Raw genomic sequence first — 82,492 nt, 5'->3', positions numbered from 1 at the left:
GTGGCAGCCTTGCCGTGGAATCAGTGGCAGCTTTCCCCTGGAATGGGTGGCAGGCTTGCCGTGGAATCAGTGGCAACCTTGCTCCGGAATACGCACTTATACCAAACCAGATGAGATACGCGCCTGCTAAATATCTCAGGATTAAGAAAAAACTGCCCACTACTTCTGCCAGTGCAGCCATTCCTAAAACAGCTAGAAACACAAAAGCAAGATCACCGACGACAATACCCGCCGTAACAGCACAACCGTTTGAGAACCCCGCCGAGGAGGAACGAGCAACGACTAAAGCGACACTAGTGCTTGGAACTAGTGCTAAAACTGCCATTGCTCCAAAAAGAGCTAGTATTTCAAGCAGGCTCATAGCGATTCCTGTGCTTAACGCCGAAGGCAGCGGCGCGCGTTATTAACCCGGCGACCATTCATATCCATCGCGCGCCCGGTAACTTACTGATTTTGCTGAATTTAGGCTCGAAATAAAGTGATTTGTTTGATTGCCGCGTTAATAGCGTGTCCGCTGGCCTGACTTGTTAGCAGAAATGTCCTTCAGGCCACCAGAGACATACTTATGCAGGACACTGGACACGAGAGACTGATAAGGAAGCCCTTCCTCCAGAGCCCGACGCTGAAGTGCCTCCAGATCCCGGCTAGAGATACGTATATTGATCCTTTTGTCTTTCTTGAATGTTTCTTCGGCCATCTTGGCTAGGTACTCGCGACGACCAGCATCCAAGTCCGACTCAAACTTTCCGGATTCGTATGCCTCAAGCAATTCTTGCTCTTCAGGATCCAATTTGGTTTTCGCCATGTTATCCTCCTAAAAATTTCTTGGTGGCCTTGCGACTGGGAACAATCGTCTTGAGAAAGAACTCCCTATCATTTTCAACGTACGGCACCAGCCAGGCATAATCATCTATCCGAACCACGAATATACGCTGGCTTGGATACTTCTCCCTGTTGGAATGAGGTCCATCATCAAGCAAACCACCAGACTGGAGAGCAAACAGAACGTCTTCGAAGGAGACTCCGCGTTCGCTCATCAGCTGCTGGTTCTTTTCGGCATTCCAGTTTATTTGCTTCATACGGCTAGTCTAGCAGGCTGTGTGCCTAATGGCATCTTGCTAACGCCCGGATCACGCGCCGGTTTGGAGCCGCGAAGCGGTGGAAAATCGGTCGCTGTGCAGCCGATTGTTAAATCCTTTGGCGTACGGTATCCTGAACATGACCAATATCCTGTACAGGAGCAACCCTATGGATGCCATTAGCTACACAGCCGCTAGAACCAATCTAGCAAAAACCATGGAGCAGGTCTGTGAAGACCATTCCCCTGTGATCATCACCCGGAGCAAGTCGCAGTCAGTGGTAATGATCTCCCTCGAGGACTACGAGGCGCTGCAAGAAACTGCATACCTTCTGCGCGCACCAAAAAACGCACGGCGTTTGCTGGAATCCGTTGCCGAGCTGGAGCAAGGCGGTGGTCAAGAAAAGGAACTTCTTGAATGAAACTCATCTTCTCCGAGAACGCCTGGGAAGACTATCTGTACTGGCAGAAAACCGACAAAAAGATTCTTAACCGAATCAACAAGCTGATCAAAGAGACCAAGCGAGAACCGTTCGAAGGTGTTGGCAAACCAGAGCCCCTAAAACACAGCCTCGCCGGGTACTGGTCCCGCCGGATCAACGAAGAACACCGAATAGTTTACAAAGTCACGGATGACGCTTTGCTTATCGCCCAGCTCCGGTATCACTACTGATTTAACGCCTGCATAAACGGCGCCCGACTAGGGCGTCCGGTGGAGGCCCATCGGGCCGGAACGAATTTAATGCACTAGTTATGTGGTGGCGGTTCACGTTGGTAGACCCTCGAACTTTGACACCTCCTCCAACCGCTCATCCCAAACAGCTTTGCTGGATGAGAAGATATGCGCCGTAGGCAACATCGTTATTTGAGAGTCCAAACACCCTGCCGGAACAACAAGCAAACCCGCGACCTGTGTATTTGGCAATGCTGAACCACACAACTTGCAAAAGCTTTTGTTATGACGAGTGCCAGGAAGCGTAAAGGAAGCTACAGCATCTGAACCCGATTGCCAGACCAATTTAGCGGAATGCGAGAATAGATTTGCCGCATGAGCCGAACCTGTGTCTTTTTGGCAATGCAGACAATGGCACAGGTAGAAGCTATCGAAATCACCTTTTACCTGAAAACTCACTGTGCCACACAGACACAAGAACCGAAATAATCAGTCATTAGAACCTCTTCCGTGGCCTAAAGGTGAAGTCCACATAACGACCAGCGTAACCGGCTGGTTTTGGAGCGTCAGCGGAAAAGCCAGTCCGCGTTGACGCTATGGTTAGGCTATTATTCATGAAGCCATGGCGCATAACTGAGACCAACCAACACTCCCTCGGGGCTCATAAACCTTGCGACTGTCTGCCCCCAAGGTTCAGTCCGGGCTTCATGAACGAACTCTTGCCCCTTTTCCTTCATTTCTTCTACTGCCGCTTCCACAGCAGCCGCATCCCCCAACTCAAATTCAATCGTAGCGGTCGGCTCAGGAATATGGTTAGGCCATTCCTCCTGACCAAAACAAGACTGAGCTGCCATAGCTAGAGGCCATACTCCGAAATGATTCGCTCCGGGAAATTTATCCATGAAACGATAATCATCCATTTTCTCCAGCGGCAAACCTAGGGCGCCCTGATACAGTGATGCACTTGCCGCAGGATCTTTAGTAATCGACGCAAAACCCGCAATACACTTGATTTCCATTTACTCCCTCCGTAACTGGTGGAGCCTAACGCCGCGCATCAGCCGCCTGACTGCAGTAGCGCAGCGGAGGCAGGCCGGTCGGCTGCATGCGATTGTTGGACGCCATCAGGCCTGCCCTCCACAGATGTACTGCATTTTTGTGATGAAGTTATTGCGGAGGTCCGCACCACCTTCCTCTCCCGATTCCAGCGTTCGGATGTATGTCGCTATTTCCTGCTTTAATGCATCATGGAAACGGACGCGATCAACGATTATCCCATTGACCAATCCCCCAGGAGCCGGGCTTATCATCCTATCTTGGTCGGCCCTAATCAATGTGCCTTTCTTTGTTTGGGCTTGGTGCAGTAATCCGCAGCGCACATGACTATAAAAAATGTCCGAGACCTTCCTTGTGAAGTTAGACTTGAAATGCTCGCTACCACTAAAAAACTTCCAAAACTGTCTTTGGTGATCCTTAGGTGTCTCATCGAGACCGTGATAGAACTGATTTAAAGTCTCAACAAGCAGGCAATCAAGTGCCATTATGGAGAAACCTGCGAACCCCCCTATCCTCCTATCTGCCTCTATGTGTTCGATTGGCTCCAAGAATCTGCCATGCAGCCGATCTCTAAAAATGGCGACCATCGTAGCCCAATCGTCGGACCGCATGGCGTCATGCCAGTCGATTACGCGATAATTTGGCGAGACGGATTTGTTGTCTGCCTGCAACGGAACTGAGAGCCCCACGGGTTACCTCACTTCAGCGTCCAACGCTGAGCGAAGCGGCGGCTGAAAGCCGTCCGCCTTACGCTCCTTGTTAATGGCATGGTTGCCATGAAATTCGTTATTCCAAGCTAGGCGCACATATATCATCTCTTGCTGTTTATGACCGCTGCTAACTTGTCTAAGCGATTATGATCCTTAATCAATCCAGTATAGAATATAGAAAGCCAATTATTTGGCGTATCATGATCTTTATCCATATGATTTCTATATCTTTCAAGAGCAACTTTCAAATCAGCTCCGCTCACATCTTGCGCGGGCAATGGGAGAACCAACTCCAGCTTATCATGGGGACGCTGACTTAAATCGCTCCAATATTTCTCAAACCAACCTTGAGTTGCTTCATTTTTAATTACTTCGTCGAGATGAAATTTTAAAATATCAAATTCAGGATGGCTTTTATCAATAATTTCAATAGAAATACTAGGTGCAGAAAACTCACCTTGAAACACAGCTTGATACAATCGGTCTTGCAGAAAATCATCGTAATATGGATGAATTACTCTTGCAGGAGATGCTACCCCTTTAACAGTAGTCCCTCTTAACGAGTTACAATTACAAGCTGGGATAAGATTTTTAGAAAAAAATGAGTACTCTGGGTAGTCCTCTTTGGGAAGATAGTGATCCAAAGTACCATTACCGAACCCCCCACACATTGGGCAAATTGTTGGCGATAAACCTCGACGATACTTTTTGAGAAATTGCAGCCGACCTTGCGGAGGAGAGCCATAATGAGTTCTTAATGCCTTCTTTAAATCGTCACTAATGGGCAATGGAGCTATATTCCAAGGGTTTCCACCGCTTTTACTATAGACATTGTATTGACTACGAAATCGGATATATTCATTCATCAGGCCCGGATAACTCCCGAGACCGTGGTTATTAGCTAGAAGCTGTAACTCTTTAATGTCATCAATAGCAGGAGGATCAATTCTCTTCATTATTTTCCTCCATGTTCAGCTTCCTGCGCAGGTACATAACAACGTCAGCGGACAACTCTGCTTCTAGTTCTTTTAATAACGAATCTCTAGCTTCAGGATTTTGTGGGAATCGATCTAGTATATCTTCAACTAACCCATTAGTAATTTCATCTTCAAAAACGAAATAAGAGATCGTCCCAACATCTGCACCAAATGTCTTCAGTCTAGGATTTTGAATGCTTACCCGACCATCGCCGTCGCCTTTAAATACCAGAACTTGGTTTCTAGGGACTTCTCGAACGAAATAGGCAGAGTGTGTGGCAATGACGGCAACAGATCCAGTAGATTTTAATAACCGATCAAGGATCCTGACAAACTCCGATATAAAGTTTGGGTGGAGGTGTGTTTCTGGTTCATCTAGTAGAACGAGGGTTCCATTTTCAACAAACAAACAAGCTTGGACAATAAACTTAATAAATGAAAGTTGTCCACTGCTGAGAGGAAAAATATCATCCTCTATGTACATCATTGGGTTAGCGTTGCTTACGACAGCACCTTGTACTTCTAATTTAGCCTGCTCTCCCCCATGGTTTAGCTTCAAAAGCGGCACATAACGTTTACCGTTGACTCTCAAAACATGATCAGCCGCAACTGAAATATCTTTGCTCAAAGGTATGACGACATTCTTAATATTAGAAAAAAGCTGAATGCTATCTTCAAATAGTCTCCAACGGTCGTTATTGCCAATCAGTTCCTCGGACCGAGCAAGCTGAACGCAGAGATCACCGAACCCCCTTGAGGCCTTGGCTCTCGCACTCCTATTGAGTATCAATCGTCGATACTTAATTCTTTTATTTTGGCGCTCAGGAGGAAAAGTATTGGCTGTTTCTCCCGGCGTAGCAATGGCAAGCAAGCGGCTCACCATTGGTCTACCGTGGTCACGATCAGAGAAACGCAGATCTCCTTTAACCAAAGACCTTACTATTGTGTGGAGAGCCTGGCTTTTCCCTAGGCCATTTCGCCCAATTAGCACGCTGATTCTTTTCGGGAGAATGCTGTTCGTATCAAAATTCAAATATAAATTGTGATTTTCTGGGAACCCTGCAAGATCATATGAAAGTGAAAACTCAGTCGAAATTCTAGAAAAGCTTTCTTCCTCCAAACCATCAAGAATCGTGTCCGCATTGTGAAACGCAAAAAAACGATCAGAGTCCCTCATTAAAGCTAAACTAAATACTTCCGTTTTTACTGCAACATCGACGAGTTTCGCTCGTTTTGGAAAACGCCGACAGGCAACCAAATCGTTGAAAGCCAGGAGAAGGCGGTTTGCATCTTCAGTTCCATGCTCATTCACAAAGTAACGATAATCCTTCATGCCTCCCTGTAGTGTAAAAAAATCAGGTAGTTCACTCGCCTCGACTACCTCGACTTGATTAGATAGCTGACCACTATCTTCGATATTTTCGTTACCTGACGTAAATCCGAGAAATACGCGGCCTTCTATTTCCCTTCGTCCGTCTCCAAAATAAATTAGATATCGGTAGCTACACTTATATCTAAAATCATTCCAGCTATCATTCACTGGCGAAAAAATTATCGCCGGGCGCTTCACATCTGGAAATTCAATAGCGCTTCCGCAAAAATAGATATTAAAATGTGATTCATCATTTCTTTCCATTCGCCTATCTATCACCCAAACTATTCCGATATAACTTTAATATTTTGACCGAGAATTACCAATCTCAAGCTATAAACGAGGTCGAAAAATTATTTTTCTTCGAAGATACGTTTGCCAGTTTTTCATAAATAGATTCAAATTCGATCAAACTCTAACCCAACGATACCACTGACAGGGCCAAGGCCATTAACGCCGCATTCAGCGGCTCGTCCGCTGCAATGCCTTGTTATATTTGTTTGGGCTGATCTTCTTCAGTTGACTATAAAATTCAGAAAGATCGTACTCTCCAGATTGTTTAAGTCTTTGGATGGCACTCTTGTTTGTGACAATATCAACCATCTTGTTATAGCGCTCTCTCATCCAAGAATACTTAACTCTTATGTCAGCCTTACTATGGTGGCTTGACCCCATAAGCCCTTTACGAATTATTTCAGCCAAATTTTCTATATATTCGGGGAAATCATATTCAGGGTCATCCAGTTCTGATTGGGCTTTGAAAAAGTAGTCTATGTAGTACATGCCATCGGAGTCCAGCTCAAGTAGTGACTGCACATACTCATGCTCTTGACTAAAGCTATGATCAAGGCCTCTGTTTTTAGCTCCAGCTTCAATCACAGTGTGATCTAAAATGACTCGCGGATACATGGCAGCCTTTGATTCTAGCGTATATGCCTCTACTAACGCTGGCCCAAACAGGTAATTGTCAGTGTGGATAAATTTTCCAAGAGATACCGCTCCTCTACACAATATCTTGCGTGCGATAAGTCTCATTATCAGCCATTTTATTTCTAACAAAGTGAAAAACACTTCACTAGGCTGGTTTATCTCGAAAGATACAACTAGGCAGTCAGAAAAAATGGAAACTTTCTTTGTGTCTGATGATTTTGTGTCGAGATAATCGGATTTTTTATCTAAATCCCAAATATCTCTAATTGCCTCATAGGCTGAGACCACTGCATCAATTGCCTTCTCATCATCATTCCCTTTTTTGTCAGTGGTCTCATTCAGAAGTGCTTTAAAACCCAATATATCAATAAAGGCCACTATCCGTTGTTCGTACTTCATCGATTACTTCCTAAAATATAACAGTATATTCGACAGAATCGGCCTTCCCCAGGAAAGACGGATTCTGTATAGCATGCCTGCAATTCTTCAGAGCTTGCCACCCATCCCCAAAGTATTGCATCATCCCGGAACAGTTTTTTCAGACCCTGATTGGAGCCAAGGACATGGCCAACCCTCCTCTTACGGACAAAGAGCGCATTTTCTGGTCCCGCTTTAGCAAACATCTGATTCAAAAAGGAATCAAGCCGGAATCGGTGCGCTGGTACCGGATTCGGGCGGAGCAGTTCATCCGTGCTTTCCCCCGCCGACGACTGGCCTCCCTCACCCCTGACGACGTCTCGGGCTATCTGCTCAAGGTGGGCGAATCCCCTAACCTGAAGCCTTGGCAGTACCTCCAGGTCATCGACGCTATACAGATTCTGTATAAGTTGGTAAACACGGAATGGAGTGAAACGTTTGACTGGGACTACTGGCGCGCTTCGGCCAAGGCGCTCGAACCACAGCACGCGACCTTGGCCCGGGAGTATGTGCCTCTCACACCGGCGGAGTTTGCACGGCATGTGGGTGACAAACGCTTTGCGCCCTTGATACTTGCCCATCAGCCTGTTTTCGAAAAGCTGATTGCGGTGATGCGAACTCGCAATATGTCCATCAGGACGGAAAAATCCTATATGGGCTGGATCTGCAGATTCATCCACCATTGCGATGGACAGGCGCCTTCCAGTCTGGGAGCTGCGCAGGTGGCTGATTTCCTCCAATATCTTGCGGTCACACGCAATGTCTCCATTAGTACTCAGAAGCAAGCCTTGAACGCGCTGGCCTTCCTGTTCAGTAAGGTACTTGAACAACCCCTTGGCGATATTGGCCCCTTTTCCAGGGCCAAACGCCCCAGGCGATTGCCCACGGTGCTCTCCAGGGAAGAAGTGCGGCGCATGCTCGACGAACTGACTGGGGTTCCCTCCCTGGTCGCCTCTCTGCTCTACGGGACCGGCATGAGACTGATGGAATGCCTGCGGCTTCGCATACAGGACGTGGAATTTGACCGGGGATTGATCGTGGTGAGATCTGGCAAGGGGAACAAGGACCGAATCGTGCCCTTGCCGGAATCGCTGGTTGGCCCGCTGACGGAGCACCTGGAATCCGTGCGTGCACTGCACGTCAGGGATGTTGAGCAGGGACTGGGGGAAACGCTCCTGCCTGATGCGCTGGCGCGGAAGTATCCCAACGCGCCTCGCGAATGGCGCTGGCAGTTTGTGTTTCCCAGCGGTCGTCTTTCGGTAGACCCGCGTTCGGGTAAAGCCCGGCGCCACCACCTGCACGAAACCGCTGTGCAGAAGTCCGTCAAGGGAGCCGCTAGAAAGACGGGCATTCACAAGAAAGCCAGTTGCCACACCTTGCGGCACAGTTTTGCGACCCATTTGCTGGAGCAGGGTTATGACATCAGAACCGTTCAGGAACTGCTGGGGCACAGCGATGTGTCCACCACCCAGATTTACACCCACGTGTTGAACCGTGGAGGCCTTGCCGTGAGAAGCCCCCTGGATACCTGAGACCACCCCCCATGCCCGATGCAGCAGGGCCAGCGGGGTATTCCCCAGAAATCTAAACTCTCCTGCTATGCACCGTTCAGGCTGCTCGGGCTCCCTGTATTCCATGTCCTACGCACGCTTGGTGTTCGTGGGTCACAGATTAGCGGATTCTGTGACGCGTTTCAGGTTTCAGGAATGCGCGTATCGGCGCGTGCCCCACGATGTGCGCCCCTGGTAGGACGAAGGAAGAGCCTGAGAGCGTAATCCCTTTAGGTACGCCAACCCCCTACTCCCCCACCCTCTCAAACATCCCCAAATACCCCCCCCGCGCCATCACCCCCAACCCCGCCACCGCCAACACATCCTCCAGATGCCCCGGCGTGCTGACCCCCACCAGGCTTGTCCCCACCCCAGGCGTCGATCGATTGAACTGCAGTGCCCTTTGGGCGGGGTTGGGCAGGTCGGCCAGGGCGCGGGCAACCGTATCCACGGACTGGTTGCCCAGGTGGCCTTTGAGGAGGGTGTGGGAGGCCATGAGGTAAAGCTGGAGCTGATGCGCGGCCTGGATGGGTGAGGCCACGTTGCCCTGGCCGGTGGCGGTGTTGAAGCGGGTGAAGCCCTCCAGCATCACCTGGTTGAAGGGCATCATTACCAGCTTGAAGTGGTGCCGGGCCTGGGGGTTGCCGGTGACGGTGCGGGCGGCGCGTTCGGCCAGGCCCACGAGCGATGTGAGGGACAGGAACAGGGGGGCGTCGGTCTCCACCCGAAAGCTCTCGAAGCTGGAGATGCCGTAGCGGCGGAGGCGGCCTTCCTGCACGGTGCGCTCGAGCATTTCGAACACGGGCTCCAGTTGCTGCAGGGTGGCCTCCTTGCCGCGCTCGGGGATGTGGACCTCGGGTTGGTCCACCAGGAAGGCGTCCAGGGTCTCCACCCCCATGAGGTGGCGGGACAGCTCCAGCTGGTAGTTCAGGTACTCGGGGGTGAGCAGGTGGGCGCCCTTGGCCAGTTGCTCGCGGGTGCCCAGGCCCTGGGCGGTGATCTCCTGCTCGAACCACTGGGCCATGTCCTTGGGCGGGCCGCCGCGCAGGGTGAGAAAGCCGCCCTTGGAGATGAGGAACATGGCCTCCCGGGGCACGCCGGCCTCCAGGGCGGTGCGCACGCCGGCGCCCACGGCGGCCAGGGAGCGGCCGTAGCGATAGTGGGCGCCGGTGTCGATCACGTTGATGCCGGCACCCAGGGCGCGGGCCACGATGGCGCTGATGCGGGCGTCCACGGCGGGGCTGGGTTCGCCGCCAAAGCTGCCCACGCCCAGGCTGGAGAGCTGCAGGTGTTCGCGGGGGAAGTCGCTGTAGTGGCCCTCGGCCACGCGGCCGGCGCTTTGATGCGCCTCGGCGTAGGCCTGGGTGGCGGCGCGGGTGGCCGCGCCAGGGATGAGATGATTTTTTTCGCTCACGAGGTTCCCGGGCTATCGATGCGGCATGGATATGTGGTTATATAAACATAACCTTAAACAAGACGACACTGGGGTAGCCGATGGCACTGGTCAAGCTGGTCAAACTGAACAACCTGCAATACAACGCCAATCGCGACCCGGAGTTCTATCGCCGCCCGGTGGGCAAGGAGTTCCGTCTGCAGGCCGTGTTGAACGGCACCGGTAGCGCCAAGGCCCGCTTTGTGGCCGAGGGCAAGACCCTGTGCGAGACGCAGGTCCGGATGCCCGGCACCTTTGACTGCCGCTTTCATTACGACACCGCCGGCACCCGGGTGGGCACCCTCAGCATCGAGGGCAACGGCGAAACCTTCAGCCAGGACATCCGCATCGACACCACGGAACACGCCTGGGTGGGCTGAGGCCTTCAGCGCCCCCAGCCGTAGAGTTCGAAGAACCGGGGCAGCATCTCCAGCAACTCGGCCTCGGTGAAGAACCGGTCGGCCCGGGACAGACGCATCTCCCCTTGCAGGTCCGCACCCCCGCCCAGGCAGAAGACCGGCAGGTTGATCTGGTACTCCATGCGCAGGGTCTGGATGACATCCAGGGGATCAAACGCCCCCGGATCATCCAGGTCCAGGAGCATGAAGCGGTGCAGCAGGATGTCGTTCCAGGGGCCGATATCGTCCAGATCCGTCACCGTCACCCGGGTCCAACCCGCCGGCGTCACCGGCTCCAGGGCGTTTAAAAACCCCTCCCGGGTGGTCATGACGATGAAGCGCCGCTCCATGCGGGCCTCGATGGTGGGGACCTGGGGCGTGTCGGAGGGGGCTTGGGCTGACATGGCGCCTCAGGAGAAGTAGCGGAAGTAGAAATCGGACCGGGACAGGTCATCGTAGAGCTTGGCGCGCTCCTCCACCCCCAGCTTGAGGATCTGGATCAGGGCCTGCGCCTGCTGACCATCCACGATGTGCATCTGGCCCACCAGGTCTTCATCGGGGCTCAGACAATGGGCCACCAGCTCGTCTGGGTGCTCCACATAAACCAGGAAGGCCGTGCAGGTCTCGTCCTCCGGGTCCAGGGGCTGCATCAGTACCTTGCCCAGCCAGGCCAGACGGGCCACCTGGTTGAACTGGTGGATGTCGAACTTCTTGCCCCGCCGGTAGCGGTTGAGCTGGTTGCGCAGGTCACTGACATTGGTGATGTCGATCTTCTTCATCGGGCCTCCCGGGGCCGGCGCTTCAGTCCGCATCGTGATCGAAGGTGCCCACGGACTCCCCGGCCATCTGCCGACGCACCACCGCCACGTCCCGCTCATTGAGGGCGAACGGGAATGACATGATGTCGGTGGGGCTGGAGTCGCCATAGGGGCGGGTGCAGGCCGAGACGGTGTCCTGATCCGAGCGCCCCGGGCAGCCGGAGGTCCTGAAGGGGGTGCCTTCATTGATCAGGGCCTCCAGCTCCGCCGGTTCCAGCCCGTATTCCACCACCTCGCCGGCGTCGTTGAAGCGCATGTCCTCCACCCGGCCATCCCGATAGTCGATGATGTAACGGGCCAGTTGCACCCGACGCCACTGGGCCCGGGGCACCGGGGACCAGTCCTCCATCAGCGAGCCCTGTTCGGGGAAGAAGGCGAACAGATGATTGTGCCCACCCAGGTCGCGCACCCGCTGACACACCTCCAGCATTTCCTGCTCCGTCTCGCCCATGCCGCAGATCAGGTGCACCCCGAAGCGCTTGGGACCATAGATCTCGGCGGCCCACTCCAGGGTCTGCCAGTACTTGTCCCAGCGGTGTGGGCTGTCCACCGTGGCGCCGCGGGTGCGCTCGAAGATCTGTGGTGTGGCCGCGTCCAGGGCCACGGTGAAGATCTGGGCCCCGGCCTCCTTGAGCTGGACCAGATCATCCCGGGACATGGAGGTGGGGTTGGAGAGGATGGAGGCGGGGATGTCGGGCACGGCCTCCACCCAGCGCTTGAGCAGGGCCAGGGTGTCGGCGTCGGAATCCGGGTGGGTGATCATGGAGATGCACATGCGCTCGAAGCGACCACGATCCGCCCCGTCCCGCACCCGCTGGATCACGTCCTCGTAACGGGCGGTGGGCCAGTCCACGCGGATGAAGTTGCGGTCCGCATAGTCCTGGGATTCCTCCCGGTGACGGGCCAGGCCGCAGTAGCTGCAGTTGGCGCGACAGCCCTCGGGATAGGTGACCAGCAGGTTCAGGCAGTGGGTGCAGTCGGTGCGGTGCATCCAGCCTCGCACCAGCCCCAGGGTGATGGCCGCGGCCGTGGACATCTGCACATAGTCAGGCGAGCGCATGTCCGGGGTCTTGATGTAGGGATCGGGCCGATAGAAGTTCACCGTCTCGGCGGCGACGCTCTCCGGTGTGCTCATGGTTGTCTCCTCCTCTGGTGCGGTGCCAGGCCCGCACGCGTGTCTCACGGATCCGTGTCGCTCAGGGGCTGACCGGGTCGTTGAAGTATTCGCCAAAGGCAATCCAGCCGCGTCGATGCACGGCGTCCTCATGGGCCTGGGGTTGATCCCAGATCCGGGCCAGCTCGCGGCGCCGGGCCACGGCCCGGTCCAGGCTGGGGCCATAACGGTCGAGCAGGTCTTCGTGATAGTCCTTCAGGGCATCCTCGTCTCCGCGCAACCAGGCCACGGCCGCCTCCCCCGCCAGCTCACCGGAGACCACCGCCGGGGCGATGCCGCCCCCGGTGATGGGGTGGGTGAGGCCTGCCGCATCGCCGGCGAAGATCACCGGGCCGTGGCACACCTGCGGGCGTAGCCCCCCCACGGGGATGGCCCCACCGGTGCGGCGCAGGATGCCCTCGCCCACCCAGCCGGCCTCCACCAGGTCCCGGTGCAGGGTATCCAGCGGGGTCTTCAGGTCCGGTGCCAGGGTCTTGTCCATCCCCAGGCCCAGGTTGGCCTGCTCCCCGCGGGGGAACAGCCAGGCATAGCCGCCGGGATAATCGGGAGAGAGCCAGATGACGGTGTCGTTCCGGGCGTGTTTCAGGGGCACGGTGTACTGGCGTGTCTGCACGGTGTGCAGGGCGGGCCAGCCCAGTCGGGCGGCCACCGTGGAGTGGGGGCCATCGGCCGCCACCAGCGAACGGAAGGCCACGCTGTGCTCGCGGCCCTCATGCCGGATCCGGGCCGTGCGGGCCTTGGGGTCCACATCCAGCAGCGTGGTGTCGGTCCAGAGGGTGGCCCCCTGCTCCCTTGCACGGTCGGCAATGGCCTGATCGAAGGCGGCCCGGTTGATCATGATCCCCGGAAAATCCGACTCCCGGCAGGTGCCGGAGGGCAGCAGGGTGGTCATGTGATCGATGGGCTGGGAGAAAACGCTGGGGTCCCGGGCATAGCTGCCCATGGGCAGGGGGATGAACTCGGCGCATTGCACGGGCTCACCGATCACCGCCCGCCGATCGATCCCCAGCACCGACAGGCGCTGACTGGCGGCCACCCGGGCGGCACTCCCCCCGGCCGGACCCAGGCCCACCACCAGGACGTCAACCGACCGCATGGCTGGGGTGGTCACCCTTGGCGGGCGCGGTGTCGTCGGAATCCAGGGCCAGACGCAGTACGCGGATGAAGTCATCCCGGGTGAGCATGAGCATCTCCACCGGGTAGTCGTCGAAGAAGTCGTGGAGGGTGCGTTCCAGGTCCGCCACGGCGATACCGCGCAGGGCGGCCTCCAGGTCCACCAGCATGCGCCGGGGGTTGGTGAAGAAGTCGCCGGTGATCCAGACCTGGCCAATGCGCCCCCGTTCCCGATCCAGGGTCAGCCCGGCCCGCATGAGACCGCCGGGTGCCCGGTGCACCGCCTCCAGCAGGGGCGAGTCCACCGCCGGCCGGTTGCGCTGGTAGATCCATTCATCGCTGTCGATCTCCTTGAGCGCCTGCTCGAAACGGGCCTGTTCCACGGCATCCATGCCTTCGGCCGGGGCCAGGGTCACGTTGAAGGTCTCGGCAAAGGCCTCGGCCAGGGAGCGCTGGATCACCTCAAGCGATGGCGTCTCGCCCAGCAGTTCGCTCAGGTTGGCCACCCGGTCGCGGGCCGAGGCGATGGCCTTGTTGGAGAGTTTCTCGGCGGGGATGCGCAGCACCCGCAGCATGCGTTCCACGTCGAAGTCGATGAGCAGGGTGCCCTGGTACATGATGGAATCCCCGTCGAAGGCCCCACCGGTGCCCGACACCTTGCGCCCGTCCACCTCGATGTCGTTGCGGGGACGGAACTGGGCATCCACCCCCAGGCGGCTGATGCCCCGAGCCGCCGCGCGACAGATGCGTCCGGCGATCTTTTCCATATCCGCCGAGCCCACGAAGCGCTTGTCCACGTAGAGTTCCCAGCCAATCTGGGTGGGATCGAAATAGATGGCCCCGCCGCCGGTGATGCGGCGCTGGATGTCGATGCCCTCGGCGCGGCAGACCTCGGTGAGCAGTTCCTGGTCCACGTTCTGGTGAAAACCCACCAGGGCCGAGGGCTCAAACCGCAAGAAGCGCAGGGTATGGGGGGAATGCCCCTCCTGGTGGCACTCCAGCAGGGAGCGGTTCAGGGCCAGGTTCTCGGCGGCCCGGCGCAGGCCCGTATCCAGGACCCGCAGGGTGTGTTCATCACGCATCATGCCTCTCCAACCAACATTCAGATCCAACCAGCATTCAGGCCCCGGGGGCCACATGTTCCATGATCACGGGGATGCCGCCGGGCCCCATGCCCGGTATCCCCCGTTGCCGCCGTCGTGCCCGCTCATCGGCCACGATGGCCTCCAGATCGATCTCCAGGGCCTCACGCCCGCCATCCAGGGCCATGAGTTCCTCCCCCACGGCCATGGAACAGCAGGAGGGGATCACCCGCACCTGCCGCCCCAGGCGGGCCGCCAGCTCCACCACCCCATCAGCGGGATGGGCCAGGCCATCGATGCCGGCCATGACGGCGTAGGCATCCATCTCGCCCTTCACCTGCCCCGCCGGACGGGCACAGCCCAGCAGCAAGGGCAGGTCCGGCAGGGCCTGGCGGGCATCGCGGAAGAAGTGCCCCACATCCGCGGCCCGGGGCGTAGCGAAGGGCTTGATGTCGGGGGCGTAGAAGGGCATGACCACCACCAGCACCACCGCATCGGGGCGATGCCGCTGGATCATGTTCAGGGCCTCCCATTCCCCCAGGAACCGGCCATAGTGCAGGCCCATGACGATGTGGGGCACCACCTTCATGCGGGTGTTCACCAGGGCCTCCAGGGTGGCCTCGAAATCCGCCACCGTTCGCTTGAGGTGATACACCTGGGTGATGGTCTCCTGGGCGCCGATCACATCCATCATGGCCGCATCGATACCGGCCTGTTCCATGCAACGGGCGGCATCGTCATCCACCAGGGCGGTGTGCAGGGCGATGCGAAAGCCGGGGAAGTCGTCCTTGATGCGGCGGATGGTGTCGTAGAAGGGGCCGTACTCCACCTCGTTGCGGTGGTTGGAGCCGCCGGTGAGCAACATGCCCTCCCCGCCCTGTTCAACGATGTCGTTCACCACGCGCCACAGGGCCTCGGGGGTGCGGGCCGGGGTCATGGGTTCCAGCAGCTTGGCCTTGCAGTGATCACAGCGCAGCTTGCAGTCGGGCCCGGTGATGGACACCGCCGGCCAAGCGTTCTTGCCGCAGCTGCTGATCTCGGAGGTCTGGTAGCTCTTGAAGGTGGGGGTGTAGAGGTCCACCGGGTGACCACGGCCACGGAACCGGGGTTCATTCTCTGCCTCGAGGGTCCTCACCAGATCCGTATCCAGCGGGATATCCTCCAGGGGTTCCACGTGGCGCACGAGATCTTCCCAGTGACTCGGAGAGGTGTCGCTGAAGAGGCTCATGGGGTTCCTTTTGAGGTCCTTGTTAGGGGAGATGCCGGGTCACGGAAAGCCTCGGGGCGTCCTGGCGAGGGGAGCCATCGGGGCTGGATATCGGGGCGGACCGGTCAGCCCACCCCGGGGGCCAGGGGGCTTCAGCAGCCCTTGAAGCCATCTGCTTCCATCTTGGCCTTGAAGGCATCAATGGCATCGCTGCCGGTCTTCAGGGCGGCCGAATCGCCATCCCAGTCATCTGGCTTGATCTTCACCAGCCAGCCCTCACCATAGGGATCATCATTGATCAGGCCGGGGTTGGCGGAAACGGCATCGTTCACTGCAGCCACCTCGCCACCGATGGGGGATTTGGCAGGGCCCACCCACTTGCCGGATTCCACCGTGGCGCAGGACTTGTCCTTCTTCACGGCCTTGCCCACCTTCTTGGGGGTGTAGGACACCACCTGCCCGGCCAGGGAACCGGCATACGAGGTTAGGCCGATGGTGGCCGTGCCATCGGACTCCTGGCGGACCCAGACATTGTTCTCGATGCTGTAGAGCAGATCCTCCGGCAGGTCACAACCTTTGACGTCGCTCATGCTTCCTCCTGATGTTTATAAGGTTATTGATGTTTGCTTGACCAGTATCCGGGTCCCCCGGACACCACATGGTGATCTGGATCAAGGCGCGTGGCACACCCGCGCTAACGTGAAAGAATCAAGTCAGCTACAACACCCCCTTCTCCCCCGCGGGGGAGAAGGGCTGGGGATGAGGGGGCGGGATAGGCACTGTGCCGGTCCTTCCCCCTCACCCCTCTCCCCGAGGGGAGAGGGGCTTCAAACTCCCTTCTCCCCCTCGGGGGAGAAGGGCTGGGGATGAGGGGGCGAGGTAGGCACTGTGCTGGCCCTCGCCCCTCACCCCTCTCCCCCGGGGGGAGAGGGGTTTGTAGCCTATCTTTCATCATCTGGGGTGACTCACCACCGTGATACATGATCGTTAGAAGGACAGGACCTTGTCCCCTCTCAGCATGAGGTCCCCCAAGTCGCTGGCCCGGGCCACATGATCCACCTCGTCGATGAGATCGGTGGCCGGATCCAGGCCGTAGCCCGGCAGCGCCGGGTCACACACGTGCAGTGTCACCCCGGCGCGCTTGGCATCCCGGATGAAATCGATCAGGTACTTGCCCCCCTCCATGGCTTGCAAGCCCTCGGCCACACCCTTTTGCATGAGCTTGACCCCTTCCATGGTGAAGAACAGATGCACATCCGCATCCATGGCGGCCAGCACCGACCCCAGATAGAACGGGGTGGCACAGCGGGCCGGCGTACTGGGGCCGCTGGTCATCACCAGCACCACCGTCTGTTCTTCCCCGTCCAGATAATCCGGCTGTGTGTTCATCGTGTGCCCCGTCAGTCCCGATGACAGTGGATGTCATCGCGCCGGGCCCGTTCGCAGTAGCCCTCGTAGGCGGCATCTCCGGTGAGGTAATCCTGCAGCACGCTGGCGCCGCCGCCCTCCACTTCCACCCGCGCCACCCAGGCCCCGTAGGGGTCCTGGTTGAGCAGATCGGGCTGTTCCATGACCGCCTCGTTGGCCTCGATGATGGTGCAATCCATGAAATTGGGGATGGGACCGGCCCATTTCCCGCTCTCGATGGTGGCCACCGGTTTACCCGGTGGCCGCCGTGTGCCGGGACGACGCACACGCACATGGAGGATGTGACCGGCAATCGCCTGGGAGAGGTCGGTCATGCCCACGGTGAGGGTGTCGTCCTCTTCCAGACGCAGCCAGATCTGGTACTCCGCGTCGTAATACAGCTCCGGTTTGAATTCGCAGCCATTGCATTCCATGCGGGTCAGAATACCCCCCGATCCTTGAGGAAACCAATGGAGTCGCTCACGTTTTCGTGAATCCCCAGCTTGCGTGGCGAGAGCCCCATGGCCAGCCCCAGCAGCTGGGTGAAGTAGAGGATTTTCACGTTGGTCTTGATGCCGAATTCGGTCTCGGCCCGCACCTGGTGCATCTCCAGCCCCGAATGACAGGTGGGGCATTCGGTGGCGATCACCTCGGCGCCACAGTCTTCCGCCGCCTGCAGCAGGTTGAGCACCAGCTGGGTGGAGGTGTCGGAATCCGACAGGGTATGGGCACCGCCGCAGCAGGCGGTCTTCAGAGGGTAGTCCACGTTCACGCCGCCGGCGGCCGCCAGCAGGTCGTCCATGAAATGGGGCTTGTAGCTGGACTCGGAGCCCGGGCCCTGGTCCTTCTCCGGGAAGATCTGCCGGGGCCGGGTGTACATGCAGCCGTAGTAGTTGGCGATCTTGATGCCGTTGAGGCTCTTGGTGAATTTCTGCTTGATGCCCTCGGGGCCCAGTTCCTCCATCAGCCACTCCAGCAGGTGCAGGGTGCGCACGTCGCCGGTGTAGACGGGGTCATCGGACTTGCGGGCCAGGTCCTGGATGGTCTGCATCACCTCTTCGGAGGTGGCCGTTTCGAACTCGGCCTTCTTGAGGTTGTGATAACAGCCATTGCAGGGGGCCATGACCGTATCCAGGCCCATCTGCTCGGTGGCGATGGCCAGGTTACGGGCCGAGAGGTAGGTCTGCAGCATGGGGTGGACGTTCTTCACCTCCATGGCGCCGCAACAGTTGTAGTCCCGCAGGTTTTCCATCTCCAGGCCCAGGGAGTTCACCAACACCCGGGTGGACTTGTCATAGGGGCCGCCGGAGCCTTCCAGCGCGCAACCGGGGTAGTATGCAACCTTAGCCATGGGCGGCCTCCTTCTGTTCACGGACGTATTGCTGGAGCACTTCACCGGTGCGGCCCCAGGACTTGGTGCGGGGCTTCATGAGCAGGTTACGACCGAATTTGAGCCCCAGGTGCACCGGCAGGTGTCGGGCCAGGCGCAGGCCGAACACCCGCAACCAGTTCTGGAACATGGACTGGCCGGTCTTCTGGTAGAAGCCCATGAGCACGTGGCTGTCCTCGATGCGACCCCGGTGATAGATCTGCTCGGTGAATTCCTCGTCGAAGATGGTGGAGGGTGTCTTGTCGGTGATGCCCTCCTCTTCCATCCAGTGGGCCAGGGCCTTCATCACCCCTTCGGGCTTCACGTCCTTGGGACAGATGTTCGTGCACTTGTTGCAGGACACGCACTGCCAGACGATGTCCTTGTCCTTGATGATCTCTTCCTTGAGCCCCAGGCGCACCGCATAGATCCAGTAGCGGGGATTGAACTGCACGTTCTGGGCGTACATGGTGCAGGAGTTGGTGCACGAGCCGCATTGCCAGCAGCGATGCACATTCTCGCCACCGGGGATGGCCTGGATCTTCGCCTCGAAATCATCATCGTAATCGGTGAGGGTTCGCGGCGTGATCATCGTGTTCCAGTGCCCGGACACGTCCACTCCATCCACCACCAGTTCATCGTGGTGGAGCAGGCGCTCGGGCTCGATGAGGGATTTCTCGTGTATCGCCATGCTGTTCTCCGAAACTCGCTTTGACCGGGTTCGATACGGGCCGGCTAATGCCATGTACGCGACGCGGCGGCGTGACGCTCGCCGCGTCGGGCATCGATACCCAACAGTTTGACCACCAGCTCCATCGGGTCCTGCTTGGCCCCAAATTCGCCCTGCAGGATGCCCAGACCGCCGGAGATGGATCGCACGTAATCCGAATAGGCCCGCGCCAGGATGAGATCGGTGACAAAGGGCAGATCCCGATAGAAGCCGCTGGCGGTGAGGTGCTCCACAAACCAGCTGCGCACCGCTTCCTGATGCTCGGGCGTCACGTCCAGAGGCAGGACATTCATGCCTTCATTGCCGGCCACGAACTCGCGTACCGCACCACTCATGGTCTGCGTATCCCACACCCAGCGGGTCATCAACGGGATGGTCTCCGGGTGACGGAAATGCAGCAGTTCCGCCGCCAGATCCCAGGCCGCCCCCGATTCCTTGCGGGTCTGGGTGGGGATGCGCTCACAAAAGGCGCGCATCCGGCTCAGCAGATCACCCCGCCCATACACCAGCCCCAGGATGGCCTCGGAAAAGGCCTCCGGGGAGAGGGTCTGCATGGGACCGATGAGCTTGCGCCGTGCCGGGAAGACGCATTCCAGCAAGACCCCGGAGATCTCGGTTCGCAGGGCATCCGGACGCTGCTCCGGCAAGGCGGCAGTGAAGACCTGATGCTTGCTGCGCAGGGCCTCCAGATAGGTCTCCACACCACCGCGCTCCTTCATGTCCTCCAGCAGTTGCTCCAGCTTGCTGGCGGCAATACGCGGCTCCAGACGGACCTTCAGCGAGGCGGGCCGGATGGGCTTGTCCATGGCCGCCTCAACCCGCCTTGCGGACCAGAGCCGCCAGATCCATCACGGCACGGCCGCCAGCCGCCGCCCCCTGGGCGATGGAATCGTCGATGGTCTCGGGTCCATAGGCCGCGCCGCAGGAATAGACGCCAGGCCGGGAGGTGCCGCAGGTGTTGGTGTATTGCTCACCCTTTTGCAGGAAACCATGTTTCTCCAGCTCTACCCCGAAGACCTTGGAGATCTCCGGATTGTCCTGGTTGGGATCCATGCCGATGGCGTGCACCACCATATCGAAGGGAATGACGATGGGTCGCTTGACCAGAGTGTCCTCCCCCTTCACCAGCAGGCGGCCATCCCCCGAGGCGGTCACCTCGGCGATACGGGCCTTGACGAACTTGGTCTTGAACTCCTCCTGGGATTTCCAGTAGAAGCGGTCCTCGTAGAGTCCGAAAGTACGGATGTCCATGTAGTAAATGAACACGTCGGTCTCGGGGGACATTTCCTTGATCTCGATGGCCAGGTTGGCCGAGACCGTGCAGCAGATCTTGGAACACCACTCGCGCCCGATCTGCCGATCCCGGGAACCCACGCACAGCAGGATGGCCACCCGCTCGGGCACGCGTCCATCCGAGGGACAGGCAATCTTGCCGGACGCCACCATCTGCTCCATCTGGGTGCTGGTGAGCACATCCGGGTAGGTGCCAAAGCCCCACTCCGGTTTGTTGACGGAATCAAAGTGGGTGAAGCCTGTGGCCAAGACCACGGCACCGGCCTTGATCTGCTTGTTGTTGCTCAGCTTGGCGGTGAAGTTGCCCGGCTCACCCTCCAGTTGGGTGACGCGCGTCCCCTTGTGGATGGTGACGGCCTTGTCGTCCTCCACCCGTTTCACCATGCGACCGATGGCATCCTTGGCCCACTCGCCGGAGGGCACCAGCTTGGCATAACCGGAGAGGATGGGGGCACCGCCCAGCGTCTCCTCCTTTTCCACCATCACCACCTTGTAGCCGGCGCCGGCCACCTGCGCGGCAGCCGACAGGCCAGATGGCCCCGACCCGACGATCAGTACTGTATCCTGCATGATGCCTTACCCCCCATAAGCCAGTTCGGGTTTGTAGAGATATTCGATGTTCCCCTGCTCCACCTCCTTGAGGTAGGCATGGAAGTTCTTCTTGGCTTCGGACCAGGAGATGCCCATCTTTTCCACCAACTCCTCGCAGGGCGAGGCATGCCACTGCAGCTGCACGATCTTCAGCGGATCGGCGCCGCAGGCCAGGGCGGCGAACTGCACCTCGGCCATGATGGGGATCTGGAAGTCCTGCTCGTGGGCCTTGCCGATCCACTGGTTCTTGTCCATGGTGGTGACGCAGCCGGTGTCGTTGGCCAGCATGACATCGGCATTGGCCTCTTCACGGGCCACGCGGATCTTGCGGTTCATGGTGAACGAGCGGGTGAACTCGCGCTCCGAGATGATGTGCCGGAACCCGAAGCCGCAGCAGTCGTACCAGGTGGAGTAGTCGATCACCTGGGCACCCAGGGCCTGGGCCATGGAGGTGATGATGGCGGTGCGGTTACCGCCCAGGACCTCGGGATCGTAGACCGCATCCTCGTGGATCATCTTGTAGTAGTGGCAGGCCACATGGGCGGTGGTGCGGATGTGGGAGACATCGATCTTCTGCAGTTCCGAGGCGATGCGGTTGCGCATCACGTGCACCCACTCGGAGTAGTGGATGATCTCCTCGGGGATGACCAGCTTGCCGTCCACCAGGCGCCCCAGCTTGTCCAGGATCTTGGTGACCTTCTCGCGCAACTCCGGTGATTCCACCAGGTACTTGCGGATCTCCTTGTAATTGCCAAAGGAGGTGCCGCAGTGCACCAGCGGGTAGAAATGCCCGGCCTCGTGGCCATGGGCCTGGCCCGATACGTAGGCCTGATGGAAATTGCGCAGGAACACCGCCGCCAGGGACTCCACATTGCCGATGCCCGAACCGTGGTAGTTCCAGGCGGTGCAGGAGGTCTGGTCGGTCTCGTCCAGGTAGTCCTTGCCCGGCACGAAGCCGAACTCGTTCATGAACCACAACAATGAGGTGGGATAGCCGGGGATGTTGCCGCACTGGCCACAAGACTTGTGATGCCACAACTGTTTGGTGGGGATCTTCTTGTCCCAGCCAAACAGGGTCTTGACCATCTTGGGCTCGTGCTGGTCTTCGATGCGGTGGATCAGGATCTTGCCTTCCTTCTCCAGCTCGTACATGTGTTCGCGCACATCATCCATGCGGTCGCCCAGGTCGATGGTGCGCCGGTCCACGTGCTTGCGCACCCAGTCGGTGGCCGTGACGGCCTCCTCGCGGGAGAGCTGGGATTGCTGGAAAAAGGATCCGTGGCCGGCGACGCCCTGGCCATCGGTATTATGGAAACCGGGTTTCATGGCACCGGCGCCGGTGCCTTCTGCGGTGGCGTTGTGCCCACCGGGGGTCTGGTCTTTAGCTGTCATGGGTGTGCCACTCCTCTACGCTCGGCATGTGGTGGTGCAAGGCGAAGGTGGACTCAATCTTCTTCCTGTTCTTCGAGCCACTCGTCGTATTCCTCCCTTTTCTCGTCGATGAAATCCTCGATCACGTCGAACAGGTTTTCATCCATCAGCTCAAGCGACTTGAGCACCCCGGTCATCTCCCAGATGGTGTACATCTCTACGGATGTTTTCAGGGAGACTTCCCAGGCAGTATCGGTGGTCTGCAGGGTCTGCATGGGGATGGCCTTGCGCAGGATGCGCAGGTCCCCGTCCACCTTTTGAATATTCGGACCCCAATCGGGGAAATGGTCGGGCTGGATCATATCCGGGGAGAGCTGATTGCCGGTGGTGATCAGCTTGAGCATCACCCGCCCGAAGGGCCTCAGCACATCCTTGGCGGACTGCATCTCGTGCTGAATGGCCACCTCCCGCATGATGGCCACCAGGCCACCGGGAGAATTCTTGAACGGACAGCGGGCCGCGCAGGTCATGCACTGGGCACAGGCCCAGATCTTTTCCTGCATGGCGTCGTAGATCTGCTCCACGTTTTCGGTCCAGAGCAGCTGCACGATCTCCCGGGGGCTGTAATCGTAGAACTGGGCCGAAGGGCAGGTGGCGGTACAGATACCGCAGTTGAGACAGCCATTGAGTTCGTGGTCGTAACGGAAGTCCCCACGAATGTCATCGTAGATCTGCTGCATTTCCGCATAGGTTGCCATGGGATACCTCGTTGCATATCGCGGGGCGTTATCGATCTATGCCCTAGTAAAACTGTCAACTTTTAAGTCGTTCAGGAAGTCTAGACCATTTCCCGGACTTCGCTAGCCGTTACACATACAGGCAGATGTCCGAGTCACCCGCGAACTCGAAGAAGGTGGCGGCACCGCCGTAATCGATGCCATCGATGAAGTCGTCCCGGGACATGTCGAACAGATCCACGGTCATCTGGCAGGCCACCATCTTCACCTCCGCCTCCAGGCACATCTCCCGCAGCTCTTCCACACTGGCCACGCCCTTGGACTTCATCTTCTTCTTCATCATCGAGGTCATCATGCCCTGCATCCCGGGCAGGGCCTGCAGCAGCACGGGCATCGGCATGGGCATGGGCATGCCCGGGTTGCCCAGCGAGGTGACTTGTAGATCGGGCTTTTTCTTCAGCAACTGGAGGCCGTAGAAGGTGAAGAACACCTGTACCTGGTAGCCCAGGGCCGCGGCTGTCGAGGCCAGGATGAACGGGGGGTAGGCCCAGTCCAGGGTCCCCTTGGTGGCGATGATGGCGAGTTTCTTTTCCGACATGTGCAACATCCTCCTTAAAATTGCCTGCTTGAACAGCCAGGTCATTGGCCCTTTGAAGAAGGGCTCTCAAGCGAGATGGCCGTCGCGGGGCGACGGCCATGCAAACCCTGTCAGGACTTGCGCATCAGGAAGTAGAACTTGCCACCTTCTTCCTTATGCTCCATCAACTCGTTGCCGGTCTGCTTGGCGAAGGCCTCGAAGTCCTTCACCGCGCCTGGGTCGGTGGCGATGATGTGCAGCACCTGACCGCTGGACAGGGAGGCCAGGGCCTTCTTGGCGCGCAGAATGGGCAGCGGGCAGTTCAGTCCGGAGGCATCCAGTTCCTGGTCGAAATCAGCCATGGTTCAATCACTCCTCTTGCGCGGGACGAGCGGCTTCGGCGCAACCGCGGATAACGTCCCTGATGTGATGTATAAAAGCCTTCGCCGCCAGATCATCGCATGAATGCTCAAGGCTCCGGGGCTTTGGCGTCTTAAGGATTTTTTATCCCCTGAAGCATCATACTTATAGCTGGCCGGCCTGAGTTGATTTGCGACAACTCAATTGCGACACACGTTACCGTATTAGCATATACTAAGACAACATATAATTATGATGTTCCGAAAATTCCGCCGGGGATTGCGCTCCTGAACCAAGGAGCCACGTCGATGTCTGAGGCGTGGTAGTGTTCAACGGGCCGGGACCATCCCCGCCACATCAGCCGAGGACCCCCAGACCATGGACAAGAAAGCCTTTGCCGTTGACACCCAGTATGCCGTCACCCTGCGTGACACCCATGGCCGACTCCGACCCGCCAACCTGTATGTCCACCAGTTGTTCGACCAGGACATGATCGCCCGCCGCACCGACGGTGGGGCTCAGTCCGGCCTGCTGTTCAAGATCCCTTATAAGGATGTGACCCGGGTGGTGCGCACGGTGCCGGTCTCCGACAAGAAACGCTTCATGCTGCCCGAAGCCATGTTAAAGCCGAAACTATGGGAAAACCGAAGTTCCATGGCCGCCTATTCGTCGTCCCCGGGACTGGGCAAGTAGGCAACACCACGCGCGGGGCCACCCCGTCGCGCCGGGAGCGGGTCGCACCCGCTTCCCGCCTGTGGGCGCGACTGATCACCGCCCTGCTCTGTCTGACCCTGCTGTGGCCCGTGCATGCACCGGCCCAGGTCTCCCTGCCGGAGATCGGAGACCCCTCTTCGGCCATGCTGTCCCCCTCCCAGGAGCAGCAACTGGGTCGCTCGCTGCTGCGGGAGGTGCGCCGCAATCTGCCCTTGAGCGAGGACCCGCAACTGCTGGGATATGTGGAGGCCGTGGGTCAGCGTCTGGTCTCCAGCGCCCCGGATGGGCACCCCAACTTCACCTTTCTGGTGGTGGAAGACGATGGCATCAACGCCTTTGCCATGCCTGGGGGGATCGTCGGGGTCAACACCGGCCTGATCGAGGCCACCCGCAACGAGGCCGAACTGGCGGCCGTGCTGGCCCACGAAATTGCCCATGTCACCCAGCGACATATCGCACGCGCCTACGCTGGCAGCACCCGCATCGACCTGGCCGCGGGCCTGGCCATCCTGGCGGGCATCATCGCCAGTGCCTATGTACCGGAGTTGGGCCAGGCGGCCATCGTGGGCGGCATGGCGGGTAGCGCGCAGGCGCGCATCAATTTCACCCGCGCCAACGAGCAGGAGGCCGACCGCATTGGCATCTCCATTCTGGCAGCCACTGATTTCGACCCACAGGCCATGCCCACCTTTTTCGAGCGACTGATGCAACTCAGTGGCGGACTGGCCGAGGCGGTCCCTGAATATCTGCGCACCCACCCGGTCACCAGCAGCCGCATCAGCGACAGTCGCGTCCGAGCCAACCAGTATGAGGGGGAGTACCGCAGCGACTCCCAGGAATTCCGGCTGATCCGCACCCGCATCCAGGCGCTAAAGGACCCCGCACGGATGATGGATCTGCATGAGCGACGAACGGACAGCGAAGCCCCCTCGCCTGAACAACTCTATGGCTATGCCCTGGCCCGAAACGAACGGGGGCAGAGGAACCAGGCCCTGGCCACCCTGGACCGGATCGACACCGCCGACAATGAGAGCCTGGCCTTGTACGTGGAACTTGGGCGTGCGGAAATCCACATGGAGGGCCGGAATCCGGACCATGCCGAAGCGCTTCACATCCTGGAGCGCCTGCACGACATCTATCCCGGTTACCTGCCGGTGGCCCAGACCTACGCCAAGGCCTTGCTGGACGCCGGCCACCACGACCAGGCCATCCAGGTGCTCGACCGGTTGCTCGAGGCGGATCATCCCCCTCCGGAACTGCTGCGTCTGCGAGCCGACGCCGCCACCCGCGCCAACCGGCAAGCGATCAGCCACGAGAGCATGGCGGAATACTACTTCCATCATGGACAGTACCGGGAGGCAGTCAGGCAACTGGATCGGGCCCTGACGGCGCCGGACCTCACTCCGCACCTGGAGGCCCGGATCCGGAGTAAACGGGACATCGCCATCCGCTTCACAGAAGACTGATCACCCGCTTCGGCATGACCTTATATTCGACTTGACATATATAACCAAAAAACACTTGTAAAAAAGATTTAGTTAGGTAGGCTGTGGATTGTGATCTATCAACGGGCCTGAGACGGCCCCGCATTGAAGTAACCGGAGGAGACCACATGAACAGCAAGCGTCGAGTGTTTCTCAAGGGCACCCTGGCAGCGGGCACCGTCGGGGTCGCCGTAGGCGCCGGCCTGCTCACCCCCAGCACCGTATTGGCTAGCGCCCGCGAGGGTTTCGAGGCCGGGTCGGTCAGTGACGCCCTCAAATCGGTCATGGGCTCGGACAGCCACGACTCGGGGGATATCACTATCAGCGCCCCGGAACTGGCGGAAAACGGAGCCGTGGTGCCCATTACCGTGGAATCCAGCCTCACCGGCGTGACGGACATTGCCATCCTGGCAGCCGCTAACAACAACCCGCTGACCTCCAGCTACAAGCTGGGTGAAGGGACCAAGGCCTATGTGGCAACACGCATCAAGATGGGCGACAGCTCCGATATTGTTGCCGTGCTCAAGGCCAACGGCCAGCTCTACAGCAGCTCGCGGGAAGTCAAGGTCACCATCGGTGGTTGCGGCGGCTGATTTGCCAGCCCGCACATCCCCAGGCCCCAACCAGGAGAACTCACCATGTCCAGCATTCGTGTACGCGCCCAACTCAGTGACGGTGTGACCAATGTCCGCGCCCTGATCAGCCACCCCATGGAAACAGGTCAAAGAACCGACAGCGGCGGCAATACCATACCAGCCCATTACATTACCGAGGTCAAAGCAAAAGTGCGGGATCGTGAGATCCTCACCGCCAACTGGGGTCCATCCATCTCCCGCAATCCCTATTTGTCCTTCCAGTTCGAGGGGGCCTCCTCCGGTGACACCCTGGAACTCTCCTGGGTGGATAACAACGGGGATTCAGACAGCACCCAAGTGCAGATCAGATGAGATGGGCTGGGTATCGCAGCCCCAGTAGAACAGGCTGATCACTCACGGAACGACCACCAAGAGGAGCGATTCGCCCATCCACAGGGATGGCGGATCACGGCAGGAACAAAAACCAATCATACCTGCCATTTGAGCAAGCCCGGTTCTGCCGGGCTTTTCTTTGTACGGGAAAGACGCCGGACCCACGGCGCATGATGTCTGGAGGAAGCTAGATGAATCTGTCCCGCCGAGAATTCCTGCAGGTCCTGGCCGCCGCCGGTGCGGCTGGTTTTTCATTGCCCGCCAGCGCCCGGCTCGGAGCCGCCGGCAAGAATCCCAGCGACCCTTATGAGCTACCCGCCAGGGGAAATGTTTCGATCCTGCACTTCACCGATTGCCACGGCCAATTGCTGCCCGTCTATTTCCGCGAGCCCCACATCAACCTGGGGGTGGCCGAGATGAAGGGCCGGCCACCGCACCTGGTCGGCAAGGCCCTGCTGGAACGCTATGGGATTGACCACCCTGGCCTGCTCTCCCACGCCTACACCTACCTGGACTACGTGAAACTGGCGGAGCACTACGGTCGCGTGGGGGGCTTTGCCCATCTGGCCACGCTGGTCAAGAAGGTCCGCGACCAGCGCCCCGGTGCGCTGTTGCTGGACGGCGGGGACACCTGGGGAGGCGGCTCAGGCACCGGCCTGTGGACCCATGCCCAGGACATGGTGGATGCCCAGCTCAAACTGGGAGTGGACATCATGACCGGCCACTGGGAATTCACCTTCGGTGCCGACCGCGTACGTGAGATCGTGGAAAACGACTTTGCTGGCCACATTGAATTCCTGGCCCAAAATGTGGTGGACGTGGACTGGGGCGACCGCATCTTCAAGCCCTACACAATCCGCGAGATGAATGGCGTGAACGTGGCCGTCATCGGCCAGTCCTTCCCCTACACCCCCATCGCCAACCCACGGCATATGGTGGCCGAGTGGTCCTTTGGCATTCGCCATGGAGAGATGCAGGACACGGTGAATAACGCTCGCGCCGACGGGGCCGAGGTGGTCATCCTGCTGTCCCATAATGGCATGGATGTGGACATCAAGCTGGCCCAGGTAGTAGATGGCATCGACGCCATCATGGGTGGCCACACCCACGATGCGGTCCCCGCTCCCCTGGAGATCAAGGGACCGGAAGGGGGTACCTGCCTGGTCACCAATGGCGGTTCCAACGGCAAGTTCCTGGGAGTGCTGGACCTGGACTTCCGCGATGGGCGCATCCGCGATTACCAGTACCGTCTGCTGCCGGTGTTCGCCAATCTGATCGAGCCGGATCCGGACATGGCCCGTTATATCGAACAGGTACGCGACCAGGAGGTCACCTACGATGGCCAGACCTTCAACATGAAGGACGCGCTCTCCGAGGAATTGGCGGTCAGCGAGGACCTGCTCTACCGACGCGGGAATTTCAATGGCACCTTCGATCAACTCATCTGCGATGCCCTGATGGAGCAGGTGGATGCCCAGATCGCCTTCTCACCGGGCTTCCGCTGGGGCACCACGGTGCTGCCTGGCATGCCCATCACCTTCGAACACGTCATGGACCAGACCGGCCTCACCTATCCGGCCGTCACCCGCAATGAGATGAGCGGCGCCATGATCAAGGAGATCCTGGAGGATGTGGCCGACAATCTCTACAACAAGGACCCGTTCTACCAGCAGGGCGGCGATATGGTGCGCGTGGGCGGACTGCAATACAGCATCGATCCCACCCGTTCCATTGGCGAGCGCATCGGTGATATGGAACTGAACGGCAAGCCCATTGCCCCCAACGAGAGTTACGTGGTGGCTGGCTGGGCCAGCGTGCAGGAACAGCCCGCGGGCAACACCGGTCGCAAGATCTGGGATGTGGTGGCTGACTATCTACGGGACCACGAAACGGTGTCCATCAGCGAACTGAATGAGCCGAAGCTGCGAGGGGTTGAAGGGAATCCCGGGGTGTCTTCAGTTTGAATATCAAGCCCCTCTCCCCACTGGGGAGAGGAAGGCTCCCGCCCCTACCCATCCGCCACCACCCGGTTACGTCCCCCCGCCTTCGCCTTGTACATGGCCGCATCTGCCCGCTGCATCAGCGCATCCATATCCTCCCCCTCTCGCCACTCGGCGGCACCGATGCTGGTACTCGGCAGGTAATTTTCCTCCAGGGGCCGCAACTCCCGGGTGCGCGCCCGCACGCGCTCGCCCACTGTCATGGCCACATCCAGCGACGTATCGAGCATATACAGGCCAAATTCCTCCCCACCCAGACGCCCCGGCAAATCCGACACCCGAACCAGAGCGCGCAGCAGATCAGCAAAGGCCACAAGGACACGATCCCCCGCCGCGTGACCAAAGGTATCGTTCACATTTTTGAAATGATCCAGGTCGATCATCAGGATCGACAAACGATGCTGCCGACTCCGAGCCTGGGCCACTCCCGCTTCCAGCCGCTCCAGGAAATGACGCCGGTTGGCCAGGCGTGTGAGGCCGTCGGTGCGGGCCAGTTCTTCGTTCAGTTGATTGGCCCGGGCCAGATCCCGGTTTGCCCGCCTCAGGTCACGCACCAAACGGGACATATCCAGGGTGAGGTTACCCATGCGGGCCACCACTTCATGATCGCTGGCGTCGGCTACCTCGCCGATCAACAGGGTGTGCCCATCCAGGGGATAGGCATGAAACAGACAAGGCTCCCCCTCCGCCGTGGCCCGCAGGACCCGCGCCACCGTCTTCTCATGGGCCTGGCCGGGCTCAATGTCCAGAGGGCTGTCATCCTCGTCAGCGAAAAAACGCGACAGTGGCTCGCCACGCACATCCGCGAACCCCGCATAGCGAGAGCGAAAGGCGCCATTGGCCGAGATGATCCGGGCATCCTGACTCACCTCCAGGACCATGAAACGCCCCGAGTCCACAACATAGTCATACAGGGCCCGGGCCAGGTCAGGCCCTGGAGGGGTATCGCGGAGATCCGGTCTCAAGGGGGATCACCCAATCCTCGAGCCCAGTCCACCGCGGCCATGGCGCTCTCGAGGTAGAGATCGGCATTGACCGATTGTGCCAGCTGAGGCGCCTCCCGAAAGGCCTGCCCCCCTACAACGATGGGAGTGGTGTCATCCGCTCCCAGGGCCTCACGCAGGCTGGCCACGGTCGCCCGCGCCTCGGCCACATTACCCACCAGCGTGACCGATAAGGCCACGAACCGGGGGCGCTCCTCCAGAACCGTAGCCACCAGGGTCTCGGGAGGCGTATCAGCGGTGAGCAAGGTGATATCCCACCCATCCAGTTCCAGGCTCACGGCCAGCATCCAGGAGCCCATCTCATGGAATTCATTGGACACGGGAGAGACCAGACCACGACCCCGGTCGGTCTCCGGGAACGGCTGGTCGTAATACAGGGCGGCCAGCACACGGTAGACCATGGCCGTGGTCTGATGCTCCAGGGTCACCGACAGTTGACCGGCTTCCCAGCGGGCCCCCACATCCACCATGGCCGGATAGAACAGGTTTTGGAGAAGGGACTCGTAGGACATGCCATCCAGTAACAGGCCATGGCAACGATCGATCACGCCAACCGTATTTCCCTGAATGAGCTGGTCGACGATGTATTGGTAGTCTTCCTCCCAGCAGGGCCGCACCGACACCCGCCGAGCCTTGTAATGGCGCGCGGCCTCGATGAGATCATCATGATGTTCCACCATCCACTGGTAGACAGGCTGAATGGCTCCCGCCTCCCCTGCAGGCAGAATCTCGGCAATCACCTGCTGCCAGGTTTGCCACTCGGACAGGAAAAAATCGAAGGACACGCCCTGGTTGTGATAGGTCGCGTATACCCAGGCCAGCGTACGCTCAACCAATGCGACATCGTCCCCCTCCATGGCTTCAGCCATGAAGGCCGCATGATGACGCCGGGTGGTATCCATCAGCCGCAATCGGTTCCCCCCCAGCAATGCCTGGATTCGGGGATGGTGATCCATGCGCTGGGCCACCGCATTGACCAGTTCGCCACGATGCGCACGAAAGCATGCGGCCGCGGCTCCGGGCACCGGCAGAGGAGGATGCGTTGCATTTGACTTGGATGACACGATGGACCAGCACTGAGGTAGCAGGACACTCAGATTACATCATTGTGAAGGGATAACGCATTGTTGCGAATCACGCCCGGGTGAGTCTCCGGATCGGCCCTCTGATGACCCGGCTACGTCTTGCGAAAGGCAGCGGTCAAATCATTGTCCAGATAATCCTCGAGGATCTCCACGCGGGCGCCCAGGGTCTCTCCCAGGGCCCGAATCTCGTCCGGCAGATAGTAGTTGAAACGTGACGGCCCCGGGCTCCCCTTGAGTATGTTGAATACGAAGGCCTGCCCCGCGGCACCGTGGCAGCGCTGGATGAAGCATCGGGTCTCTTCTCGGGTGAGATTATTCATGGCCCCGCTGCACACATAGAAGTCCGCCTCGGGCAGCGGATCACGAAGCACGTCCTGTAGCCGGATCTTGCATCCCGTACGTTCCCGTGCCGTCTGAATCATCGGCTCACAGACCTCCAGGCCCACATATCCGGCCGGTGGTCCGCGATGCTCGCACAAGAATGCGTACAGATCCCCGAAACCACAGCCAGCATCCACCAGGGTCACGCCACCGAGATCCTCGGGCAGGCAGCGGGCCAGGGCCACGAAACGTGCCGTCTGGGTGTAGGCCGAGCGCCAGTGCAAGCCCTGCGGCGTTGCACCGTGGTCTGCCATCGCACGACGATAGAAGGCCTGATTATCGACTCGGGGCATGGTGGTCCAGAGCCTGGGTTAGTGATTTGACAAACATAGCCCCCACAGTTTCCAAGGTCAACGCAGTTCTTTGATGCGGAAGCCTTCTGGACCTACCCATCCTCAGGCAACTACACCAATAGCCATGCCAGGTAGCCCGCGTACCCCCCCACGAGCAGCACTCCGGCGACCCGCCCCATATCACGGCGCCAGGCAAACGCCATCCAGACCGCCAACGAGAACAGCAGCATCACCGACAGGTCCGTGTAGGAGATGCCACCTGCCCCCAACGGGATGATGGTGGCGGTGATTCCCAGCACCGCCAACACGTTGAAGACGTTGGAGCCGATGATATTGCCCAGCACCATGCCGGTCTCCCGCTTGAAGGCCGCCGCCACCGTAGCCGCCAGTTCCGGCAGGCTGGTACCCACGGAAACCAGTGTCAGACCAATCACTGCCTCACTCACCCCCAGGGCCCGGCCAATGGTGATGGCGCCACTCAGAAAGGCCTCGGAACCCACATACAGACAGCCCGTGCCAAAGACCACGAAGAGCGTGGCCCGACTTACGGTGATGCCCGCATACCCCCCCACCTCCTCCGCCACCTGATGGCCCGCCATCTGACGCCGCGCCAGGTGCACCTGATAGGCCACGAAGGCCGCCAGCAATACGAGCAGGACAACCCCTTCGAGGCGGCTGATCATGCCGTTGTAGAGCAGCAGGAACAGGAGCCCCGCCGCGCCCACCATCAGGGGCAACTCCCTCCTCAAGGTATCCTGTTCACAGCGAACCGGGTAGAGCAGCGCAGCCGCCGCCAGCACCAGCCCGAGGTTGGCGATATTGGACCCCACCACATTGCCCACAGCAATGGCCGACTGTCCCTGCAGGGCCGCCATCACGCTCACCACCAGTTCCGGACTGCTCGTGGCGAAGGCCACCACCGTCAGGCCAATCAACAGGGGTGAAATCCCCGTCCGTAAGGCAATGGCACTGCTGCCGGCCACTAGACGGTCAGCACCCAGGGTGAGCAAGGCCACGCCCAACAACAGCATGAGAAGCGCAAGCAGCATGATGGAAATCGTCCGGATCAGAATGGAGAGTGGCGAAGTATCGCACAGCGCATCGGCTGTTGGAGGTCAGGGCTCCTGTTCAACCCGGTTACGACCGGCCTCCTTGGCGCGAAACAGGGCAATGTCGGCGCGCTTGAGGATATCGTTGGGATCCTCACCCACGTGCAAACAGGTATATCCAAAGCTGGCGGAAAGGGTCAGCGGCTCACCCTCCCCCACGGTGACCTGACCCACCTCCTGGCGCACCCGGTCAATCACCGCACCCGCCTCGCTGAGGCCGGTCTGCGGCAGGACCAGCAGGAACTCCTCCCCCCCCCAGCGACCATACAGATCATAGCGGCGCAACCCCTGGCGCACCGCGCCGGCAATCTCGCACAGGGCCGTGTCACCCACCTCATGGCCGAACCGGTCATTGATGCGCTTGAAGTGATCCACATCCATCAGACACAGGGCGAGGCGCGTGTCCTTGCGCTCGGCTCGCTGAATCTCATCCTTGAGCCGTTCCATGAGAAACCGGCGATTGGCCAGCCCGGTGAGCGGATCCTGATTGGCAGCCTCCCGCAGACTCTCGGTGACCTCCCAGAGGGTCTTCTGGTACTGGTCCGAGATGCGTGCCATCTTTTCCATGCGCCGTAACTGCCTGTCACATCGCACAGCCAGGCTCTGGGTGTGATTGCGTTCCAGCAGATGATAGCCATCGCTGATGCGCATCAGCCTCTCCAGGCGCTGATCCTGAGCCAGGGCGTATTCCCGAAGCCCCTCCAGGGCCTCATAGAGGGGGTTATCCTGATGATCGGGGTCCTCCAGCAAGGCTTGAACCCGCTCCAGGATCTCCCGGCCCGCCTGCGATGCGCGTGTTTTAGTCATCCTCGTCCGGGGTAGGCACGATATGGAATGGAAAGGTGTAATCCTCGCGAAACTCCTCGGCCATTTCCATCACACGCTCGTTGCGCGGGTCATACAGCCAGTTGACCTCCACGGCCCGACCCTGCTCATGGGCTTCCTCCAACAGATCCAGGATATCCATCATGGCCTTCACACTACTGGTATTCATGTAGATCAGCGTCAGCCGCAGGGTCAGGGGACCGTTATCCCCGGCCAGATAGGCCTCGATCCAGGTGAACACCTGGCCGAAGAATTCGAAGGAATTCTCCGGGTAGGAATTGCCCTTCATGTGCAACTCGCCCGTCTCCCAATGGCTGGAGATGAACGGTGTGGACTGGGTTCCCGGTACATCCAGATCGCTGATGGCTGTGTGCATGGCTGCCTGGTCTTGTGGTTGCTCTAGGGTCATATCACCGCCCGCAGACTGAAGAACACCCGTTGATCCCCTTCCATGGAAGACAGTCGAGCACTCAAGGGCTCCACCGATTTGCGAGCCACGTCAGTCAAACCCAGTCCGGCACCCGACAATGCCCCCTCTTCGCGCGGTTTGCGCAACTGGGCCTTGTAGGCGGCCTTGAGCTCAGCCTTGTCCATGGCCGCCAGCGACTCCACCCGCTCCAGCAGGGTCTGGCCATCCTCCGGCTCCACCAGGTTGCCGGCCATGATCACGTAATGCCCCCGATCATCACGGGCCACCACAACCGTGGCCGTCCCGTCCCGGTCGCTGTACCCCATGCGGCTCACATAATGGCGGATGTTCTGGGTGAGTTCGATATAGATGGCAAACACATCCATGGCGGCCCCGGGGCCAGCACGGTCTGCTTCCAGGTAGTTCCTCAGCGCGTTGCCGATCTCCTCGATCAGGCTGCGGGAGATGGGGCCATTAAAGCACAACAGGATCTGGTCCCGGTTGAAATGGCTACGCAGACCATACAGGTCAATGCTGGACATGGGCAGTGTGGATCCTCAAGGGTTCATGGCGACGATGATATGACGGTTTCGTGGGCGGGCGCATCCCCCGCCCCCAGTCTGAAGGCCAGCACGGTCACATCATCACGCTGTTCGTACTCACCCCGGTAGTCCTCCAGGGCCTGCTCCAGAGCGGTGGCCTGGGCCGCCATGGGTCGCCGGGCGTTGGCCAGGATCAGGGTCTTGAACTGGGTCTGCCCCAGGCCATAACCGGACTCGCCGCCAGCCTGATCCAGATATCCGTCGGTGACCAGATAGTAGGTGGTGGCGGGATCCAGGGCCAGCGTGGTGTCCTGGTATTGCCCCATGCGGCGATCCCCCAGGGCCCGTTTCCCCCCCTTGACCGTTTCCACTCGGGTGCCGTCGCTGTAATACAGGCTGATCCGGGCACCCGCGTAGCGCAGCACCCTTTGCCCAAGATCCACGAAGGCCAGTCCCACATCCATATGGGTGGTCACTTCCCGTTGGGAATCGGCATCCAGCATCATTTCACGCAATGTGTTGTCAGCATAGGACAGCACAGCAGCGGGTGAATCCATACCCAGTTGATTCACTGCCTGATCCAGGGCGGCCCGGGCCAGCATGGTCATCAGGGCGCCGGGCACCCCGTGACCCGCACAGTCCACCACCCCCACCAGGTAACGATCCCCCTGGTCATGATGAAACACGTAGAAATCCCCGCCCACCACATCCCGTGGACGCCAAAGCACGAAGTGATGCGCCCCGAACCGATCCCGTAGACGGGCATCGGGAAGGATGGCGCGCTGAATCAGGCTGGCCGAATCAATGGACTCACGAATCTGGCGCTGGGCCGCGGTCATCTCCAGGTTGGCCTGCCGCAGACGTGCCGTGCGTTCCTCCACCCGGGCTTCCAGTTGCTGGGTATGGTCCCGCACCCGCTGTGCCATGATGGCAAAGGCACGACTCAAATCCCCCAGTTCATCCCGACCGGCTGCTGGCAGGGACACCTGGTAATCCCCCTGGGCAATGGCGCTGGCGGATTGCTGCAACTCCCGGATAGGTCGGAGCAGCAGACGATCCACCGCCAGGCCAAACCCCACCAGCAAAATCACCAGGATGAGGGCAACCGCCAGCAGGCCCCCGCGTACCCAAGCGCCTTCCACCACCGGTGCCAACCCCAGGTCCACGGCGGTCACCACATGCCACTCCAGCTCGGGGATATAGGCCAGGGCCAGGAGTTGTTCGCGGCCCTCCAGGTTCACGGACACCAGGGGAACCTGATCCGGCGAGTCTTCCGCCCGCCCCATGGCCCGTTTCAGCCGGGCACGGCCTTCAGCGTCGGACAATTGCCCCATCAGGGTCGTGATCGCCTGGCCCTCCTCGGGCGAACCGGTGGTGGAACCAAAGCTGATCAGATCTGGATTCGGGTGGGCCTGAATGGCGCCATTGCGGTCCAGGATCATGGGCGTCACGCCCTGGGGGCGATCGTGGATGAACTCCGCGAGGAAACCACTCAGGTCCAGGCCCGTGCCGGCCAGACCGATGCGTCGTCCCCCCTCTTCCACCAGCACGTTGATCCATACCCGGGTGGTGCCCAGTTGCACATCCGGATTCACGTTGATGTTGTAATCCGCTTGCTGGGCCAGGGTATTGAAGAACCAGGCATCGTCCGGGTTGTCCGGCTCAAGGGTGTAGCGGGGCTTGTCACTGGACGTTTCGCTGGCGTCGTTGAAATAGTAGTGACCCGTCTCCGCGCTGACCACGAAATAGGACTGATCCCGAAAGTCCCGCCGGTAACCCTCCGCCTCGGCAAAAAAGAGATCCCGCTTGTCCGGATCCTCGGGATCCAGCAGCCACCGCCGGGTCACCTGCGAGTTGGCCAGACGGACGGAAAGCGCGAGGTCACGGGTAATGGGCGCAACAATCCGCTCGCGTTTGAGTCGCGTGAAGTTCTCGGCAAATGCCTCGCCGAAGTGCTGACGTGCCCCCTCCAGGACACTCCAGCCAATGAGGGCCGCTGGCACCAGGGCAACGACACAAGCGAGCGCCAGAGCCAACATGGATTTGGCCCTCAGTCCCAGACTGTTGATGCGCATTGACGTGGTGCCCCGCTGTATCCCCTATCAGCGGCCATCATACCGCCCGGCAGCCGGGCCGAACCAGTCAACTCAACCCGCAACCATGCACGGATCAACGGCCATCGCTTGAGCACATACCCGGCGCACGCACGAATTGTGGAGACATGCATGCATAATGGGGGAATGAGCGATGCTTTCACCAACCGTTTGACCAAGAACCTGCGTCACTGGGGCAAATGGGCCCGCCGACGCGGTATCGAGTGTTTCCGTGTCTATGACCGGGACATCCCCGAGTTTCCTGTGGCCATCGACGTCTATGCCGGGGTGCCCCACGTTCACGTCTACGAAACCCGCTGGGAGGCGGACGATGCCGAGTACGGCGCCTGGCTCAGGCAAGTGCGCGATCAGGTGGCCAGGGTGTTCGAGGTGGATCCGGTGCACCTGGCCATGAAGGTGCGACGACGTCAGAAGGGGCTGGCCCAGTACGAGAAGACCGGGCTGGAGGGCAAGGAGATGATCGTCCACGAGGACGGCCTGGCCTTCTCGGTGAACCTGCATGCCTACCTGGACACCGGTCTGTTTCTGGATCATCGTCAGACCCGGACCATGGTGCGTGAACGCGGCCAGGGCAAGCGCTTCTTGAACCTGTTCGCCTACACCGGCAGCTTTACGGTTCATGCCGCCGCGGGTGGCGCCAGCGACAGCCTGACCCTGGATATGTCCCGCACCTATCAGGACTGGTCACTGCGCAACTTCCAGCTCAACGCGATGGACCCAAGCCGCCATCGCCTGGAGCAGGTGGACGTGATGCAGTGGATGGAGGCCGCACCCGCCCTGGGCGAGCGCTACGATCTGATCGTGCTGGACCCGCCGTCGTTCTCCAACTCCAAGCGCATGGACGCCACCCTGGATGTGCAGCGGGATCACCCCTGGATGATCAACCGCTGCCTGGGCCTGCTCAGCCCGGGCGGCGAACTGTTCTTCTCCAACAACCGCAAGGGTTTCCGGCTTTACGAAGACGAACTGGCCCCCTGCCAGGCGCGGGAGATCACCTTGCAGACCGTGCCGGAGGACTTTCGGCGCAGCCGCCCCCATCGGTGCTGGCTGATCACACGCCAGGCAACCTGAAGGCTGGACCTATCGGCGGCGACCGGTGAGGGAGCCCAGCAGGCCCCGGACGATCTGACGCCCGATCTGGGTGCCGATGGCTCGGGCGGTGCTCTTGGCGGTGGCGACCATCAGGCTGTCACCGCGCCGGGCTGGAGCTCGGCCCTGGCGTCGCGTGCGGGCGGCCTGCTGGGTACTGGCCTCCACGGCCTGCTCACTCAACGCCGCCTCGGCCTGACGCTCCAGGATCTGATAGGCCGATTCCCGATCCACGGGTGTGTCATAGGCCCCGGCCAGCGGTGACTGCTGGATCAGGCTGCGGCGCTCCGCATCCGTCAGCGGCCCCATGCGGCTGGCGGGTGGGCGGATCAGGGTGCGTTCCACCGGTGTGGGCTGACCCCGCTCATCCAGCACCGACACCAGGGCCGAGCCGGTGCTCAACTCCGTGATCACCTGCTCGGTATCCAGCGCGGGATTGGGCCGGAAGGTCTGCGCGGCACTGCGCACCGCCCGCTGATCCCGGGGCGTGAAGGCCCGCAGGGCATGCTGGATGCGATTGCCCAACTGGCCCAGCACCGGCTCGGGCAGATCCAGTGGGTTCTGGGTCACGAAGTACACCCCCACGCCCTTGGAGCGGATCAGACGCACCACCTGCTCGATGCGATCGGTGAGTGAGCGCGGTGCATCCTTGAACAGCAGGTGCGCCTCGTCGAAGAAGATCACAAAACGGGGCTTGTCCACATCCCCCACCTCGGGCAATTGCTCGAACAGCTCCGACAGCAGCCAGAGCAACAGGGTGGAATACACCAGGGGGCTGCTGCGGTACAAACGCTCGGCGTGCAGGATGTTCACCACCCCGCGCCCCTGGTCATCCGTTTGCAGAAAATCTTCCAGGGTCACCGCCGGCTCACCGAAGAAAGCCTCCGCCCCCTGGGAGTCCAGGTTCAGCAAGGATCGCTGGATGGCGCCGATGCTGGCCGGGGCAATATTGCCATAGTCCCGGGAGAGGGTCTGGCGCTGATCGCCCACCCAGCTCACCATGGCCCGCAGGTCCTTCAGATCCAGCAGCAGCCAGCCCTTGTCGTCGGCCACCCGGAACACCAGTTGCATCAGGCCGCTCTGGGTCTCGTTCAGGTTCATCAGCCGGGACAGCAGGGTCGGCCCCAGGTCGGCCACGGTCAGGCGCAGGGGGTGGCCGTGCTCGCCGAACACATCCCAGAAGACCGTCGGCGCGCCATGCATCTCCAGCCCCTCCAGACCCACCTGGACGGCCCGCTCCCGCACGCGCTCGCTGAGTTCCCCCGGGACCGCGATGCCCGAGAAGTCCCCCTTGATGTCCGGCACGAACACCGGCACGCCCAGGTCCGAGAAGGATTGGGCCAGGGTCTGCAGGGTGATGGTCTTGCCGGTGCCGGTGGCCCCGGCGATCAGTCCATGACGGTTGGCCATGCGGGGGGTGATGGCCACGGGGCGGCCATCGGCCGCGCCAATCAACAGGGGCTCAACAGTCACACATCGTCTCCTTGATCATGTTGCACGTAGATGAGTTCATCCACATCAAAACCCAGTTCACGGGCCTGCTCCACCAGCGAGGCCAGCACTGCCTCGTCCAGGTCCGGCGAGCGGGCCAGGATCCACAGGTAGGAACGGGTCGGACCGCTCACCATGGCGTAATGGTAGTTCTCGTCGTCCAGGGCGATGAGGTTGTATCCCCCGTAGAACGGCCCGAAGAACGACACCTTCAAGCGGCCCACATTGGGCGATTCAATGAACCTGGCCACGCCACGGGCCTCGCGCCATTCTTCCTTGCCGGGATGATAACCCCGGTTGATCACGCGGATGGAGCCATCGTCCCGTAACTCGTAATGGGCAGTCACATTGGTGAGATCCCGTTCAAACGAGTGATCCAGGCGAGCAATGGAGTACCAGGTGCCCAGATAGCGCTCCGGCTCCAGATTCTGGACGGGTTTCACGCCATCGGGGATGCCGGTGCAGCCAGCCAGTGCCAAGAATAGGGCCAAGGCGGGTACCAGCCAATAGGGCGAACGCATGGAAAGTCTGCTCATTAATCCGTCTCCTGACCAAAGCCCCTCTCCCGCTGGCGGGAGAGGGGTTGGGGTGAGGGTGGAAGGTCAACCCGAAGCATCAAACAGCAACCGATAGGGATGGGCATCGAACAAGGCCTCGATCCGATCGATGCAGCCCGCGCCCACATCCACATGGACCCACTGAACCAGATCCACGGCCATCTTCTCCGACAGCTGCACATGAAAGACCAGAAACTGACACACATCCGGCCCATCCACGAAGGTCCGGCGCACTTCAATGCGCTGAAGGATGCTGCCACTGAGCGACATATGACCGACGAAGGCATCGGCATCGGAAAACTGCGAGATCGGACTCTTGTAGAAAAAACCGCGATCCGACAGCAGGCTGCGAGCGGCATCATAGTCGTGAACTTCAATGGCCCGAAGATACTGCCAGGCCAGGGTCTGGGGATCACTCATGCGCGTGTCCTTTCAGCCTCACGGCCGGGCAAGCACCCGCCGCTCAGGCCACCTGCCGGAACATGGGTTCAGGGGCTGGCTGGTCCACGGCGGCGAACAACTCCGCCAGTCGATCCCGAGCCCGCTCCCGGTCGGGAGCCTGCGATGCCTCATCATCATCCTGACTGGATGCCTCACGGGTCTGGGCCATCTCCTCCTGACGTTCGGAGGCCAACTCCTGGCGGGCCTCCGCCTCCATCACCCGCGCCTGAGAAGCCACGCGGTAATCCTGAGGTGAGGGGTCTGCCGGGGCCATGGCAGCACTGAATACCACCCGCGCCTTGGCAATGGCCTCCCTGGGATCGGAGGGGCGCGAGGTGTCGATGGAGACCTCCCCACCCACCGCATAACGACGCCCGTCGGGCCCGGATTCGTAGTCGTAGCTGGGGGCCGCCGTCACATACTTTCCCCCGGCCGCCACGTGGGCCTGCTCATGGGCGCGAACGGTCTGGTCCCGCTGCTGCAATTCACGCACCACCCGCTCCTCCTCGGGCGTGAGTTCCAGCAGACTGCGGTCAGCCTCGGGATCGGCCGGCGCATCCTCCTCCACTTCATCCACTGGAGCAAAGGCGCCCGTCTCCTCCAGTTCGCTATCTGGAGGAGACGACTGACGCTGCGCATCAGGCCGGATCATGGGCCCAAGGGCCGCCATGGGAGCGGCACTGCCATCGATCAACATGACCTGTCCGGGAAGGCCTCCTGGTGTCACTCCAACACACGTTTGAAGCGGGTTCGCTTTAAACTTTTTCTGGTTTCACCTGACGCTAGCCCCACCCACTCAGGGTGTCAAGGCGAGATGACAAAGGGCAGATCTGGGGGATTGTCCGGCCCATCACCGCGGGTTCGTGGTGGAGACGCCCCCCTTCGATGCGTTATAAATACGGTTTGATCGCGCCTGTTAACACGCCTACGCAGCCAAGGAGCCCAGGTTGAATCTCACCCGCCAGATGCTTGCCCGTATCCTGCTGTTCCTGGTAACAGCCGCGCTCCTCCTGCCCACTTCGGTCCTCGCCGAGGCCGCCCCGGGAGACAGTCGTCTCGCTGATCTTCTCGAGGATGAGCAGGCGCGTACAGCACTGATTGAAGAATTGCGGCGCGGGGCAGCAGAGACAGAAGCGGCGCAAGCGGAGGAGGCGAAACCCGCGGCATCGTTCCCCGGACGGGTGGCGCAGCTCACACAGTCGCTGGCGGAGGGCGCCGTCACGGAAGTGGAAGCCGCCGTGCAATCCGGTCGCGTGGCCTGGCATCAACTCAAGGCGGCGGATCTCATGGATCTGACCCTGCAAATGGGCCTGCTCGCCGGGCTCATTGCGGCCACACTGGTGACCCTGTGGCTGCTCTCCTGGGTGGCCCGGTTCGCCTACCGGCGCTTGAATGGTTACGCTTTTTCCCGCACCGGCACGGTGGGGGTCATTCGTCGTGGCGTGGCCATTGTCTCCTCCCTGATCATCGATGTGATCACCGTGCTGCTGGCCTGGCTGGCCGGCTATGCCATCGCCCTGTTCGTGCTGGGGGCTTCGGGCCAGATGACCACCCAGACGACGTTGTTCCTCAATGCCTTCCTCATTGTGGAACTGCTCCGTGCCGCCATCCGCCTGATCTTCTCCAAGCGCTGGTCCGGCCTGCGGCCCGTGCCCCTCACCGATGAGGAAGCCGCCTACTGGACTGCCTGGACCACGCGCATGGCTGTCTTCCTGGGGTACGGCCTGCTGTTCGTGGTGCCGGTCGTCAACCAGAGCGTGGCCCCGGAACTGGGCCGCACCACGGCCCTGATCATCGTCTTCATGGCCTTCCTGAAAGGGGTGGCATTGATCATGCAGAACCGCAAACGGGTCAAACAGCGGCTGACCACGTTAGCGGAACGCATGGAAACGGGCTTTGCCCAGATCAGCCTGAACCTGATCGCCAAGACCTGGCATCTCGTCGCCCTGATTTATCTGGCCGCCATCCTGGGCACCACGGTGCTGTTCCCGGCACAGGCCCTGCCTTTCATGCTGACGGCCACCGTCCAGACCCTGATCGCGGGAATGATCGGGATCGCCCTGTCCGCCTTTCTCACACGGGTGATCCTGCGCCGCATCCATCTGCCCGAAGACACTCGGGACAGGTTTCCGCAGCTGGAAGAGCGGTTGAATGCCTATATCCCGACCACCCTGAAGATCACTCGATTCACCATCCTGGCCATCGTCGCCGGGGTGATTCTGGACGCCTGGACCCCCTTCAGCCTGACCGCCTGGGTGGTCTCGGACAGCGGCAGCCTGATCATCAGCAAGATCGTCGCCGTGACTCTGATCATCGGCTTTACCCTGGTGCTGTGGCTGGTCATCGCCAGCTGGATCGAATTCAAACTGAACCCGGCCACCGGCAACGGAGAACCCAACCCCCGCGCACGCACCCTGCTGACCATCTTCCGCAATGCCATTGCCATCGCGCTGATCGTGATGACGGTGATGGTGGTCCTGGCGGAAATCGGCATCAACATCGGCCCCCTGATCGCCGGTGCTGGCGTCCTGGGTCTGGCCATCGGCTTTGGGGCTCAGAAACTGGTCCAGGATGTGATCACCGGCGTGTTCATCCAGTTGGAGAACGCGGTGAACGTGGGGGATGTGGTCACGGCTGGCGGCATGACCGGCACCGTGGAACGCCTCACCATTCGCTCCATGGGGCTGCGAGACCTGTCCGGCACTTATCACCTCATGCCCTTCTCCTCAGTGGATGTGGTATCCAACTACATGCGTGAATTTGCCTATCACGTGGGTGAATACGGCGTGGCCTACCGGGAAGACACGGACCAGGTCATCGCGCGCCTGCGTGACGCCTTCGCGGAACTGCGCAGCATGCCGGAGATTGCCCCCAATATCCTGGGCGATCTGGAGGTGCACGGTGTCACGGCCCTGGCCGATAGCTCGGTCAACGTGCGTGTACGCATCAAGACCGCACCGGGCATGCAGTGGGCCGTGGGTCGCGAGTACAACCGTCTGGTCAAGCGTCATTTCGATGCCGCCGGCATCGAGATCCCGTTCCCGCACATGACCCTGTACTTTGGCGAGGACAAGGCCGGCCAGGCCCCGCCGGCGCATGTGCTGCTGGAGGCGCATGACCCCGACCACGAGGACTCCGACTCCACGGCTCAACCGAGAATCTCCCGGTTCAGGGCACGCTCCAACCCCAAGTTCAAGGGGGATTTCGACGAAGGAGAGGAATAGCTTCAGGGCGGCGCACCCATTCATGCCCCGTTCAGGGAACAAGGCGAATAATGGCCCCGAAGCCTGGAGACAGGATCCGGGCCAAACGATGAAGCCATTCGCCTTGATGCGAAAAGGAGCACACCATGAAGACCCTGAACAACAACGTGAGCCGTCGCCGTTTCCTGCAGTTCGGTGCCTATGGCCTGATGGCCGTGCCCCTGGCCGGTCTGGGCTGGACCACCGCCGCGCAGGCCAGCATGGAACAACTGGACCCGGAGTCCGATACCGCTCAGGCCCTGGCCTATACCCACGATGCTGAAAGCACCGAGCATGACCAGCATCAGGAAGGCAGTCATTGCCTGAACTGCATGCTCTACTCTGATCCCAGTGCTCAGGAATGGGGTCCCTGTGCGGTGTTCCCGGGCAAGCAGGTGTCCGCCAACGGCTGGTGCACCGCCTGGGTGGCCCGCTGATCCAGAGGTCCTGCCCTCCGCCCACCCCTCATCCCCGACCCTTCTCCCCAGGGGGAGAAGGGAGCCATACCTGAATGGAAGCCCCTCTCCCCTCGGGGGAGAGGGGCAGGAATTCCTCCCCCATTCAGGAATCATGTAGACTTGCGGGCTGTCGCCCGCGTTGCCGCGCCGTCGGTCGCCGGGCTCCGTCGTCCCACAGACAGATTGAGCAGCAGAACATGGCATCGACCGAACGTCTTCTTCTGAGCGGCAACGAAGCGGTGGCCCTGGCCGCCCTGCATGCCGGTGTCACCCTGGGAACCGGCTATCCCGGCACCCCTTCCACTGAAATCCTCGAGGCCTTCGATCACATCGGTGGCCCCGCACAGTGGGCCCCCAACGAGAAGGTTGCCCTGGAAGTCGCACTGGGCGTGTCCTTTGCCGGTGCACGCAGTCTCACCACCATGAAGCACGTGGGCGTCAACGTGGCCGCCGACCCCCTGTTCACCGCCGCCTACATCGACATGACCGGTGGCCTGGTGCTGGTCTCTGCCGACGACCCGGGCATGGCCTCCAGCCAGAATGAGCAGGACAACCGGCACTACGCCCGGGCCGCCATCGTTCCCATGCTGGAGCCGGCCGATGCCCAGCAGGCCTATGATTTCACCCTGGCCGCCTTTGAACTGTCCGAGCGCTGGAAGGTGCCGGTGATCCTGCGCATGACCACCCGCATCTGCCACGCCAAGACCGAGGTCCGTCCCGGGCCCGAGCGTCCCTCCAGCATCGAACCCGGCTACCAACGCGACATCCCCGGGCGCGTGATGATCCCCGCCTATGCCCGGCCCGCCCACCACAAGGTGCGCGCCAAGATGGACGAGATCGCCCAGTGGAACGAGCAAAGCGACCTCAACCGGATCCACCCAGGGGATCGCTCCCTGGGCATCATTGCCTCGGGCGTAGCCGTCATGCATGCCCGCGAGGCAGCACCCGAGGCCACCGTGCTGGCCCTGGGGCTCACCTGGCCGCTGCCCATGAAGCGCATCAAGGAATTCGTCGAGAGCGTGGATCGCTGCGTGGTGATCGAGGAAGGCGATCACCTGCTGTACGAGGCCCTGAAGGTGGCGGGCCTGGATGTGGAAGGCAAGCCGGAGATGTACCGCTTCAGTGAACTGAACGTCCCCCGGGTGCGCCGCATCCTGGCCGGCGACACCACGCCCGAGGCCAAGCCACCGCGGGGCAAGCCGCCGGAACTGTGCAAGGGCTGCTCCCACCGTGAGGTCTTCGAGGCCCTGAGCCGCATGGATTGCATCGTTGCCGGGGACATCGGCTGCTACACCCTGGGCGTGCTGCCCCCCTTCGAGGCCATGGACACCTGTGTATGCATGGGGGCGGCCATCGGCGTGGGCCTGGGCCTGCGTCACGTACTGCCCGAGGAACAGGCCCGACGCGTGGTCAGTGTGATCGGCGATTCCACCTTCGTCCATTCCGGCCTGACGGGCATTGCCGAGATGGTGTACAACCCGCCGCCGACGGGGCACGTGGTGCTCATCGTGGACAACAGCACCACGGCCATGACCGGCCGCCAGGAACACCCCGGCACCGGGCGCAGCCTCAATCACGAACCCGCCAACAAGATGGATTTTGGTGCCGTCTGCCGCGCCATGGGCGTGAAGAACGTGGAGGTGGTGGATCCGCAAAAGCCCGGCGAGGACTTCGAGGGCCGACTGCGGGCCCTGCTGGAAAAGGACGAGCTCTCCGTGATGATCGCCGAGCGTCCTTGCATCCTGGCAGCCCCGCTGATCCGCAAATTTGAGAAGGCCCAGGAAGACAAGCAGGCCCAGTGCGCTGCGGCGATGACGGACTGATCCGCCCCGGCCTTCCCTACTTATCGAAACGAATTCAGAGGATCAGCAATGGCTGTCACCAATATCGTACTTGCCGGCCTGGGCGGACAGGGCGTGGTCAAGGCATCGGATCTGCTTTCCACCACGGCCTTCAACGCCGGGTGCGAGGTCAAGAAGAGTGAAGTGCATGGCATGAGTCAGCGGGGCGGCTCCGTGACCAGCGACGTGCGCTTTGGCGACCAGGTCATGAGCCCCATGGTGCCCATGGGTGAGGCGGATTTCCTGCTGGTGTTCGAGGCCAGCCAGGTGGACATCAATCGCGGCTGGCTCAAGCCCGGCGGTGTGCTCATCACCCCGGATGCCATCCCCGAAGGGGCCCTGCGCAATCGCAAGAGCCTGAATGTGGCCATCCTGGGTGCCCTGTCGGTGATGCTGGACTTCGACGAAGCCCAGTGGATCCGCTCCATCCATACCTGTCTTGCCGAAAAACTGCACACGGTCAACGAGCAGGCCTTTGCCCTGGGGCGTGAGGTGGGGCAACAGCTGGGCCACGTTAAAGAAACCGAGGGGGTTTGAATGCTCAAAGAACGCTGGAATGACGTGGAGGGGGGCTTCCACCCGGCCAGTGCGCCGGACTACCTGCCCGAGGACAAGCTGCGCGAGGTGCAGCTCAGACGCCTGCGGGCCGTGGTGAAACGCGCCTACGACAACGTGGAACTGATCCGCACCCGGATGCAGGACAAGGACATGGCGCCCGAGGACATCAAGCAGTTGTCCGACATCGCCCACCTGCCCTTCACCACCAAACTGGATCTGCGCGACACCTACCCCTTCGGTCTGTTTGCCAGCCCCATGAGCGACATCGTGCGCCTGCATGCCTCCTCCGGCACCACCGGCAAGCCCATCGTGGTGGCCTACACCCGGGAGGATCTGGAGGTCTGGGCCGAGGTGATGACCCGCACCTTCGCCTCCTGTGGGCTGCACCGGGGCGATGTGGTGCAGAATGCCTTCGGTTATGGCTTGTTCACCGGGGGCCTTGGGGCCCACTATGGGGCCGAGTCCCTGGGGGCCACGGTGATCCCCGTCTCCGGTGGCAACACCGAACGCCAGCTGATGGTGATGAAGGATTTCTCCGTCACCGCCATGTGTGCCACCCCCAGCTATTTCACCCACATCATCGAGCGTGCCCTCGACATGGGCATGGACATGCGCGACCTGCCGCTGCACACCGGCATCTTCGGGGCCGAGCCCTGGAGTGATGCCATGCGCAGCCACATCGAGCAAGGCGCCGGCATCAAGGCCTACGATATCTACGGCCTGTCCGAGATCATCGGGCCCGGGGTGGCCAGTGAGTGCTCCGAGCAGAATGGCCTGCATGTCTTCGAGGACCACTTCTATCCGGAGGTCATCGACCCGGAAACCGGGGAGCCGCTGCCCGATGGAGAGGAAGGCGAGTTGGTGCTCACCACCCTGAGCAAGCAGGCCATGCCCATCATCCGCTACCGCACCCGGGATATCACCCGCATCATCCCCGAGACCTGCGCCTGCGGACGCACCACCCGGCGCTTCCGCCGCGTGGGTCGCCGCTCCGACGACATGTTCATCATCCGCGGTGTCAATGTCTTCCCCTCCCAGGTGGAAGCCGCCCTGCTGCAGGTGGAAGGCACCCTGCCCCATTACCAGATCATCCTCACCCGCGAGAACGGGCTGGATCAGATGGCCGTGGAGGTCGAGGTCACGCCGGAGGTATTCAGCGACAAGGTTCGGGCCCTGGAAGACGTGCGGGCCGCCCTGGCCAAGGCCATCGAGCACATCGTGGGCATCCGTGTTGGCCTGCGCCTGGTGGAACCGCGTACCATTGCCCGCAGCGAGGGCAAGGCCAAGCGGGTGATCGACAACCGTTCGCTGTAAGTCGTCACAGGAGCATCGCATCCCATGAAGCTGCAACAGCTTTCCATCTTTCTGGAAAATCGTCCGGGGCACCTGGCTAAGCCCCTGGAACTGCTGTCCGAGCAAGGCATTAACCTGCTCAATCTATCGCTGGCCGATACCGCCGAATTCGGTATCCTGCGCATCATCGTGCGCGACTGGCAAAAGGCCGAACAGGTCCTCAAGGACGCGGGCTGGGTGGTCAAGCTCACCGAGGTGGTCGCCGTGGATGTGGAAGACCGCCCGGGGGGGCTCGCCGAGGTCCTGCAGGTGGCCGGCCGGGCGGATCTGAAGATCGAATACATGTACGCCTTCCCGCTGCGCCGCAGCGATCGCGCCGCCCTGATCTTCCGCTTTGAGCAGCCGGACCGGGCCATCGAGCAACTGCAGGCCGCTGGCGGGCATCTGATCGATGCGGAAGAACTCTTTGCCGCCGCAGAATGAACCCAGGACCATGACGCTGCCCTTCAAGGAACACGCCCTCCGCCGTGCCCTCAATAACGAGTTGCACGCCCGCACCTTCGAGCCCACCCAGGCACCGGCGCGGGTATCGCATCTGGCCTTTCTGTGCGGCGAACGGGGCAGCGGCATCAATACCCGCCACCTGCATCGCCTGCTGGAACACTTCGGGGTGCCCATTCCGGAACAGGTGGGTCAGTATTACGTGGCAACCCTGGGGGATATCCGGCTGCACTGGGAACGGCATACGGAGTTTGTCACCTACACCTTCACCCATTGCGGCCCCTTCACACACCCATTCGAGCATCCGGTCATCGAGCGCCTGCCAGGCAACTGGCTGGAGAATTCTCCCGGGGAGTTGATTTCCGCCGTCTCCCTGGCGCTGGAGTCTTCGGATATGCCTGAGCGCAGCCTTGATGAACTCTCGGCGTTGTTTGGCGACAACATCATCATCGGTTCCGAGGTGGTGGGCGGCAAGGGGCGCGCCTGGTCGGACCTGCGTATCCATGAGGATGGTTTTGCCCGCGTCCTGCTGCGCAACGACAATCTCACCGAGGCCCAGGCCGGTCGACTGATCAAGCGCATCCTCGAGGTGAACGCCTATCGGGCCATGTCATTGATGGGTCTGCCCATGGCCCGCAAGGCCAGCCGCTCCCTGGGCACGGCAGACCGTCGGCTCGCGGAACTGGCGGCCCGCATGACCGAGCAGGGCAGTCACCACTCCGGCGAGACCCAGGGGCAACTGCTGGCCGACCTCACCCATCTGGCCTCCCAGATTGAGGCCGTGGCAGCCCAGACCACCTACCGCTTCGATGCCTCCCGGGCCTATTATCATGTGGTCCAGCAACGCTTGGAACAATTGCGGCAGCGACGTATCGAGGGCCTGCAGACCTTCACCGAGTTTCTCGAAGCCCGCCTGGCACCAGCCGTGGCCACCTGCGACTCCGTGGGAGAGCGGCAACGCGGGCTGGCCGAGAGGGCAGCGCGCTTGACCGCCTTGCTCAGGGCTCGGGTAGAGGTCAATCTGCAAGGCCAGAACCGCAACCTGCTGGAATCCATGGACCGCCGCGCCAGACTGCAACTACGACTGCAGGATACCGTGGAAGGGCTTTCTGTCATCGCCATCAGCTATTACGGCGTGGGTTTGGTGGGTTACGCGCTCAAAGGGCTGGAGAGCCAGGGCATCCCCATCAGCACCACCCTGGGCATGGGCCTCGCCACCCCCGTGGTGGCCCTCAGCGCCTGGCTGTTCCTGCAACGCGTCAAGCGGCGCATCCTCGCGGACGAAAAGGGCGCGCACTGATCTCTTCTCCCCTCTCCCTCTCACCCGAAGGGGGAGGGGCCTGGAACGTATCTTTCATCATCGGAAGTGCCTCACCATCAAGATGCAGGGGAGTTAGGGGCGCGTTCGCTGGACGCATGGCATAATGCCTCGGCAAGTACAGCACACCCTCAGCACAAGGAACCCCTTGTCGGCCCAAACCGCCGGCGCATCCGCCAAGGATGGATGACGGTCAAGTTAACGCGGTTTCTGCCGATATAATCTGGCGGACACGAAAGAAATCCTGCCAAGGGCCTGGCAGCCAACGGGGAATCGCAATGCGACGTATTTCAGACCTGCCGATCTGGGTCCGCCTGGTGGGCGCCATGTGGTTGATACTCGTGCCTGCCTGGGCGGGGATGATCCTCTGGGCCATCCACGAGCAGCGCGGCACGGCCATCGAGCAGGCGGAGGGTTTCTCCTCCACCATCCATGAAATGACCATGGCTGGCCTGACCACCATGATGATTACTGGCACCACCCATCGGCGGGATGAATTCCTCGAACAGATCGTCGAACTCCAGAGTGTCTCGGATCTTCGCGTGCTGCGCGGACAGCCGGTGGCCCAGCAATACGGCCCTGGCACCGAACATGAGCAACCCCAGGATGCCACGGAGCGAGCGGTCCTGGAGACGGGTGAGCCCTATCTGGCCCTGTCGGAGGACAGAAGCTTGCTCCGAGCGGTGTTGCCGGTCATCAACCAAACGGACTATCTGGGCAAGAACTGCACCTCCTGCCATGCCATGGCGGCCGAGGGTGACATCCTGGGCGCCGTCAGCATGCAGGTTCGGCTGGACGAGGTGAATGCCGCCGTTCAGCGCTTTGGCTGGAGCATCACCCTGCTGGCCATTGCAGTCAGCGTTCCGATACTGCTCTTGCTGTACTTTTTCGTGCGGCGCTTCGTCACCACGCCTCTCAACCACATGGCGCAGGGGCTCAAGGGGATTGCAGAGGGGGACGGTGATCTGGCCCATCGGCTGAAAGTCGAGGGCAAGGATGAGATCGGTGAGGCCGCCCGGGCCTTCAACGCCATGATGGACAACTTCCGCGACCTCATCAGTCGGGTGCTGGATTCCACGTCCCACCTGGCCCGGGCCGCAACCGACCTGGCCGCCATTACGGAGCGCACCGATGCCGGCGTGAGCCGCCAGCGTTCCGAGGTGGACCAGCTGGCCACGGCCATGAACGAAATGAACGCCACGGCCCAGGAGGTGGCGCGCAGCGCCCAGCAGGGCGCCGATGCCACCCGTGATGCTCAGGGCGCAGCGCTGAGTGGCAAGGATGTGGTGACCGGCACCCTGGACCGCATCGAGAAACTGGCCGAGGAGGTGCAGCGGGCCGCCGATGTCATCCGCGACCTGGACAAGGACAGCGAGCAGATCGGCAAGGTGCTGGACGTGATCCGGGGCATTGCCGAGCAGACCAACCTGCTGGCCCTGAACGCCGCCATCGAGGCCGCCCGTGCCGGAGAGGCCGGACGCGGATTCGCGGTGGTGGCCGACGAGGTGCGCTCCCTGGCCACCCGTACCCAGAGTTCCACTCAGGAAATCCAGGAGATGATCGAGCGCCTGCAGCAAACCAGCCAGCGCGCGGTGGTGGTGATGGAGGAAAGTCAGCAGTATGCCCAGTCCAGCCGCGACAGTGCCGCGGAGGCGGGGCACTCTCTGGATTCCATCACCCAGGCGGTGAGCACCATCAACGATGTGAATACGCAGGTGGCCAGTTCAGCCGAGGAGCAAAGCGCCGTGGCCGAGGAGATGAACCGGAACGTGACCAGCATCTCCGATGCCGCCGAGGAAAATGCCCAGGGCGCCCGGGAAACCACCCAGGCATCGGAGCAACTCTCCAGGCTGGCCAACGAGCTTCAGGATCTGGTGGGCCGCTTCAAGGTCTGAACACTCAGGGCCCGCGGGGGTATCCAGGGGGCGACGATCCCGTTGCCCCCCTGGCATTGATCAACTTTCCGACATCTCCACGATGGCCGAGACAATGTCGTTCATGGTGATCAGACCCACCATATCGTTATTGTTCAACACCACGATGCGGCGAATGCGCTGCAGCACCATCAACCGCGCCACATGCTTCACCTCCATCTCCGCCGGCACGGTGATCACGGGCTTTGAACACACGTCATAGACATTGACGAGATCAATATCCCCCTCTTCTGCAACGATGGTCCGCAATATGGTGGTATAGGTGATGATGCCGTAGGCATCATGGGGTTGTCGTTTATCCACCACCAGGGACTTCACCCGGTGGCGCTTCATCTCCAGCATGGCTTCGCGGATGGTTGCGAGTGGAGAAATGGTCGCCACATTCTTGACCATAAGATCTTTAACCAGCATGAGTCACCTCTGGGTAGTGTGAAAAGACGGCCTGGGGCGACCAGTCAGGCCTAGATGTCGTCCTTGATACGCTCCTCGAAGCGCTCCACCTGACTCAGGTCGATCCCCGCGATATGCTCCAGGGGCACCGTGAAAACCACACCATGGGAGTGGGATTTCAGGTCCAGTTCATCGCGCAGGGCCTTCATCACGGCCAGGGAGAGTTTTTTTTCCAGCACGAAGACAAGCGCCGACTGGCTGCCTTCATAGGTCAGCCCAAAAAATGTCTTCTTTTCCTTGCCACCAATACCGCGGGCATCGAGGATGGTCACGCCACCTGCCCCGGCCTTGCGCGCCACGTCAATGGCCTTTTCTTCCAGGTTTTCGGCCAGAATGGCCACCAGCACGGCAAACTTCATGACGGTTGCTGCCTCCAGCGATTGGCAAGTTCGACGGCGATAGCATAGAGCATCACGCTGATGATCGGGAAGATCGACGCAAAGGCAATCAGACCAAAACCATCAATGAGCACATTGCGATCCTCAATGTGCGTCGCCAGGCCAATGCCCAGGGCGGTGACCAAGGGCACGGTCACCTCCGAGGTGGTCACCCCGCCCAGATCATAGGCCAGGGCAACGATGTAGCGGGGCGCCAACCAGGTGAGCAGGATCACCACTGCATAGCCCCCCATGATGTAGTAATGAATGGGATCGCCGACGATGATCCGGTGCACCCCCAGCGTGATCCCCACGGCCACCCCCATGGCCACCAGCAGGCGGATGGTATTGCCATTGAGCTTCCCCCTGCCCGCCTCCTGTGCCTTCTGACCAATGGCGATCAGGGCCGGCTCGGCCATGGTGGTGGCAAACCCGATACTGAAGGCAAAGAGATACACGAACAGGAAACCATCCAGGGTGATCAACTGTTCCGCCATGCTCCTGCCGATGGGAAACAAACCCAGCTTAAGGCCCAGCACAAAGGCATACAGGCCGAAGATGACCAGGATGAAACCGGCCATCACCTTGTGCACATGAGCGATGCCCTTGCGGATCACCAGGTACTGGAAAACCAGGATCACGGCAATGATGGGCAACACATCACGAAACATCACCAGCAGATCCGTGAGCATGCCCAGCAACACGCTGCCACCCACCTGACTGACCAGCTCATCGTCCACCGCCTCGGCCAGCGGAGCGACCCCGCGCACCATCTCCGGGTCCCCCAGGGAATACACCAGGATGCCGTAGAGTTGCACAGCGATCATGGGCACCATCACGGCCAGCCCCACCAGCCCGAAACCATGGGTCAGTGCATTGCGCCCCCGAATGGACACCGCAAGTCCAATGCCCAGGGCGGCAATCAGGGGCACGGTGACGATATTGGTCGTCACCCCCCCGGAGTCGTAGGCCAGACCGACAATCTCTTCGGGAGCAAAGAACGTGATGATGACCACCAGCAAATATCCGATGATCATGTACCAGTGCAGGCTATGCCCCAGGATGATCCGCACGATCCCCAGGGCCACCACGCCCCCCACCGACAAGGCCACAAGCACACGCAGCACCAGGGCGCTGATATGTCCGCCACTGATCATCTCCGCCTGACTGGCCACCGCAATCAGGGCCGGCTCGGCAATCACCGCCGAAAAGCCCAGGCAGAACCCAAAGACCATCAACCAGGTCAGCGAGCCCTTCTTGGCAAATTCGTTGGAGAGGTTCTTGCCGATGGGGAAGATCCCCATCTCCAACCCCTGGAGGAACAGGGCCACGCCCACCACCACCACCAGCAGCCCCACCCCCATGGGCAGCCAGCCTTCAGGCACCTGCTGCATGACGGCAAACTGGAAGACGGCCACCACGACGATGATGGGCAGCAGGTTCCGGAAGGAGTGCTTGAGAAGCTCGTAGAATTCCCTGATCTGGTTCAAGAGGCTGCGCTTTGGATACGTGGACGATCGTGGGTTGTTGTGCCGCGACGGGTTGACCCTTCAGAGCATACTGTAATTGCATGGCCCGACTCCATGGCGCGCCCGCTTTGCGTTATCCTCATACCCCGTCCTTGCATGACTGCCTGAGCCATGACCCTGCCTGTATCCAACCGCGCCATCCGCGAATCCGTCCGCATTGCCCTCGCCGAAGATATCGGCCCTGGGGATCTGACCGCGCAGCTCATCCCGGAGAATGCCACCTGCCGCGCCCATGTGATCTGCAAGGAGGCGGCCGTCCTCTGTGGCCAGGCATGGTTCGACGCCACCTTTGCGGCGCTTGATGGCGATGTAAAGGTTCACTGGCAGGTGGCGGATGGTGACACCATCCCCGCAGGCACTCGCCTTTGCGCCCTCTCCGGTCCGTCCCGAGCCATCCTCACCGGCGAGCGCACGGCCCTGAACTTCCTGCAAACCCTCTCGGCCACAGCGACCCGCACCCGAGAGTATGTGGAGGCCGTGGCCGGCACCGGGGCCCATATCCTGGACACCCGCAAGACCCTGCCGGGACTGCGCCTGGCCCAGAAGTATGCCGTCACCTGTGGCGGCGGTCACAACCATCGCCTGGGGCTCTATGACGCGGTACTGATCAAGGAGAACCACATCATGGCCGCTGGCTCCATCGCCGCGGCTGTGGCGTGTGCCCGGAGCCTGGGGGAACAGGTTCCGGTGGAGGTGGAAACCGAGAGTCTGGATGAAGTGCGCCAGGCCCTGGAGGCCGGCGCCGATATCATCATGCTGGATGATTTCCCCCTGGAGGGCATGCACGAGGCCGTGGCCCTGGTGGCCGGGCGCTGCCTGCTGGAGGCCTCCGGCGGCGTGGACCTGGACAGCCTCCGTGCCATTGCGGCCACGGGGGTGGACCGGATCTCCGTTGGCGGGTTGACCAAGCACATCCAGGCGGTGGATCTTTCATTGCGGCTGGAAGTGGACTACGCCTCCCGCTTCGCCTGATCCCACAACGCATCCAGGACCTCCAGCGGCTCATCCTCCACCGCACGCCCCTCGCGGGCCAGCGCCTGCTCGATGAAACGGAATCGGCGCTCGAACTTGCGATTGGTGCGCCTCAGGGCCGCCTCGGGGTCCACCTTCAGATGGCGGGCCAGGTTGGTCACGGCAAAGAGCAGGTCCCCCACTTCGTCCTCCAGACGATCGTGCCCTGCCTTGGCGGCCATCTCCTGGCATACCTCGTCCAGTTCCTCGCGGATCTTGTCCACCACCGGCGCCGGGGCGTCCCAGTCAAATCCCACGCGGGCGGCACGCTTCTGGATCTTGGCCGCCCGACTCAGACCCGGCAAGGTGCGGGCAATGCCATCCATCTGGCTGGGCGGAATCTCCTCACCATTGCCATCAGCAGGCGCACCCTGCCCTGCGGCGCGCTCCCGGGCCTTTTCCGCCTCCCAGGCAGCATGCTGGGCCTCCTCGGATTCAAAACGGGTGTTTCCAAAGACATGGGGATGGCGGCGCACCAGCTTCTCCGCCAGCGTGGCCGCCACGTCGTGAAAATCGAAACGCCCCTCTTCCTGGGCCATGCGTGAATGGAACACGACCTGCAGCAGCAGGTCCCCGAGTTCACTGCGAAGTTCCTCGAAATCCCGACGTTCGACGGCGTCGGCCACCTCGTAGGCCTCCTCCAGGGTATGGGGGATGATGGAATCAAAGGTTTGCTTGAGATCCCAGGCACACCCGTGCTCGGGATCCCTCAGCCTGGCCATGATGGACAGCACGTCATCCATGGCATCCGGGCGATCCTGCATGGCCGATCACTCCATCTCAGAAGTTGAAACGCACCCCGAAATGCACGTGGTCGTCCATCTTGTAGTCACGACGCTTGTCCATGTCGGCCTCCAGATGACGGTAGCCAATGAAGCCGCGAGCACCGGGAGTGACTTCAACCTCGTAACGTACCGCCAGGTCCAGCAGATCACGGGCATCACTGAAGGTGGTCACGCGGGGCCCGTAATAGCCTTCGGCAGCGATGTACATGGGGGTGTTGGAGGGGATGGTGTAACGCACCTCCCCTCCCAGGGCCAGCGACTGAAAGTTATCATCAGGGTCATCGATGAGACCAAGATAGGCCTTGCCGCCCAGACCGAAGGTGAGCGGCTGATCCCCGGCGGGGACGCCTGCCACACTGAGCCCGGTACTGAGCATCATGTCACTGTCATCGTTGAAAAAGAAACCGAAGGACAGGTCAGCCCCACCCAGGCCGATCCGACTGGAATCGGTCAGATAGGTCAATTGCGCCGATTCCTGACTCAGGTAGGCGTCCAGAGTATCCGCCCCCGCCGGGGACATCAGCACCGTGGCCAAAAAGCCACCCACCAAGACACGCTTGAACATCTTATCTCCTGCGGTTTGATTCAGCGGCCCCAGTGCCTGGGACCCGATGGAATAAGGTTTCATCACTGGGGAGGTCAATCGATCCAGCCCGAAGTACGTCGGCGGAATCGGACCCGAGTCAGCAGGATCCCGAGAATCAGACAGCCAATCGACACGCCGGCACCATACAAGAACCAGTCCTTGCGATCATCGTCGCGCAACCGACGATTCTCCTCCAGCAGGGCGCCCACGCGTTCTTGTTCACCCGCCAACTGTTCTCGCAACGCTTCGTTCTGCCTGGCCTTCTCCAGAGGCTCCGCGGCAATATCACGCAACGCTTCCAGCTCCTCTTCCAGCTCCACCACCCGGGCGGAAAGGGTATCGGCGCGTTCGCTCTCCCGGGCCTTGTCTGCTTCTAACGACCGCACCTGCTCGGCCAATGCGTCACGCTGCTCTTCCAATGACGCCGTCTGAGCGCGCAGGGCGGCCACCCGTTCGCGTGCATGCGGCTGCTCCGAAAGATTGCGTGTCTGCACCCAGCCTTCCGTGCCTCCCTCTGTACGGATACGCGTATAACCCTCGCCGTCATCCTCCAGCACGGTGACCCGATCACCGCTGTCCAGAAACAGCAAGATGCGATGCTGGAAGGTCTTACCCCTTCGCACCGCGATTTCCAGTTCGTCACTGACATAGGCCGTGCTTTGACCATGGGCGGGCATGGACCAGCTGGATAGCAGCAGACCCGGCCCCAGTAGCAGACCGAAAAAAATGACTAGCGCGCGTTCCACAAGTATTGTCCTTTCGCAATTTTCGCCCAGATCAGCGAGAATCCGGGGCACCCGCCCAGGCGGTGTCACCGGAGCGCGTGCGACTCACATTCGGGCAGATGACGCCCGTGTGTCTCATCAGGGGCCGCCGCGCGGCCACACTTTACCAGAACTCATCCCTTTGCGAGGAAGCACGGCACCCATGTCCAAGAATGATCCCATCAACCTCTCCCCCAGGGAAGCCTACGAGATGCTCCAGTCTGATGCCAAGACCCTGCTGGTGGATATCCGCTCGAGCATGGAATACCTTTTTGTGGGCCACCCCAAAGGCGCCCTTCACATCCCCTGGATGGACGAGCCGGACTGGACCCGCAATCCGCGTTTTGTGCCAGAGGTGCGCAAACTCCTGTTGGGTGGCGCCGCCGCCAGTGAGGCTGACAACGGGGCCTCGGTGATCCTGATCTGCCGCAGCGGGAAGCGCTCCCTGGAGGCCGGGCGGGCACTGGTGGACGAGGGCATCCCCCGGGTGTATCACATTGCCGAGGGATTCGAGGGCGAACTGGACGAAAATCACCACCGCTCCAGCATGGACGGTTGGCGATATCACGGCTTGCCCTGGGAGCAATGCTGATCAGGGCTTGTCATGATTGCTTGCACCTGGGCCCTTCCGCCCGCTCGGAACCTCCGGAAGCGTCAGCAATTCGGCAGGCATGCGTGCCGACGAGGATTCACGCGGGTCCGTGGAGCGCTTGCGACACCAGGCCCGGTATCCTCGCTCCATGAGAAGTGGCGGGAAGATCAGAAGTTCGTACAGGGCCTTCAACAACCTTTCTGAAAGCCGTGCGCCCAAAGCGAACCCTCCAAGCAGGGTTTCCATCAGGCTCAGGCACAGCAGGACAAAGCCCACCCCCACAACAGCGACCGACTGCATGAAGGCCTGGAGAGGAAGTGCAATCAGCATGAGCGGCAAGGGCAGCAATCCCCCCAGAGCCAATCGGGTCAAGGTGGAGAGCCAGTCCACCCCGGGCCAGAGTAACTCGGGCTCCCCCTCCAGCAGCATGTGCAGGGCGTCGCCCTGAGCCACATAGAAGTCCCGGCTGGCCGCCAGGGTCGCGCACAGTAGCACGGTCAGCACCACCAGCATCAAACCCACTGTAAACGCCCACTGCCGCCCACGTGGATCCATGGCGCCAAAAGCCGGAATGATACGACTGACCTGTCGCGCCTCCGTCATCATGCCGCCACCGAGCAGGAGAAGGAGCACCAATGAAGCCACGGCCCACGGTGCAACGCTGCTGCCGGGCGCGCCTCCCAGCACCTGCTCCATGGGGGGAACCACCAGGAAAAAAAGCACCGCCGCGCACAACCCGAGAAGGACCAGAACAAGGCCACTCACGGCCAGCGTCCCAAAGGATGCCAGGGTCAGTGTTCGCGCTGGCACACCGCCTTGGGCCAGGCGACGATATTGCCCCACCATCCTGTCCAGATTTTTGGTCTGATCGCTCACGCCTCTGACGACACGTTCCATCTGCTGGATGTGATCTCCCACCTCACGCCAGGCGGGCAGCAGTCCCTTGAGGATCTCCATCCGGGACTGGCTGGCACGCCGGTACTCCTCCAGGGCCTCACGGCCGGATCGCGCGAGGGAGTCATGAATCTCTTCCAGTACCTGCCCAACCCGGGGATCCGCCTTGGGCGGCGCTGCGGCCAGCGCATTGGCCGTGCGCATCCAGCCAGGTTCTTCGGGCACCTGATCATGGGCTGAATGGTAGTCGTGTTCCAGGGCATCGATATGCCGGTGGATGCGTTGCTGCAGGGCCGGGAAGCCCCCCAAATCACGATTGACCCGTCCATGAATGTCACGGTACACGCGCTCCACGCGTCCCTCGAGACGTCTCGCCTCCACACCCCGCAGATAACGTAAATACCAGCGCCGCAGACGCACGGTTGCCCTTCGCACCGCACGGGCCATATATCGGGCCAGCAGACTCGTGAACCGCGCAGTCTCATGGATCAGTCGATGTGCCCAGGCACGCGCCCCGTAAGCCAGGGTCATCAGAATCACCACCCAGATTCCGATGGACAGACTCAAGCTGTCGGCCCAGAAGCCGATCAGACCTTCAAAGGGCATAGGATCTCCCAAGGCCCACGTGCAACACGCAGGCGTGATTAAGCGGGTCCCGATTATGACCCAACCGACGACCTTTCTGGCAATGCCCTCAAGTTCTTCCACCCCATGCCGCTAGCCTGATAAAGACAATCTGCACTCTGGAAGATCAAGGTCACATCCCATGAACAGAAGCCAACTTGAACGGCCAGCCGGCATGCAATGGGCCGCGTATCGTGAATTTCCGGACATGAAGGCCGCCAATGCGGTATTGGGCTTCCTTCCCGCCTTCATGGATACGCACACCCACGAGACCCATCTCTCCATCAATGACGACGGTTCCCTGGCCCTGATCCATCTGCTGGATGGGTTACCGGACCACTGGGTGCTGGAACGCGACGAATACGGCCGGATCACTGCACTCAAGGACGGGATCGTGGCCGGCTTCATGCGACAGGGACATTTTTTCACGCGCTCCCAGCTGGCTCAGTTGCGCTGGGATGCCTAGGCAGCAGGAGACAACCGCTCACTCGTGAGGGCTGTCCTGCTGCTCGTCCGCCCGAGGGGACCGAGACGCCACGTAGGTACTCCAGCCTTGTTGCGGCTCGGGCAGGACAGGGAGCGTTTTACGCTCCTCGGGGTACAGATGCAGGTAGGTCTTGGCGATGAAATGGGCGGTAACCGGTGCTGTCAGGAACAAAAAGCCGGTGACCAGCAGTTCATGGACCGACAGCGTACGTTCCCCACCCAGAAAAAACGCCACGGACGCCAGCAAGGCCCCTCCCACTCCCAGGGTCGTGGCCTTGGTGGGGGCATGCAGTCGCGTCATCAGGGTCGGTAACTTCAGCAGGCCCAGGGAGCCCACCAGGATGAAGATCCCGCTCACCACAATCAGCAGGGAAATCAGGAATTCCAGCCACATCGCCATCGTCAGGTCTCCCGGTCACTCAATCACGTCGCCGCGCAACAAAAATCGGCAGTAGGCCACGGTGGAGACGAACCCGAACATGGCCAGTAGCAGGGCGGCCTCAAAATACAGGGTGGTGCGCTGATACATCCCCTGAAGAATGATCAAGGCAATCACATTGATGACCATGGTGTCCACGGCCAGCAGACGATCCACCACCGTGGGCCCCTGAATCAGGCGCCATAGATTCATCAGCAGCGCCACCGAGACGGCAAAGAAGCCAAAAATCAAAGCATATTCAATCATGGGAAGATCTCCATGAGTCTCGCCTCGTAACGCGATTTCATATCCCGCACTGCCACCTCCGCATCGGGTGCGTCCAGACAATGCACCAGCAACGTCCGGCCATCGGCGGAAAGATCGCTGCTCACGGTGCCTGGCGTGAGGGAGATCGTCCCTGCCAGCAATGTGATTGCCTCAGGGGAACGCAACTCCAGTGGCATGGCGACCCAGCGCGTGGCCAGACTCTCCGGCCTTCTGAACAGGATCAGACGGGCCACCATCACGTTTGCCACCAATACGTCCCAGAGCGCGATACCCAGGAAAGCCATCATCTTTCCATAAGCCCGCAAAAGGGGGCGCCCCGGCCAGAAATGGCTGGTTGCAATGGGAATCAACACCCCAAGAACGGTGCCCAGGAGAAATCCGCCCAACGTGAAGCTGTTGAGCAGCAGCATCCAGACCACCACCAGCGTCAACGTCAGCAGGGGGTGGGGCAACCAGCGCTGGCGGAAGTTCTGGCTTTGTTTTTCAGGCACCATCAATCCTCTCCCCTTCAACCATCCGGCTCAATTCAACACCGCATCAATATAGCGCTGTCGGTCAAGCAATTGTGTCGCGGTAGCGTCCAGGTAATGCGTGGCCGGCCCAGCGAGGACCGTCCACATCACCAGGCCGGCCAGGAGTATGCCGACCGCCACGAAGGGCACGGCCCCCCCGGCCGGTTCATGGACGCCATCAAACTCACGTTCCATGGCGGACGGTTTCCAGAACAGCGTACTGCCCCCCCGCGCAAAACCCACAATGGCCAGAAAAGACGATGCCAGAATCGCAGTCCAGATCCAGACATTGGCATCCACATCCCGCGCCGCGTCCAGTATGAGGAGCTTGCCCAAAAACCCTGACAAGGGAGGCAAGCCGGCCATGGCCACTGCAGCCATGAAAAACCCCGCGGCAAGCAGCCCCGACTGAGCGAACACCGGCCCCACCACCAGCCGATCCTGCAGGCTTCCCCGACGCTCTGCCACCAGGCCCACGATCAAGAACAAGGCCCCTGCGGCCAGGGTCGAATGGACCAGGTAGTAAAGGGCCGCGGACAGGGCCTCGTGGGTATACAGGGCCACAGGCACCATGATCATGCCCATGGAGCCAATGACGGCAAAACTCGTCATCTGCCCCAATCGGCGAGAGGCCAGTACACCGGTCATGCCGACCACGAGGGTGATCAGGGCCGCCGGCAAGAGCCAGTCGTGAATCAGATGAGCGGCTTCGCCTGCCCCCTCACCAAACACCAGACCATGCACCCGTATGATGCAATAGGCACCCACCTTGGTCATGATGGCAAACAGGGCCGCTACAGGCGCGGGGGCCAGGGCATAGGTCCCCGGCAGCCAGAACTGTACCGGTACCATGGCCGCCTTGATGGCGAACACAAGCAACAACAACAGTCCCCCGGTCTGCAGCAATGCCTGATCACCCGCCTCCATCGTGGCCACCTTCACGGCCAGGTCAGCCATGTTCAGGGTGCCGGTCACGCCGTAGATCAGCCCCACCGCGATCAGGAACAGGGAGGAGCCCACCAGATTGACCACCACATACTGCACACCAGCCCGCAGGCGCTGACTCCCTCCGCCATGCACCATCAATCCGTAGGAGGCAATCAGGAGGACCTCGAAGAAGACGAACAGGTTGAAAAGATCTCCGGTCAAAAAGGCCCCATTCACGCCCATGAGTTGCAGCTGGAACAGGGCATGGAAGTGGCGACCACGCTTATCCGCTCCTCCCACGGCGAAAAGCAGGGCGCCCACCGCCAGGAAGGAAGTCAACAGAAGCATCAGCGCCGACAGGCGATCCAGCACGAGGACAATGCCGAAGGGTGGGGCCCAGTTGCCCAGGGCGTATATGTGGGGGCCCCCATTCACCGCCAGGCCCAAAAGGATACCGGCCACCAGCACCAGCAACACGGCGGATGCCAGTGAGAAGACACGTGCCAGCACCACATCGTGGCGCACCGCGAGCACCAGCATCGGCGCCACGATCGCCGGCAACAGAATCGGCAGGATGATCCAGTGATTCATGAGCGATCCCCCTCGTCCCCAGAGTCCGGATCGGCCAGATCCACGTGATCGGTATCCCCCTCAAGGTAGGCCCGCAAGGCCATGACCACCACCACAGCCGTCATGCCGAACGAGATCACGATGGCCGTCAGCACCAGGGCCTGTGGCAAGGGATCGGCATAGCCGGCCGCATCGTCACTGATCACCGCGGGCAGGTTGACCGCCAGGCGACCCATGGTAAAGAGAAAGACATTCACCGCGTAGGTGATCAGGGCAAGCCCCAACACCACAGGAAAGGTGCGCGCACGAAGCACCAGGTACACACCGGCACCCGTCATCAGCCCGACCGCACTGGCCACGAGAAACTCCATTGATCACGCTCTCTCAATCTCAGCTTTTCGGTTACCCGGGGTCAGACCCAGGGCAGAATCTCAGCGAGTGCCCCGCTGATCCTGGGTTGATGTGGAGGGATCCACATCCATGGGGCTGATGTTGGCCGGCTCATGCCCTGCCACCAGCCCGAGTCGTGACACCTGCGCCAAGGCCAGCATCACGGCCCCCACCACGGTCAGGAATACCCCCACGTCAAAGGCCATGGCACTGGCCAGTTCCACTTTCCCGATCAGAGGCGGGTAAACGTAGTCGTGGGCAGAAGTCAGGAACGGATGGTCCGTGACCATGGCCGCAATGCCCGTGGCACCCGCCAGCAGAATGCCCAGCCCGATCAGCGCGTCGTAATCGACCCGCATCTTGGATGCGGCCCACTGAAAACCACTGGCCATGTACTGCATGATCAAGGCGATGGACACCACCAGACCGGCGATGAAGCCGCCCCCGGGCATGTTGTGGCCGCGCAAGAGGATATACACGCCGACCATCAGGGCCAAGGGCAACATCACCCGTGTGGCCACCACCATCATCATCGGATGTCGGTCCGCCGCGCGAGGCATATCCGGTTGCCAGGCCTCCAGGCGTGCCCCGGCAGACCCCCGCAAGGCGCCATCGAGCAGTGCATAGATTGCCAGGGCGGCAATCCCGAGCACGATGATCTCGCCGAAGGTATCAAAACCACGGAAATCCACCAGGATGACGTTGACCACATTGGTACCGCCCCCACCTGGCACTGATTGTTCCAGGTAATAACCGGAGAGCGTGGAGAAGTCCCGGGTCAGGACAGCCCAACACAAGCCGCCCACCCCCAGACCAGCCAACGCAGCCAGCACCCCATCCCGGCCCCTTCGCACCGGAGAACTCTCCACGGGTGTGCGTTTGGGCAGGAAGTACAAGGCCAGCAGCATCAGAACCGTGGTGACCACCTCCACGGAGATCTGGGTGAGAGCCAGGTCAGGCGCGGAAAAATAGAGAAACCCGACGGAGACGATCAGCCCCACCACACTCACCGCCACCACCGCAAGCAGGCGTTGCCGATGCCGGGTCACCAGGAGCCAGCAGGCGCCGGCCAAGAGCACCCACAGCACCAGGGCCAAGGGAGAAAACACCAGGGTCTCGCGTTGCCCTGCAACATGCTCCGCCGATGTGAAGCCCACGTAACCCAGCACAATGGACGCGATGACCATGAGGGCCAGATAGCGCTGTAACGAGCCATTGTGCGCTGAGTGAATCCCGAACTGGGTCAGTTTGACCACCCGGGCCAGTACCGCATCGTACATGGACTTGGCCTCGGGGTGGGGACCGGCCCGCCAGCGGGCCCATACCTCTGGGTATCGAAGGATCACGACCAGGCCACCCGCCAGCGCCAGCATGGACATCACCAGCGCGCTATTCACGCCATGCCAGATGGCAAGATGCAACTCAGGGAGGGCCCCCGCCGTGACGGCTGCCCCCGCAGCCCGAACCAGCGGACCTGCCATCGCCTCGGGAAAGAGCCCGATAAGAACCACCAGCAGCACCAGAATGGCTGGCGGCAGCCAGAAACCCGGCCTCGGATCATGAGGTTTGGCAGGATAGTCCGTCCGCTTGGGCCCCATGAAGACATGCACCACGTAACGCAGCGAGTAGGCCACGGAAAGTAACGCGCCCAACGTCGCCGCAAACGGGATCAGCCAGGGCAGACCGGCCCATTGGGCATGCGTCGTCTGTTCCAGCATCATTTCCTTTGACAGGAAACCATTCAGCAAGGGCACACCCGCCATGGAGGCCGCCGCCAGCATCGCCAGGGTGGCTGTAATGGGCATCAAGTGCATCAGGCCACCCAAGCGGGGAATATGCCGCGTCCCCGCCTCATGATCGACAATGCCCGCACTCATGAAGAGCGCAGCCTTGAAGGTGGCGTGATTGATGATGTGAAAAACACCGGCCGCCGCGGCCATGGGGGTACCCAGCCCGAAGAGCATGGTCACCAGCCCCAGATGACTCACCGTGGAATAGGCCAGCAGGCCCTTGAGATCATCCTTGAACAGGGCAATCCCCGCCGCGAGAACCATGGTGAACAAGCCGGTGGTGGTGACCAGATAGAACCATGCATCGGTACCTGCCAGGACCGGCCAAAGACGGGCCAGCAGGAAGACCCCCGCCTTGACCATGGTGGCCGAATGCAGATAGGCAGACACCGGTGTGGGCGCCGCCATGGCATGGGGCAGCCAGAAATGAAATGGGAACTGCGCGCTTTTGGAAAAGCACCCGATCAGAATCAGCACCAGAGCGGGTAGATAGAGGGGTGAGGCCTGGATCTTTTCCACCTCGCCGAGAATGACGGAAAGCTCGTAGGAGCCGGCAATATTCCCCAGGATCAGCATCCCCGCGATCATGGCCAGACCGCCGCCCCCCGTGACCGCCAGCGCCATTCTTGCTCCCTGACGCCCCTCGGGCAGATGCTTCCAATAACCGATCAGCAGAAATGACGAGAGACTGGTCAGCTCCCAGAAGATGAGAAGCAGCAGGATATTGTCTGACAGCACCACCCCCACCATGGCGCCCTGAAAGAGCAGCAGGTAGGTGTAGAACAGGCCCATGGGGTCCTTTTCGGACAGGTAGAAACGGGCGTAAATGATGATCAGCAAGCCGATGCCCAGGATCAGCCCCGCAAACAGCAAGCCCAGACCATCCAGGAAGAAATTGACATTGAGGCCCAGCCCCGGCAGCCAGTCCCAACCGGCCTTGATCGTCTCGCCCTGCAGCACGGCCGGGGCATGCACCAGCAGCAGCCCCAGGGCGAGCACGGTCACCGACGCCGTGGCGGTTGCACAGGCATTACGGCCCGACCGGATCATCAGACCCGGCAGGAGTGCTCCGAGAAACGGCAGCATCACGATCAACGCAAGATTCATGACTTCCCCTGAACCCCTGAACATAAACCTTCCCCGCCCGTCGGGATCCAGGGATCCGGTCAGCGGGGGCGCAGGCCGCCTGCCCCTCGGGGGGCAGGCATACTCAACCCCGGCCGGGTCGTCTCTTGACGGGCCGGGCGTTCATTCTTGAATAGCACCGGCTGAATCCTAATGGAACGGGCTTTCCGTCGCCACCCTGATCCCATCAGGTTGCCGCGTGTCCTTTTGTTCGCTGCCGGCTCGGGGCTTGTGCCACCCCACCGAATCCGGTCCAATAGGCGGCTCCTTACTGGACCGACCAATCCCACATGCGAAAAAACAGCTACGAGCGCGACGAACTCCTCCAATGCGGCCACGGCGAGATGTTCGGCCCGGGCAACGCCCAACTGCCTGTGCCCAACATGCTCATGATGGATCGGGTAACCCATATCAGCGACGAAGGCGGGGCCTATGGCAAGGGAGAGATGCGCGCCGAGCTGGATATCAATCCGGATCTGTGGTTCTTCGGCTGCCACTTCCCGGGCGACCCGGTGATGCCGGGCTGCCTGGGGCTGGATGCCATGTGGCAGTTGGTGGGCTTTTATCTGGCCTGGATCGGCAACCCGGGCCGCGGCCGGGCTCTGGGCGTGGGCGAAGTGAAATTCACGGGTCAGGTGCTGCCCTCAGCCGGCAAGGTGGACTACCAGGTGGACGTCAAGCGTGTAATCACCCGTAAGCTGGTGCTGGGCATTGCGGATGGCCAGGTCTTTGTGGATGGCCGCCTGATCTACACCGCCAAGGATCTGCGCGTGGGCCTGTTCACCTCCACCGACGGCTTCTAGGCGCCGTTTTGGACCCCCGCATCGTCGAAGCCTCGTTCGAGTTCGACCCGGCCACGGTCAAGCACCTGCGTGCCCAGTGGCTGGCCCTGATGGAGACCAGCCTCTGGGGGGATCTCAAGACCTCGAAGATCGGCACCCTGCCCCGCCTGCGCAAGCGCTGGCTGGAGCTGGGTGAGCATCTGGCCTCCCTCACCCGCGACCGTCGCTGGATCCCCCAGCCCCGGGAGCGGGTGAAGGGGGCCATGGCTGCAAGCCTGAACCTGCGTGACACCCTGCTGCATGTGGAACGCAGCCTGCAGGTTCTGGGCGGTGGCGAGGACTTCGCCGCCTTCGAGAAGGACATCCTGCAATTTCGCCATGAACTGCTGCAATTCATGGAACATCATGAAAAGGCATGGTGCGATTTACTGGAATCCCAGTACGACCCGCCCGACAACTGAATACGCCCCATCCAGGCTGGATTGACCTGGCCCCGCCCTTCAAGCACGATCGGGAAGTCTCCCGTCCGGTAATGCCCGTGGGCCAGGAAATCGACAACACGCGCTTCACCCCCCGTGATACCGAGCGCTTCCGGAAACGCGTGGCCGAGGAGACGCGCCTGGCCCGGGAGATGGCTGCCCGGGGTGACTTCGGCAGCGGCCATCCCATGGCCGGGTTCGAAATCGAGGCCTGGCTCGTGAATGCTGACGAATCCCCCGCCAGCCTCAATGAGCGCTTCCTGGCCCGTTTCGACGACCCCATGGCCACCCCGGAACTGGCCAGCTTCAATGTGGAACTCAATACCCAGGCCCACCCACTCCGCCATCGGGTGCTGACCACTCTGCACCAGGAGATCCGTACCACCTGGGAACGCGCCTGCGACACTGCCGAATCCCTGGACGCCCATTTCCTCATGATCGGCATCCTGCCCACCCTGATGCCCCAGGATTTGTGCCTGAAGAACATGTCCGCCATGAAACGCTACCGGGCCCTGAATCGACAGGTCTTCCGGTCCCGCGAGGACAGGCCGGTACACCTGGACATCAATGGCCGGGAACATCTGAAGCATGATCACAAGGACGTGATGCTCGAGGCCGCCACCACCTCGTTTCAGATCCACCTGCAAACCCCTCTGGAAGCGGCCCACCGAGTGTACAACGCCGCCATCGCCATCTCGGCCCCCATGGTGGCGTTGAGCGCCAATGCTCCCTACCTGTTCGGCAAGGATTTATGGGAAGAGACCCGCATCCCGGTATTTGAACAGGCGGTGGAGGTCGGGGGCTATCAGGATGCCGCGCGCGGCCCCATGCGCCGGGTAAGCTTTGGCTCAGACTATGCCCGGGAGTCCATCATGGAGTGCTTCCAGGAAAACCTGGACCACTTCCCCCCGCTGCTGCCCATGTGCGGCGATACGCCACCGGAAACCTTTGCCCACCTGCGCCTGCACAATGGCACCATCTGGCGCTGGAACCGACCATTGATCGGTTTTGGCCCCAGCGGTAGACCCCATATCCGTATCGAACACCGGGTCGTGCCCGCCGGCCCCACACTCACGGACAGCATCGCCAACGCGGCCTTCTTTTACGGGCTGGTGGAGGATCTGGTGAGTACCGCCGGGGGCGCCGAGGGCCTGATCGACTTTGCCACTGCCAAGGACAACTTCTACCTGGCTGCCCGGCACGGCCTGGAGTCACAGCTGCATTGGGATTCCGAGGAGCGCATCAGCGCCCGGGAACTGATCCTGCAGGACCTGCTGCCCCGGGCGCGCCGCGGCCTGCAGCACCTGGGCGTGACCCAGGCAGACGCTCACCACTATCTGGAAGTGGTCGCGGAGCGGGTTCAGGCCCGCACCACCGGCAGCCACTGGCAAAGGGCCTGGGTCAAGACCCATGGTCCGGACATGGCGGGCCTGACCCGGGCCTACCGCCTCCAGCAGATGACCGATGAACCGATCCACCAATGGCCCCTGCCGTAACGGCAATCTCATGCTCAGGTACCGCAACACACTCCCCGAAGGCTTCACGCAGACCCCACCCGGGCGAATCCATGAACTGCTGCCAGAACCCACCCTGATTCACCTCAAGGGTCGACGTGAGCCGCCGCTGTTCATTTCCGTTCTGTTGCACGGTAATGAACCCGTGGGCCTGCAGGCCGTTCAAGCCCTGTTGCGGGACCTGCCCCCATCCGGACTGCCCCGCTCCCTCTACCTCTTCGTGGGCAATGTGCAGGCAGCCGCCGAAGGCGCACGCCACCTGCCGGATCAACCGGACTTCAACCGGGTCTGGCCGGGTACGGACCACCCGGACTGCCCGGAGACCGCCTTGATGCGTCAGGTGGTGGAGACCCTCACCCAAGGGCCGCTGTTCGCCAGCATTGATGTACACAACAATACCGGACTGAACCCTCATTACGCCTGCGTCAATCGGCTAGACCACCGCTTTCTGCAACTGGCCACGCTGTTTAGCCGGACCGTGGTCTACTTCATCCGCCCCCGGGGGGTGCAGTCCATGGCTTTGGCCGCCCATTGTCCGGCGGTCACTCTGGAGTGCGGCAAGCCGGAGGACACCCATGGCATCGAGCACGCCCGCGATTACCTCCGCGCCTGTCTGAACCTGGCGGAGATCCCCGACTCTCCAGTGGCCCATCATGACCTGGATCTGTTCCACACCGTGGCACAGGTGAAGGTTCGCGACTCGGTGAGCATCAGTTTCACGCAAGGCGATGCGGACCTGAACTTTGCCCCGGATCTGGATCACATGAACTTCCGGGAACTGCCCTCGGGCACCGTGCTGGCCAAGGTCAATTCAGCCCACCTTGCGCACCTGGTGGCCCGAGATGAGCAAGGCGCGGACGTCACCTCCCGATACTTCGATACCGTCCGCGACCGCCTGGTGCTCACGCGCCGGGTCATGCCCTCCATGCTCACCCTGGATGAAAACATCATCCGCCAGGACTGCCTGTGTTACCTGATGGAACGCATTTCACCGCCGGCTACCCGATAGCATCCAGGACCAGGGGAGGCACGGTTCCTTGGCATGGCGCCAACAGAACCTGATATGCCTACCCCAACGACAGGTCGATGGCGATCAGGGCGATGAAGCCGATCAGCACCCCAAGCGTCGCCTTGGCCTCGTGACCCTTGCGGTGGGATTCGGGGATGATCTCGTGGCTGATCACGAAGAGCATGGCGCCCGCCGCGAACGCCAGCCCCCAGGGCAGCAGGAACTCCATCACCGACACCGCCACCGCCCCCATCAGCCCACCGACCGGCTGCACCAGTCCGGTCAACAGGGTGACTCCAAAGGCCGTGATCTTGCTATACCCTAGCGACAACAGGGCAATGGCCACCACCAGACCCTCGGGCATGTTCTGCAGGCCGATGGCCACGGCCAGGGTCATGCCATCACTCACATCACCACCAAAACCGACCCCCACCGCCAGCCCTTCGGGCAGGTTATGCAGGGCAATGGCAAAGATGAACAGGTAAACACGGCGAATCTTCATGGGATCCGCGCCGCTCTGGGGACCGATCATGAAGTGCTCATGGGGCACCAGCCGATGCAGCAGCAGCAAGAAGCCACCGCCCAGCCCCATGCCCACCGCCAGCACCAGGATCGCCATGCCCACGACACCATACTGAGCCTCGGCGCCCTCCACGGCGGGCAGCACCAGCTCAAAGGCGGTGGCCGCCAGCATCACCCCGGCGCCGAAGCCCATCATGGCATCCTCCACCGACTGGGGGATGCGGCGCAGGAAGAAGATGGGGATGGCCCCCACGGCGGTGAATAGCCCGGCCACCAGACTGGCAAGAAGGCCGATCTGGATGGTCCCCATACCTGAAATCCAGTACTCGATCCGGGGCCAGGTCACCGAGACCATGAGAATGAACAACACCAGGACCCCCAGCGAGGTGGTCACGCCCGGCCAGGAGACCCGGGCGCCATCCTGAATCACTTCGACCTTGGATTGGTTCATGCGGGGTTCCATCAATGGGATCAGAAAAACCCCATCATGATAACGTGATCAGGCCAATGCCTCATCCACCGCATTCCCCTCAGTCGATCAGATCAAGACGCAACCTGCCCTCGGTCTCCCATTGCCGCACCGGCGTATGCCCCCTCCCTCGTAGGGGCCGTTCGCGAACGGCCCGGGCGGGGTGTCCGGGGTCGATGGCCTGGCGGGTGGGTATCGCGGTATCCCGTGGGAGCCGGCCTGCCGGCGAATGTCGCAGCCGGGTACTTTCAGGCCAGGGCTTTCGCGGCCGAGGGCCGCTCCCACAGGGACCTGCCCGCTTCAAATCAGAAGTCGTAGGTGGCGGACAGCCACAGACTCCGCCGGTCCAGATACACCCCATCGGTGGCCCGGCCGGTCTGGGTATAGCGATAGGCATGAAAGGTCTGACCCAGAAACCTCAGGCGGTTGCTCACATAGTGGAACCCATCGGCCATGCCCCCTCCCGAACAGGATCTACCAGAACATGAAGATCAGGAATGCCCCCAGCAGCAACCGATAAACGACGAAGGGCAGGAAGCTCATCCGGGCCAGCAGCTTGAGGAACAGGTGAATGCACAGATAGGCGCTGATGCCGGCCACCAGGGCACCGATCAGGATCATCGACCAGGCGACGTTGTCCTCCGGGGCCTGGATGAGTCCCCAGGTCTCATAGCCACCCGCCAGGGCGATGATGGGGATGGAGAGCAGGAAGGAGTAGCGGGCCGCCGCCTGACGGTTGAAGCCCATGAACAGGGCGGCGGTCATGGTGACACCGGAGCGGGACACCCCGGGGATCAGCGCCAGGGCCTGGGCCAGACCGATGACCAGTACATCCACCCAGCCAATCTGATATTCATCCCGGAGGCGGCGCCCGCGCCAGTCCGCGAGCCCCAGCAGCAGGCCGAAGGCGATGGTCGTGAAGATGATCACTTCCACCGATCGCAGGTGGGTGGCGATCACATCATGGAACAGGAGTCCGGCCAGCCCCGCCGGGATGGTGCCCAACCCCACGGCCCAGGCCAGCTTGGCATCCGGGGTGAACCCCCGACCCACCAGCGACCCAGCCCAGTGGCTTGCCATGCGGCGCAATTCCACCCGGAAGTAGAGGATCACGGCCGTCAGGCTACCCACATGGGTGGCCACATCGAAGGTCAGCCCCTGGTCCTCCCAGGCAGTGAGTTCGGGCACCAGGATCAGGTGGGCCGCACTGGAGATGGGTAAAAATTCCGTCAGGCCCTGTACCAGGGCGAGGATCAAGGTCTGGAAAAGATCCAAGGTGAGGCTCCATTGATGTATTCCGGGCGCACATTATCCGTTACACCGCCCGTTTTCACACCCTTCCTATTGCCTCATCCAGAGGAGGAGGCCGATACCTCCCTCCAGACCAGGGGAACGGAGTCGCAGCCCACTGACACGGGGTTAAACCGGCGGCGAATGTCTGTAGTATTGAGGCCCGAGATCACAATGCAAACACCGGAGCAAAGGCATGGCGAACGAAGGCTATCACGAGCCCATTGACGAACTCAGCGACGAGACCCGCGACATGCACAGGGCCATCGTGTCGCTAATGGAAGAGCTGGAAGCCGTGGACTGGTACAACCAGCGCGTCGATGCCTGCAAGGATACCGAGCTCCGTTCCATCCTTCAGCACAATGCCGATGAGGAAAAAGAGCACGCCGCCATGGTCCTGGAATGGATTCGTCGACGCGACCCGACATTCGACAAGGAATTGCGCGAGTGGCTATTTACCGACAAGAAGCTGGATCACTGAGTTAAAGCGAAAAAAGAAAAAAGGGGACAGATTTATTTTCCCGCCGGGAAGGCGGGAAAATAAATCTGTCCCCTTTTTTCTTTTCAATGTGGTGGGTCGTGTAGGATTCGAACCTACGACCAATGGATTAAAAGTCCACTGCTCTACCAGCTGAGCTAACGACCCATGAACTGATGTTCCGGGAAAGGGATCATGCACTCCGGCAGGGGGCCGGAAAGGGCACGTATTGTACTGAAGTTTTTGGGCATTGCAAGGGCTTGGAGGGTGTCGGAGGTCACATGGCTTCCAGCTTCCTCAATTTCCCCGGGAGCAGGCGCATGTCCACCAGACTGGTGACGAAGGCCTTACCAAAGCTGGCTTCATCTTCATGGAGCATCTTGTAATACTGGATCTTCATGGTCAGGGCGGCGCCGAAGACGATGCTGGCAAAGGTGAGAAAACCGCCCAGGGCCAAGGCGGAGATGCCGGTGATACCCTGGCCGATGGTGCACCCCATGGCCAGCACCCCGCCAAAGGCCATCAGAATGGCACCGACGAAGTGATTGAGGAAATCCCTCACCGAGGCAAACCACTCAATACGGAATGCCTTGGTGACCAACGCCCAGAACAGGGAACCCACGATGACTCCAACCAGCGCCATGACGCCGATATAGAGTACCGCCGAATCAAAACCGCTGCCCACATAGCGCAGACTCTGACCCATGGGGTTGATGAAGGTGAAGGACTGAGCCGACCAGGGGGCGGCCTCGGCGGGTCGGGCATCCGGATCATCTGCCAGGAAATCCCAATCCTGAACATACGCACTCAGGGTGTTCTGGCCACCAAAGCCATCGTCGATCATGGCCTGACTGGTCACGTACCAGGCCCCCACCACCATCAGGCCAATCACCGCGCCGCCAAGAATGTTATCGAAACTCCGGCGAAAATCACGGCTCTTGAAGATGAAGAACAGGAGGCCTGCGGCCAGGATGAGACCAATGATCAGGCGGGCGATGGCGCCGTGCTCGGTCCCTGCCACCAGGGAACCCAGATCCTGCTGGTTACCCAGGTTGATGGCCAGGGGGTTCATCCATGGGTAGAACAGGGTGGAATACAGGGTATGAGAGGTGCCCGGGAAGGGATTGACCATGAAGTAGGCGATCACGGCGATGACCAGAAGCACCATGATGGACTTGATATTGCCGCCGCCCACCCGCACCAGGATCTTGTTGCCACAGCCACTGGCCAGGCTCATGCCAATGCCGAACATCAGGCCGCCCAGCAGGTGCTCGATCCAGCGGAACTGAGGTGATCGGTAGGGGGGGAAGGCCCCATCGGCATTCACCATGCCGAAAATCTCGAAGAGGATCACCCCCAGCATCGCCACGGCAATGGCCAGCAGCCAGGCCCGCATGCGGCCCAGGTCACCCATGTTGACCCAGTCGGAGACGGCACCCATGGTGCAGAAGTTGGTCTTGTTGGCGACCGCACCGAAGATGAAGGCGAGCACAAAAATGGATGTCAGCACCACAGCCGCGGCCGTGGTAAAGCTCTCGAATACCATGTTATCTCCTCCTGCAGGTGGCGTCGGACGTCTGTGCGCCCATGTCCTTGGGCCTCAAAGCCCGGACTCTTCTTATCATGGTTTGACATTTTGCAACAGCGAAGCCGATCGTACCCATTCAGTGTTTTGAATGGGCGGATCAATGGGGCTTGGGGAGGCTGATCAGGGGCGGTAGCGGGTGGTGTCGGGCAGGCCGGCCTCGGCAAAGCCCCGGGCCCGGAGGCGACAGGCATCGCATACGCCACAGGCCCGGCCTTGATCGTCAGCGCTGTAGCAGGAAACGGTTCGGGCGAAGTCCACACCGGCCTCAACGCCCTGACGGATGATCTCGGCCTTGGTCAGGTCAATCAGCGGCGTGCGTATATGGCACTGATCGCCGCCCACCCCGGCCTTGGTGGCCAGGTTGGCCATGATCTCGAAGGCTTGAATGAACTCGGGGCGACAGTCGGGGTAACCGGAATAGTCCACGGCATTGACGCCGATGAAGATGTCCCGGGCATCGAGCACCTCGGCCCAGGCCAGGGCAATGGACAGAAAGACGGTGTTCCGGGCGGGCACATAGGTGACGGGAATGCCATCGGAGGGGGCATCGGGCACCTGTATGGCCTGATCGGTGAGGGCTGAGCCACCGAAGAGCCCCAGATTAAGGTCCACGACCCGATGGTCGGCGGCACCCAGGGATTGCGCCAGCTCGGCAGCGGCCACCAGTTCGGCGTGATGACGCTGACCATAGCGAAAGCTCAGACAATGGCAGTCAAAGCCCTTGGCGCGGGCCAGGGCCAGAACAGTGGCAGAGTCCATACCTCCGGAGAGGAGGACGACGGCGTTTTTCATGGTGATTCCCTCGATCTTTTTTTGCTGCCGGCGGTAGAGGGGCTTTGTGTCATCTGCCGCGGGCATCGTCCCAGAGGACCTTGTGGAGCTGCAACTGGAAACGCACTGGCAGGCGGTCTTGCACGATCCAGTCCGCCAGGGTGCCCGGGGCCAGATCCCCGAAGGCGACGGAGAACAGGACTTCTACCCGGTCGGTGAGACCATCACGGGCGAGCACCTCACACGCCCAATCGTAATCCGCCCGATCGCAGATCACGAACTTGACCTGATCCTTGCTCGACAGGTGGACGAGGTTGTCCCAGCGGTTGCGGGCGGCCTCGCCAGAACCCGGGGTCTTGAGGTCCATCACCTTGATGACCCGGGGGTCCACGGCGGAAACATCCAGGGCACCGCTGGTCTCCAGGGAGACTTCATGACCGGCATCGCACAGGGCACTCAGCAGCTGGAGGCAGGCGGGCTGGGCCAGAGGCTCGCCGCCGGTCACGCAGACATGGCGAACCCCGTAGGCCTGCACCTTCTTGAGGATGTCCGCCAGCGGCAGGACTTCTCCCCCGGTGAAGGCATAGGCAGTGTCGCAGTAGTCGCAGCGCAGCGGGCAGCCGGTGAGCCTGACGAACACGGTGGGCCAGCCCACACTGCGGGACTCCCCCTGAAGTGAGAGGAAGATCTCGGTGATCCTCAAGCCGGGGAGGGCTGGGTTCGCGGATGGGGAGGTGGGTGTGTCCATTTTAGAAGTCGGTGGCACTGGAGATACTGAAGCCACCGGCGACGCCAAAGGCGCCGGTGACTCCGCTGTTCGCGGCCGAGGGCCGCTCCCACAGGGTGGGGTGCGGCCTTGGGGGCCATCCGGGCTTAGTCGGAGCGCTCAGCCAGGCGAGCCAGGCGCTGTTCCGCCAAGCGTGCCACGGTGGTGCCGGGGTGCTCATCCCTCACCTGGGTGAGCTGTTCGCGAGCAGCCTCCCATTGCTGTAGTTCAAAATGCGTGAACCCCTTCTTCAACTGGGCATCGGCCCCCTTATTACTGTCGGGATACTCTTCAAGCACCCTGGAAAATTCCTGGAGGGCCTGTTCAAAGTCCCGGGTTACGTAAAAGGCTTCGGCCAGCCAGTATTGCGCATTGGCAGCCAAGGGGCTGTCGGGATAACGCTCCAGAAACGACTGAAAGGCTTCAATGGAGCGACGATGCCGCCCCTCCCGCAGGAGGTTGAAGGCATCCTGATAGGCCTGACGATCATCGCCGGCATCCTGAGGGTCTACCAACCTCTGCTGCCCTGATCGTGCTTCGGATTCCGGCGATGCCTCGCTGTCCTGCCGGCTGGAGCTGGCCTGCTCCAGCTGCTCCAGCCGCTGGTCCACATCCAGGTAGAGATCCCGTTGGCGCGTCTTCACTGTTTCCAGTTCATGGCGCAGGGCGTCCGACTCGCCCCGCAACTCGCGCAGGTCCCGATCCATGCTGTCCACGCGATTGAGCATCTCCATGAGCGCCTGATTTTCCAGGATGCGCTCCAGACGCTCCAGGCGCTCTTCCAGTTGCGCCAACCGGTCCTGGGCATGCGCGGGGCCCGACACACCTCCCACCAGCAGGGCACCGAACACAAGAAAAGGAAAGAGGCGACCCGACATCACCGGCCACCCTCATGGACAATCTCCACGCGGCGGTTTTGCTCCCAGGCCTCTTCATTGTCGCCCAGTTCCGCCGGCATTTCCTCTCCATAGCTGACCACCTGAATCTGCTCATCACGCGCCCCCTGCAGCATGAGCATGCGGCGCACGGACTGGGCCCGGCGCTCGCCCAGGCCCAGGTTGTACTCCCGGGTACCACGTTCGTCGGTATGTCCCTCCAGGCGCACGCGGGCCTCACTGTGACGAGACAGGTAGTCGCCGTGGGCAGCAATTACATCCACGAACTCGGAACGCACCGTATCGCGGTCGAACTCGAAATAGATCACGCGAGTAGAGAGGGGGCTATCCGGGTCGTCCAGGGCTTGCGCCAGGGGGCGATCATCCCGGCCCAGGGGACGTGCTTCCACATCCGGGTCCAGGCTGCCGGGTGCGCGGGCGTCCTGATCCGTCCCGCCCGGCCACTCATCGGCGGGAGTGCCCGCGGGATGCCGGTCGGCAGTGGCGCAAGCGCCCAGGGTGCCCACCACCACCAGCACCAAAAGAATCTTCACGGCCTGAAGCCTGACAAGGGTATTCAGCATGGGGTATGACCTCGGTAAACGATGCGTAAAACGTGAGTTCAATCAAGAAAGGGTGACCAGGCGGGTTCGCGGACCTCGCCTTCTTCCAGCACCAGACGCTGATGTACGCGACCGTCATCACTGACCGCCGCCAGCACCCCGCGACCGCCCTCCGAGGTGGCGTAGATGATCATGCTGCCATTGGGGGCGAAACTGGGGGACTCATCCATGCCGCTGTCGGTCAGCGTGCGGAACAGCCGCGATTCGCGGTCCAGCAGGCCAATGCGGAAACGGCTACCGGCACCATGCACCATGGCCAGGCGACGACCGTCCGGCGAGATGTCGGCCCCGCCATTGTAGCGCCCTTCGAAGGTAAGGCGCCGGGCCTCTCCTCCCCGGACAGACACCTCGTAGAGCTGGGGCTGACCGGCCCGGTCGGAAGTGAAGACGATGGAACGGCCATCGGGCATCCAGGTGGGTTCAGTATCGATAGCGCGATGCTGAGTCACCCGGGTCAGAGACTGGTCAGCCAGGTTCAATACATGGATATCCGGCTGACCTTCCCTGGACAGCGTCAGCGCCAGACGGCGGCCGTCCGGCGACCAGGCCGGCGCACTGTTGATGCCCTCATGGCTGGCCACACGGGTTCGGTCGCCGCCGTCCAGATCCTGGATGTAGATCTCGGAGCGTCGGTTCTCGAATGAGACATAGGCAATGCGGCGGCCATCCGGCGACCAGGCTGGAGACAGAATCGGCTCGCTGGAACTAAAGACCGTTTTGGGATTGTGGCCGTCGGCATCGGCCACCTGCAGGGCGTAGCGCAAATCCCCGTCCTGCCGGGTGAGGCTCACATAGGCCACCTGGGTATCAAAGGCACCACGATCGCCGGTCAGGCGTTCATAAATGATGTCGCTGACCATATGTGCGGCGCGGCGCAGATGACTGCGCTCCACGGGGATGCTGTAGCCGGTGAGCTGGCGCCCTGAGGCCACATCGAAGAGCTGGAAGCGCACGGCGTAGCGGTCGCCGTCGGCCTCCTGAACGCGACCAATCACCAGGTATTCACTGCCCTGATCACGCCAGGTGGCAAAGCTCACCTCGTCGGCCGCGCGGGGGCGCTGGGGCATCTCTTCCTGGTCGAGGGGACTGAAGCGGCCAGTGCGGTTGAGATTGGCGGCAATGATGCCGGCCACATCTTCTGGAGGGCGCGAGGCCCCCCCATCCCAAGCGAAGGGCACGATGGCCACGGGCATGGCACCCTCCACCCCCTGGGTGATACGGATCTCCAGGGCGCCCTGGGCGGCCAGGGGGAGGGTGAGCAGGAGCAGCAGGAAGAGTGTTTTAAGTGGTTTCATCGGGTTGACACGGGAAATGAGAGTGATGCCCCCTTCTCCCCGCCGGGGAAAGGGCTGGGGATGAAGGTGCCGGAGCATGGCCTTGAGGATGAATTCAAAAGATGCACCATGATACCCAGGGTACTGTTCAACTCGGTTCAAAGGTGAAACGGATCTCCCGGACAAACAGATCCGGGTCCGGTGGCGACGGCAGCGGCTCGGCCAGACGCACGGCGCGCTCCACCGATTCACAGAACATGGCGTTTCCCGTGCATTGTTCCACCCTCACCTGCTGGATGAAACCACCGGGCGACTGACGGACGAACACCACTGCGCTCTGCCCGGAGCGATGCCCGTCAGGGCGTCGCCAGTGGCGTTGCACGGCAGAGCGGATCGCTGCTGCATATTCACTCTGTTGTCGGTCCAGCTCCCGTTGCCGGGCAGCACGCTGGCGTTCGGCCTCGGCCTGCTCCAGGCGCCGTTGCTCCGCTTCCATCCGCTCCCGGAGGCGCGCTTCCTCGGCCTGGCGCTCCTGCTCGCGGCGCTCCGCCTCGGCCTGCCGGCGTGCTTCCTCGGCGCGGCGTTCCGCCTCTTCACGTTCACGCTGCGCCTGGGCACGGCGCTCTGCCTCTTCACGCTCCCGTTGTTCACGGGCCTGCCGTTCCGCCTCCTCACGCTGGCGCTGCTCCCTGGCCTGCCGTTCGGCCTCGGCACGTTCCCGTTCCGCCTGGGCACGTTGTTCTGCCTCGCGTCGCGCCTGTTCGGCCTGGGCACGACGCTCCGCCTCCTGGCGCCGTGCTTCCTCCTCACGACGGCGCTCGGCCTCGATCTGCTCCCTGGCCTGTCGCAGCGCTTCCTCCCGTGCCTCTTCCCGAGCCTGCCGGGCACGGTCGAAAGTCTCACCATCCATCGCCACCGCTTCCACCACCTCCACCTGAGCCTGTTCGCCACGGGCGGTGGGGTCGGCACTGGCCTTGAAGTGCAGGTTCACCCCCAGCACCAGAAACAACAGTACATGGATGGACAGCACCCACACGAACAGGCGGCGATGCCCCGTCAGCAATGACCACATGCCATCAACCGTCCTGTTCGGCTGGATCGGTGATCAGCCCCACACGCCCGGCCCCCGCGGCCTGAACGCTGATCATGGCATCCACGACCCGACCATAATCCACGAAACGGTCGCCGCGCACAAAAACATCCGTGCCCGGCTGCTGGCTGAGCAGGTCACCAACAATGCCTCGCAACTCATCCCGCTCCAGCGCCTCACCCACCCGGGGCCCCTGATTCAGGGTCATCCGGCCGTCCCGGGACACGGTCACGACGATGGGCTCGCCCTGCTCGGGGGTCGGATCCAGGTTCTCGGCATCGGCCTGGGGCAGATCCACCTCCACCCCCTGTTGCAACAGGGGCGCGGTGACCATGAAGATGATGAGCAGCACCAGCATCACGTCGATGAAGGGCACGACGTTGATCTGGGACATGGAGCGGCGGCGCCGCCGCGGCGAGACCCTCTCGGCCATCAGGCGGGCGCCTCCCCCGTCTCCTGCGTGCCGGCTCCCAACTGGCGCTGCAATAGGGCTGAGAGCTCCTCCGAAAAGTTCTCATAGCGGGCCATGAGACGGTCGATGTCCGCGGAGTAGCTGTTATAGGCAATCACCGCCGGGATGGCGGCGAACAAACCCAGAGCGGTGGCGATCAAGGCCTCGGCAATCCCCGGGGCCACCATGGCCAGAGTGGCCTGCTGTACACCCGACAGACCAATAAAGGCATGCATGATGCCCCACACGGTGCCGAACAGCCCGATGTACGGGCTGGTGGATCCCACCGTCGCCAGGAAGGTGAGATAGCTCTCCAGATTGTCGACTTCACGGGAAACGGCCACCCGCATGGAACGCTGGGTGCTGGCCGCCACCAGAGCGCCACCGGCGGCATCCCGTGCCAGGCGACGCCCCCGCAGGAACTCCTTGAACCCCACGGCAAACACATGCTCCAACCCGGCCACTGCCTCCTTGCGACGCAAATCCTCATAAAGCCGGGACAGGTCCGCTCCAGACCAGAAACGCTCCTCGAACACGTCCGCCTCCCGACGCGCCTCCCGCAACACTCGCCACTTGAGGGCAATGATCATCCAGGAAAAAACCGAGGCCAGCACAAGGATGAGCATCACCACCTGGACAATCAGGCTGGCCTCCAGGATCAGGCGATAAAGGGACAGATCAAGGCTCACTGCGGGTCTCCGGCATGCATGAGGGCGGCAAGGTTGTCGGGGATCGGGCGGGGGGTGAACTGCCTGGCATCCAGACAGGCAATCTTGACCTCGCCGCGGCATAACAGTTCCGGTGCGTCGCCCTCACTACCCCGCCAGACCTCATGATGGATCCGAAGGCTGGCCCGGCGCTGGTCGACCACCTGGGAGGTGATGGTCAGGGCGTCATCCAGTATGGCCGGACGCAGGTAATCCAGCTGGGCACTGCGCACGGCAAACATCACGCCTTGCGCCTCCATCAGCCGTTGCTGCTCGAACCCCAACTCACGCAGCCACTCGGTGCGGGCCCGTTCCATGAATTTGAGGTAGTTGGCGTAGAACACCACGCCGCCCGCGTCGGTGTCTTCATAATAGACGCGCAAGGGCCACCGAAAGGCCGGGGATATTGTGCTGTTTTGAGAGGATCGGGACACGAGAGCAGTTCACATTTTGAGGTGGAAAATCGATTTCAGGAGGCGTTCGGCTCACCATCGGCGGGGGCCTCGAACGTATCGAGCAGATCAGGCTGGGCGCTGCGTGCCTCCAGGGCCACGGGCACGCGCAGGCCAAAATGACGATAGGCATGACTGGTGGCCATGCGTCCCCGGGTGGTGCGCATCAAAAAACCCTGCTGGATCAGATAGGGCTCGAGCACATCCTCTATGGTGCCCCGCTCCTCACCGATGGCGGCCGACAGACTATCCACGCCCACCGGCCCGCCGTCGAATTTTTCGATCACCGCCATCAGCAGGCGCCGGTCCTGGGCATCGAAGCCGTTGGCGTCCACATTGAGCATCTTGAGGGCCTGATCAGCCACCGTTGCGGTGATCACGCCATCCGCCTTGATCTGGGCGTAGTCACGCACCCGGCGCAACAGCCGATTGGCGATGCGCGGTGTACCCCGGGCGCGGCGGGCGATCTCCAGGGCCCCGGTGGCATCCAGTTGCGCACCCAGGATGCCAGCGGCGCGGGTCACGATGCGCGCCAGGTCCTCGGTGGCATAGAACTCCAGGCGCTGCACGATCCCGAAACGGTCACGCAGGGGGGAGGTCAGCAGCCCCGCTCGGGTGGTGGCCCCCACCAGGGTGAACGGCGGCAGGTCGATCTTGATGGACCGGGCTGCCGGCCCCTCGCCGATGACGATATCCAGCTGGAAGTCCTCCATGGCCGGATAGAGCACCTCCTCCACCACCGGGGAGAGGCGGTGAACCTCGTCAACGAACAGTACATCCCGCGGTTCCAGGTTGGTGAGCAGTGCGGCCAGGTCACCGGGGCGTTCCAGCACGGGGCCGGAGGTCTGGCGCAGGTTCACCCCCAGTTCCTGGGCGATGATATGGGACAGGGTGGTCTTGCCCAGCCCCGGCGGACCGAAGATGAGCACATGGTCCAGAGCCTCCTGCCGGGCTCGGGTGGCCGAGATGAAGATCTCCATCTGCTCCCGCGCCACGGGCTGGCCTTCATAATCGGCGAGCCGCTGGGGGCGAATGGACCGCTCCAGTGCCTCGTCGTCGGTGGGGGTGGCTGCGGGGGTGACGATGCGATCCGTCATGGGGTGGGTGCCGGTTAAAGGGTGTGAGGATAACATTTGGGCTCCAGGCCCGCCGCCTCCCCCT

92 protein-coding genes and 1 tRNA gene are annotated in these 82,492 nt (G+C 61.3%); 26 read left to right on the top strand and 67 right to left on the bottom strand.

The window, feature by feature from the left end:
* The 3 genes from BMY52_RS03855 to BMY52_RS03845 form a co-directional block, all read right to left on the bottom strand.
* The coding region (locus BMY52_RS03855) for a LysE family translocator (protein ID WP_218140385.1) at positions 1-361 on the bottom strand (361 nt) is incomplete at its 3' end.
* A gap of 138 nt (positions 362-499) precedes the next feature.
* Positions 500-805, bottom strand: a complete 306-nt coding sequence (locus BMY52_RS03850; protein ID WP_090251116.1) for a CopG family antitoxin — start codon at positions 803-805, stop codon at positions 500-502.
* 1 nt (position 806) lies between these two features.
* Complete coding sequence (locus BMY52_RS03845) at positions 807-1,079, bottom strand: DUF4258 domain-containing protein (RefSeq protein ID WP_090251113.1); 273 nt, start codon at positions 1,077-1,079, stop codon at positions 807-809.
* A gap of 169 nt (positions 1,080-1,248) precedes the next feature.
* Between BMY52_RS03845 and BMY52_RS03840 the strand changes: the two genes are divergently transcribed.
* Together BMY52_RS03840 and BMY52_RS03835 are read left to right on the top strand one after the other, a co-directional pair.
* Positions 1,249-1,500 (top strand): type II toxin-antitoxin system Phd/YefM family antitoxin, encoded by a 252-nt coding sequence (locus BMY52_RS03840; RefSeq protein WP_012137510.1) that lies wholly within the window; start codon positions 1,249-1,251, stop codon positions 1,498-1,500.
* Entirely contained in the window at positions 1,497-1,751 is a 255-nt protein-coding gene (locus BMY52_RS03835; RefSeq protein ID WP_008938367.1) for a Txe/YoeB family addiction module toxin, read from the top strand. Before BMY52_RS03840 ends, BMY52_RS03835 begins: the two co-directional genes overlap by 4 nt.
* Before the next feature lie 93 nt (positions 1,752-1,844).
* Here BMY52_RS03835 and BMY52_RS03830 read toward each other — a convergent pair whose 3' ends face one another.
* From BMY52_RS03830 to BMY52_RS03810, 6 genes are all read right to left on the bottom strand, one after another.
* On the bottom strand, positions 1,845-2,210 hold the full coding sequence (locus BMY52_RS03830; RefSeq protein WP_245740546.1) for a GFA family protein: 366 nt from the start codon (positions 2,208-2,210) through the stop codon (positions 1,845-1,847).
* A gap of 149 nt (positions 2,211-2,359) precedes the next feature.
* Positions 2,360-2,770, bottom strand: a complete 411-nt coding sequence (locus tag BMY52_RS03825) for a VOC family protein (RefSeq protein ID WP_090251110.1) — start codon at positions 2,768-2,770, stop codon at positions 2,360-2,362.
* A gap of 105 nt (positions 2,771-2,875) precedes the next feature.
* Positions 2,876-3,292, bottom strand: coding sequence for a hypothetical protein (locus tag BMY52_RS03820; protein ID WP_143050413.1), 417 nt, complete (start codon positions 3,290-3,292; stop codon positions 2,876-2,878).
* A gap of 326 nt (positions 3,293-3,618) precedes the next feature.
* Positions 3,619-4,473: a hypothetical protein gene (locus BMY52_RS15090; RefSeq protein WP_143050412.1), complete on the bottom strand. Its 855-nt coding sequence runs from the start codon at positions 4,471-4,473 to the stop codon at positions 3,619-3,621.
* Positions 4,460-6,130, bottom strand: coding sequence for an AAA family ATPase (locus BMY52_RS03815; RefSeq protein WP_090251104.1), 1,671 nt, complete (start codon positions 6,128-6,130; stop codon positions 4,460-4,462). The genes BMY52_RS15090 and BMY52_RS03815 overlap by 14 nt, the downstream gene beginning before the upstream one ends.
* A gap of 198 nt (positions 6,131-6,328) precedes the next feature.
* Entirely contained in the window at positions 6,329-7,195 is an 867-nt protein-coding gene (locus tag BMY52_RS03810) for a hypothetical protein (protein WP_090251101.1), read from the bottom strand.
* A gap of 164 nt (positions 7,196-7,359) precedes the next feature.
* Between BMY52_RS03810 and BMY52_RS03805 the strand changes: the two genes are divergently transcribed.
* Positions 7,360-8,745 (top strand): integron integrase, encoded by a 1,386-nt coding sequence (locus BMY52_RS03805; RefSeq protein ID WP_090251099.1) that lies wholly within the window; start codon positions 7,360-7,362, stop codon positions 8,743-8,745.
* 265 nt (positions 8,746-9,010) lie between these two features.
* On the opposite strand, the gene BMY52_RS03800 is transcribed toward BMY52_RS03805, so the two are convergent.
* Positions 9,011-10,177, bottom strand: a complete 1,167-nt coding sequence (locus BMY52_RS03800; protein WP_090251095.1) for an aldo/keto reductase — start codon at positions 10,175-10,177, stop codon at positions 9,011-9,013.
* Positions 10,178-10,257: 80 nt separating this feature from the next.
* Here BMY52_RS03800 and BMY52_RS03795 point away from each other — a divergent pair, with 80 nt between their 5' ends.
* A complete protein-coding gene (locus BMY52_RS03795; RefSeq protein WP_090251092.1) occupies positions 10,258-10,575 on the top strand; it encodes a hypothetical protein in 318 nt (105 codons plus the stop codon).
* Between the two features lie 5 nt (positions 10,576-10,580).
* Here the strand turns inward: BMY52_RS03795 and BMY52_RS03790 are convergent, their stop codons facing one another.
* The 17 genes from BMY52_RS03790 to BMY52_RS03710 all read right to left on the bottom strand — a co-directional run bounded on the left by BMY52_RS03790 (position 10,581) and on the right by BMY52_RS03710 (position 24,424).
* Positions 10,581-10,997 (bottom strand): hypothetical protein, encoded by a 417-nt coding sequence (locus tag BMY52_RS03790; protein WP_090251089.1) that lies wholly within the window; start codon positions 10,995-10,997, stop codon positions 10,581-10,583.
* 6 nt (positions 10,998-11,003) lie between these two features.
* A complete protein-coding gene (locus BMY52_RS03785; RefSeq protein ID WP_090251085.1) occupies positions 11,004-11,372 on the bottom strand; it encodes a hypothetical protein in 369 nt (122 codons plus the stop codon).
* A 22-nt stretch (positions 11,373-11,394) separates the two neighbouring features.
* Positions 11,395-12,546 carry a radical SAM protein gene (locus BMY52_RS03780; protein ID WP_090251082.1) on the bottom strand — a complete coding sequence of 384 codons (1,152 nt, stop codon included), beginning with the start codon at positions 12,544-12,546 and terminating at the stop codon, positions 11,395-11,397.
* A 61-nt stretch (positions 12,547-12,607) separates the two neighbouring features.
* Positions 12,608-13,681, bottom strand: a complete 1,074-nt coding sequence (locus tag BMY52_RS03775) for a geranylgeranyl reductase family protein (protein WP_090251080.1) — start codon at positions 13,679-13,681, stop codon at positions 12,608-12,610.
* Positions 13,668-14,780, bottom strand: a complete 1,113-nt coding sequence (locus tag BMY52_RS03770; protein WP_177169827.1) for a lipoate--protein ligase family protein — start codon at positions 14,778-14,780, stop codon at positions 13,668-13,670. The genes BMY52_RS03775 and BMY52_RS03770 overlap by 14 nt, the downstream gene beginning before the upstream one ends.
* Positions 14,781-14,817: 37 nt before the next feature.
* A complete protein-coding gene (locus BMY52_RS03765) occupies positions 14,818-16,008 on the bottom strand; it encodes a radical SAM protein (protein ID WP_090251075.1) in 1,191 nt (396 codons plus the stop codon).
* A gap of 131 nt (positions 16,009-16,139) precedes the next feature.
* Positions 16,140-16,577 (bottom strand): glycine cleavage system protein GcvH, encoded by a 438-nt coding sequence (gcvH, locus tag BMY52_RS03760; RefSeq protein ID WP_090251072.1) that lies wholly within the window; start codon positions 16,575-16,577, stop codon positions 16,140-16,142.
* Between the two features lie 397 nt (positions 16,578-16,974).
* Complete coding sequence (locus BMY52_RS03755; RefSeq protein ID WP_090251070.1) at positions 16,975-17,376, bottom strand: DsrE family protein; 402 nt, start codon at positions 17,374-17,376, stop codon at positions 16,975-16,977.
* Positions 17,377-17,387: 11 nt separating this feature from the next.
* The gene (locus BMY52_RS03750) at positions 17,388-17,828 is read right to left on the bottom strand and encodes a biotin/lipoyl attachment domain-containing protein (protein WP_090251068.1); all 441 of its coding nucleotides are present in this window, start codon (positions 17,826-17,828) and stop codon (positions 17,388-17,390) included.
* Positions 17,829-17,833: 5 nt separating this feature from the next.
* Positions 17,834-18,745 carry a CoB--CoM heterodisulfide reductase iron-sulfur subunit B family protein gene (locus BMY52_RS03745; protein ID WP_090251065.1) on the bottom strand — a complete coding sequence of 304 codons (912 nt, stop codon included), beginning with the start codon at positions 18,743-18,745 and terminating at the stop codon, positions 17,834-17,836.
* Complete coding sequence (locus tag BMY52_RS03740; protein WP_090251063.1) at positions 18,738-19,454, bottom strand: 4Fe-4S dicluster domain-containing protein; 717 nt, start codon at positions 19,452-19,454, stop codon at positions 18,738-18,740. The genes BMY52_RS03745 and BMY52_RS03740 overlap by 8 nt, the downstream gene beginning before the upstream one ends.
* Before the next feature lie 44 nt (positions 19,455-19,498).
* Positions 19,499-20,299 (bottom strand): hypothetical protein, encoded by an 801-nt coding sequence (locus BMY52_RS03735; protein ID WP_090251060.1) that lies wholly within the window; start codon positions 20,297-20,299, stop codon positions 19,499-19,501.
* A gap of 7 nt (positions 20,300-20,306) precedes the next feature.
* Entirely contained in the window at positions 20,307-21,356 is a 1,050-nt protein-coding gene (locus BMY52_RS03730; protein ID WP_090251058.1) for a CoB--CoM heterodisulfide reductase iron-sulfur subunit A family protein, read from the bottom strand.
* Between the two features lie 6 nt (positions 21,357-21,362).
* Positions 21,363-22,769, bottom strand: coding sequence for a heterodisulfide reductase-related iron-sulfur binding cluster (locus tag BMY52_RS03725; protein ID WP_090251056.1), 1,407 nt, complete (start codon positions 22,767-22,769; stop codon positions 21,363-21,365).
* A gap of 53 nt (positions 22,770-22,822) precedes the next feature.
* Positions 22,823-23,488: a 4Fe-4S dicluster domain-containing protein gene (locus BMY52_RS03720; protein WP_090251194.1), complete on the bottom strand. Its 666-nt coding sequence runs from the start codon at positions 23,486-23,488 to the stop codon at positions 22,823-22,825.
* Positions 23,489-23,615: 127 nt separating this feature from the next.
* Positions 23,616-24,083 carry a sulfur carrier protein DsrE2 gene (gene dsrE2, locus BMY52_RS03715; RefSeq protein ID WP_090251054.1) on the bottom strand — a complete coding sequence of 156 codons (468 nt, stop codon included), beginning with the start codon at positions 24,081-24,083 and terminating at the stop codon, positions 23,616-23,618.
* A gap of 110 nt (positions 24,084-24,193) precedes the next feature.
* Positions 24,194-24,424, bottom strand: a complete 231-nt coding sequence (locus BMY52_RS03710) for a sulfurtransferase TusA family protein (protein ID WP_025282116.1) — start codon at positions 24,422-24,424, stop codon at positions 24,194-24,196.
* 376 nt (positions 24,425-24,800) lie between these two features.
* On the opposite strand from BMY52_RS03710, the gene BMY52_RS03705 reads away from it, so the two are divergent.
* From BMY52_RS03705 to soxB, 5 genes are all read left to right on the top strand, one after another.
* The gene (locus BMY52_RS03705; protein ID WP_090251052.1) at positions 24,801-25,115 is read left to right on the top strand and encodes a hypothetical protein; all 315 of its coding nucleotides are present in this window, start codon (positions 24,801-24,803) and stop codon (positions 25,113-25,115) included.
* Positions 25,058-26,602 carry a M48 family metalloprotease gene (locus BMY52_RS03700; RefSeq protein WP_177169826.1) on the top strand — a complete coding sequence of 515 codons (1,545 nt, stop codon included), beginning with the start codon at positions 25,058-25,060 and terminating at the stop codon, positions 26,600-26,602. Before BMY52_RS03705 ends, BMY52_RS03700 begins: the two co-directional genes overlap by 58 nt.
* Positions 26,603-26,748: 146 nt before the next feature.
* Entirely contained in the window at positions 26,749-27,213 is a 465-nt protein-coding gene (gene soxY, locus BMY52_RS03695; RefSeq protein ID WP_090251049.1) for a thiosulfate oxidation carrier protein SoxY, read from the top strand.
* A 45-nt stretch (positions 27,214-27,258) separates the two neighbouring features.
* A complete protein-coding gene (gene soxZ / locus BMY52_RS03690; protein WP_090251046.1) occupies positions 27,259-27,567 on the top strand; it encodes a thiosulfate oxidation carrier complex protein SoxZ in 309 nt (102 codons plus the stop codon).
* Positions 27,568-27,779: 212 nt separating this feature from the next.
* Complete coding sequence (soxB, locus tag BMY52_RS03685) at positions 27,780-29,552, top strand: thiosulfohydrolase SoxB (protein ID WP_090251043.1); 1,773 nt, start codon at positions 27,780-27,782, stop codon at positions 29,550-29,552.
* A 44-nt stretch (positions 29,553-29,596) separates the two neighbouring features.
* Here soxB and BMY52_RS03680 read toward each other — a convergent pair whose 3' ends face one another.
* The 8 genes from BMY52_RS03680 to siaA form a co-directional block, all read right to left on the bottom strand.
* Positions 29,597-30,553: a GGDEF domain-containing protein gene (locus BMY52_RS03680; protein WP_245740544.1), complete on the bottom strand. Its 957-nt coding sequence runs from the start codon at positions 30,551-30,553 to the stop codon at positions 29,597-29,599.
* Positions 30,550-31,656 (bottom strand): cobalamin B12-binding domain-containing protein, encoded by a 1,107-nt coding sequence (locus tag BMY52_RS03675; RefSeq protein WP_245740542.1) that lies wholly within the window; start codon positions 31,654-31,656, stop codon positions 30,550-30,552. The genes BMY52_RS03680 and BMY52_RS03675 overlap by 4 nt, the downstream gene beginning before the upstream one ends.
* 113 nt (positions 31,657-31,769) lie before the next feature.
* Positions 31,770-32,351, bottom strand: coding sequence for a class I SAM-dependent methyltransferase (locus BMY52_RS03670; RefSeq protein ID WP_090251042.1), 582 nt, complete (start codon positions 32,349-32,351; stop codon positions 31,770-31,772).
* A 110-nt stretch (positions 32,352-32,461) separates the two neighbouring features.
* Positions 32,462-33,400 (bottom strand): calcium/sodium antiporter, encoded by a 939-nt coding sequence (locus tag BMY52_RS03665; RefSeq protein WP_090251039.1) that lies wholly within the window; start codon positions 33,398-33,400, stop codon positions 32,462-32,464.
* Between the two features lie 66 nt (positions 33,401-33,466).
* Positions 33,467-34,267: a biofilm regulation diguanylate cyclase SiaD gene (gene siaD, locus BMY52_RS03660; RefSeq protein ID WP_090251037.1), complete on the bottom strand. Its 801-nt coding sequence runs from the start codon at positions 34,265-34,267 to the stop codon at positions 33,467-33,469.
* Positions 34,260-34,661 carry a biofilm regulation phosphoprotein SiaC gene (gene siaC / locus BMY52_RS03655; protein ID WP_281244060.1) on the bottom strand — a complete coding sequence of 134 codons (402 nt, stop codon included), beginning with the start codon at positions 34,659-34,661 and terminating at the stop codon, positions 34,260-34,262. The genes siaD and siaC overlap by 8 nt, the downstream gene beginning before the upstream one ends.
* Before the next feature lie 29 nt (positions 34,662-34,690).
* Positions 34,691-35,236 carry a biofilm regulation protein kinase SiaB gene (gene siaB, locus BMY52_RS03650; RefSeq protein ID WP_090251034.1) on the bottom strand — a complete coding sequence of 182 codons (546 nt, stop codon included), beginning with the start codon at positions 35,234-35,236 and terminating at the stop codon, positions 34,691-34,693.
* A 23-nt stretch (positions 35,237-35,259) separates the two neighbouring features.
* Positions 35,260-37,311, bottom strand: coding sequence for a biofilm regulation protein phosphatase SiaA (gene siaA, locus BMY52_RS03645; RefSeq protein WP_177169825.1), 2,052 nt, complete (start codon positions 37,309-37,311; stop codon positions 35,260-35,262).
* Between the two features lie 165 nt (positions 37,312-37,476).
* Here siaA and BMY52_RS03640 point away from each other — a divergent pair, with 165 nt between their 5' ends.
* Positions 37,477-38,421, top strand: a complete 945-nt coding sequence (locus BMY52_RS03640; RefSeq protein ID WP_177169824.1) for a class I SAM-dependent methyltransferase — start codon at positions 37,477-37,479, stop codon at positions 38,419-38,421.
* 9 nt (positions 38,422-38,430) lie between these two features.
* Here BMY52_RS03640 and BMY52_RS03635 read toward each other — a convergent pair whose 3' ends face one another.
* The 4 genes from BMY52_RS03635 to BMY52_RS03620 form a co-directional block, all read right to left on the bottom strand.
* Entirely contained in the window at positions 38,431-39,912 is a 1,482-nt protein-coding gene (locus BMY52_RS03635; RefSeq protein ID WP_090251029.1) for a helicase HerA-like domain-containing protein, read from the bottom strand.
* Positions 39,909-40,466 carry a lipocalin family protein gene (locus tag BMY52_RS03630; RefSeq protein WP_090251027.1) on the bottom strand — a complete coding sequence of 186 codons (558 nt, stop codon included), beginning with the start codon at positions 40,464-40,466 and terminating at the stop codon, positions 39,909-39,911. Before BMY52_RS03630 ends, BMY52_RS03635 begins: the two co-directional genes overlap by 4 nt.
* A 66-nt stretch (positions 40,467-40,532) precedes the next feature.
* On the bottom strand, positions 40,533-40,907 hold the full coding sequence (locus tag BMY52_RS03625; protein WP_090251024.1) for a hypothetical protein: 375 nt from the start codon (positions 40,905-40,907) through the stop codon (positions 40,533-40,535).
* A gap of 43 nt (positions 40,908-40,950) precedes the next feature.
* Complete coding sequence (locus BMY52_RS03620) at positions 40,951-41,625, bottom strand: putative metalloprotease CJM1_0395 family protein (protein WP_218140383.1); 675 nt, start codon at positions 41,623-41,625, stop codon at positions 40,951-40,953.
* A gap of 268 nt (positions 41,626-41,893) precedes the next feature.
* On the opposite strand from BMY52_RS03620, the gene BMY52_RS03615 reads away from it, so the two are divergent.
* From BMY52_RS03615 to BMY52_RS03580, 8 genes are all read left to right on the top strand, one after another.
* On the top strand, positions 41,894-44,152 hold the full coding sequence (locus BMY52_RS03615) for a mechanosensitive ion channel domain-containing protein (protein ID WP_090251175.1): 2,259 nt from the start codon (positions 41,894-41,896) through the stop codon (positions 44,150-44,152).
* A 125-nt stretch (positions 44,153-44,277) separates the two neighbouring features.
* Complete coding sequence (locus BMY52_RS03610) at positions 44,278-44,607, top strand: high-potential iron-sulfur protein (RefSeq protein ID WP_090251021.1); 330 nt, start codon at positions 44,278-44,280, stop codon at positions 44,605-44,607.
* Positions 44,608-44,825: 218 nt separating this feature from the next.
* Entirely contained in the window at positions 44,826-46,451 is a 1,626-nt protein-coding gene (locus BMY52_RS03605) for a thiamine pyrophosphate-dependent enzyme (RefSeq protein WP_090251018.1), read from the top strand.
* Positions 46,452-46,499: 48 nt separating this feature from the next.
* Complete coding sequence (locus tag BMY52_RS03600; protein ID WP_090251015.1) at positions 46,500-47,006, top strand: indolepyruvate oxidoreductase subunit beta; 507 nt, start codon at positions 46,500-46,502, stop codon at positions 47,004-47,006.
* Complete coding sequence (locus BMY52_RS03595; protein ID WP_090251013.1) at positions 47,007-48,341, top strand: phenylacetate--CoA ligase family protein; 1,335 nt, start codon at positions 47,007-47,009, stop codon at positions 48,339-48,341.
* A 24-nt stretch (positions 48,342-48,365) separates the two neighbouring features.
* A complete protein-coding gene (locus BMY52_RS03590) occupies positions 48,366-48,803 on the top strand; it encodes an amino acid-binding protein (RefSeq protein WP_090251011.1) in 438 nt (145 codons plus the stop codon).
* Positions 48,804-48,813: 10 nt separating this feature from the next.
* Positions 48,814-50,121 carry a DUF3422 family protein gene (locus tag BMY52_RS03585; protein ID WP_090251008.1) on the top strand — a complete coding sequence of 436 codons (1,308 nt, stop codon included), beginning with the start codon at positions 48,814-48,816 and terminating at the stop codon, positions 50,119-50,121.
* A 296-nt stretch (positions 50,122-50,417) separates the two neighbouring features.
* Positions 50,418-52,034, top strand: a complete 1,617-nt coding sequence (locus BMY52_RS03580) for a methyl-accepting chemotaxis protein (protein WP_090251005.1) — start codon at positions 50,418-50,420, stop codon at positions 52,032-52,034.
* Between the two features lie 60 nt (positions 52,035-52,094).
* Here the strand turns inward: BMY52_RS03580 and BMY52_RS03575 are convergent, their stop codons facing one another.
* Genes BMY52_RS03575 through BMY52_RS03565 form a run of 3 tightly spaced genes read right to left on the bottom strand, consistent with a single transcriptional unit; the run spans position 52,095 to position 54,390 of the window.
* Complete coding sequence (locus BMY52_RS03575; protein ID WP_090251003.1) at positions 52,095-52,484, bottom strand: CBS domain-containing protein; 390 nt, start codon at positions 52,482-52,484, stop codon at positions 52,095-52,097.
* Between the two features lie 50 nt (positions 52,485-52,534).
* Positions 52,535-52,882, bottom strand: a complete 348-nt coding sequence (locus BMY52_RS03570; RefSeq protein ID WP_090251001.1) for a P-II family nitrogen regulator — start codon at positions 52,880-52,882, stop codon at positions 52,535-52,537.
* A complete protein-coding gene (locus tag BMY52_RS03565; protein WP_090250999.1) occupies positions 52,879-54,390 on the bottom strand; it encodes a DUF1538 domain-containing protein in 1,512 nt (503 codons plus the stop codon). Before BMY52_RS03565 ends, BMY52_RS03570 begins: the two co-directional genes overlap by 4 nt.
* 150 nt (positions 54,391-54,540) lie before the next feature.
* Here BMY52_RS03565 and nadC point away from each other — a divergent pair, with 150 nt between their 5' ends.
* Entirely contained in the window at positions 54,541-55,401 is an 861-nt protein-coding gene (gene nadC, locus BMY52_RS03560; RefSeq protein ID WP_090250997.1) for a carboxylating nicotinate-nucleotide diphosphorylase, read from the top strand.
* Here nadC and mazG read toward each other — a convergent pair.
* From mazG to BMY52_RS03545, 3 genes are all read right to left on the bottom strand, one after another.
* Complete coding sequence (gene mazG, locus BMY52_RS03555) at positions 55,380-56,183, bottom strand: nucleoside triphosphate pyrophosphohydrolase (RefSeq protein WP_090251174.1); 804 nt, start codon at positions 56,181-56,183, stop codon at positions 55,380-55,382. The genes nadC and mazG overlap by 22 nt on opposite strands.
* A gap of 37 nt (positions 56,184-56,220) precedes the next feature.
* Positions 56,221-56,790, bottom strand: coding sequence for a YfaZ family outer membrane protein (locus tag BMY52_RS03550; protein WP_090251171.1), 570 nt, complete (start codon positions 56,788-56,790; stop codon positions 56,221-56,223).
* 74 nt (positions 56,791-56,864) lie between these two features.
* Positions 56,865-57,557 (bottom strand): TIGR04211 family SH3 domain-containing protein, encoded by a 693-nt coding sequence (locus BMY52_RS03545; RefSeq protein WP_245740538.1) that lies wholly within the window; start codon positions 57,555-57,557, stop codon positions 56,865-56,867.
* A gap of 181 nt (positions 57,558-57,738) precedes the next feature.
* Here BMY52_RS03545 and BMY52_RS03540 point away from each other — a divergent pair, with 181 nt between their 5' ends.
* Positions 57,739-58,167, top strand: a complete 429-nt coding sequence (locus tag BMY52_RS03540; RefSeq protein ID WP_090250994.1) for a rhodanese-like domain-containing protein — start codon at positions 57,739-57,741, stop codon at positions 58,165-58,167.
* Here the strand turns inward: BMY52_RS03540 and BMY52_RS03535 are convergent, their stop codons facing one another.
* On the bottom strand, positions 58,168-59,667 hold the full coding sequence (locus BMY52_RS03535) for a hypothetical protein (protein ID WP_090250992.1): 1,500 nt from the start codon (positions 59,665-59,667) through the stop codon (positions 58,168-58,170).
* A 160-nt stretch (positions 59,668-59,827) separates the two neighbouring features.
* On the opposite strand from BMY52_RS03535, the gene BMY52_RS03530 reads away from it, so the two are divergent.
* Complete coding sequence (locus tag BMY52_RS03530) at positions 59,828-60,151, top strand: hypothetical protein (RefSeq protein ID WP_090250990.1); 324 nt, start codon at positions 59,828-59,830, stop codon at positions 60,149-60,151.
* A gap of 18 nt (positions 60,152-60,169) precedes the next feature.
* Here the strand turns inward: BMY52_RS03530 and BMY52_RS03525 are convergent, their stop codons facing one another.
* From BMY52_RS03525 to BMY52_RS03500, 6 genes are read right to left on the bottom strand one after another with little or no spacing between them, the layout of a single operon-like run.
* Complete coding sequence (locus tag BMY52_RS03525) at positions 60,170-60,571, bottom strand: Na+/H+ antiporter subunit G (protein WP_090250988.1); 402 nt, start codon at positions 60,569-60,571, stop codon at positions 60,170-60,172.
* 15 nt (positions 60,572-60,586) lie between these two features.
* Complete coding sequence (locus BMY52_RS03520) at positions 60,587-60,856, bottom strand: K+/H+ antiporter subunit F (RefSeq protein WP_090250985.1); 270 nt, start codon at positions 60,854-60,856, stop codon at positions 60,587-60,589.
* Positions 60,853-61,371, bottom strand: coding sequence for a Na+/H+ antiporter subunit E (locus BMY52_RS03515; protein ID WP_090250982.1), 519 nt, complete (start codon positions 61,369-61,371; stop codon positions 60,853-60,855). Before BMY52_RS03515 ends, BMY52_RS03520 begins: the two co-directional genes overlap by 4 nt.
* A 27-nt stretch (positions 61,372-61,398) precedes the next feature.
* Positions 61,399-62,907, bottom strand: a complete 1,509-nt coding sequence (locus BMY52_RS03510; protein ID WP_090250980.1) for a monovalent cation/H+ antiporter subunit D — start codon at positions 62,905-62,907, stop codon at positions 61,399-61,401.
* A complete protein-coding gene (locus tag BMY52_RS03505) occupies positions 62,904-63,257 on the bottom strand; it encodes a Na+/H+ antiporter subunit C (protein WP_090250977.1) in 354 nt (117 codons plus the stop codon). The genes BMY52_RS03510 and BMY52_RS03505 overlap by 4 nt, the downstream gene beginning before the upstream one ends.
* Positions 63,258-63,317: 60 nt before the next feature.
* Positions 63,318-66,173 carry a monovalent cation/H+ antiporter subunit A gene (locus BMY52_RS03500; protein WP_090250975.1) on the bottom strand — a complete coding sequence of 952 codons (2,856 nt, stop codon included), beginning with the start codon at positions 66,171-66,173 and terminating at the stop codon, positions 63,318-63,320.
* A gap of 308 nt (positions 66,174-66,481) precedes the next feature.
* Here BMY52_RS03500 and fabA point away from each other — a divergent pair, with 308 nt between their 5' ends.
* Genes fabA through BMY52_RS03480 form a run of 4 tightly spaced genes read left to right on the top strand, consistent with a single transcriptional unit; the run spans position 66,482 to position 69,975 of the window.
* Entirely contained in the window at positions 66,482-66,994 is a 513-nt protein-coding gene (gene fabA / locus BMY52_RS03495; RefSeq protein WP_090250972.1) for a 3-hydroxyacyl-[acyl-carrier-protein] dehydratase FabA, read from the top strand.
* An 8-nt stretch (positions 66,995-67,002) separates the two neighbouring features.
* Positions 67,003-67,434 carry a hypothetical protein gene (locus tag BMY52_RS03490; protein WP_090250969.1) on the top strand — a complete coding sequence of 144 codons (432 nt, stop codon included), beginning with the start codon at positions 67,003-67,005 and terminating at the stop codon, positions 67,432-67,434.
* Positions 67,389-68,948 carry a glutamate-cysteine ligase family protein gene (locus BMY52_RS03485; protein ID WP_342707674.1) on the top strand — a complete coding sequence of 520 codons (1,560 nt, stop codon included), beginning with the start codon at positions 67,389-67,391 and terminating at the stop codon, positions 68,946-68,948. The genes BMY52_RS03490 and BMY52_RS03485 overlap by 46 nt, the downstream gene beginning before the upstream one ends.
* A gap of 10 nt (positions 68,949-68,958) precedes the next feature.
* Positions 68,959-69,975: a M14 family metallopeptidase gene (locus BMY52_RS03480; RefSeq protein ID WP_090251163.1), complete on the top strand. Its 1,017-nt coding sequence runs from the start codon at positions 68,959-68,961 to the stop codon at positions 69,973-69,975.
* A 58-nt stretch (positions 69,976-70,033) separates the two neighbouring features.
* Here the strand turns inward: BMY52_RS03480 and BMY52_RS03475 are convergent, their stop codons facing one another.
* The 3 genes from BMY52_RS03475 to BMY52_RS03470 all read right to left on the bottom strand — a co-directional run bounded on the left by BMY52_RS03475 (position 70,034) and on the right by BMY52_RS03470 (position 72,241).
* Positions 70,034-70,948, bottom strand: coding sequence for a ZIP family metal transporter (locus BMY52_RS03475; RefSeq protein WP_090251161.1), 915 nt, complete (start codon positions 70,946-70,948; stop codon positions 70,034-70,036).
* Between the two features lie 323 nt (positions 70,949-71,271).
* Positions 71,272-71,421 carry a hypothetical protein gene (locus tag BMY52_RS15350; RefSeq protein WP_177169823.1) on the bottom strand — a complete coding sequence of 50 codons (150 nt, stop codon included), beginning with the start codon at positions 71,419-71,421 and terminating at the stop codon, positions 71,272-71,274.
* Positions 71,422-71,440: 19 nt separating this feature from the next.
* On the bottom strand, positions 71,441-72,241 hold the full coding sequence (locus BMY52_RS03470; protein ID WP_090250967.1) for an undecaprenyl-diphosphate phosphatase: 801 nt from the start codon (positions 72,239-72,241) through the stop codon (positions 71,441-71,443).
* 211 nt (positions 72,242-72,452) lie between these two features.
* Between BMY52_RS03470 and BMY52_RS03465 the strand changes: the two genes are divergently transcribed.
* Positions 72,453-72,737 carry an encapsulin-associated ferritin-like protein gene (locus tag BMY52_RS03465; protein WP_090250964.1) on the top strand — a complete coding sequence of 95 codons (285 nt, stop codon included), beginning with the start codon at positions 72,453-72,455 and terminating at the stop codon, positions 72,735-72,737.
* An 89-nt stretch (positions 72,738-72,826) separates the two neighbouring features.
* Here BMY52_RS03465 and BMY52_RS03460 read toward each other — a convergent pair.
* The 12 genes from BMY52_RS03460 to ruvB all read right to left on the bottom strand — a co-directional run bounded on the left by BMY52_RS03460 (position 72,827) and on the right by ruvB (position 82,428).
* A tRNA-Lys gene (locus tag BMY52_RS03460) sits at positions 72,827-72,902 on the bottom strand.
* 109 nt (positions 72,903-73,011) lie between these two features.
* On the bottom strand, positions 73,012-74,280 hold the full coding sequence (locus BMY52_RS03455; RefSeq protein ID WP_090250962.1) for a YeeE/YedE family protein: 1,269 nt from the start codon (positions 74,278-74,280) through the stop codon (positions 73,012-73,014).
* Between the two features lie 162 nt (positions 74,281-74,442).
* Positions 74,443-75,120 carry a 7-cyano-7-deazaguanine synthase QueC gene (gene queC, locus BMY52_RS03450; protein ID WP_218140387.1) on the bottom strand — a complete coding sequence of 226 codons (678 nt, stop codon included), beginning with the start codon at positions 75,118-75,120 and terminating at the stop codon, positions 74,443-74,445.
* Between the two features lie 43 nt (positions 75,121-75,163).
* Positions 75,164-75,841: a 7-carboxy-7-deazaguanine synthase QueE gene (gene queE, locus BMY52_RS03445; protein WP_090250960.1), complete on the bottom strand. Its 678-nt coding sequence runs from the start codon at positions 75,839-75,841 to the stop codon at positions 75,164-75,166.
* A gap of 125 nt (positions 75,842-75,966) precedes the next feature.
* Complete coding sequence (gene ybgF, locus BMY52_RS03440) at positions 75,967-76,737, bottom strand: tol-pal system protein YbgF (RefSeq protein ID WP_245740536.1); 771 nt, start codon at positions 76,735-76,737, stop codon at positions 75,967-75,969.
* Positions 76,737-77,318 carry a peptidoglycan-associated lipoprotein Pal gene (gene pal / locus BMY52_RS03435; RefSeq protein ID WP_090250957.1) on the bottom strand — a complete coding sequence of 194 codons (582 nt, stop codon included), beginning with the start codon at positions 77,316-77,318 and terminating at the stop codon, positions 76,737-76,739. Before pal ends, ybgF begins: the two co-directional genes overlap by 1 nt.
* Positions 77,319-77,356: 38 nt before the next feature.
* Positions 77,357-78,652: a Tol-Pal system beta propeller repeat protein TolB gene (tolB, locus tag BMY52_RS03430; RefSeq protein ID WP_090251154.1), complete on the bottom strand. Its 1,296-nt coding sequence runs from the start codon at positions 78,650-78,652 to the stop codon at positions 77,357-77,359.
* A 127-nt stretch (positions 78,653-78,779) separates the two neighbouring features.
* Positions 78,780-79,703 carry a cell envelope integrity protein TolA gene (gene tolA / locus BMY52_RS03425; protein WP_090250954.1) on the bottom strand — a complete coding sequence of 308 codons (924 nt, stop codon included), beginning with the start codon at positions 79,701-79,703 and terminating at the stop codon, positions 78,780-78,782.
* A gap of 4 nt (positions 79,704-79,707) precedes the next feature.
* A complete protein-coding gene (tolR, locus tag BMY52_RS03420; protein WP_090250951.1) occupies positions 79,708-80,154 on the bottom strand; it encodes a protein TolR in 447 nt (148 codons plus the stop codon).
* Entirely contained in the window at positions 80,154-80,861 is a 708-nt protein-coding gene (tolQ, locus tag BMY52_RS03415; protein ID WP_090250949.1) for a protein TolQ, read from the bottom strand. Before tolQ ends, tolR begins: the two co-directional genes overlap by 1 nt.
* Positions 80,858-81,286: a tol-pal system-associated acyl-CoA thioesterase gene (gene ybgC, locus BMY52_RS03410; RefSeq protein ID WP_090251151.1), complete on the bottom strand. Its 429-nt coding sequence runs from the start codon at positions 81,284-81,286 to the stop codon at positions 80,858-80,860. The genes tolQ and ybgC overlap by 4 nt, the downstream gene beginning before the upstream one ends.
* 62 nt (positions 81,287-81,348) lie before the next feature.
* Positions 81,349-82,428 (bottom strand): Holliday junction branch migration DNA helicase RuvB, encoded by a 1,080-nt coding sequence (ruvB, locus tag BMY52_RS03405; RefSeq protein WP_090250946.1) that lies wholly within the window; start codon positions 82,426-82,428, stop codon positions 81,349-81,351.
* Between the last annotated feature and the right edge of the window lie 64 nt (positions 82,429-82,492).

Source organism: Ectothiorhodospira marina (genome assembly GCF_900109495.1).
In the GTDB taxonomy this organism is placed as follows: Bacteria; Pseudomonadota; Gammaproteobacteria; order Ectothiorhodospirales; family Ectothiorhodospiraceae; genus Ectothiorhodospira; species Ectothiorhodospira marina.
This window is presented reverse-complemented; position numbering and strand designations above follow the sequence as displayed.

Excerpts from the sequence above, each read along its gene's own strand:
- BMY52_RS03850 (WP_090251116.1), bottom strand. The coding sequence starts at position 805 with ATGGCGAAAACCAAATTGGATCCTGAAGAGCAAGAATTGCTTGAGGCA.
- BMY52_RS03845 (WP_090251113.1), bottom strand. The coding sequence starts at position 1,079 with ATGAAGCAAATAAACTGGAATGCCGAAAAGAACCAGCAGCTGATGAGC.
- BMY52_RS03840 (WP_012137510.1), top strand. The coding sequence starts at position 1,249 with ATGGATGCCATTAGCTACACAGCCGCTAGAACCAATCTAGCAAAAACC.
- BMY52_RS03835 (WP_008938367.1), top strand. The coding sequence starts at position 1,497 with ATGAAACTCATCTTCTCCGAGAACGCCTGGGAAGACTATCTGTACTGG.
- BMY52_RS03825 (WP_090251110.1), bottom strand. The coding sequence starts at position 2,770 with ATGGAAATCAAGTGTATTGCGGGTTTTGCGTCGATTACTAAAGATCCT.
- BMY52_RS03820 (WP_143050413.1), bottom strand. The coding sequence starts at position 3,292 with ATGGCACTTGATTGCCTGCTTGTTGAGACTTTAAATCAGTTCTATCAC.
- BMY52_RS15090 (WP_143050412.1), bottom strand. The coding sequence starts at position 4,473 with ATGAAGAGAATTGATCCTCCTGCTATTGATGACATTAAAGAGTTACAG.
- BMY52_RS03815 (WP_090251104.1), bottom strand. The coding sequence starts at position 6,130 with ATGGAAAGAAATGATGAATCACATTTTAATATCTATTTTTGCGGAAGC.
- BMY52_RS03810 (WP_090251101.1), bottom strand. The coding sequence starts at position 7,195 with ATGAAGTACGAACAACGGATAGTGGCCTTTATTGATATATTGGGTTTT.
- BMY52_RS03805 (WP_090251099.1), top strand. The coding sequence starts at position 7,360 with ATGGCCAACCCTCCTCTTACGGACAAAGAGCGCATTTTCTGGTCCCGC.
- BMY52_RS03795 (WP_090251092.1), top strand. The coding sequence starts at position 10,258 with ATGGCACTGGTCAAGCTGGTCAAACTGAACAACCTGCAATACAACGCC.
- BMY52_RS03790 (WP_090251089.1), bottom strand. The coding sequence starts at position 10,997 with ATGTCAGCCCAAGCCCCCTCCGACACGCCCCAGGTCCCCACCATCGAG.
- BMY52_RS03785 (WP_090251085.1), bottom strand. The coding sequence starts at position 11,372 with ATGAAGAAGATCGACATCACCAATGTCAGTGACCTGCGCAACCAGCTC.
- BMY52_RS03780 (WP_090251082.1), bottom strand. The coding sequence starts at position 12,546 with ATGAGCACACCGGAGAGCGTCGCCGCCGAGACGGTGAACTTCTATCGG.
- BMY52_RS03775 (WP_090251080.1), bottom strand. The coding sequence starts at position 13,681 with ATGCGGTCGGTTGACGTCCTGGTGGTGGGCCTGGGTCCGGCCGGGGGG.
- BMY52_RS03770 (WP_177169827.1), bottom strand. The coding sequence starts at position 14,780 with ATGCGTGATGAACACACCCTGCGGGTCCTGGATACGGGCCTGCGCCGG.
- BMY52_RS03765 (WP_090251075.1), bottom strand. The coding sequence starts at position 16,008 with ATGAGCCTCTTCAGCGACACCTCTCCGAGTCACTGGGAAGATCTCGTG.
- gcvH (WP_090251072.1), bottom strand. The coding sequence starts at position 16,577 with ATGAGCGACGTCAAAGGTTGTGACCTGCCGGAGGATCTGCTCTACAGC.
- BMY52_RS03755 (WP_090251070.1), bottom strand. The coding sequence starts at position 17,376 with ATGAACACACAGCCGGATTATCTGGACGGGGAAGAACAGACGGTGGTG.
- BMY52_RS03750 (WP_090251068.1), bottom strand. The coding sequence starts at position 17,828 with ATGGAATGCAATGGCTGCGAATTCAAACCGGAGCTGTATTACGACGCG.
- BMY52_RS03745 (WP_090251065.1), bottom strand. The coding sequence starts at position 18,745 with ATGGCTAAGGTTGCATACTACCCCGGTTGCGCGCTGGAAGGCTCCGGC.
- BMY52_RS03740 (WP_090251063.1), bottom strand. The coding sequence starts at position 19,454 with ATGGCGATACACGAGAAATCCCTCATCGAGCCCGAGCGCCTGCTCCAC.
- BMY52_RS03735 (WP_090251060.1), bottom strand. The coding sequence starts at position 20,299 with ATGGACAAGCCCATCCGGCCCGCCTCGCTGAAGGTCCGTCTGGAGCCG.
- BMY52_RS03730 (WP_090251058.1), bottom strand. The coding sequence starts at position 21,356 with ATGCAGGATACAGTACTGATCGTCGGGTCGGGGCCATCTGGCCTGTCG.
- BMY52_RS03725 (WP_090251056.1), bottom strand. The coding sequence starts at position 22,769 with ATGACAGCTAAAGACCAGACCCCCGGTGGGCACAACGCCACCGCAGAA.
- BMY52_RS03720 (WP_090251194.1), bottom strand. The coding sequence starts at position 23,488 with ATGCAGCAGATCTACGATGACATTCGTGGGGACTTCCGTTACGACCAC.
- dsrE2 (WP_090251054.1), bottom strand. The coding sequence starts at position 24,083 with ATGTCGGAAAAGAAACTCGCCATCATCGCCACCAAGGGGACCCTGGAC.
- BMY52_RS03710 (WP_025282116.1), bottom strand. The coding sequence starts at position 24,424 with ATGGCTGATTTCGACCAGGAACTGGATGCCTCCGGACTGAACTGCCCG.
- BMY52_RS03705 (WP_090251052.1), top strand. The coding sequence starts at position 24,801 with ATGGACAAGAAAGCCTTTGCCGTTGACACCCAGTATGCCGTCACCCTG.
- BMY52_RS03700 (WP_177169826.1), top strand. The coding sequence starts at position 25,058 with ATGGGAAAACCGAAGTTCCATGGCCGCCTATTCGTCGTCCCCGGGACT.
- soxY (WP_090251049.1), top strand. The coding sequence starts at position 26,749 with ATGAACAGCAAGCGTCGAGTGTTTCTCAAGGGCACCCTGGCAGCGGGC.
- soxZ (WP_090251046.1), top strand. The coding sequence starts at position 27,259 with ATGTCCAGCATTCGTGTACGCGCCCAACTCAGTGACGGTGTGACCAAT.
- soxB (WP_090251043.1), top strand. The coding sequence starts at position 27,780 with ATGAATCTGTCCCGCCGAGAATTCCTGCAGGTCCTGGCCGCCGCCGGT.
- BMY52_RS03670 (WP_090251042.1), bottom strand. The coding sequence starts at position 32,351 with ATGCCCCGAGTCGATAATCAGGCCTTCTATCGTCGTGCGATGGCAGAC.
- BMY52_RS03665 (WP_090251039.1), bottom strand. The coding sequence starts at position 33,400 with ATGCTGCTTGCGCTTCTCATGCTGTTGTTGGGCGTGGCCTTGCTCACC.
- siaD (WP_090251037.1), bottom strand. The coding sequence starts at position 34,267 with ATGACTAAAACACGCGCATCGCAGGCGGGCCGGGAGATCCTGGAGCGG.
- siaC (WP_281244060.1), bottom strand. The coding sequence starts at position 34,661 with ATGCACACAGCCATCAGCGATCTGGATGTACCGGGAACCCAGTCCACA.
- siaB (WP_090251034.1), bottom strand. The coding sequence starts at position 35,236 with ATGTCCAGCATTGACCTGTATGGTCTGCGTAGCCATTTCAACCGGGAC.
- siaA (WP_177169825.1), bottom strand. The coding sequence starts at position 37,311 with ATGCGCATCAACAGTCTGGGACTGAGGGCCAAATCCATGTTGGCTCTG.
- BMY52_RS03640 (WP_177169824.1), top strand. The coding sequence starts at position 37,477 with ATGAGCGATGCTTTCACCAACCGTTTGACCAAGAACCTGCGTCACTGG.
- BMY52_RS03630 (WP_090251027.1), bottom strand. The coding sequence starts at position 40,466 with ATGAGCAGACTTTCCATGCGTTCGCCCTATTGGCTGGTACCCGCCTTG.
- BMY52_RS03625 (WP_090251024.1), bottom strand. The coding sequence starts at position 40,907 with ATGAGTGATCCCCAGACCCTGGCCTGGCAGTATCTTCGGGCCATTGAA.
- BMY52_RS03620 (WP_218140383.1), bottom strand. The coding sequence starts at position 41,625 with ATGTTGATCGATGGCAGTGCCGCTCCCATGGCGGCCCTTGGGCCCATG.
- BMY52_RS03615 (WP_090251175.1), top strand. The coding sequence starts at position 41,894 with ATGCTTGCCCGTATCCTGCTGTTCCTGGTAACAGCCGCGCTCCTCCTG.
- BMY52_RS03610 (WP_090251021.1), top strand. The coding sequence starts at position 44,278 with ATGAAGACCCTGAACAACAACGTGAGCCGTCGCCGTTTCCTGCAGTTC.
- BMY52_RS03605 (WP_090251018.1), top strand. The coding sequence starts at position 44,826 with ATGGCATCGACCGAACGTCTTCTTCTGAGCGGCAACGAAGCGGTGGCC.
- BMY52_RS03600 (WP_090251015.1), top strand. The coding sequence starts at position 46,500 with ATGGCTGTCACCAATATCGTACTTGCCGGCCTGGGCGGACAGGGCGTG.
- BMY52_RS03595 (WP_090251013.1), top strand. The coding sequence starts at position 47,007 with ATGCTCAAAGAACGCTGGAATGACGTGGAGGGGGGCTTCCACCCGGCC.
- BMY52_RS03590 (WP_090251011.1), top strand. The coding sequence starts at position 48,366 with ATGAAGCTGCAACAGCTTTCCATCTTTCTGGAAAATCGTCCGGGGCAC.
- BMY52_RS03585 (WP_090251008.1), top strand. The coding sequence starts at position 48,814 with ATGACGCTGCCCTTCAAGGAACACGCCCTCCGCCGTGCCCTCAATAAC.
- BMY52_RS03580 (WP_090251005.1), top strand. The coding sequence starts at position 50,418 with ATGCGACGTATTTCAGACCTGCCGATCTGGGTCCGCCTGGTGGGCGCC.
- BMY52_RS03575 (WP_090251003.1), bottom strand. The coding sequence starts at position 52,484 with ATGCTGGTTAAAGATCTTATGGTCAAGAATGTGGCGACCATTTCTCCA.
- BMY52_RS03570 (WP_090251001.1), bottom strand. The coding sequence starts at position 52,882 with ATGAAGTTTGCCGTGCTGGTGGCCATTCTGGCCGAAAACCTGGAAGAA.
- nadC (WP_090250997.1), top strand. The coding sequence starts at position 54,541 with ATGACCCTGCCTGTATCCAACCGCGCCATCCGCGAATCCGTCCGCATT.
- mazG (WP_090251174.1), bottom strand. The coding sequence starts at position 56,183 with ATGGATGACGTGCTGTCCATCATGGCCAGGCTGAGGGATCCCGAGCAC.
- BMY52_RS03550 (WP_090251171.1), bottom strand. The coding sequence starts at position 56,790 with ATGTTCAAGCGTGTCTTGGTGGGTGGCTTTTTGGCCACGGTGCTGATG.
- BMY52_RS03540 (WP_090250994.1), top strand. The coding sequence starts at position 57,739 with ATGTCCAAGAATGATCCCATCAACCTCTCCCCCAGGGAAGCCTACGAG.
- BMY52_RS03535 (WP_090250992.1), bottom strand. The coding sequence starts at position 59,667 with ATGCCCTTTGAAGGTCTGATCGGCTTCTGGGCCGACAGCTTGAGTCTG.
- BMY52_RS03530 (WP_090250990.1), top strand. The coding sequence starts at position 59,828 with ATGAACAGAAGCCAACTTGAACGGCCAGCCGGCATGCAATGGGCCGCG.
- BMY52_RS03525 (WP_090250988.1), bottom strand. The coding sequence starts at position 60,571 with ATGGCGATGTGGCTGGAATTCCTGATTTCCCTGCTGATTGTGGTGAGC.
- BMY52_RS03520 (WP_090250985.1), bottom strand. The coding sequence starts at position 60,856 with ATGATTGAATATGCTTTGATTTTTGGCTTCTTTGCCGTCTCGGTGGCG.
- BMY52_RS03515 (WP_090250982.1), bottom strand. The coding sequence starts at position 61,371 with ATGGTGCCTGAAAAACAAAGCCAGAACTTCCGCCAGCGCTGGTTGCCC.
- BMY52_RS03510 (WP_090250980.1), bottom strand. The coding sequence starts at position 62,907 with ATGAATCACTGGATCATCCTGCCGATTCTGTTGCCGGCGATCGTGGCG.
- BMY52_RS03505 (WP_090250977.1), bottom strand. The coding sequence starts at position 63,257 with ATGGAGTTTCTCGTGGCCAGTGCGGTCGGGCTGATGACGGGTGCCGGT.
- BMY52_RS03500 (WP_090250975.1), bottom strand. The coding sequence starts at position 66,173 with ATGAATCTTGCGTTGATCGTGATGCTGCCGTTTCTCGGAGCACTCCTG.
- fabA (WP_090250972.1), top strand. The coding sequence starts at position 66,482 with ATGCGAAAAAACAGCTACGAGCGCGACGAACTCCTCCAATGCGGCCAC.
- BMY52_RS03485 (WP_342707674.1), top strand. The coding sequence starts at position 67,389 with ATGGTGCGATTTACTGGAATCCCAGTACGACCCGCCCGACAACTGAAT.
- BMY52_RS03480 (WP_090251163.1), top strand. The coding sequence starts at position 68,959 with ATGCTCAGGTACCGCAACACACTCCCCGAAGGCTTCACGCAGACCCCA.
- BMY52_RS03475 (WP_090251161.1), bottom strand. The coding sequence starts at position 70,948 with ATGAACCAATCCAAGGTCGAAGTGATTCAGGATGGCGCCCGGGTCTCC.
- BMY52_RS15350 (WP_177169823.1), bottom strand. The coding sequence starts at position 71,421 with ATGGCCGATGGGTTCCACTATGTGAGCAACCGCCTGAGGTTTCTGGGT.
- BMY52_RS03465 (WP_090250964.1), top strand. The coding sequence starts at position 72,453 with ATGGCGAACGAAGGCTATCACGAGCCCATTGACGAACTCAGCGACGAG.
- BMY52_RS03455 (WP_090250962.1), bottom strand. The coding sequence starts at position 74,280 with ATGGTATTCGAGAGCTTTACCACGGCCGCGGCTGTGGTGCTGACATCC.
- queE (WP_090250960.1), bottom strand. The coding sequence starts at position 75,841 with ATGGACACACCCACCTCCCCATCCGCGAACCCAGCCCTCCCCGGCTTG.
- ybgF (WP_245740536.1), bottom strand. The coding sequence starts at position 76,737 with ATGTCGGGTCGCCTCTTTCCTTTTCTTGTGTTCGGTGCCCTGCTGGTG.
- pal (WP_090250957.1), bottom strand. The coding sequence starts at position 77,318 with ATGCTGAATACCCTTGTCAGGCTTCAGGCCGTGAAGATTCTTTTGGTG.
- tolB (WP_090251154.1), bottom strand. The coding sequence starts at position 78,652 with ATGAAACCACTTAAAACACTCTTCCTGCTGCTCCTGCTCACCCTCCCC.
- tolA (WP_090250954.1), bottom strand. The coding sequence starts at position 79,703 with ATGTGGTCATTGCTGACGGGGCATCGCCGCCTGTTCGTGTGGGTGCTG.
- tolR (WP_090250951.1), bottom strand. The coding sequence starts at position 80,154 with ATGGCCGAGAGGGTCTCGCCGCGGCGGCGCCGCCGCTCCATGTCCCAG.
- ruvB (WP_090250946.1), bottom strand. The coding sequence starts at position 82,428 with ATGACGGATCGCATCGTCACCCCCGCAGCCACCCCCACCGACGACGAG.